This window comes from Polynucleobacter sp. AM-25C3, from assembly GCF_018882335.1.
Classification (GTDB): Bacteria; Pseudomonadota; Gammaproteobacteria; order Burkholderiales; family Burkholderiaceae; genus Polynucleobacter.
Genome location: NZ_JACVOS010000004.1, coordinates 56,409 through 169,849 on the forward strand (window position 1 = coordinate 56,409; position 113,441 = coordinate 169,849).

At 46.9% G+C, this 113,441-nt stretch carries 121 protein-coding genes, 1 tRNA gene, 1 other RNA gene and 2 pseudogenes (2 of these 125 cut by a window edge); 42 read left to right on the plus strand and 83 right to left on the minus strand.

Annotated features, from left to right (window positions below; genetic code table 11):
- A protein-coding gene (rlmB, locus tag ICN12_RS03585; RefSeq protein WP_216270674.1) for a 23S rRNA (guanosine(2251)-2'-O)-methyltransferase RlmB crosses the window boundary here: on the minus strand, window positions 1–378 show its beginning. The gene continues 378 nt to the left of window position 1, outside the view; only the first 378 of its 756 coding nucleotides appear in the window; its start codon is at window positions 376–378; its stop codon lies off the left edge, out of view.
- Window positions 379–408: 30 nt separating this feature from the next.
- Complete coding sequence (gene rnr, locus ICN12_RS03590) at window positions 409–2,811, minus strand: ribonuclease R (RefSeq protein ID WP_216270675.1); 2,403 nt, start codon at window positions 2,809–2,811, stop codon at window positions 409–411.
- 143 nt (window positions 2,812–2,954) lie between these two features.
- Between rnr and ICN12_RS03595 the strand changes: the two genes are divergently transcribed.
- Window positions 2,955–3,041: transfer RNA gene (locus ICN12_RS03595), tRNA-Leu, on the plus strand.
- Window positions 3,042–3,095: 54 nt separating this feature from the next.
- On the opposite strand, the gene ICN12_RS03600 is transcribed toward ICN12_RS03595, so the two are convergent.
- Genes ICN12_RS03600 through ICN12_RS03615 form a run of 4 tightly spaced genes read right to left on the minus strand, consistent with a single transcriptional unit; the run spans window position 3,096 to window position 6,370 of the window.
- A complete protein-coding gene (locus ICN12_RS03600; protein WP_216270676.1) occupies window positions 3,096–3,593 on the minus strand; it encodes a hypothetical protein in 498 nt (165 codons plus the stop codon).
- A 21-nt stretch (window positions 3,594–3,614) separates the two neighbouring features.
- On the minus strand, window positions 3,615–4,400 hold the full coding sequence (locus ICN12_RS03605; protein ID WP_216270677.1) for a bestrophin-like domain: 786 nt from the start codon (window positions 4,398–4,400) through the stop codon (window positions 3,615–3,617).
- 20 nt (window positions 4,401–4,420) lie between these two features.
- Window positions 4,421–5,107 (minus strand): dienelactone hydrolase family protein, encoded by a 687-nt coding sequence (locus ICN12_RS03610; protein WP_216270678.1) that lies wholly within the window; start codon window positions 5,105–5,107, stop codon window positions 4,421–4,423.
- A 33-nt stretch (window positions 5,108–5,140) separates the two neighbouring features.
- The gene (locus tag ICN12_RS03615; RefSeq protein WP_255537673.1) at window positions 5,141–6,370 is read right to left on the minus strand and encodes an MFS transporter; all 1,230 of its coding nucleotides are present in this window, start codon (window positions 6,368–6,370) and stop codon (window positions 5,141–5,143) included.
- A 120-nt stretch (window positions 6,371–6,490) separates the two neighbouring features.
- Between ICN12_RS03615 and ICN12_RS03620 the strand changes: the two genes are divergently transcribed.
- Window positions 6,491–6,982 carry a hypothetical protein gene (locus ICN12_RS03620; RefSeq protein ID WP_216270679.1) on the plus strand — a complete coding sequence of 164 codons (492 nt, stop codon included), beginning with the start codon at window positions 6,491–6,493 and terminating at the stop codon, window positions 6,980–6,982.
- A gap of 329 nt (window positions 6,983–7,311) precedes the next feature.
- On the opposite strand, the gene ICN12_RS03625 is transcribed toward ICN12_RS03620, so the two are convergent.
- The 15 genes from ICN12_RS03625 to ndk form a co-directional block, all read right to left on the minus strand.
- Complete coding sequence (locus ICN12_RS03625; protein WP_216270680.1) at window positions 7,312–7,815, minus strand: hypothetical protein; 504 nt, start codon at window positions 7,813–7,815, stop codon at window positions 7,312–7,314.
- A 98-nt stretch (window positions 7,816–7,913) separates the two neighbouring features.
- A complete protein-coding gene (locus tag ICN12_RS03630; protein ID WP_216270681.1) occupies window positions 7,914–10,127 on the minus strand; it encodes a malate synthase G in 2,214 nt (737 codons plus the stop codon).
- Window positions 10,128–10,185: 58 nt separating this feature from the next.
- A complete protein-coding gene (locus ICN12_RS03635) occupies window positions 10,186–11,526 on the minus strand; it encodes an adenylosuccinate synthase (RefSeq protein ID WP_216270682.1) in 1,341 nt (446 codons plus the stop codon).
- 60 nt (window positions 11,527–11,586) lie between these two features.
- Window positions 11,587–12,750 carry an ATP phosphoribosyltransferase regulatory subunit gene (locus ICN12_RS03640; protein WP_216270683.1) on the minus strand — a complete coding sequence of 388 codons (1,164 nt, stop codon included), beginning with the start codon at window positions 12,748–12,750 and terminating at the stop codon, window positions 11,587–11,589.
- An 18-nt stretch (window positions 12,751–12,768) separates the two neighbouring features.
- Window positions 12,769–13,641: a protease modulator HflC gene (gene hflC, locus ICN12_RS03645; protein ID WP_216270684.1), complete on the minus strand. Its 873-nt coding sequence runs from the start codon at window positions 13,639–13,641 to the stop codon at window positions 12,769–12,771.
- Window positions 13,641–15,152 carry an FtsH protease activity modulator HflK gene (gene hflK, locus ICN12_RS03650; RefSeq protein ID WP_216270685.1) on the minus strand — a complete coding sequence of 504 codons (1,512 nt, stop codon included), beginning with the start codon at window positions 15,150–15,152 and terminating at the stop codon, window positions 13,641–13,643. The genes hflC and hflK overlap by 1 nt, the downstream gene beginning before the upstream one ends.
- Window positions 15,145–16,419, minus strand: a complete 1,275-nt coding sequence (gene hflX, locus ICN12_RS03655; protein ID WP_370624930.1) for a GTPase HflX — start codon at window positions 16,417–16,419, stop codon at window positions 15,145–15,147. The genes hflK and hflX overlap by 8 nt, the downstream gene beginning before the upstream one ends.
- Window positions 16,379–16,621 carry an RNA chaperone Hfq gene (gene hfq, locus ICN12_RS03660; protein ID WP_114653200.1) on the minus strand — a complete coding sequence of 81 codons (243 nt, stop codon included), beginning with the start codon at window positions 16,619–16,621 and terminating at the stop codon, window positions 16,379–16,381. Before hfq ends, hflX begins: the two co-directional genes overlap by 41 nt.
- Before the next feature lie 168 nt (window positions 16,622–16,789).
- Window positions 16,790–18,151, minus strand: a complete 1,362-nt coding sequence (der, locus tag ICN12_RS03665) for a ribosome biogenesis GTPase Der (RefSeq protein WP_216270686.1) — start codon at window positions 18,149–18,151, stop codon at window positions 16,790–16,792.
- The gene (bamB, locus tag ICN12_RS03670; RefSeq protein WP_216270687.1) at window positions 18,148–19,302 is read right to left on the minus strand and encodes an outer membrane protein assembly factor BamB; all 1,155 of its coding nucleotides are present in this window, start codon (window positions 19,300–19,302) and stop codon (window positions 18,148–18,150) included. The genes der and bamB overlap by 4 nt, the downstream gene beginning before the upstream one ends.
- On the minus strand, window positions 19,302–19,961 hold the full coding sequence (locus ICN12_RS03675) for a YfgM family protein (RefSeq protein WP_216270688.1): 660 nt from the start codon (window positions 19,959–19,961) through the stop codon (window positions 19,302–19,304). The genes bamB and ICN12_RS03675 overlap by 1 nt, the downstream gene beginning before the upstream one ends.
- A 47-nt stretch (window positions 19,962–20,008) precedes the next feature.
- On the minus strand, window positions 20,009–21,337 hold the full coding sequence (hisS, locus tag ICN12_RS03680; protein WP_216270689.1) for a histidine--tRNA ligase: 1,329 nt from the start codon (window positions 21,335–21,337) through the stop codon (window positions 20,009–20,011).
- A 57-nt stretch (window positions 21,338–21,394) separates the two neighbouring features.
- Window positions 21,395–22,669, minus strand: a complete 1,275-nt coding sequence (gene ispG, locus ICN12_RS03685; protein ID WP_216270690.1) for a flavodoxin-dependent (E)-4-hydroxy-3-methylbut-2-enyl-diphosphate synthase — start codon at window positions 22,667–22,669, stop codon at window positions 21,395–21,397.
- An 18-nt stretch (window positions 22,670–22,687) separates the two neighbouring features.
- A complete protein-coding gene (rlmN, locus tag ICN12_RS03690; RefSeq protein WP_370624936.1) occupies window positions 22,688–23,893 on the minus strand; it encodes a dual-specificity RNA methyltransferase RlmN in 1,206 nt (401 codons plus the stop codon).
- Between the two features lie 91 nt (window positions 23,894–23,984).
- Entirely contained in the window at window positions 23,985–24,410 is a 426-nt protein-coding gene (ndk, locus tag ICN12_RS03695) for a nucleoside-diphosphate kinase (RefSeq protein ID WP_015421250.1), read from the minus strand.
- A 296-nt stretch (window positions 24,411–24,706) separates the two neighbouring features.
- Here ndk and ICN12_RS03700 point away from each other — a divergent pair, with 296 nt between their 5' ends.
- Window positions 24,707–25,408 carry a Bax inhibitor-1 family protein gene (locus tag ICN12_RS03700; RefSeq protein WP_216270691.1) on the plus strand — a complete coding sequence of 234 codons (702 nt, stop codon included), beginning with the start codon at window positions 24,707–24,709 and terminating at the stop codon, window positions 25,406–25,408.
- A 56-nt stretch (window positions 25,409–25,464) separates the two neighbouring features.
- Here the strand turns inward: ICN12_RS03700 and ICN12_RS03705 are convergent, their stop codons facing one another.
- The 16 genes and pseudogenes from ICN12_RS03705 to dnaX all read right to left on the minus strand — a co-directional run bounded on the left by ICN12_RS03705 (window position 25,465) and on the right by dnaX (window position 41,941).
- On the minus strand, window positions 25,465–25,785 hold the full coding sequence (locus tag ICN12_RS03705; protein ID WP_216270692.1) for a helix-turn-helix domain-containing protein: 321 nt from the start codon (window positions 25,783–25,785) through the stop codon (window positions 25,465–25,467).
- 376 nt (window positions 25,786–26,161) lie between these two features.
- Window positions 26,162–27,598 (minus strand): 23S rRNA (uracil(1939)-C(5))-methyltransferase RlmD, encoded by a 1,437-nt coding sequence (gene rlmD / locus ICN12_RS03710; protein WP_216270879.1) that lies wholly within the window; start codon window positions 27,596–27,598, stop codon window positions 26,162–26,164.
- Window positions 27,591–28,412, minus strand: coding sequence for a 3'-5' exonuclease (locus tag ICN12_RS03715; protein WP_216270693.1), 822 nt, complete (start codon window positions 28,410–28,412; stop codon window positions 27,591–27,593). The genes rlmD and ICN12_RS03715 overlap by 8 nt, the downstream gene beginning before the upstream one ends.
- A 23-nt stretch (window positions 28,413–28,435) precedes the next feature.
- Entirely contained in the window at window positions 28,436–29,203 is a 768-nt protein-coding gene (locus ICN12_RS03720) for a peptidoglycan DD-metalloendopeptidase family protein (protein WP_216270694.1), read from the minus strand.
- A gap of 8 nt (window positions 29,204–29,211) precedes the next feature.
- A pseudogene (locus ICN12_RS03725) lies at window positions 29,212–29,835 on the minus strand (protein-L-isoaspartate(D-aspartate) O-methyltransferase); the annotation flags it as partial.
- A gap of 29 nt (window positions 29,836–29,864) precedes the next feature.
- The gene (gene surE / locus ICN12_RS03730) at window positions 29,865–30,659 is read right to left on the minus strand and encodes a 5'/3'-nucleotidase SurE (protein ID WP_216270696.1); all 795 of its coding nucleotides are present in this window, start codon (window positions 30,657–30,659) and stop codon (window positions 29,865–29,867) included.
- A 25-nt stretch (window positions 30,660–30,684) separates the two neighbouring features.
- The gene (locus ICN12_RS03735; RefSeq protein WP_216270697.1) at window positions 30,685–33,762 is read right to left on the minus strand and encodes an efflux RND transporter permease subunit; all 3,078 of its coding nucleotides are present in this window, start codon (window positions 33,760–33,762) and stop codon (window positions 30,685–30,687) included.
- On the minus strand, window positions 33,763–35,037 hold the full coding sequence (locus tag ICN12_RS03740) for an efflux RND transporter periplasmic adaptor subunit (RefSeq protein ID WP_255537679.1): 1,275 nt from the start codon (window positions 35,035–35,037) through the stop codon (window positions 33,763–33,765). It abuts the gene before it with no gap.
- Between the two features lie 6 nt (window positions 35,038–35,043).
- The gene (locus ICN12_RS03745; protein WP_255537680.1) at window positions 35,044–36,651 is read right to left on the minus strand and encodes a TolC family protein; all 1,608 of its coding nucleotides are present in this window, start codon (window positions 36,649–36,651) and stop codon (window positions 35,044–35,046) included.
- A 106-nt stretch (window positions 36,652–36,757) separates the two neighbouring features.
- Window positions 36,758–38,176: a carbohydrate porin gene (locus ICN12_RS03750; protein ID WP_216270698.1), complete on the minus strand. Its 1,419-nt coding sequence runs from the start codon at window positions 38,174–38,176 to the stop codon at window positions 36,758–36,760.
- A gap of 170 nt (window positions 38,177–38,346) precedes the next feature.
- On the minus strand, window positions 38,347–38,544 hold the full coding sequence (locus ICN12_RS03755) for a TA system antitoxin ParD family protein (protein ID WP_255537681.1): 198 nt from the start codon (window positions 38,542–38,544) through the stop codon (window positions 38,347–38,349).
- Window positions 38,544–38,813, minus strand: coding sequence for a type II toxin-antitoxin system RelE family toxin (locus tag ICN12_RS03760; RefSeq protein ID WP_216270700.1), 270 nt, complete (start codon window positions 38,811–38,813; stop codon window positions 38,544–38,546). The genes ICN12_RS03755 and ICN12_RS03760 overlap by 1 nt, the downstream gene beginning before the upstream one ends.
- Window positions 38,797–39,021: a type II toxin-antitoxin system RelB family antitoxin gene (relB, locus tag ICN12_RS03765; protein ID WP_216270701.1), complete on the minus strand. Its 225-nt coding sequence runs from the start codon at window positions 39,019–39,021 to the stop codon at window positions 38,797–38,799. The genes ICN12_RS03760 and relB overlap by 17 nt, the downstream gene beginning before the upstream one ends.
- Before the next feature lie 200 nt (window positions 39,022–39,221).
- Window positions 39,222–39,845, minus strand: coding sequence for a recombination mediator RecR (recR, locus tag ICN12_RS03770; RefSeq protein WP_216270702.1), 624 nt, complete (start codon window positions 39,843–39,845; stop codon window positions 39,222–39,224).
- A gap of 13 nt (window positions 39,846–39,858) precedes the next feature.
- A complete protein-coding gene (locus ICN12_RS03775; protein WP_216270703.1) occupies window positions 39,859–40,182 on the minus strand; it encodes a YbaB/EbfC family nucleoid-associated protein in 324 nt (107 codons plus the stop codon).
- A 70-nt stretch (window positions 40,183–40,252) separates the two neighbouring features.
- Window positions 40,253–41,941, minus strand: a complete 1,689-nt coding sequence (gene dnaX / locus ICN12_RS03780) for a DNA polymerase III subunit gamma/tau (RefSeq protein ID WP_216270704.1) — start codon at window positions 41,939–41,941, stop codon at window positions 40,253–40,255.
- A gap of 32 nt (window positions 41,942–41,973) precedes the next feature.
- Here dnaX and ffs point away from each other — a divergent pair.
- The 5 genes from ffs (at window position 41,974) to ICN12_RS03805 (ending at window position 44,119) form a co-directional block, all read left to right on the plus strand.
- An RNA gene (gene ffs / locus ICN12_RS03785) (signal recognition particle sRNA small type) lies at window positions 41,974–42,071 on the plus strand.
- 28 nt (window positions 42,072–42,099) lie between these two features.
- Window positions 42,100–42,753: a nucleotidyltransferase domain-containing protein gene (locus tag ICN12_RS03790; protein WP_216270705.1), complete on the plus strand. Its 654-nt coding sequence runs from the start codon at window positions 42,100–42,102 to the stop codon at window positions 42,751–42,753.
- Entirely contained in the window at window positions 42,746–43,168 is a 423-nt protein-coding gene (locus ICN12_RS03795; RefSeq protein WP_255537682.1) for a hypothetical protein, read from the plus strand. Before ICN12_RS03790 ends, ICN12_RS03795 begins: the two co-directional genes overlap by 8 nt.
- A 41-nt stretch (window positions 43,169–43,209) precedes the next feature.
- Complete coding sequence (locus ICN12_RS03800; protein WP_216270707.1) at window positions 43,210–43,386, plus strand: hypothetical protein; 177 nt, start codon at window positions 43,210–43,212, stop codon at window positions 43,384–43,386.
- A gap of 76 nt (window positions 43,387–43,462) precedes the next feature.
- Complete coding sequence (locus ICN12_RS03805; RefSeq protein ID WP_216270708.1) at window positions 43,463–44,119, plus strand: putative quorum-sensing-regulated virulence factor; 657 nt, start codon at window positions 43,463–43,465, stop codon at window positions 44,117–44,119.
- 13 nt (window positions 44,120–44,132) lie between these two features.
- Here the strand turns inward: ICN12_RS03805 and ICN12_RS03810 are convergent, their stop codons facing one another.
- The 8 genes from ICN12_RS03810 to ICN12_RS03840 all read right to left on the minus strand — a co-directional run bounded on the left by ICN12_RS03810 (window position 44,133) and on the right by ICN12_RS03840 (window position 56,409).
- Entirely contained in the window at window positions 44,133–44,675 is a 543-nt protein-coding gene (locus ICN12_RS03810) for a TIGR00645 family protein (RefSeq protein ID WP_216270709.1), read from the minus strand.
- Window positions 44,676–44,864: 189 nt separating this feature from the next.
- Window positions 44,865–44,996 carry a hypothetical protein gene (locus ICN12_RS10870; RefSeq protein WP_255537683.1) on the minus strand — a complete coding sequence of 44 codons (132 nt, stop codon included), beginning with the start codon at window positions 44,994–44,996 and terminating at the stop codon, window positions 44,865–44,867.
- 155 nt (window positions 44,997–45,151) lie between these two features.
- Window positions 45,152–46,462 carry a Y-family DNA polymerase gene (locus tag ICN12_RS03815; RefSeq protein WP_216270710.1) on the minus strand — a complete coding sequence of 437 codons (1,311 nt, stop codon included), beginning with the start codon at window positions 46,460–46,462 and terminating at the stop codon, window positions 45,152–45,154.
- Window positions 46,459–46,956, minus strand: coding sequence for a LexA family protein (locus tag ICN12_RS03820; RefSeq protein WP_216270711.1), 498 nt, complete (start codon window positions 46,954–46,956; stop codon window positions 46,459–46,461). Before ICN12_RS03820 ends, ICN12_RS03815 begins: the two co-directional genes overlap by 4 nt.
- 115 nt (window positions 46,957–47,071) lie before the next feature.
- Window positions 47,072–48,757, minus strand: coding sequence for an amidohydrolase (locus tag ICN12_RS03825; protein WP_216270712.1), 1,686 nt, complete (start codon window positions 48,755–48,757; stop codon window positions 47,072–47,074).
- Window positions 48,758–48,956: 199 nt separating this feature from the next.
- On the minus strand, window positions 48,957–49,787 hold the full coding sequence (locus ICN12_RS03830; protein ID WP_255537684.1) for a tetratricopeptide repeat protein: 831 nt from the start codon (window positions 49,785–49,787) through the stop codon (window positions 48,957–48,959).
- A 107-nt stretch (window positions 49,788–49,894) separates the two neighbouring features.
- Window positions 49,895–53,419, minus strand: coding sequence for a UvrD-helicase domain-containing protein (locus ICN12_RS03835; protein WP_370624931.1), 3,525 nt, complete (start codon window positions 53,417–53,419; stop codon window positions 49,895–49,897).
- Complete coding sequence (locus ICN12_RS03840; protein ID WP_216270714.1) at window positions 53,416–56,409, minus strand: PD-(D/E)XK nuclease family protein; 2,994 nt, start codon at window positions 56,407–56,409, stop codon at window positions 53,416–53,418. Before ICN12_RS03840 ends, ICN12_RS03835 begins: the two co-directional genes overlap by 4 nt.
- Before the next feature lie 118 nt (window positions 56,410–56,527).
- On the opposite strand from ICN12_RS03840, the gene trxA reads away from it, so the two are divergent.
- From trxA to ICN12_RS03865, 5 genes are all read left to right on the plus strand, one after another.
- Window positions 56,528–56,854, plus strand: a complete 327-nt coding sequence (gene trxA / locus ICN12_RS03845; protein ID WP_062309025.1) for a thioredoxin TrxA — start codon at window positions 56,528–56,530, stop codon at window positions 56,852–56,854.
- Window positions 56,855–57,088: 234 nt separating this feature from the next.
- Window positions 57,089–58,351 (plus strand): transcription termination factor Rho, encoded by a 1,263-nt coding sequence (gene rho / locus ICN12_RS03850; RefSeq protein ID WP_216201390.1) that lies wholly within the window; start codon window positions 57,089–57,091, stop codon window positions 58,349–58,351.
- 157 nt (window positions 58,352–58,508) lie between these two features.
- Window positions 58,509–58,856 carry a type B 50S ribosomal protein L31 gene (locus ICN12_RS03855; protein ID WP_072582141.1) on the plus strand — a complete coding sequence of 116 codons (348 nt, stop codon included), beginning with the start codon at window positions 58,509–58,511 and terminating at the stop codon, window positions 58,854–58,856.
- Between the two features lie 132 nt (window positions 58,857–58,988).
- Window positions 58,989–60,716: an ArnT family glycosyltransferase gene (locus tag ICN12_RS03860; protein ID WP_216270715.1), complete on the plus strand. Its 1,728-nt coding sequence runs from the start codon at window positions 58,989–58,991 to the stop codon at window positions 60,714–60,716.
- Window positions 60,717–60,719: 3 nt separating this feature from the next.
- Window positions 60,720–62,111 carry an MATE family efflux transporter gene (locus ICN12_RS03865; RefSeq protein WP_216270716.1) on the plus strand — a complete coding sequence of 464 codons (1,392 nt, stop codon included), beginning with the start codon at window positions 60,720–60,722 and terminating at the stop codon, window positions 62,109–62,111.
- 24 nt (window positions 62,112–62,135) lie between these two features.
- On the opposite strand, the gene ICN12_RS03870 is transcribed toward ICN12_RS03865, so the two are convergent.
- The 5 genes from ICN12_RS03870 to ICN12_RS03890 form a co-directional block, all read right to left on the minus strand.
- Window positions 62,136–62,633 carry a hypothetical protein gene (locus ICN12_RS03870; protein ID WP_216270717.1) on the minus strand — a complete coding sequence of 166 codons (498 nt, stop codon included), beginning with the start codon at window positions 62,631–62,633 and terminating at the stop codon, window positions 62,136–62,138.
- A gap of 37 nt (window positions 62,634–62,670) precedes the next feature.
- A complete protein-coding gene (locus tag ICN12_RS03875) occupies window positions 62,671–63,162 on the minus strand; it encodes a hypothetical protein (RefSeq protein ID WP_216270718.1) in 492 nt (163 codons plus the stop codon).
- A gap of 136 nt (window positions 63,163–63,298) precedes the next feature.
- Window positions 63,299–64,297 (minus strand): Bug family tripartite tricarboxylate transporter substrate binding protein, encoded by a 999-nt coding sequence (locus ICN12_RS03880; RefSeq protein WP_216270719.1) that lies wholly within the window; start codon window positions 64,295–64,297, stop codon window positions 63,299–63,301.
- Window positions 64,298–64,315: 18 nt separating this feature from the next.
- Entirely contained in the window at window positions 64,316–64,879 is a 564-nt protein-coding gene (locus tag ICN12_RS03885; protein ID WP_216270720.1) for a disulfide bond formation protein B, read from the minus strand.
- A 6-nt stretch (window positions 64,880–64,885) separates the two neighbouring features.
- Window positions 64,886–65,044, minus strand: coding sequence for a DUF5993 family protein (locus ICN12_RS03890; RefSeq protein ID WP_216270721.1), 159 nt, complete (start codon window positions 65,042–65,044; stop codon window positions 64,886–64,888).
- A 75-nt stretch (window positions 65,045–65,119) separates the two neighbouring features.
- Here ICN12_RS03890 and ICN12_RS03895 point away from each other — a divergent pair, with 75 nt between their 5' ends.
- Window positions 65,120–65,893 (plus strand): enoyl-CoA hydratase/isomerase family protein, encoded by a 774-nt coding sequence (locus ICN12_RS03895; protein WP_216270722.1) that lies wholly within the window; start codon window positions 65,120–65,122, stop codon window positions 65,891–65,893.
- 25 nt (window positions 65,894–65,918) lie between these two features.
- On the opposite strand, the gene ICN12_RS03900 is transcribed toward ICN12_RS03895, so the two are convergent.
- From ICN12_RS03900 to ICN12_RS03930, 7 genes are all read right to left on the minus strand, one after another.
- Window positions 65,919–66,611, minus strand: a complete 693-nt coding sequence (locus ICN12_RS03900; protein ID WP_216270723.1) for a fumarylacetoacetate hydrolase family protein — start codon at window positions 66,609–66,611, stop codon at window positions 65,919–65,921.
- A 75-nt stretch (window positions 66,612–66,686) separates the two neighbouring features.
- Window positions 66,687–66,962 (minus strand): SWEET family sugar transporter, encoded by a 276-nt coding sequence (locus ICN12_RS03905; RefSeq protein ID WP_216270724.1) that lies wholly within the window; start codon window positions 66,960–66,962, stop codon window positions 66,687–66,689.
- A gap of 16 nt (window positions 66,963–66,978) precedes the next feature.
- On the minus strand, window positions 66,979–67,371 hold the full coding sequence (locus ICN12_RS03910) for a c-type cytochrome (RefSeq protein WP_216270725.1): 393 nt from the start codon (window positions 67,369–67,371) through the stop codon (window positions 66,979–66,981).
- A gap of 94 nt (window positions 67,372–67,465) precedes the next feature.
- Window positions 67,466–69,379, minus strand: a complete 1,914-nt coding sequence (feoB, locus tag ICN12_RS03915) for a ferrous iron transporter B (RefSeq protein WP_216270726.1) — start codon at window positions 69,377–69,379, stop codon at window positions 67,466–67,468.
- Window positions 69,380–69,381: 2 nt separating this feature from the next.
- Window positions 69,382–69,621: a FeoA family protein gene (locus ICN12_RS03920; RefSeq protein ID WP_216270727.1), complete on the minus strand. Its 240-nt coding sequence runs from the start codon at window positions 69,619–69,621 to the stop codon at window positions 69,382–69,384.
- Window positions 69,622–69,770: 149 nt separating this feature from the next.
- Complete coding sequence (modA, locus tag ICN12_RS03925) at window positions 69,771–70,544, minus strand: molybdate ABC transporter substrate-binding protein (RefSeq protein ID WP_216270728.1); 774 nt, start codon at window positions 70,542–70,544, stop codon at window positions 69,771–69,773.
- Window positions 70,545–70,554: 10 nt separating this feature from the next.
- On the minus strand, window positions 70,555–71,580 hold the full coding sequence (locus ICN12_RS03930; protein ID WP_216270729.1) for a substrate-binding domain-containing protein: 1,026 nt from the start codon (window positions 71,578–71,580) through the stop codon (window positions 70,555–70,557).
- A 74-nt stretch (window positions 71,581–71,654) separates the two neighbouring features.
- Between ICN12_RS03930 and ICN12_RS03935 the strand changes: the two genes are divergently transcribed.
- From ICN12_RS03935 to ICN12_RS03945, 3 genes are read left to right on the plus strand one after another with little or no spacing between them, the layout of a single operon-like run.
- Window positions 71,655–72,479 (plus strand): ABC transporter substrate-binding protein, encoded by an 825-nt coding sequence (locus ICN12_RS03935; protein ID WP_216270730.1) that lies wholly within the window; start codon window positions 71,655–71,657, stop codon window positions 72,477–72,479.
- Window positions 72,480–72,484: 5 nt separating this feature from the next.
- Window positions 72,485–73,360 (plus strand): ABC transporter substrate-binding protein, encoded by an 876-nt coding sequence (locus ICN12_RS03940; RefSeq protein WP_216270732.1) that lies wholly within the window; start codon window positions 72,485–72,487, stop codon window positions 73,358–73,360.
- Between the two features lie 8 nt (window positions 73,361–73,368).
- A complete protein-coding gene (locus ICN12_RS03945) occupies window positions 73,369–73,593 on the plus strand; it encodes a TOBE domain-containing protein (protein WP_216270733.1) in 225 nt (74 codons plus the stop codon).
- Between the two features lie 61 nt (window positions 73,594–73,654).
- Here ICN12_RS03945 and ICN12_RS03950 read toward each other — a convergent pair.
- Together ICN12_RS03950 and ICN12_RS03955 are read right to left on the minus strand one after the other, a co-directional pair.
- A protein-coding gene (locus ICN12_RS03950) for an IS3 family transposase (protein ID WP_216270734.1) occupies window positions 73,655–75,015 on the minus strand; the annotation gives its coding sequence in 2 pieces (ribosomal slippage) (window positions 73,655–74,556 and window positions 74,556–75,015; 1,362 coding nt in all).
- A gap of 111 nt (window positions 75,016–75,126) precedes the next feature.
- Complete coding sequence (locus tag ICN12_RS03955) at window positions 75,127–75,708, minus strand: hypothetical protein (RefSeq protein WP_255537685.1); 582 nt, start codon at window positions 75,706–75,708, stop codon at window positions 75,127–75,129.
- A 145-nt stretch (window positions 75,709–75,853) separates the two neighbouring features.
- Here ICN12_RS03955 and ICN12_RS03960 point away from each other — a divergent pair, with 145 nt between their 5' ends.
- The 5 genes from ICN12_RS03960 to selD all read left to right on the plus strand — a co-directional run bounded on the left by ICN12_RS03960 (window position 75,854) and on the right by selD (window position 80,624).
- Complete coding sequence (locus tag ICN12_RS03960; protein WP_255537686.1) at window positions 75,854–76,309, plus strand: GNAT family N-acetyltransferase; 456 nt, start codon at window positions 75,854–75,856, stop codon at window positions 76,307–76,309.
- 20 nt (window positions 76,310–76,329) lie between these two features.
- Window positions 76,330–76,749, plus strand: a complete 420-nt coding sequence (locus ICN12_RS03965) for a YbgC/FadM family acyl-CoA thioesterase (protein WP_216270735.1) — start codon at window positions 76,330–76,332, stop codon at window positions 76,747–76,749.
- A gap of 104 nt (window positions 76,750–76,853) precedes the next feature.
- Window positions 76,854–78,134: a DEAD/DEAH box helicase gene (locus tag ICN12_RS03970; protein WP_216270737.1), complete on the plus strand. Its 1,281-nt coding sequence runs from the start codon at window positions 76,854–76,856 to the stop codon at window positions 78,132–78,134.
- Window positions 78,135–78,182: 48 nt separating this feature from the next.
- Entirely contained in the window at window positions 78,183–79,544 is a 1,362-nt protein-coding gene (locus tag ICN12_RS03975) for an FAD-dependent oxidoreductase (RefSeq protein WP_216270739.1), read from the plus strand.
- An 18-nt stretch (window positions 79,545–79,562) separates the two neighbouring features.
- Window positions 79,563–80,624 carry a selenide, water dikinase SelD gene (selD, locus tag ICN12_RS03980; RefSeq protein ID WP_216270741.1) on the plus strand — a complete coding sequence of 354 codons (1,062 nt, stop codon included), beginning with the start codon at window positions 79,563–79,565 and terminating at the stop codon, window positions 80,622–80,624.
- On the opposite strand, the gene mmsB is transcribed toward selD, so the two are convergent.
- Complete coding sequence (gene mmsB, locus ICN12_RS03985) at window positions 80,621–81,502, minus strand: 3-hydroxyisobutyrate dehydrogenase (protein ID WP_216270743.1); 882 nt, start codon at window positions 81,500–81,502, stop codon at window positions 80,621–80,623. The genes selD and mmsB overlap by 4 nt on opposite strands.
- A gap of 84 nt (window positions 81,503–81,586) precedes the next feature.
- Between mmsB and ICN12_RS03990 the strand changes: the two genes are divergently transcribed.
- The gene (locus ICN12_RS03990) at window positions 81,587–81,880 is read left to right on the plus strand and encodes a DUF1330 domain-containing protein (protein ID WP_216270745.1); all 294 of its coding nucleotides are present in this window, start codon (window positions 81,587–81,589) and stop codon (window positions 81,878–81,880) included.
- Window positions 81,881–81,934: 54 nt separating this feature from the next.
- Here the strand turns inward: ICN12_RS03990 and ICN12_RS03995 are convergent, their stop codons facing one another.
- Entirely contained in the window at window positions 81,935–82,123 is a 189-nt protein-coding gene (locus ICN12_RS03995; protein ID WP_015421310.1) for an Hc1-related histone H1-like protein, read from the minus strand.
- A gap of 358 nt (window positions 82,124–82,481) precedes the next feature.
- Here ICN12_RS03995 and ICN12_RS04000 point away from each other — a divergent pair, with 358 nt between their 5' ends.
- A complete protein-coding gene (locus ICN12_RS04000) occupies window positions 82,482–82,667 on the plus strand; it encodes a hypothetical protein (RefSeq protein ID WP_216270747.1) in 186 nt (61 codons plus the stop codon).
- Window positions 82,657–82,893: a TIGR02450 family Trp-rich protein gene (locus tag ICN12_RS04005; protein WP_216270749.1), complete on the plus strand. Its 237-nt coding sequence runs from the start codon at window positions 82,657–82,659 to the stop codon at window positions 82,891–82,893. The genes ICN12_RS04000 and ICN12_RS04005 overlap by 11 nt, the downstream gene beginning before the upstream one ends.
- A 54-nt stretch (window positions 82,894–82,947) precedes the next feature.
- Here ICN12_RS04005 and ICN12_RS04010 read toward each other — a convergent pair whose 3' ends face one another.
- On the minus strand, window positions 82,948–83,472 hold the full coding sequence (locus ICN12_RS04010; RefSeq protein WP_216270751.1) for a hypothetical protein: 525 nt from the start codon (window positions 83,470–83,472) through the stop codon (window positions 82,948–82,950).
- Between the two features lie 116 nt (window positions 83,473–83,588).
- Between ICN12_RS04010 and ICN12_RS04015 the strand changes: the two genes are divergently transcribed.
- Window positions 83,589–83,978, plus strand: coding sequence for a group II truncated hemoglobin (locus tag ICN12_RS04015; protein ID WP_216270753.1), 390 nt, complete (start codon window positions 83,589–83,591; stop codon window positions 83,976–83,978).
- Window positions 83,979–84,005: 27 nt separating this feature from the next.
- On the opposite strand, the gene ICN12_RS04020 is transcribed toward ICN12_RS04015, so the two are convergent.
- From ICN12_RS04020 to ICN12_RS04030, 3 genes are read right to left on the minus strand one after another with little or no spacing between them, the layout of a single operon-like run.
- Window positions 84,006–85,223, minus strand: a complete 1,218-nt coding sequence (locus ICN12_RS04020; RefSeq protein WP_216270755.1) for a BaiN/RdsA family NAD(P)/FAD-dependent oxidoreductase — start codon at window positions 85,221–85,223, stop codon at window positions 84,006–84,008.
- A gap of 3 nt (window positions 85,224–85,226) precedes the next feature.
- Window positions 85,227–85,742, minus strand: a complete 516-nt coding sequence (locus ICN12_RS04025) for a hypothetical protein (RefSeq protein ID WP_216270757.1) — start codon at window positions 85,740–85,742, stop codon at window positions 85,227–85,229.
- Between the two features lie 43 nt (window positions 85,743–85,785).
- Entirely contained in the window at window positions 85,786–86,643 is an 858-nt protein-coding gene (locus ICN12_RS04030) for an LOG family protein (RefSeq protein ID WP_216270759.1), read from the minus strand.
- 196 nt (window positions 86,644–86,839) lie between these two features.
- Here ICN12_RS04030 and ICN12_RS04035 point away from each other — a divergent pair, with 196 nt between their 5' ends.
- Entirely contained in the window at window positions 86,840–87,028 is a 189-nt protein-coding gene (locus ICN12_RS04035) for a hypothetical protein (RefSeq protein ID WP_216270762.1), read from the plus strand.
- A 65-nt stretch (window positions 87,029–87,093) separates the two neighbouring features.
- On the plus strand, window positions 87,094–87,831 hold the full coding sequence (locus ICN12_RS04040) for an ABC transporter substrate-binding protein (protein WP_216270763.1): 738 nt from the start codon (window positions 87,094–87,096) through the stop codon (window positions 87,829–87,831).
- A gap of 3 nt (window positions 87,832–87,834) precedes the next feature.
- Here the strand turns inward: ICN12_RS04040 and ICN12_RS04045 are convergent, their stop codons facing one another.
- Window positions 87,835–89,250, minus strand: coding sequence for an MBL fold metallo-hydrolase RNA specificity domain-containing protein (locus ICN12_RS04045; RefSeq protein ID WP_216270891.1), 1,416 nt, complete (start codon window positions 89,248–89,250; stop codon window positions 87,835–87,837).
- A gap of 62 nt (window positions 89,251–89,312) precedes the next feature.
- Between ICN12_RS04045 and ICN12_RS04050 the strand changes: the two genes are divergently transcribed.
- On the plus strand, window positions 89,313–90,194 hold the full coding sequence (locus tag ICN12_RS04050) for an NAD(P)H-hydrate dehydratase (RefSeq protein WP_216270765.1): 882 nt from the start codon (window positions 89,313–89,315) through the stop codon (window positions 90,192–90,194).
- A 6-nt stretch (window positions 90,195–90,200) separates the two neighbouring features.
- Window positions 90,201–91,181 (plus strand): DMT family transporter, encoded by a 981-nt coding sequence (locus tag ICN12_RS04055; RefSeq protein WP_216270767.1) that lies wholly within the window; start codon window positions 90,201–90,203, stop codon window positions 91,179–91,181.
- A gap of 11 nt (window positions 91,182–91,192) precedes the next feature.
- Here ICN12_RS04055 and ICN12_RS04060 read toward each other — a convergent pair whose 3' ends face one another.
- Window positions 91,193–91,468, minus strand: a complete 276-nt coding sequence (locus ICN12_RS04060; RefSeq protein WP_216270769.1) for a protein tyrosine phosphatase — start codon at window positions 91,466–91,468, stop codon at window positions 91,193–91,195.
- 80 nt (window positions 91,469–91,548) lie between these two features.
- On the opposite strand from ICN12_RS04060, the gene ICN12_RS04065 reads away from it, so the two are divergent.
- Window positions 91,549–92,199 (plus strand): FABP family protein, encoded by a 651-nt coding sequence (locus ICN12_RS04065; RefSeq protein WP_216270770.1) that lies wholly within the window; start codon window positions 91,549–91,551, stop codon window positions 92,197–92,199.
- Window positions 92,200–92,232: 33 nt separating this feature from the next.
- Here the strand turns inward: ICN12_RS04065 and ICN12_RS04070 are convergent, their stop codons facing one another.
- Together ICN12_RS04070 and ICN12_RS04075 are read right to left on the minus strand one after the other, a co-directional pair.
- On the minus strand, window positions 92,233–93,381 hold the full coding sequence (locus ICN12_RS04070) for an aminotransferase class V-fold PLP-dependent enzyme (protein ID WP_216270772.1): 1,149 nt from the start codon (window positions 93,379–93,381) through the stop codon (window positions 92,233–92,235).
- A gap of 104 nt (window positions 93,382–93,485) precedes the next feature.
- On the minus strand, window positions 93,486–94,394 hold the full coding sequence (locus ICN12_RS04075; RefSeq protein ID WP_216270775.1) for a DMT family transporter: 909 nt from the start codon (window positions 94,392–94,394) through the stop codon (window positions 93,486–93,488).
- A 146-nt stretch (window positions 94,395–94,540) separates the two neighbouring features.
- On the opposite strand from ICN12_RS04075, the gene ICN12_RS04080 reads away from it, so the two are divergent.
- The 4 genes from ICN12_RS04080 to ICN12_RS04095 all read left to right on the plus strand — a co-directional run bounded on the left by ICN12_RS04080 (window position 94,541) and on the right by ICN12_RS04095 (window position 96,876).
- Complete coding sequence (locus ICN12_RS04080; RefSeq protein WP_216270777.1) at window positions 94,541–95,686, plus strand: alpha-hydroxy acid oxidase; 1,146 nt, start codon at window positions 94,541–94,543, stop codon at window positions 95,684–95,686.
- A 67-nt stretch (window positions 95,687–95,753) separates the two neighbouring features.
- A complete protein-coding gene (locus ICN12_RS04085) occupies window positions 95,754–96,488 on the plus strand; it encodes a bestrophin-like domain (RefSeq protein WP_370624932.1) in 735 nt (244 codons plus the stop codon).
- A complete protein-coding gene (locus ICN12_RS04090) occupies window positions 96,485–96,676 on the plus strand; it encodes a hypothetical protein (protein ID WP_216270779.1) in 192 nt (63 codons plus the stop codon). The genes ICN12_RS04085 and ICN12_RS04090 overlap by 4 nt, the downstream gene beginning before the upstream one ends.
- A 23-nt stretch (window positions 96,677–96,699) precedes the next feature.
- Window positions 96,700–96,876: a hypothetical protein gene (locus ICN12_RS04095; RefSeq protein WP_216270781.1), complete on the plus strand. Its 177-nt coding sequence runs from the start codon at window positions 96,700–96,702 to the stop codon at window positions 96,874–96,876.
- A 68-nt stretch (window positions 96,877–96,944) separates the two neighbouring features.
- On the opposite strand, the gene ICN12_RS04100 is transcribed toward ICN12_RS04095, so the two are convergent.
- On the minus strand, window positions 96,945–98,045 hold the full coding sequence (locus ICN12_RS04100) for an alkene reductase (RefSeq protein WP_216270783.1): 1,101 nt from the start codon (window positions 98,043–98,045) through the stop codon (window positions 96,945–96,947).
- 89 nt (window positions 98,046–98,134) lie between these two features.
- A complete protein-coding gene (locus tag ICN12_RS04105; RefSeq protein WP_216270786.1) occupies window positions 98,135–99,082 on the minus strand; it encodes a hydrogen peroxide-inducible genes activator in 948 nt (315 codons plus the stop codon).
- A gap of 139 nt (window positions 99,083–99,221) precedes the next feature.
- Between ICN12_RS04105 and ICN12_RS04110 the strand changes: the two genes are divergently transcribed.
- The 3 genes from ICN12_RS04110 to ICN12_RS04120 all read left to right on the plus strand — a co-directional run bounded on the left by ICN12_RS04110 (window position 99,222) and on the right by ICN12_RS04120 (window position 101,167).
- Window positions 99,222–99,707 (plus strand): rubrerythrin family protein, encoded by a 486-nt coding sequence (locus tag ICN12_RS04110; RefSeq protein ID WP_216270788.1) that lies wholly within the window; start codon window positions 99,222–99,224, stop codon window positions 99,705–99,707.
- 62 nt (window positions 99,708–99,769) lie between these two features.
- Entirely contained in the window at window positions 99,770–99,937 is a 168-nt protein-coding gene (locus ICN12_RS04115) for a rubredoxin (RefSeq protein WP_216270790.1), read from the plus strand.
- 60 nt (window positions 99,938–99,997) lie between these two features.
- Entirely contained in the window at window positions 99,998–101,167 is a 1,170-nt protein-coding gene (locus ICN12_RS04120) for an NAD(P)/FAD-dependent oxidoreductase (protein WP_216270791.1), read from the plus strand.
- 88 nt (window positions 101,168–101,255) lie between these two features.
- Here ICN12_RS04120 and ICN12_RS04125 read toward each other — a convergent pair whose 3' ends face one another.
- From ICN12_RS04125 to ICN12_RS04140, 4 genes are all read right to left on the minus strand, one after another.
- A complete protein-coding gene (locus ICN12_RS04125) occupies window positions 101,256–101,849 on the minus strand; it encodes a urate hydroxylase PuuD (RefSeq protein WP_216270792.1) in 594 nt (197 codons plus the stop codon).
- Between the two features lie 38 nt (window positions 101,850–101,887).
- A complete protein-coding gene (gene sodB, locus ICN12_RS04130) occupies window positions 101,888–102,466 on the minus strand; it encodes a superoxide dismutase (RefSeq protein ID WP_216270895.1) in 579 nt (192 codons plus the stop codon).
- A 128-nt stretch (window positions 102,467–102,594) separates the two neighbouring features.
- Window positions 102,595–103,371 (minus strand): 3-hydroxybutyrate dehydrogenase, encoded by a 777-nt coding sequence (locus tag ICN12_RS04135; protein ID WP_216270793.1) that lies wholly within the window; start codon window positions 103,369–103,371, stop codon window positions 102,595–102,597.
- A gap of 50 nt (window positions 103,372–103,421) precedes the next feature.
- On the minus strand, window positions 103,422–103,916 hold the full coding sequence (locus ICN12_RS04140; protein ID WP_255537687.1) for a YqaA family protein: 495 nt from the start codon (window positions 103,914–103,916) through the stop codon (window positions 103,422–103,424).
- Window positions 103,917–104,113: 197 nt separating this feature from the next.
- Between ICN12_RS04140 and ICN12_RS04145 the strand changes: the two genes are divergently transcribed.
- Window positions 104,114–105,283: an acyl-CoA dehydrogenase family protein gene (locus ICN12_RS04145; protein ID WP_216270795.1), complete on the plus strand. Its 1,170-nt coding sequence runs from the start codon at window positions 104,114–104,116 to the stop codon at window positions 105,281–105,283.
- 46 nt (window positions 105,284–105,329) lie between these two features.
- On the plus strand, window positions 105,330–106,514 hold the full coding sequence (locus tag ICN12_RS04150) for a CaiB/BaiF CoA transferase family protein (protein WP_216270796.1): 1,185 nt from the start codon (window positions 105,330–105,332) through the stop codon (window positions 106,512–106,514).
- Here the strand turns inward: ICN12_RS04150 and cls are convergent.
- From cls to ICN12_RS04165, 3 genes are read right to left on the minus strand one after another with little or no spacing between them, the layout of a single operon-like run.
- Entirely contained in the window at window positions 106,511–107,986 is a 1,476-nt protein-coding gene (cls, locus tag ICN12_RS04155) for a cardiolipin synthase (protein WP_216270797.1), read from the minus strand. The two genes, ICN12_RS04150 and cls, sit on opposite strands and share 4 nt — an antisense overlap.
- Window positions 107,983–108,735, minus strand: a complete 753-nt coding sequence (locus ICN12_RS04160; RefSeq protein ID WP_216270799.1) for an endonuclease/exonuclease/phosphatase family protein — start codon at window positions 108,733–108,735, stop codon at window positions 107,983–107,985. The genes cls and ICN12_RS04160 overlap by 4 nt, the downstream gene beginning before the upstream one ends.
- On the minus strand, window positions 108,735–108,935 hold the full coding sequence (locus ICN12_RS04165; RefSeq protein ID WP_216270801.1) for a hypothetical protein: 201 nt from the start codon (window positions 108,933–108,935) through the stop codon (window positions 108,735–108,737). Before ICN12_RS04165 ends, ICN12_RS04160 begins: the two co-directional genes overlap by 1 nt.
- A 66-nt stretch (window positions 108,936–109,001) precedes the next feature.
- Between ICN12_RS04165 and ICN12_RS04170 the strand changes: the two genes are divergently transcribed.
- On the plus strand, window positions 109,002–109,697 hold the full coding sequence (locus tag ICN12_RS04170) for an ABC transporter permease (RefSeq protein WP_216270803.1): 696 nt from the start codon (window positions 109,002–109,004) through the stop codon (window positions 109,695–109,697).
- A 100-nt stretch (window positions 109,698–109,797) separates the two neighbouring features.
- Window positions 109,798–110,400, plus strand: a pseudogene (locus ICN12_RS04175) (ATP-binding cassette domain-containing protein); the annotation flags it as partial.
- On the opposite strand, the gene ICN12_RS04180 reads toward ICN12_RS04175, so the two are convergent.
- The 5 genes in view from ICN12_RS04180 to ICN12_RS04200 are tightly spaced (at most 47 nt apart) and all read right to left on the minus strand, a layout consistent with a single transcriptional unit that may run on beyond the window.
- The gene (locus tag ICN12_RS04180) at window positions 110,401–110,694 is read right to left on the minus strand and encodes a hypothetical protein (protein WP_216270807.1); all 294 of its coding nucleotides are present in this window, start codon (window positions 110,692–110,694) and stop codon (window positions 110,401–110,403) included.
- Window positions 110,695–110,704: 10 nt separating this feature from the next.
- Entirely contained in the window at window positions 110,705–111,760 is a 1,056-nt protein-coding gene (locus ICN12_RS04185) for a formate dehydrogenase subunit gamma (protein WP_216270808.1), read from the minus strand.
- Window positions 111,761–111,807: 47 nt separating this feature from the next.
- Complete coding sequence (locus tag ICN12_RS04190; RefSeq protein ID WP_216270810.1) at window positions 111,808–112,044, minus strand: hypothetical protein; 237 nt, start codon at window positions 112,042–112,044, stop codon at window positions 111,808–111,810.
- Window positions 112,041–112,700, minus strand: a complete 660-nt coding sequence (fdh3B, locus tag ICN12_RS04195; protein WP_216270812.1) for a formate dehydrogenase FDH3 subunit beta — start codon at window positions 112,698–112,700, stop codon at window positions 112,041–112,043. The genes ICN12_RS04190 and fdh3B overlap by 4 nt, the downstream gene beginning before the upstream one ends.
- Before the next feature lie 27 nt (window positions 112,701–112,727).
- A protein-coding gene (locus ICN12_RS04200) for a formate dehydrogenase subunit alpha (RefSeq protein WP_216270814.1) crosses the window boundary here: on the minus strand, window positions 112,728–113,441 show its final stretch. The gene runs 2,271 nt beyond the window's last position; 714 of the gene's 2,985 nt are visible here — the last part of the coding sequence; the start codon falls outside the window, past its right edge; it ends in the stop codon at window positions 112,728–112,730.

Consider the following 113,441-nt stretch of genomic DNA (forward strand, 5'->3'; position numbering starts at 1 on the left):
CGCATCCACACCAGCGCCATCAGCTACACGCAAACAGGCGCCAAAGTTATGGGGATCGGTTACGCCATCCAAAACCAAGAACATCACCTTACTTTGATTGCTTTCGGCATCTTCCACAACCTCAGTAATGGTGCGTGCAATCGTTATCTTTTCAGCGAGAGCCACTACACCTTGATGTCGATCATGACCTGCTAACTTATGGAGACGCTCAGCATCAGCAGCATGTAATCGCTCTCCAAGTGCTTCTTCGGCCTGCTTTAAGAAATCACCCATCCGGCGATCGCGCCGACTAGGATCAAAATAAACCGACTTCAGACTATCTGGATCCACCCTTAAGCGTGCTTGTACTGCATGAAAACCCACTAATATTTGCTTCATCTTTACTTTATCTCGATTCTGTATTGCTGCTTATTTACGTCGCGCTTTAGTACTGCGTACTGGTGGTTTAGTACCAGCAGGCTTACCGGCTGGCCTATTAGGTTTGCCAGATTTTGCAACCTGGCTAGTGCTGCGACCTGCCTTGTTTTTGGATTGATTGGCGCTCAGGTTACCGCCAGACTTAGCAGCATTCACATTGACACCAGCATGTTTCTGTGGCTCTTTGCTACCAGGGCGGCCTTTCTTTGGGGATGCCTTCTTATTGGGCCTACCGGTATCACTTGCCAAAATAATTTGACGACGATTCGTGGTTCCGCCTGGCTCTAAGCCAACCGACTTCACGAGACTAAATTCAATCTTGCGGGCATCTAGATCAACACGACTGACCAAGACGTGCACACGATCACCTAAGCGATAACGAATGCCAGTTCGCTCACCACGTAATTCTTGACGAGCCTCGTCGTACTGGAAGTAATCGCCACCCAACTCCGTCACATGAATCATTCCCTCAACAAACAGGTTTTCGAGCTGAACAAATAAACCAAATGTAGCCACACCCGTAACCGTTCCTGAGTATTCTTGGCCGAGATGGTCGCGCATGTAATAGCACTTGAGCCAAGCTTCCACATCGCGAGAAGCTTCGTCTGCACGGCGTTCGTTTGACGAGCAATGGACTCCAAGCTGCCCCCAAATCGGCAAAGCCGCATTGGCACCCTTAGGTAGTTTAGGTAAACGAGAACCCTTAGCTGCCGCCTCTTTTGCGTCACTATGGGACTTCTTGGCGTTAACCGCATTCTCGCGACCCTTGCCCTTGCGCGGCAAAGTAAGGTTCAACGGAACCGTTGGCGGCAATACTGGTGCGTAAGGCTTGTTAGCTAAGATCGCTTTAATCACGCGATGCGTTAAGAGGTCTGGGTATCGTCGAATTGGACTGGTGAAGTGGGAGTACGCAGGATAGGCCAGGCCGAAGTGGCCTTCATTATCTGGCTGATACATTGCCTGTTGCATAGCGCGCAACACCACTGTCTGGAGCATATTCGCATCAGGGCGATCTTTGATATCGCGCATGAGCTTGGCGAAGTCTTTGGGCTTCGGCTTTTCCCCACCATCCAATGACAATCCAGATGTGCGCAGCACTTGGCGAAGGGTAACCAATTTCTCTTCAGAAGGCTCGCCATGAACACGGTAAAGACTGAGATGCTTGTTCTTATCAATAAAATCTGCAGCGCAAACGTTGGCCGTCAACATGCACTCTTCAATTAAGCGGTGAGCATCATTACGCAGACGGGGCTCGATTCTGAGAATCTTGCCAAGCTCGTTACTAATAATCTGAGTTTCAGTGGTTTCGAATTCGATAGCACCGCGCTTTTGACGTGCATCCAACAAAATCTTATACAGAGAATAGAGATTGGTCAGTAAAGGCCTGAACTCAGAAAAACGAGTGGCTTCAGGACCCTTGCTATTAGAAAGCACTTCCCACACCGTATCGTAGGTAAAGCGTTGTGCAGAATGCATGACTGCTGGATAGAACTGATATGCCAGCACTAGCCCATTGTTATCTACAACAGAGTCGCACACCATGCATAAGCGATCGACTCCGGGGTTTAAGGAACAAAGGCCATTGGAGATTTTCTCGGGCAACATCGGTATAACCCGTCTCGGGAAATACACTGAGGTTGCACGCAAAAGACCCTCGTCATCCAAGGGGTGGCCAGGCTTCACATAATGAGAGACGTCAGCGATGGCTACGATGAGGCGCCAAGCCTTGCTCTTGCCGTACATGACAGGCTCGCAATACACCGCATCATCAAAGTCACGAGCATCAGCACCGTCAATAGTGACCAATGGTACGTCACGCAAATCAACTCGACCTTCTAGATCAGATTGCTGAACGGTATCAGGCAATGCCTCTGCTTCTTTTATAACTGCTGCAGAAAATTCATGAGGCACGCCATACTTACGCACGGCAATTTCAATCTCCATACCAGGATCATCAATCTCACCAAGCACTTCAACAACGCGACCCACGGCTTGACGATAGCTATCTGGATAGTCAATGATCTCCACGCTGACCACTTGACCTAATTTGGCGTTGCCTTGGCCTTTTGGTGGAATCAAAATATCGTGGCCGATACGTTTATCTTCTGGCGCAACAATCAAAACGCCGTTCTCATTTAAGAGGCGCCCAATAACCACTTTATTGGCGTGCAAAATCACATCGACAATCTGACCTTCTGGGCGACCGCGGCGATCCGTTCCCAACACTCTGACGTTGACTCTATCTCCGTGCATGACGCGGGACATTTCTCTTTCAGAAAGAAAAATATCCTCACCGCCATCATCCGGGATTACAAATCCAAATCCATCTCGATGACCTTGGACTGTACCTAGACGGTCAGCCTCTCGTGGCACCAAGTTTTTTGCTTTACGCATTTAATTCCTTCGGCAATACATGCCTTATATTTCAATGATTGTTCTTAATTAGGCTACTGTATCAAACCACTAAGTCTGAAGGGGGAAAGCCGAATGGGGTTATAAAGTGAGCCAAAAGGCGCATACCTTTATAATAATGGCATGCCCAGGTGGCGAAATTGGTAGACGCACCAGCTTCAGGTGCTGGCGATCGTAAGGTTGTGGGGGTTCGAGTCCCTTCCTGGGCACCAAATACACCTACTAAGACCTATATGGGGACCACACACCCCTTTTTCAATAGGCACTTAAATATCCATGGTTCGATGCAAGATCTTGGGTTTCATTTCACCCCAAAGACCCTCAAACCCCTCCGCCCTATCCGCTGACAGCTTAATAGGCTCAAAGAGGCCACTAAAAAAGATCGTCTTTTTCGGAGCCAAGGTCTTTTCAAACTCAGTTAAGGCTACCGGCTTATCGTCAATATCGCGAGTTAATTGAGCAGAGCAAACAATCGCTTCATCGTCATCCTGATCAATCACGGCAAATTCAATCCACTGTTGAGACTTCTCCAAAATCACTAGCGTTCCCCTTGCATAGCAAACCGCCTCATGCTCTTGAACGATATAGGCCAAAAATTGGTTTTCTTCATCTTTATCCATGCCTAGGTCATCAATAAAAAAGAGGTATTGATCTCCAGCCCCATTAACCAAAGTAAACACCTTAGGAATGACGCCATGCCCTAAGGCAAGATTGCGGTAATAAGAGGAAAGTTCAACTGCGAGGTTTTCGGCAAAAAGATGCATAAGAGATTAAGAGGTAAAAGTTTATTCAGTGCGAGTCTTGATGGACTCAATGATTTTAATAAAGGGTTCAGCCTTAACCGAGCTTTGGCCTTTGAAAGGCTGATCCGTAATCACCAAGAGAGAGATCAGTGCACCCAAAGTGACAGGCAGAATTTTGAATCCCATGAAAAAAGAATCGGAAGGCAAGAACAAGGTATTAATACCGAGCAAGGCCACCATACAAATAATGATGACTACCCAAAATAAATTCGGCAAACGCGCTGAAGAGCGCTCTATTCTTGACTCCCTGCTTTCAGCAACCTCCTCCGCCTTTTTAAGAATGTCGGTATACATTGCTGTTTGCCTATTGGTCTGGGGCTCAAGGGATAAGAGCTTGCGAGAAATGCCTCGCCAAAGCATATGAGTCTTTGGGCTACCCTGACCCTCTTTCAACAAGTCCCACTCATCGTTGACGATGGAGTTCATATAATCAAACAACTCTTTGCGCATGATGGCAATTGAAGGATCACCATAACGAACTAGTAGACGATCAAGATTATTGATTTGACCGGCCTCTCTCGAAACCAAAGACTGCACTTCACGAAAATTCGTTTGCGCTTGATTTAATAAGAAACCGATTAAAAGACCGCTTAAGGTAATGATTGACCCAAAGAGACTCAATCCTAATCGAGTGCTATCTTCAGTAGGCGCAAAGAAAGGAATCGATTGCAAAATACGCGGCATCACATCTAGCAAAACCACAAAGAACATTACCAGAATAATTAATATCTGGATGTTACTGCGCTTATAAATCCAATTGAAAAACATATAAACCTTTAGATGAACTGTTAATTACCTAGTGTATTTTTTAAGAAAGTCATCGTGCGCTCCCAAGCCAAATCAGCAGCTTGCGAGTTGTACTGTAGTGGCGGTAATTGTCTTGAGTCTGACTTTGGATTGGCAAATGCATGCTTGGCATCGTAGCGCTGGAAATCATAATTCACACCGGCAGACCTCAACTTATCTTCCAGCAGATCAACACCAGCGATAGAGAAGAACTCATCATGCAGTGCCCAGTGCGCCAACATCGGTTTTTTAATTGCCTGAGCATCAACGTACTCCAGTGGAGGATAACCATACCAAACTACCGTCCCGTCGCATTCCGGCACGAGGCCAGCCGACAATACGGTCAGCGCCCCACCCATGCAAAATCCAGTAACCGCTACTTTGGCGCTTCCTGTTGCTTTGAGGTACTGGACGGCGCCGCGAATGTCTTGACTTGCGGCATCTCCGAAATTGAGGTCATTCATTAAATGCTCTGCCTCGTTCGCTTCAAGCGCTAACTTACCTCGATAGAGGTCAGGAACTAAGGCGCGGTACCCTGCTTTTGCCAAGCGATTGGCGACATTTTTAATCTCATCATCAAGACCCCACCACTCCTGAATAACTACTATGCCAGGAGCATTTTTTGGATTAGCAGGCTCAATTAAATAAGCCTCTACCGATGTACCGTCAGGCCTCTGAAATGTCATCATTGCATTCTCTCTATTGGAAATGGATTGGGGTGTTTACTGCGCTTGTTTATCGGTATGAATATATCCCACCAACCAGAAGGTAAGCAAGCCACATACCGCTGCCCCGTAACCAACTAGGTTGTAATTCTCCATCTTGCCATCAGTGCCGATCGTCACAACCGCCCCCGCGATGACAGACGCCAATCCGGATGCCAACATCTGCACGGAGCCAACCAGACTCATGAAAGTGCCGCGAATTTTAGCCTCTACGACTTGACTCACTATTGCCATCGCCGGAATCATGCGGCCGGAAACCAGGATGAAAAACGCTGTTGAATTAATCAAGACCACCCAGAGTGGCACAGGCATCAAATTGGTGGTCACCAGCAAAGGAATCAGACTGATGATAGCCAGCACTCTAAATATCTTTACCTTGCCATAGCGATCTGCCATATGGCCAATCAACTTGGAACTCATCAAGGTAGCAATACCACCACAAAGATAAATCAGTGAAATATAAGAGTTATCAATTCCGACGTTAGAGGTGAGATACAAGGCGATATAGGGAATCACAGAAAAACCCGTCAGCATGATGAGCGCCATAAAAATAAATGCACGCAGATGTTGATGGGCTACAAAGACACTCCAGATCTGACTGAGGCGACTTCCCTCATGAGTATGTCCAAGATGCCCTGCAATCTTCGGAATATTGCGATAACCCAAATAGAGAATCAGGCTCGACACCAAGGCAATAAATATGAATGGAGCACGCCAACCCAAGGAAGGAATGTTGTTAGCTAAAAACAGGCTCAGCGGCACACCTGCAACTGTTGATACTGAGAAGGCGGACATCACCGTACCCAAAGCTTTACCCCTTCGCTCAAATGGAATGGAGTCAGCGATGATGGTTTGCACCAGCGACCCCAAGATTCCTCCAAAGGCGCCTGCACAAGCCCGTGCAATAAAAAGAGAATGATAATCCGGGGCTAGCCCACAAACTAAGGTGGCAATAATGAAGCAGGCATACAGGCTGAGCAGCAATACTCGCCTTTCAAAGCGATCTACGAAATAAGTGGCAAATACACCTGCAATTGCGGCAGCAAAGGTATAGGAGGAGAGTAAAAGGCCGAACTGATGGGTATTGATATTGAGCTCCCGAATAAATTCGGGCCCCAGCGGCATCATGATCATGAAGTCCAGAATATGGGTGAACTGAATTCCGGCCAAAGAGAATAGGAAAAAGCGTTCTTTCTGCTTTCCACCTGGCATGTGATGCTCGGTCAAGGGTTTCTTTACATGAAATTAGAGATGTGACATTATCAACCCACAGAGAAATCACCGCTTGGGCTTTCTACGGTCCCACCCATTGATTTTTACTCCTCTCGTTTAAGAGTATTGCTACCCATGAATATCATCACCGCCTTCTCCAACTTCCCATTTTTGCTACTATTCCGGGATGCCGCTTGGGGAATTTTTTTCCTCATCTGTATCTTGATATTTCATGGCAGCGCTATTAACCATGTCTACATGCGCTTCGAGCGCCTGACACGTCAAAATCTCAAGTCAAACCAATACAACCGCGTGTTCTACCATTTCTATGCCACTTTTGTATTTCTGGCCATGTTTCACTTATTGGAAATTCTATTTTGGGCATGCGTCATCATCGGCATAGATCTTATGCCAGAGGCTATCGATGCCATTCTCTTTGCAGGTAGCTGTTACACAACCGTCGGCTTTGAGGCTGACAACCTGAAAGATGGCTGGAAAACCTTTGCATTTTTCATCTCATTTAGCGGGCTTTTTTCATTGGCCTGGACCACTTCCATCATGATCGGTATGACCACTACCTATAAAAATGCCTGGGATCAAAAATATCGTCACACCAACAGCTATTAAGCTAGGTTCAGTAATTTTCTGCAATTTTCAGGATATTGGGAGTATCATTAGGGTTAACCCTTAAGGAGCCCACCATGGCACATTCAAACTCAGTACAGTTTCACCAGGCACCAGCATTCAGCTTTAAGCCTTTATTTGCTATCAGAGACTTCTTTAGCCTCCTGATTACCGCATTTAGCGAAGCAAAAATAATGGAACAGAAATCACGTAAAACTAGCGGAAATTGGTAATTTCTGACTGATTTACCCCTGTTTTGAGCCATTTTTTGACGTTTTAAAGAAATAAGCCTCCGAATTTTTCGGAGGCTTATTCATTTCCAAACCTAGCCTCTAGCGCTTAATGTAATAGCCATAGACGCAACGCGTTCCACCCCGAGAGGGATTGTGAGTATCTTGAATAACTCCATCGATAACCGCAGTTAAGTGTTTGGAAACCTTCACAATTAAGGCTCCTGTCGGTAGCTCATTGGCTAGCAAATGAACCTGACACCCAGCTCCAATTTTCATTGTCGGAACCCACTCAAATCCGTGACCCACGATGTAGTCATGAAAGACATTGCGGTGATTGCCATTACGCGGAGACGCACCCTTTGCATTGAGCCTTCGAGCTAACTTGTCATTACGCAGATCTGCATAAGCTGCATTAGCCGCACGGAGCTCTTCATACACCTGCAGATAAGGTACTTGAGCAGCAATGGCAATGGCCCGGACAACGCAGTCTCCAGCCCCACCTTTAAAACCCGCAGCTTCCCTGCCCCCATCATTAAGACGAAAGCCAAGCGCCTGAGCTTGTGAGGTGGCAGATCTTGCGAAGGGATTTAAAAAACTAAACAAGGGATGGCGATATTGTTAACTGGGTCGGATGGGATAAGAAAAAATGGACTTGCCTTTCGACAAATCCATTTCATTTTTGAAGTTAACTTGAGGCGAACTTAAGCATGCGCCTTTTTAACTTCCAAGCGCCATGCGTGTAACAAAGGCTCGGTATAGCCATTGGGCTGCTCTAGACCTTTAAAAATCAAGTCACTAGCTGCTTTAAAGGCATAGGAGTCTTTGAAATTCGGCATCATGGGCTTGTACAGTGGGTCGCCAGCATTCTGACCATCAACCACCTTAGCCATGCGCTGCATTGTCTCGTTGACTTGAGCTTCTGTAACGATGCCATGAAGTAACCAGTTGGCAATGTGCTGACTAGAAATGCGCAAGGTCGCACGGTCTTCCATCAGGCCTACGTTATGAATATCTGGCACCTTAGAGCAACCAACCCCTTGATCAATCCAGCGAACCACATAGCCCAATATACCTTGGCAGTTGTTATCCAATTCTTGGGCAATCTCTTCCTTAGACCAGTTGGCTTTTTCAACCACCGGAATAGTCAACAAATCATCAATCAAGGCCTCTGCTTCTGCAGCGGTATCTAATTGCTCCATCTCTTTTTGTAGTTGAGCTACGTTCACTTGATGGTAATGCAAGGCATGCAATGTCGCAGCTGTTGGTGATGGCACCCAAGCAGTATTTGCACCTGCTTTAGGATGAACGATCTTTTGCTCCAGCATGGCCTTCATCAAATCTGGCATTGCCCACATACCCTTACCAATTTGAGCGCGGCCTCGCAAGCCACAATCTAAGCCAGCGAGAACATTACGACGCTCGTAAGCAGATAACCACTTGCTGGTTTTCATATCACCCTTGCGCATCATTGGGCCTGCATGCATTGCAGTATGCATTTCATCGCCAGTGCGATCTAAGAAACCAGTATTAATGAAGGCAACGCGGGCACCTGCAGCAGCAATCGCTGCTTTGATATTTGCACTCATGCGACGCTCTTCGTCCATGATGCCTAACTTCACTGTATCGGCAGGTAGACCAAGCAATTTTTCAACGCGACCAAAGAGCTCGCCAGCAAATGCAACCTCTTCAGGGCTATGCATTTTTGGCTTCACAATATAAACAGAGCCCTTACGGGTGTTGCCAATAGCCTGAGTGGCAGGACGATTAATGTCATGCAAGGCAATCAATACAGTCACTACCGCATCCAAGATACCTTCATAAATTTCTTTACCATCACCAGTAATGATGGCTGGGTTCGTCATCAAATGACCAACGTTGCGAAGGAATAGCAAAGAACGGCCATGTAATGTCACAACGCCATCTTTCGCATTCGCTGCACCGATCCCCGCTTTGTACTGGCGATCTGGATTTAATGTACGAGTAAAAGTTTTGCCACCTTTGTTAACTTCTTCAACTAATGTGCCTTTGAGAATGCCCAACCAGTTTTCATAAGCAACTACTTTATCGTCGCCATCAACCGCAGCAATAGAGTCTTCCAAATCCAAAATGGTTGAAAGTGCCGCTTCGAGAATGACATCATTTACTCCAGCTGCATCACTAGAGCCAATGGTTTTACTCTTATTGATTTCAATATCGATGTGCACACCGTTATTACGCAGGAGTACTGAGGACGGTGCAGAAGCATCGCCTTGGTAGCCAACAAACTGCTTCTCATCAGCAAGACCTGTTTTGCTACCATCGTTCAGGCTCACTACCAATTTGTTGCCATCGACCGTGTAAGCGGTAGCATCGGCATGCGAGCCTTTAGCTAGTGGCGCCGATTGGTCTAAGAACTTGCGGGCAAAAGCAACTACCTTGGCACCACGAATGGGGTTATATCCACCCACCTTAGTAGCGCCGTCTTCTTCAGAAATAACATCCGTACCGTACAGCGCGTCATACAAAGAACCCCAACGTGCATTCGCCGCGTTCAATGCATATCGTGCATTGAGAACTGGAACCACTAATTGTGGGCCAGCTTGAAGCGCCAACTCATCATCAACGTTTTTAGTAGTGCCCAGAACCTGACCTGGAACTTCATCTAAATAACCAATTTCTTTGAGGTGCTTGCGGTAAGCAGGCATATCTTTAATCGGACCAGGATTAGCTTGATGCCACCGATCTAAATCCAATTGCAGGCGATCGCGTTTAGCTAGCAATGCCTCATTTTTTGGACCAAGGTCTTTAACGATTTCATCAAAACCCTTCCAAAAGTCAGTGCTGTTAATGCCTGTACCAGGCAGCACTTTGTCTTCAATAAAGCGATATAGCGGCGTAGCCACTTGTAGGCTACTACATTGTGTACGTGCAGTCATTTCTGAACCTCAAAACATATGTAAATTAAATGTACAAAAGTTAACTAGTAAAGCTCTATTAACCCTTGAATGGATGTTGTAGAAGAATCGTTTCATCGCGTTCTGGTCCTGTTGAGACCATAGCGATCGGCTTTCCTGCAACTTCTTCGATACGACGCAGGAACTTCTGTGCCTCTATTGGGAGTTTGTCCCATTCACGAATACCAAAAGTCGTTCCCTTCCAACCCGGGAAATCCTCATAAATTGGTTCACAATGCGCAACAGCTTCAGCGCCACGCGGCAATACATCTAATTTCTGTCCATCTAAGTTGTAGCCAACACACAGGCGAATGGTTTCGAAACCATCAAGAACATCTAACTTGGTGATACACAAGCCAGACAGTCCATTAATCTGAATCGAGCGCTTCAGTGCAGCGGCATCTAACCAACCTGTACGGCGTGGACGGCCAGTAACAGAGCCGAACTCTTTGCCGACTTCAGCCAAGCGGATGCCAATCGGATCTTGCTTAGCTGGGTTATCAAAGTCATATAACTCACTGGGGAATGGACCTGCGCCAACACGAGTGCAATAAGCCTTAGTAATGCCCAAAATGTACTGCAAAGAATCAGGGCCAACACCAGATCCTGCTGCTGCATTACCTGCTACGCAGTTGCTAGAGGTGACATAAGGATAAGTACCATGATCGATATCTAGCAAAGTACCTTGAGCGCCTTCAAACAATAAGTTTTGACCTGCTTGTTCTGCAGCATAAAGAGCGCTGGAGACATCGACCACCATTGGCTTGATGCGCGCTGCATAGGACATCGCCTCTTCCAAAGTCTTTTGGAAATCCACTGGCTCTGCACCATAGTAATTCGTGAGCATGAAATTGTGATATTCCAAGTTCTCACGCAATTGAGTGGCAAACTTTTCTGGATAGAACAAATCTTGCACACGTAAGGCGCGACGAGCCACCTTATCTTCGTAGGCAGGTCCAATACCGCGACCAGTTGTACCGATCTTAGCGTCGCCACGTTTCTTTTCACGCGCATGATCAATCGCCACGTGATAAGGGAGGATCAATGTTGTTGCTTCAGAAATCTTCAAGCGGGATTGAACATCCAATCCTGCAGCCTCTAGTTCGCCAATTTCTTTAAAGAGCGCTTCCGGGGAAAGTACGACGCCGTTACCAATGTAGCAAATGACATTCTGATGCATGATGCCAGATGGGATCAAGCGCAAAATAGTCTTCTTATCGCCAATGATCAGAGTATGACCTGCATTATGTCCACCCTGAAAACGCACGACTGCTTGAGCATGGTCAGTTAACCAATCAACCACTTTTCCCTTGCCCTCGTCACCCCACTGGGTACCAATGACAACGACGTTACGACCAGAAGCTTGTTGCTTTGAAGACATAATAAAATCCAAAAGGTAATTACAGAATTAGTTTGTTATTAAATACGGTATCAGTTTCTTTTATTTCTTTTTCACTTCCCATGAGCTGCCCTGCTTCACTAGCTCACGATCACAAAGATATTCAGCGGTTTCTACAGCATCGCCAGTCATTGCCTGAATAACCACTTCGCCGGCTTGGCGGAGTTCAGCAATCTTGCTTGCCAAAACAGCATCATCAATCCATGGCGCAACAATGGCAGGCTTTCTTTGAGCCAAAGGCGCAAGGTTAGCCAGGGTCAATAAATCCATTGAAAAGCCAGTGGCAGGACGAGGACGTCCAAACGCTTGACCAACATGATCATATCTACCACCGCGAGCAATTGGCTGGGGCAACTTATCGACATAGGCTGCAAACATGACACCGCTGTGATACTGATACCCGCGCAAATCCGCCAGATCAATGCTCAATTCAACATCCCTTGAAAGTGCTGCAGTAGCAGAGATGAGCATTTCTAATTGAGCCAAAGCGCTATCAATCAGCTTATGTTTTGGCAAAGCCTTTTTAGCCTTAGCTAATACTTGCGCACAGGGGCCGTTTAATTCAGTCAGAGCCATGAGTGCTTCTGCAGATTTTGCAGGAAGGCATTTAGCCCAAATAGCTAAGCGTGGACGATCCTTGCTTTGCAATAAGCTATAAAGCGCTTCAATATCGCCCTTTGCAATCGCTTGACCATCCAGAATGCCTTCAAGCACGCCAGCATGGGAGAGATCCAAATAGACTTTGTTTAAGCCAGCAACACTCAGGGTCTTTAATAGCAAAGAGATTGCTTCAAAATCCGCTTCCCATGTAGCGCAGCCGTAAATCTCTGCGCCAAGTTGCAGCTCTTCACGAGCTGAGCTACCCACTGGGGTGCGAGCATGCGCGATAGACCCTGCATAGCAAAGACGAGTAACGCCTTCACGATTGAGTAAGTGCGCGTCAATACGAGCAACTTGCGGCGTCATGTCAGCGCGTAGACCTAGGGTGCGGCCAGATAGCTGATCGACCAATTTGAATGTTTGCAAATTCAGATCAGAGCCAGTGCCCGTTAGCAATGAATCCAAGAACTCCAAAATGGGGGGTGCAACAAGCTCATAACCGTAAGACTGATACAAATCCAAGATGGCACGACGCAGAGTCTCTACCTTACGAGCCTCGGCTGGTAAAACATCAGCAATATCTTCAGGAAGTAACCAACGATTCATGATCTGAAATATTCACTCTCAATTTTTTTTGTGCAAGAACTTGAAGAACTCACCATTAGGCTCAACCACCATGACATCTTTCTTATCCTTGAAAGAGCTGCGGTAAGCCTGAAGGCTTTGGTAGAACTGTGCAAACTGCGGATCACGTCCAAATGCTTCAGCATATAGAGCGGTAGCTTTGGCATCGCCAGAGCCCTTGATCTTCTGCGCTTCACGATAGGCTTCAGCCAAAATTGTGTCGCGCTGACGCTCGGCATTTGCTCGAATCTTGTCAGATTCTGCAGCACCAGTAGAACGTAGCTCATTGGCGACGCGTTTACGCTCTGCTTCCATGCGGCGGTAGACAGAATCACTAATTTCAGCCAATAGGTCTACGCGCTTGAGACGGACGTCGACAATTTCAACACCAATGTCTGATGCATCATCAGCTACTTTTTTACGAATACCCTGCATTACTTGTTCGCGTTGATCTGAGATGATCTCCCTGACGGTCCGTTTAGTGAACTCTTCATTCAATGCTGAGCGTACTAACTGTGTCAGGCGATCTTGCGCTAAACGCTCATCACCCTTAAAGCTGACAAAGAACTTACGGGGATCAACAATACGCCATTTAACGTAAGAGTCGACCAAGAGATTTTTCTTCTCAGAGGTAATAAAACGTTCTGCCTCGGGGGTATCAATTGTCAAAATACGACGATCAAAGAAGCGTACATTTTCAAAAGGTGCTGGGTATTTCAATTGCAGGCCAGGCTGCTCAATCACTCGAACGATCTGACCAAAAGCAAAGACCACAGCAAAGTTGCGCTGATCAACAATAAAAATACTGGATGCCAAAATATAAGCAAGAGCAATTAATCCAGCAATACCAGCTAAGAGACGATTTGCATTCATTATCTTGCATCCCCTCTATCGCGGTTTCTCAGACCGTCGCGTTTATCGGAAGCACCCGTGTTTTGAGTATTGGCAGGACTTGGGTTAACTGTGTTGTTACTGAATGGGGCTGCTGGATTACCTGTCGCACCCCCTACCGTCACAGATCCAGTGGGTGTAGAAGTTGCTACCTGACCAGTAGCAACTTGCGCGCTTTCTGCACTCACTTGCGCAATGATCTTATCCAGAGGTAGATAGAGCATGCTATTACTCTTGGTAGTGTCCACCAACACTTTGGAAACATTGTTGTACATCTCACGCATGCTATCAATATACATACGATCACGAGTTACGCCAGGCGCTTTTGCATACTCAGTCAAGACTTGCTTGAAGCGGTTCGCATCGCCTTCCGCTGTCGCAACAACTCTAGACTTGTAACCCTCAGCCTCTTGAATGAGTCGATCAGCCGTACCCTTCGCGCGTGGAATGATGTCATTAGCATATGCTTGACCTTCACTCTTGAGGCGCTCCTGGTCTTGTCCTGCTTTTACAGCATCATCAAATGCTGCTTGCACTTGCTCTGGTGGCTGAACATTTTGCACGGTCACACTAGTGACATAGATACCAGTCTTATAACTATCTAGAATTTTCTGTATCGAGGCAGCTAAATCAATCGCAATCTTTTCACGACCTTCATACAAAACAGTGTCCATCTTGCTACGCGCCACAATTTCACGTACTGCAGTTTCTGCGGCTTGCACTACAGTTGTATCAGGATCGCGATTATTAAATAAATAATCCGTTGGATCTTTTAGGCGGTACTGAACTGCGAAACGCACGTCAATGATATTTTCATCCTCAGTAAGCATGGAAGTATCTTTTTGATTGGTTGCCTTAATCAAAACTGAGCGACCAACTTCTACAGAACGCACTCCTGAAACATTGACAACTTGCTCAGCCTGTACCGGCCAAGGCATGCGCCAATTAATACCAGGGCCTGCAGTGAAAGAGTACTTACCAAATGTAGTGACCACACCGGACTGACCCTCTTGAATGATGTAAAAGCCACTAAGAATCCAAATCAGTACCACGCCACCAGCAGCCAATATCACTGTGGCTTTAGAGCCAAAAGGATTGGTGAAGTTGAAGTTGGGTGCACTCATGCCACCGCCGCCGCCATTGTTACCACCACCATTGCCACGCTGGGATGGTGGAGGAATATCGGTACTGCTTGGCTTGTTCGCTGGCTTGCTGGGTGATCCACCTGGCTTTTTCTTGCCGCCGAAAATGCCACTCAAACGATCATTAAAGTCGCGCCACAACTCATCCAAATCAGGAGGGCCGTCTGGCTTAGCAGGTTGCGGATTTTTTGGCTGAACTTCTACCGGCTTCTCAGCTTCAGGATTATTTGAATCCGCTTGAGGAGTTTGTGAGCCTGCCTGCCCATCTTTGGCATCTTTAGATCCACTACCTGGGTGGCTATTGCCCCAGCCTGGATCATTGACCGAAAACAGTTCGAGAAATTTACGCATCGTTTGGTGAATATTTTCGGTTAGGAATCGGATTAAATTCAGAAGTCTCTGGTCGTTCGGGTAAAGGAGCTAAAAACTCGTCTGGGGCCATTTGGACCTTGGCACGATTCTGCTCGACCCTTATTCTATCAGTCATTTGGGAGCATTCAGCGAGGGCCAAGCGCAATAAATCGAGGCCCAAGCCAGTCTTGGCGGAGAGGAAAACCTCGTTCGGAATTCCCTCAGAATCGCGCACCAGGACCGCGCCTTCCGTAAAGGTCTGGGGCATCTGGTCAATTTTGTTCATGACCTCTATTCGGGGGATGTCATCAGCCCCGATTTCCCGCAAAACAGCCTCAACTTCGGCTTTTTGCTCGCGGGCAACTGGGCTACAGGCATCAATGACATGCAAAATCAGGTCAGCATGAATGGTTTCGTCCAAAGTCGCTCTAAAGGCCTCTACTAGCTGGTGAGGTAATTCTCTGATGAAACCCACAGTATCGGAGACCACAATCGACCCCACCCCGTCCAAGTGGACCTTGCGAGAGGTAGTGTCCAGGGTCGCGAATAACTGATCTGCCGCATATGCCCCTGCTTTGGTAAGGGAATTAAACAGGGTGGATTTACCCGCATTGGTGTACCCCACTAAAGAAACCGAGAAAACATCTTTACGGTTTCTGGCTCTTCTTTGAGTTCTTTGCTGGCGCTGGAGCTTTTCTAGCTCATTTTCTAAACGCTTGGCTTTAGTAGCCAACATGCGTCTATCGAGCTCCATCTGGGTTTCACCAGGGCCGCCGCGAACACCAATACCGCCTCGTTGACGCTCTAAGTGACTCCAAGCACGAACCAGTCTAGACATGCGATAACGCACTTGAGCTAATTCCACTTGAGTTTTACCAATATGACTTTGCGCTCTTTGACTAAAGATATCCAAAATCAGACCCGTGCGATCCATCACATGAAAGCCAATATGGCGCTCAAGATTGCGTTGCTGGGTTGGGGAAAGCGGATGGTTGAAGATGGCCAATTCGGCACCCTGCTCTTCCATCACTTTTTTGACTTCGTTGGCCTTGCCCGATCCAATGAATAAAGCGGGATCTGTTTTACCCTTGCGCGCAATAACACTAGCTGTGGGTATAGAGCCGGCGCTATCAGCCAAAAGACTGAGTTCTGCCATGCTATCCGCAAAATCCTCGCGCCCTGTATCCACTCCAACCAGGACGGCGCGCGCCGCATCTACACCTGTTTTATACAGAGCTAACTTCTTCCGTACGGAACTCCACTGCACGAGCAGGAACGATCGTAGAAATGGCGTGTTTATAGACCATCTGGGTCACGGTATTGCGCAAGAGGACAACGTATTGATCAAAAGATTCAATATTGCCTTGCAACTTAATGCCGTTCACAAGATAGATGGAGACAGGAACATGCTCTTTGCGCAAGGCATTGAGGAAAGGGTCCTGTAGTAATTGGATTTTGCTGTTATTCATACCGCTCCTTATTGGTTTTTTTATACGCTTTTTATATTTTGGGAGTCTTGCTTTTGTTATTAATTAATCAATTGCTAACTACATCTAACATAAGGGGCCTGATTTAAGAAAATCAAGCCCTTTACCTTCAGCACATCTAAAACTGTAACGCTGTTTTAACTGTTTTTACTACTTTTTGCCTTTTTTTCCCTTGTCCGCATCAACGTAGGGGTTTTTGGCAGTATTCATCTGAATTCGTAATGGGGTACCACGCAACTTGAAGACTTCTCTAAAGCGGCCTTCTAGGTAGCGCTTATAGCTATCAGTCACTCCACTTAAGGATGTTCCATGGATCACCACAATAGGAGGATTCATACCACCCTGGTGGGCATAGCGCAGTTTTGGACGACCCATACCCACACGCTTAGGCTGTTGATGCTCAATCGCCTCTTGCAAGATGCGAGTCAGTTTTGGTGTTGGTAGTTTGGCCATCGCGGCAGCGTAAGCCAGATCAACGTCTTTAAAGAGTTCTTTTAAGCCAGTACCTTTTTTGGCAGAGATCGGATGCACATTTGCAAAATCCAAGAAGCGTAGTTTTTGCGCAATCTCCAAACGGGCGCGTTCTTTAACGTAGGAATCAAGACCATCCCACTTGTTCACAGCGACAACTAAGGCACGCCCTGCTTCGACAATGAATCCTGCAATGTGCGCATCTTGCTCAGAAATATCTTGCTGAGCATCGAGCATCAGGATCACGACATTGCAATCGGCAATCGCTTGCAAGGTTTTAACAACTGAGAATTTCTCGATCGCTTCAAATACTTTTCCGCGGCGACGTAAACCTGCTGTATCAATCAAGATATAGGGCTTGCCATTACGCTCAAATGGAACCTCAATCGCATCGCGCGTTGTACCAGGCATATCAAATGCAATCACCCGCTCTTCACCAATCAATTTATTGATCAGAGTCGATTTACCCACGTTAGGACGACCTACTACCGCAATTTTCATTGGGCGATTGGGATCATTCTCCAGCTCTTCTGGCTCAGGCTCAGGAACGCCTAAAGAATCCAATGCATCATCAAGCAAGCCACGCACACCATCGCCATGCGCCGATGAAATCGGGAATGGCTCACCTAAGCCGAGCTCATGGAAGTCTGCAGTCACAATGCCTGCCTGCATACCTTCGGTTTTGTTTACCGCCAAGATCACTGGTCTACCGGTCTTGCGCAAGAAATCCGCAATCACCCGGTCCTGTGGCGCCATACCCAAGCGGCCATCTACCAAGAAAATAATGATGTCTGACTCTGCAACGGCTTGCTTAGTTTGCTTTGCCATTTCGGCAACGATGCCGGTCTTTGCTACTGGCTCAAAACCACCAGTGTCAACGCAAATAAAGGCGCGCTCACCAATACGACCCTTGCCGTAGTGACGGTCGCGAGTCAGGCCTGAGAAGTCAGCAACTAAAGCATCGCGTGAACGCGTTAAGCGATTAAAGAGTGTCGATTTACCAACGTTTGGACGACCGACAATAGTGATTACTGGATTCATTTTGGACTGTACGCCGCTAGTTTTCCACCTTGAGATTGAATCAAGATGAGGCCACTCACCGCAATCGGTGCGGCTGTGATTGGACTACTGTCATGACGAATGCGTGCCAGCATTTCACCATTCGCTTGTGAAAGTGCATGCACATAACCTTGCGCATCACCTACGAGTAATACCTTACCGACTGCCATTGGCTCGCCAACATCTCTAAATGTCAGTTGAGTATTTTCCCAAACTTGCGAGCCATCTTTGACAGCAAATGCGGTTACATAAGATCTTTCATTGGAAGAGAAAACCAAGTCGGGGCTTTGCGCTGTGCCAGTGAAGCTTGAGTAATCCTTGAACCACAATAAATTACCAGTACGGGCTTGGCCACAACCTACTCGACCTTGATAGGAAACAGCACAGATGATCTCGCCTTCCATGCTCGGCTTTGCAGTCACATCGTTTAAGCGCTCGATCTCAGAGAAGCCCTTAGGAAAAGAAACAGGCGTCTCCCACACTAGGCCACCATTGGCAATCGCAATCATGCCAAAGCGGCCGCCAGCAAATCCAGTCACAATTACTTCATTGCCAATGGCAAGCATGCCGTAGCCTACGCGCAATGACAATGCAGACTGTTGTCGTTGATAGGTCCACTTACGAACGCCGGTTTGCGCATCAAAACCAATAAAGCGGTTGTCCAATGCCCGAATAACGACTACACCACCAGCAACTACCGGCTCAGACAACACTTCGCTGCCAACACTGACATTCCAGATAGGCTTGCCGGTATCGTCATAGGCGTAAACGGTGCCTTTAGTCGTAACGACTGCAGTAGTACGTCCGTCCGATCCTGGGCCAATAGAGAGGCGATCCGGCACAGAGACTTCCCAAACCTTATTACCAGTGATTAAATCAATTTTAGCTAGATTGCCACGATGTGATGCGGCATACACTGCATCACCAGCTACAGCAGGATGGAAATTAAAAGATTCAGAAGAACCAACGCTTGTCGACCAAACCGGGGCCAAGTCAAATTGATTGCTGACAGGGACAAGCTCAGCAGGCTTGCGTACACGTGAGCCACCGGAACAGGCAGTTAATGCCACTACAACAAAGCCCAGCACTACAGCTGCGCTTGCTAGTTTTGCTACACGTTTGCAATCCATCATCACTGAGCTACTCCTCCGACGGCATCTAATTTAACTTTCAAGAGACGACGTGCCTCTTCCGGGAATTCTTTTGCTTGATTAAGCTGACTCCAAGCAGCCTCGTAACTCTTGCGAGCCTCAGCAGTATTCTTTTGCGCCAAATACCAATCACCACGACGTTCTAACCACAAAGCTTCAAACCCAGCTACTGGCTTTTCTTTCAGAATAGCATCGGCTTCTGCAAAATCTTTTTCTGCGCCCTGCTCTATTAATTGGGTGACCAAACGCAACTTAGCCAAAGCTAAATAGCCTTGATCGGATGCATTCTTGGCGGCCCAACGCAAATAGTCTATTGCCTTGCTTGAATCACCTGCATCAGAGGCGATCTTGGCAGCCACCAGGCTAGACATTGCTGCATACGGCGTACTCGAGAATTGCATTTGTAAATCGTCAGCAGCACGTAAGATTTGATCCTTGTCGCCTTTGTTAATCGCGGCCACCATCGTCTCGTACAACTGGGAAGCGGCTGCCGCTTGGCTAGTGCGCCACCATTGAAAACCACTATAGGCAGCATAAGCAAATAAAGCAGCAGTCAACACACCAGTGATGAGGTTGCGATATTTTTGCCAGAATGCTTTAAGTTGATCTAATTGTTCTTGTTCTTCTAGGTCTAAAGGCATGTCAATCCAAGCTAATAAATACAGTATTAATAATTAATCTCTTAATTCTATTCGGTGGCGCCAACTATGGCATCAATTACTGCATCCACCACGCCATCTAGGGCTACCGCCTTCTGTTCACCGCTACCACGTAAATCCTTGAGTTGAGCCTCATTCTTGGCCAATTCATCCGGCCCAATAATGACAGCATAGGTCGCCCCGCTGGCATCGGCCTTCTTCATCTGAGACTTAAAGCTAGCCGTTTGGCCATCTGGAGGGCAAAACAGGATGACATCAATGCCCGCACTACGCAGGCGCTCGGCAATGATCATCGCCGCAGTCAAGGTTTCGCCACCCTGATGAATTACAAAGGCATCGCACCCAGCCTGTGGTTCTGGCAAAGAACCAGAAACCTTCATTAACTCCAGGACGCGCTCCATACCCATAGCCCAACCACAAGCTGGAGCTGCTTTACCGCCCATACGCTCGATGAGTGGGTCGTAACGTCCGCCACCAGCAATCGTGCCCTGGGCACCCAATTCCTCAGTAATCCACTCAAATACGGTCAAGTTGTAATAATCCAAGCCACGAACTAAACGGGGATTAATCTTGCAAGGAATGTTATTTGCCTTGAGGAGACCCTGCACCGCCTCGAAATGCTTCAGCGACTCTTCGCCCAAGAAATCCAGTAGTTTTGGTGCGCCCTCGATCAAATCCTGCATGGCGGGGTTTTTAGAATCCAAGATACGCAAAGGATTAGTCAACAAACGACGTTGTGAATCTTCATCCAACTGCTCTTGGTTCTTCTCGAAATAAGTCACCAAGGCTGCGCGATGCTCTGCGCGCTCATTGGCCTGCCCCAAAGAATTAATCTCTAAACGCACACCTTGAAGGCCGAGCTCATCCCACAGGCGTTGACCCATCAAAATGATTTCAGCATCGATATCCGGACCAGCAAAGCCCATTGCCTCAATACCAAATTGGTGGAACTGACGATAGCGACCGCGCTGTGGGCGCTCATGGCGGAACATCGGGCCGGTATACCAAAGACGCTTTGGTCCTTCATATAGCAAATTATTTTCAACTACAGAGCGAACTACGGCTGCAGTGCCTTCAGGGCGCAATGTGAGTTGCTCACCATTGAGGCGGTCTTCAAAGGAATACATTTCCTTTTCAACAATATCGGTGACCTCACCAATACCGCGCTGGAATACTGCAGTCGCCTCCACAATCGGGGTGCGTAGAAATTCATACCCATAGGCACGAGTCAGATCACGCAAGACATGCTCGAGATGAGCCCACTGCGCAGCATCAGCTGGCAAGAGATCATTCATGCCGCGAACGCCATTAATTTTCTGAATCTTTTGTGCTTTAGCTGGGTTTATCTGGTCTGTCATGATTTGCGCTTGTTTTGTATTTCTTTATTGTTCTTGTTCTTTGTTTTAGCTTTTGCTCTATTTTGACTTCGGGGCGTAATTCTGATTCACATACTCATCCACAATCACCTGAAACTCTTGGGCAATATTGTCACCGCGCAAAGTCTTTACTTTCACACCATCAACAAATACAGGCGCTGCTGGCGTCTCGCCGGTACCTGGCAAAGAAATACCAATATTAGCGTGCTTGCTCTCGCCGGGGCCATTGACAATACAGCCCATGACAGCGACATTCATCGCTTCAACGCCAGGGTGGGTTTTTTTCCATACCGGCATTTGTTGGCGCAGATATGACTGAATATTGGCAGCCAATTCTTGGAAGGTCGTGCTGGTAGTTCTTCCGCAACCTGGACAAGCAATCACCATGGGCGTGAAATTCCGTAAACCCATGGTTTGTAAAATCTCTTGCGCAACAATAATCTCGTTCTCGCGTGGTGCGCCAGGGTCAGGCGTTAAAGACACTCGAATCGTGTCGCCAATGCCCTCTTGCAACAAGATGCCCATTGCTGCTGTTGAGGAAACAATGCCTTTGCTGCCCATGCCAGCTTCAGTTAAACCCAAATGCAATGGGTAATCTGAGCGACGCGAGAGATCGCGATAGACAGCCACTAAATCTTGTACATTGCTGACTTTGCAAGATAGCAAAATTTGATTGGGGTTCATGCCGAACTCCACTGCTTTTTCTGCTGACTGCAATGCCGACTGAATCAATGCCTCAATCATCACTTCTTGTGCAGTCTTAGGAATGGGTAATGCCGCATTGCTATCCATAATGCTAGCGAGCAAGTCTTGATCCAAGCTTCCCCAGTTCACACCAATCCGAATCGGCTTGTCATATTTGCAAGCCGCTTCAATCATCTGCGCAAACTGTGGGTCGCGTTTAGCACCCTTACCTACATTCCCTGGATTAATGCGGTACTTCGATAAAGCCTTCGCGCACTCTGGGTAGTCATTTAATAAGGTGTGACCGTTGTAATGAAAGTCGCCAATCAAAGGCACCAAGACATCCATCCTATCTAACTGCTCACGAATGTAGGGCACTGCTTGGGCAGCTGCTGGAGTATCCACAGTAATACGAACCATTTCCGAGCCAGCGCGAGCCAACTCTTTTACCTGAATCGCGGTACCGACTGCATCCGCTGTATCGGTATTGGTCATGGACTGAACGCGCACTGGCGCATCGCCACCAATCGTAATGATGTTGGTCTTCCAGGCGACAGTTGCCTGACGCGTTGCACGCTTAGGCTCTGGACCTAAAGGTAACTTTGGAAGCGGGTTAGATGAATTACTCATGGGACTTGTTTAATTCAATCAGTCGTCTAATCGTTTGAGCCATTGCACTGGGTGCTCGGCTTGATATTCTTGCTCTTCTTCATCTTCATCGACATCCTCGCCATCTTCTGCATCTTCATGTTGATCGAGCTTGATTTGATTGTCATGTACAGCGCGCTCACGAACTCTCGTACGATCTACGACATCACCTGCTAATTGTCCGCAGGCTGCGGCGATATCATCACCGCGAGTTTTTCGTACTGTTGCCACCATGCCAGCATCTAACAAAATGCTCGCAAAGGCATGAATGCGTTGCGCTGATGAACGCTTTAATCCAGACTCTGGGAATGGATTAAATGGAATGAGGTTTACTTTGCACTTGATGTTAGCCAATAAGCGTACGAGTTCTTTTGCCTGAATGTCAGAGTCATTCACACCATCGAGCATGCAATATTCAAAGGTCAAGAAATCCCTTGGAGCAAATGGCAGGTAACGTTCGCACGCAGCCATTAATTCTCTTAAAGGGTATTTCAGATTCAGCGGTACAAGCTGATCGCGCAACTTATCGTTTGGCGCATGCAATGACACAGCCAATGCAACCGGACAATCTTGCGCCAAGCGATCAATCATGGGCACGACACCAGAAGTTGATACGGTTACGCGACGACGAGATAAACCGTAGGCTCTGTCATCGAGCATTAAGCGTAAAGCAGTGACCACATTGTCATAGTTCAGTAATGGCTCGCCCATACCCATCAACACGACATTAGAGATCACGCGACCGGTATGCTCCCAGCCCGGAGTTGGATATTGCTCGATACGACGGACCGCATTGGGATCGTTACGTAGCAAATGTTCCGCAAACCACAATTGGCCAATAATTTCACCAGCGGTGAGGTTGCGTGAAAAGCCTTGATGCCCTGTGGAGCAAAAACGGCAATTAACTGCACAACCAGCCTGCGAGGAAATGCACAGGGTGCCACGGCCATCTTCAGGAATAAATACCGACTCCACAGCATTGCCGGCGCCAACGTCCAGCAACCACTTGCGTGTGCCATCTGCTGCGTGCTCGTCTTTAATTACCGGGAGAGAAAGGACTTCTGCTTTATCGAGCAGGGTTGCTCTAAAGCTTTTTGCTAAGTCACTCATGTCATTGATGTCGGATACACCGCGTTGGTGTATCCACTGCATGAGTTGCTTTGCCCTAAAGGGCTTTTCATTCAACCCCGCGACATACGCTGCCATTTGGTCAGCGTCAAAATCTAAGAGATTTACGCGCGGGGAGGTCAATGCGCCTACTTATATTTTAAATAGCTTGTTCGTTAACAATCGTTGATTAACGATTGAAAACGTTCATGCCAGCGAAGAAGAATGCAACTTCAACAGCAGCAGTTTCAGGAGCGTCAGAACCATGAACAGCGTTAGCGTCGATGCTATCAGCGAAGTCAGCACGAATCGTGCCAGCGTCAGCTTTCTTAGGATCGGTAGCGCCCATCAAATCGCGGTTCTTAGCAATAGCGCCTTCGCCCTCCAATACCTGAATCATCACAGGACCAGAAATCATGAAGCTCACCAAGTCTTTGAAGAAAGGACGAGCAGCGTGAACAGCATAGAACTGCTCAGCTTCAGCTTGTGACAAATGCGCCATTCTGGACGCAACAATCTTCAAACCAGCGGATTCGAAACGGTCATAGATCTTGCCGATCACGTTTTTTGCTACAGCATCAGGTTTGATAATAGAAAGGGTGCGTTCGATAGCCATGTAAAACTCCAGTAGTGATTTCAAAGATTTAGGCTGAAATGGCGCAAAAGGGGTCTTTTAGGGTATTACTCCCCTACCACCTACAGCGCACCAGGAATTCAGCGACCCCCGAATTATACATCGGCTGACCGTATTTACCCTGATCCGAGCAAGGCTAAGCTATTGAATTTACAGGGCATAACCCTTTAATCTGTAGTTCTTTTCATGGGGGGCTTGAAATTACCCTATTTTGTCTATACTTACTGTCAACAGCCCCTTGTGGGCTCGTGTATTAATTATGAAAAAAAGGAGTCAATATGAGTGATCTTAACTCTTACGGCTTTGGGCAGACTGGCTCGATTAGCACCCCTCAGGTACGCAACCGCGTGCTGCGCAATACCTACGCCCTGTTGGCGCTCTCGATGGTGCCTACTGTCATTGGCGCATGGCTTGGCGTTGCCTTCGGCCTGAACTTTATGGCAAGCAACCCTTTTATGGGCTTCATCGTCTTTATGGCGATTGCTTTTGGTTTTTTCTGGGCGATTGAGAAAAACAAGGACACCGGCTTAGGCGTTCTATTGCTTTTAGGCTTTACCTTCTTTATGGGCATCATGATGTCTGGCTTAGTGGGTTACACACTAAACAGCTATAGCAACGGCGCTACATTAATCATGTTGGCCTTTGGTGGAACTGCTGCAATTTTTGCTGTGATGGCAACAATCGCTACTGTGAGCAAAAGTGATTTTGCTGGCATGGGTAAATGGTTGATGGTAGGTGTACTGCTCTTGATCGTTGCCTCATTGGCAAATATCTGGTTGCAATTGCCCGCCCTGATGTTAACTGTGATGATATTAGCTATCGCAATCTTCTCTGCCTTTATCTTGGTAGATGTTCAGCGCATCATCAACGGCGGTGAGACCAACTACATCATGGCTACTTTAGCCATCTACCTAGATGTCTATAACGTCTTTACCAACCTGCTGGCATTACTCGGCATTGCTGGCGGCAATCGAGATTAATTTCCTCTTTTGATAAAACTAAGGCACCCTGGGGTGCCTTTTTTATTGACGGCTACTTATGCTTTTGCCATCAGGAAATGGGGGATAAAAGTACCCGAATCACTGTCTGCCAATGGGTCTTTTGAGGCCGTGACTTCAGAACCCATCCTATCGAGATCTAATCCCAGTTGATGCGCATAGAGATGAGATGCATGTTTGAATGCATTTTGGTCATTATGAAATGCATAAAAATTACCGTCTTCAATTGCCACCAATTGACCTAAAGACAAACTGCAAGCGCTAGCGAGTACAGCCAATCTATGCCCCTGCCGTTCTCTAGCTTTGCGAATTAATCTACCACTTTGTTTGGCAAATTTAATATCTTGTAGGGTAACCATATCGACCGCCTTAATTCATGAAAAATACTCGATATGTCCAATATATTCGGATAATTCCCTTTAGGTAATTAGCTCTTGAGCGAATAGGCAAGGCAATCCCCCAGAACTCATCCATCAATATTGGGCGGATTTCTGTCTTAGCAAATTAAGGGCCAACAAACATACTGACTGCATAAGACAAGGCAAATAAAATCAAAAGGATGGCAAGGCTATCTGAGGTTTTCATGACTAATTCCCGGAGTTGATTAAAACAAAGGTTGTGCAAACTTCCCACCTAAGTTCAATCTACACATTGCCCAATGGTCTACATACCAATACTGCACCGCATCAATACAGAGCGCACCGAATAAGTGCAATAACTAAGTATCAATCGGGATTAATTGGGGTTTTGACGCTCAAACACGGCCATGGACTCTACATGTGAGGTGTGGGGGAACATATTGACGATCCCGGCGCTCTTCAGAACATAGCCTGCTTGATGACACAAAAGCTCCGTATCCCTAGCTAGGGTCTTGGGATTGCAGGAGACATAAACGATACGTTGCGGAGATAGATCGCTACCCTGTTGATGCAGTTGCGCTAAAGCCTGACAGATCTCCATGGCACCTTCACGTGGGGGATCCATTAACCAACGATCGGCCCTGCCCCATGAGGCAATTGTTTCTGTTGTCACTTCAAATAAATTGCTTTGCATAAAGCTGGCCTTATCTGCCAACTGATTGTGTTCGGCATTTTCATTAGCGCGGCTTGTTAAGCTTTCTAAGCCCTCAATACCCAAGACGCTATGCGCTCTTCTCGCGAGCGGTAATGTGAAGTTGCCAATACCGCAAAACAAATCGAGCACACGATCTGTTGGCTTTACTTCTAGCAGTCGAATCGCCCTACTCACTAAAGCGCGATTCATCATATGATTGACTTGCGTAAAGTCCGCCGGCTTAAACGGCATCTCGATTTCAAACTCTGGAAGGCGATAACAAAGCTTGCCAGTGAGTGGATGGAACGGCGCAACAGTTTCGATGCCTTTGGGCTGCAACCAAACCCAAACCTGATGTTCATCAGCAAAATCTCTCAGCAGTTGCTCATCAGCCGGCGTTAAGGGGAGCAGGTTTCTAAAGACGAGTGCAGTAACCGGCTTCAATTTGTTAGGATTATCGGAACTCGGATCTTCAGGCTCACCCACCGCAATCTCAATTTGGGGCATGCGATCAACGATGGATAAGCCCATCACCAATTTGCGCAGTTGCGGAAGTAAATCCGAAACATGCTTAGGCAAAATCTCACAAGCGGTCATGTCGGCAACATAGCCGCTCTTACCCTCATGGAACCCAATTAGAACTGTGCCTTTTTTGATGGAGCGATTAACTGCACTCAAACGTGCGCGATGACGATACTCCCAGGCTGGCCCACCCATGGGGCGAAGGATTTCTTCTGGTGCTACTTTGGCAATGTGCTTTAAGTCATCTTCCAATACACGTTGCTTCATGGCTACTTGCGCCCGTATATCCAAATGCTGCATAGTGCAGCCACCGCAGATGCCAAAGGCTTTGCACTTAGGTTCCGCTCTAAATACAGCAGGCTTAAGAATATCGAGGACTTTGGCCTTACTGAAGCGGGCTTTATCTCGAGTGACGACGTAGGTAACTAACTCGGTTGGCAATGCACCTTGAATAAAAATGACTTTGCCACTTTGACCTTGGGTGACATCGTCCTCATTGGGTGCTAAGCGTGCAATACCTTGCGCATCTAGATCAAGGGATTCAACTCGTATTGGCTCAGTCACCACAATATGGACTGGCTTTTCACCTCTACGCATCCGGAGCAAAACCTCGTAGGTATTCTTGCCACTGCTCACCATGCGGCTCTTGAGATTCTTTTTTTAAATACGCTTTTACGAAGGTGATTTCTTCTTTGTACTCCTCAAGGGAGAAACCACCACGCATCAATTGAAAGCGGCAATACATCAAATACGTATTAACTACATCGGTTTCGCAATAGCGGCGGATGTCATCAATCTTGCCATCTTGAAACGCTGGCCATACTTGGCTGCCATCCATGCCCATCTTACCTGGAAAGCCGCAGAGTTTTGCCAGACCATCTAAGGGGGCATTTGCTCTGCCATTAAATTTGGCTAAGAGATCCATCATGTCTAAATGGCGCATGTGATAACGACTGATGTAGTTATTCCACTTAAATTCACGGCTATCGTTTTCTTGGCTCTCGCCCATCTCCCAATAGCGTGGCGCTTGCACATGATTGGCCAGAGCGCGGTAATGCAGCACCGGCAAGTCAAAGCCACTGCCGTTCCAAGAAACTAACTGAGGAGTATATTTTTCCACGAGCTCAAAGAAAGTCTGAATCAACACCTTCTCATCATCTTGAGGCGTCCCTAATGTCCCCACCTTGATTTGAGGTAAACCTTCTTTAGTCGTCCTGCGAATCACGCAAGAGATGGCACAAATTCGTTGCAGATAGAGTGGCAGAAAATCACTACCGGTTTTTTCTGCTCGAGCAGCCATGGCTTTTGCAGCCACCTCACTATCCGACATGGATTCTGGATAATCTTCAAGGCGACGCAGTCCAGCTACATCCGGAATGGTTTCAATATCAAAGACGAGAACGGTTGCCATGGCGAAGCCTACCTAAACAACAGTTACTGCAGGTATGGCGTTGGGTTTACCGGTTTGCCATTCACACGCAATTCGAAGTGGAGCTTTACCGAGTTTGCATCGGTATCGCCCATCTCAGCAATCTTCTGACCCTTCTTCACCGCATCACCCTCTTTTACTAAGAGCGTACGGTTATGGGCATAGGCCGTAAGGTAAGTATTGTCATGTTTGATGATCACCAGATTGCCGTAGCCACGCAAGCTATTACCAGCATAGACAACCTTACCGTCTGAAGCTGCAGTAATGGGGTCGCCTAACTTACCAGCAATATCAATGCCTTTGGTTTTTTCACTGAAATCATCGCTGACCTTACCTTTTGCTGGCCATGACAAACGAATACCCGGTTCAGCAACAACTTCTTTTGTAGGCTCCGCTTTAGATGCATCGACTTTAGGTGCATCTGTTTTTGGAGTATCGATATTTGATGGGGTCTTAGATATAGGCTTTACAGCAGACTTTGAACCAGCCGGTGGCTTTACCAAAATCAGATCTCCTACTTCAATCTGATTTGGGTTGGACATATTGTTCCACTGCGCTAAGTCACGCGGGGATTGCCCGTTATCCAAGGCAATGCGCGCCAAAGTATCACCACGTTTGACGCGATAGTAGCCAGGAGGCGTAGGTTCGCTATTGCCGCCGCTTCGGTCAACCACATTGGCTGGTTTAGCTCTAGGCGTTGTTGAACAGCCAACGTTGGCCATTACAGAAGCGATTGCTAGAAGCAATAGAAGGTATTTAGTGATTAAATTCATGGGATATCTCATACTACCCCTGATTGTAAGGGGACAAAAAAGACCTCGTCTAGAACGGTTCTTTGATAACGCTGGGAGCTCATCCGCTCAACCATGATCAATTGCTGCTCTTTTTCATTTTTGGCTACTGGGGCAACCAAACGACCCCCAATAGCCAATTGGTCCAATAAGGCATCTGGAATGCCCAATCCTGCTGCTGCCAAGATGATTCCGTCAAATGGGGCGGCCTGGGGTAAGCCCAAAATACCATCACCATAAATGAGGCGCAGATTTTTAATGCGGAAAGGACGCAGCTTCTCTCTAGCCATATCGTGCAATGGACGAATACGTTCAATCGAATACACCTCCTCAGATAGCAAACTGAGAACCGCCGCTTGATATCCACAACCCGTACCGATTTCCAAGACCTTGCCAAGCTTATGCCTTGGCTTATGTAGCAGCTCAATCATGCGCGCCACTACCGATGGTTTAGAAATCGTTTGTGAATGCCCAATCGGCAAAGCAGTATCTTCGTAGGCCTGAGGATGCATTCCTGCATCCATAAAGGCATGGCGTGGCACTGTGGCAATTGCCTCTAATGTTTTACCGTGCTTGACTCCAGCCGCCAAAACTTTTGCGGCTAGTGCTTGCCGGTGACCGGCGTTGCGTTCTGCTGCTGATTTCAACCGCGATCCCAGCCATTAGCGCGCATGGCAGCCAGACGGGCATGATGAGTTAAATCCAATTGCATTGGCGTAATCGAGATACATCCCTCATCGATCGCATGAAAGTCAGTACCCTCAGAGCTATCTTTAGCATGCCCTGCAGCACCAATCCAATAAATATCATCGCCACGTGGACTCTTCTGAACAACCACCGGCTGAGAATGATGGCGGTTACCCAAGCGAGTCACACGCCAACGATATAAATCAGCATAAGGACGATTAGGGATATTGACATTCAGTAATGTGGCGGCGCCTTCTGCATGCGCAAGCTTTGATACCAGCATTTGTGCAACGATATCGTGCGCAGCTTTTGCAGCATCCTCAATACGATTCCAGCCTTTATCGATTTGTGAGAAGGCAACGCCTGGAACACCAAACATCACACCTTCCACTGCGGCAGCAACCGTGCCGGAGTACAAGGTATCCTCACCCATATTCTCGCCTTGATTAATCCCAGAGACTACGAGATCAGGTTTTTCATCTAAGAAACCGGTCATCGCAATATGCACGCAATCGGTTGGGGTGCCGTTGATAAATAAGAATCCATCACGCTCACCACCAGCAACTCGATGAATTGAAAGTGGTCGTGACAGTGTTAATGAGTTTGAGGCGCCACTGTGATTTTGCTCAGGCGCAATCACCGTTACTCGTCCCAATGGACGAATCGCATTGACTAAGGCCAAAAGGCCGGGAGCAAGATAGCCATCATCATTCGAAATCAGAATATGAGGTTGTTTTGTATTTTCACTCATGAATTTAAATACTTTCTTAATAGACCTAGGCTTTTGCCATCTGGGTCAATGCACGACCTCTGAACCATCCATATATTACTGGTAATACCAGGAGGGTCAAAATAGTGGTCGTCACCATGCCACCTACAATCACTAGGGCCAAAGGACGTTGAGCCTCAGAGCCAATGGAATGGGACAATGCTGCCGGCAATAGACCCAAACCAGATAGGGCAGCCGTCATGAGTACAGGGCGAACTCTCAGGGAGGCACCCTCCACCATGACATCCTTCATCTCACCATGCTCAGTAGCTGCTGTCTTATTAATAAAGGAGATCAGGATCACACCATCCTGAATCGCAATGCCAAAGAGCGATAAAAAGCCAAAGAAGGCGGAAATACTCAAAGTCTCGCCAGCTAGGTGTAATGCGATCACCCCACCAATGGCAGCAAAAGGCACGTTAATCATCACGATCACCGCATCACGGAAATTACCAAATGCACTGACTAACAACAAGAAGATGCCTAGCAATGCTAGTGGCACGATCAACATCAGCTTTTTCTGCGCTTGTTTCATTTGATTGAATTGACCATCCCAGCTAATGGAATAATTTGGTGGCAAGGTGATGTTCTTCTCAACCAAGAATTGCGCATCTTCAACGGCACTCCCCAAATCACGACCACGCACGCTGAACTTAATGGCAATGTAGCGTTTGCCCGCTTCACGATAGATAAAGAAAGGGCCATCGCTTAACTGCACAGTAGCGACCATCGACAAGGGTATAGAAGCTCCATTAGGAGAGTCCACTAGCAGGTGGCCAATATCCGCAACGTCATTGCGACTGCCTTCGTTCAAGCGAATCGCGATCCCGAAAGTCTTCTCATCTTCTAAGAGATTAGTAACAGCAGCGCCACCAATTGCATTGGCAACCACCGTCTGGATATCATTCACATTAATGCCGTAACGCGCAGCGCGTTCCCGATCAATCTGAATATTCAAGGTCGGCTGACCTAATTCTTTCAGAATGCCCTCGTCAGCGACGCCACGCACTTTTTTGAGCTGATCAATCACCTCATGGGCTTTTTGATCTAAGACCTCTAAATCGGTGCCATAAATCTTGACGGAGTTTTCACCCTTTACGCCAGAGAGCGCTTCGTTCACGTTGTCCTGAATGTATTGCGAGAAGCTGTAGGTAACGCCTGGAATCTTATTGAGTTCCGCCTCAAGATGGTTAATCAAGTCCTTCTTGCTAGAACCGCTTGGCATCTTGTCCGGACTCTTTAAATACAGGCCGTACTCTTGGTTAAACACCCCAGTGGAATCCGTTCCATCATCAGGTCGGCCAATTTGAGCAGCCACCTTTTCAATCTCGGGCTGCTTTAAGAAAGTCTCGCGTAACTGATTGGCGACTTTGACGGAGTAGTCTAAGTCCACTGTATTGGGTAGTGTGACTCGTAACCAAATATTGTTTTCTTCTAGGGTTGGCAAGAATGCGGTTCCCAAACGGGTGACGCTAAGCAGTGTTAATCCCAAAACAAATACCGCTACTGACACCACAGTTAATGGACGATCCATCCACTTTCTCAGCAAGGGCTTATAGCCATTCAAAAGCTTGGTGATAAATCCAGGTGGTTTGTGATGCAGGTTCTCACCGAATACCAAGGAGATCATGGCGGGCAAGAAAGTAAGACTTAAGATCATCGCGGCAATCAACGCAAAGCCCATGGTGAAGGCCATTGGCTTAAAGATGATGCCCTCTACTCCACCCATAAAGAACAAGGGGGAGTAGGCAACAATAATAATGCCAGTCGAATAAATCATGGCGCGCTGCACTTCACTAGTAGCCAAGATGATGCTTTGATTTAAGCGCTTACCGCCCTCCTCTAAGTGACGCATGACGTTCTCCGTCAAAATCACTGCTGAGTCTACGATCACTCCAAAGTCAATCGCACCGAGAGAAATCAAATTCGCCGGCACGCTCCAAAGATGCATCTGAATAAATGAGACGCACAACGCCAAAGGAATCACTGCCGCAACAACGGCTGCAGCACGCAAATTACCCAGGAAGAAAAATAAGACAGCCAGAACGAGAGAGATGCCAAAGAACAAAGTATGTTTGACGGTGCCAATCGTAATATCTAACAATACTTGGCGATCGTAGAAAGGTTTAACCTCAATGCCCGGTGGCAAGATTTGCTTATTGATGTTCTCAACCGTGTTGCGCACGCGGGCCAATACTTCAGTGGCATTCTCACCACGACGCAGATAAACAATACCTTCAACAGAATCGGGATTTTCATTGAACTGGAATAATCCCAAGCGAGGAGCATTGCCAATCTCTACACGCGCAACATCACCAATTCGAATCGGCACCCCGCCATGTATCGATACAACCACCCGCTTGATGTCATCGATATTTTTTAAGAGGCCTACTCCGCGAACCACAAACTGCTGCTCACCACTCGGTAGTAAGCCACCGCCGGTATTGCTATTGGCATTGGTTAAGGCAGTAATGAGCTCATTAACGGTGACGCCTTTGGCCTGCAGGCTTTCTGGGCTAACGATGACTTGGTACTGGCGAATCCTGCCACCAAAAGAAGACACATCGGCAACGCCAGGAGTTTGCTTGAGCTCTTTATAGATCTCATAGTTCTGCAATGTCTTTAGCTGAGTAGATGAGGCGTAGTCCGACTTCACCTCATAACGCATGATCTCGCCAGTAGCATCCGAATCTGGACTAATGCTCGAGGTAACCCCAGGTGGAAAGCTCACATTAGCAAGACTGGAGATAAATGTTTGGCGAGCTTTAAAGGGGTCAGTTGTGTCATTGAACTTCAGTGTCACTACTGACAAACCAAATAAAGAAACTGAGCGGAAGGCTTGAAGGCCGGGGATACCTGCCAAAGCGTTTTCAACCGGGATGGTGACCTGTTGCTCGACCTCGGTCGTACTTCTACCAGGCCATTGTGAAATCGCCTGAATGGTTAATGGAGCTACACCAGGGTATGGCTGAATTGGTAACTTGGAAAGGCTAAACATTCCCAAGCCCAGCAGTACAAGAGAGCCCACAATAACCAGCATGCGCTTATCCAGCACACCCCGAATAAAGGAGGTAAATGCGCTCACTTAGTCTTCCTGCTTTGCGAAGCGATCATTTAATAGAACCGCGCCTTCAGCCAAGATGCGTACACCAGGCTCAACACCTTCTGTAATTGCAAAGGCCTTGCTATTAAGGTCATACCCTTTTACGGGCAAGCGACGATAGACCTCATCCCCCACCTTAATAATCACATAACGCATTTCACGAATGCGTACAACTGCTGTTTGCGGAACCACAATGGCATCAGCCATACCTGTCGTTAGCTTGGCTGATGCATACATATCTGGTCGCAAAAGGTCATCGTTATTCTCAATCTCTGCACGCACCAATAAGGCGCGGGTTTGTGGATCAATGGTTGGGGCAATGTAGTTTGCGTACGCTACAAACTCTTTATCGGGATAGGCCTCAACATGCAAAACCATTTTTTGACCAGGCTTAATCAAGCGCAAGTCCTGTTCAAATACATTACCTAAGAACCAGAGCTGCTTGGGATCAGCCAAGGTAGCAATGACATCTCCAGAGCTCACTGCAGAGCCAGGCTCCACATTGCGCTTGACCACGACACCTTTTAATGGGGAGCGCATTACTAAGTTGCTTTGAGTTTTGCCAGAAGTTTCAATCGCTTTGATATCACCATCGCCAGCACCAAGATTGCGCATACGGTTTGCGGCAGCTTGCTGGGTAATGCGGGCATCCCCCAGCAGGTCACCCATTGATTTATTCGCCTCTAGCACTTGAGCCATTTTTGAGGAAAGCAAATACTCTTGTTGGGCTGAAACAAATTCAGGGCTATACAGCTCCACCACTGGAGAGCCAATATTGACTTCAGCGCCATCAAAAGCGTAAATACGCTCTACTCTGCCCGGAGCACGTGCAGATAACACTTTAGATTTTTCTGCATTAAATGCCAAACGTCCTGGCACTTTGATATCTACTGGTACTTGAACTTTTTCAGCATTTTGGAAGATATAAATTTCAGGATTGAGTTTGATGCCTGAAAGTTTTAATTCCAAGATGCCACTCTTCTCTACTTTGAGAGCCTTATCAGATGCTTCAATTTTGACATTACGATTGACGTTAGTCATTCGACCTAAAACGATACCCATCGAAAGAATGGCAAAGGCAAATGCTGCTAAGCGAACGCGGTAACGATTTTGCGGACTGAGATTCCAGTACAGACCAGCCAAGCCAGCCAGAGCAATCTGCAGTCGATGGCCGCCAAGGTGCAAAGCTTTATCAACAATAGGCTTCGCTTTATTGGCAAGCTGTTTTACAAAAGAAAGAATTTTATCTTTCAACATTGCTCCTTAAAAAGGTTCTTTGCCAGATGTCACCAGCAATACTGCTTGTGCCTGCAGGAGATTACTTTCTGCGAGCGCTAATTGGACTTCGAGGTTGCGCAATTGTGTTTGCGCTGTCAGCAAATCATTAAATCCCTGACCATTATTAGAGTACTGCGTTAAACCCACCTTATAGGCAGCATCGGCCTGTGGTACTTGGCGATCCTTTAGAAATTGAGTTTGGGTTTTGGTTTGCTCGTATGCTGCATAAGCCGTATTGACTGCCAAGACAATTTGCTGACGATTGGAGATATTGCCCGCTTCGGCTGCAGCTTGATTGCGCTGCGCCTGCTCCACCCCATACTTTTCCTTGGTAAAGAAATACAGCGGAATAATTAGATCAAGTTCGAACTGGTAATACATCGCACCATTGTTAGCTGAAAAAGGACCGCGCGGAGTAAATGAAGAGCCAATGACCTGAAAATCTGGCAGATAGGCCTTCTTTGCTAGGTCCACACCCTTACGAGCGGCATCCAATTGCAAAGCGGAACTCTTTAAGGATGGGTGACTGGTTTCAGCATAGTCTTCCAACTCAATCAGAGTGGGGACGCTATTCATGGCGCGACGTACATCACCACGTAAAACCAACTTTTCTCTCGAGTGTCGGCCTACCAAGGTATTGATGTTGTTCAGCGCTACTTGTAATTGACGCTCCACGTTAAATTGATCTGCTTGAGCCGCACTTTGGGATACCTGGGCATTGAGATACTCAACATAAGCAGCGGCATTATTAGCGTAGCGCGCTTTAGCAACGTTCTTCACCATCTCCAAGCGCATGACCGATTCTTTTAATACTTGGAGCTGCTTTTGTGCAGCTAGCGCACCGTAGTACAGGGTAGATAGTTGTGCGCCCAACTGTAAGTAGGTTGATTCACTTTGAGCAAGCAAAGCTTCAGCATTGGTATTGGCAATATCGGATGCCAAACTCTTTTTACCCGGAAACTGCAATGGCTGCGCAACTGATATCGAGTTGTTACTACTGATGCCATTGGGGTATTGCGGTGGATTTGGTGCATTTGCTCCGCCCAAGGCAAACGGAGAATTCGCAGGCATACCCGACCACACCAAACCCACTTGAGGGTTAGCTGGCGCTGCAATTTGTGGCACTGTTGCCTTAGCAGAAAGGTAAGACTCTCGCATGGAAGAGAGTTGTGGGTTGTTTAATTTCAGCTCAATCCACAGCTGACGCAAATCCATCTCTGCAGGGCCTGAGGGTGTGCCCTTGGTATAGATCTTGGGTGTGTTGCTGGGTTTTACTGGGGCAAATAAAGATGCGGCATTAGCAGGGTTATTGGTATTCGCAGCTTCATTGCTAACAACTGGCGGTGCAGTTAAGGAATCTTTGGATTCATTTGTCTGCACGATGACGCTAGCAGCAGTTGGTGAATTGGATTGCGCAAAAACAGTAGAGGCAAAAAACACAGAGGCGATGACACAAGCAACCCGCTTCATGGGGTTTGCTGTATCTATAACTAAGTTGCTAGTTGTAATCTGGCCGTGAATCAAATCGGCTGCCTCTAAATCTGTACTAATGCTGTTTTTATAGCCCTGGAGGTAGATTTCCCTACATTTCAAGGGGGTTTTGTTGATTATAGGGGGCAAGAGGTAAATGTCCATCAAATACGAATTCTTATCTTATTGATTCTAAAGACAATAATTAAATCAGCCCTGCTTACAGAGCCTAGAATTCAGCATGAATCCTAAAAGACAAAATATTGACGGGTCCGCGGGCAGAGTTATAGGCCGGATTGATGATGTGCTGAAAGTTCAAGCCAGCCAGAACATTCTTAATCACAGTGGCGTTGTAATACACCTCACCGATACGCTCCGGTGAATACGAAATTGTCTGACTTGGGCTAGCGTAGTCACCAATGAAATAAGAAACGCCACCCGCTTGAAGGTAGCCGCGACGATAGCTCGACAAACCGTTTTGCATCATCGAGATACCAATGGTGTCATCAGGTCTCTTCCATTGAGTGCCGTTGATGCCCATACCAATTGATACTGAATTATCCGCCTCAGTAAAGGACATCGTCTCTGTATGACCATCCGAAGTAAAGGCGCGACCATAGATACCCAAGTCCTTAGTTAAAGCCTGTTCAGCATTGATACCAATACCCGTCTTAATTTGATTACTGCTGCGTACATTATTAATTGCTTGAGTGCCTTGTCGCGTAGCAGGGTCTTGATTAATGTAGTTCGTTGCATCCTGAAAGCGCGCCAAGATCATATTATTGCGGTAGGCTAAAACACTGATCTTGCCGGGAAGTTCAGCAATATTGTGCTGGCGCTCAACCTCAACTTGATCACCGTAAGCGTTAAAGATTTGCCAATTAAGATCACGCCCGTTTGGAGACTTTGGGGCAAGCATGCGTGAAGCCCGCATTACCCAGTTATCCAGATACCACTCACCCGCTAAGCCCCAGCTGTAGCCACGCGCATCGGCGGCGTAGTCATAAGCCAGATAGGTCATATTGCCCCAGTTCATGAACTGAATGCGGGGATCTTTAGCATAACGGCTGTCATCAAAAATATCGAGCGTGGAGAACTGACCACCAGTCAGCACGACGCGATTGCTACTTACCGTTTGGGTAATTTGATTAGCCTCATTCTCAAGAACAACTTTATTGCCCTCTTGATTAATGGTTTGACGCACAAAGGCGCGAGCAGAATAAAACTTGGCTTGTGCACCATTGGCTTTGGTTGCTTCACCGTTAGTAAATCCGCCTAATCCCGCGAGATCAGAAAAAGGCACGCCAGATACCACCTCTGGATTGAAGTAGATATCGGTATTGGGTGCAATGCGAGCACCAAAGAATAGTGTCCCTGACCAGGTATAGCTCATCGACTTCAATGAATCTAAGCTGTTCTGACCAGAATAGGATGAAGTGAAATTGTTATATCTTTGATTGATGTAAGTAGTTTGACCATGCAGATTTACTGGCATACCCCAAAGACTTCCCTCGGTTGGCAACCCAGCAATCGGTGCGGCGAAAGTCTCGACTTGGTCAGCGCCAGATCCTGCCTTCTGGGCGAGCGCAGTCGTACTGTAAAACGCAGCAAGCAAGCTCAATAGAAGAAGGTAGGATTTGTGGGTCATTCACGATTTCACAATGGTTAGCATCAATGACCAATAAATAACTAAAGGCCAGATCTACCGAGGTAACAAATAAAACGAATTAGATGGGCACAACGTGAGATTGAAGCTCAACAGTGGTGCAGGCCAAATTATCCCCAAAATGGAGCAATTTACCTAGAATTTATGTCGATTTAGTGACGATTGGACTGGGGAGATTGGGTATTGAGGATATCAAGCAACATTTGACCAGTTAATTCGGAATGATCTTCTGCAGATTTTCCTAAACTAACCCAATACTCAATTTGTTGAGAGGGAGATCGTCCGGCAACCTTGCCAACTTCCCTAGCCTGCATCACTAGACTCTGAGACAACCTAATCACTTTGGGCATTATTTGTATATGTGCTTTCGATCACCAACACTCGCTATGAGAATAGTGATCTCCTTGTCTTGAATAGAAGCAATGATTCGATAATCGCCGACCCGATAGCGCCAGTAGTCTCCATACTCCCTACCTTTTAAAGCTTCGCCCAGAATTCTTGGATCAGCTTGAACAGCAAGCCTCTCTCTACAAAACTTTAAAATTCTTTTGGCTACCTTAGGATCAAATTTTCTTAATTGTTTTTCTGCTGATGGAGCAAACTCAATCAGCCAAACCAAGATTTCGCTCCACTTGGTCCAATGGAATGGCTTTTACTTTGCCACTTTTTAACGCCTTCATACCCTTATCGGCTAGATATAAGTCTTCCAAATCTTCCAGGTAAGCCAGAATTGCTTCGCGGGCATAAAAGGTTTTAGTTCTTCCAGTTGCTTTGGCCAAATTATCAAGTCTCAATTCAATTTCCTTGGGTAATCGTATTGCCAGCATATAGCCTCCTAGTAATTGCTATACAAGTATAGCAATTATGACGAATTTGTAGGAGGTACTGCAATGACAATTTTTTAGTTAAAAGGGTTGGGTAAGAAAGATGTCAAAGTAATTGAGCATCTGTAAAGCAAACTACAAGGAGATATTTTATCGGAGCAGTGCTCTGCATTCAACGCTATTAGAAAAAGGGTTTTTAAAAACTACCCTACTGTTCGACGATCCATCAGCGCTCTAGCTAAGGTGCCCGCATCAACATACTCAAGCTCACCACCTACCGGAATACCTCTAGCAATTCTGGTGACTTTGATGCCTTTGGATTTAAGCATTTCACCAATGTAGTGGGCTGTGGCCTCACCTTCACTTGTGAAATTCGTTGCCAGAACTACTTCTCTGACTGACACTCCAGTATCTGGAGTTTCAATGCGATTAAGCAATCGATCAAAATGGATTTCATTTGGGCCCATGCCATCGAGTGGCGAGATACGACCCATCAATACAAAGTAGTTACCTTTGAAGCTTAAAGTCTGCTCGACCATGACTTGGTCAGCAGGCGTTTCCACAATGCACAGCAATGATGGATCACGACGATCATCATTACAGGTTGCGCAGATTTGGGTTTCGGAGAAGGTATTACAGCGGGCGCAGTGACCAACAGTCTCTACCGCTTCACCTAATGATTGGGCAAGCACTGCAGCCCCATTGCGATCATGCTGAAGTAGATAAAAAGCCATGCGTTGCGCAGACTTAGGACCAACTCCTGGCAATACACGTAATGCCTCGATCAAACGACCAAGGGCATCTTGCGGAGCTTCATGACGTGCCATTAGGAATAAACGATCAAAACGGTAGCTTGAAGCCAGGAGGCATTGGCATACCAGCAGTAGCACCAGATATCACTTGTGAGCTAGCAGCTTCTACTTGTTTGAATGCTTCTGTGTAGGCGGTAACCAATAAGTCTTCGAGCATTTCACGATCATCCATTGCGCCTGGATCGATCTGTACGCGTTTCATTTCGTATTTGCCAGAGATGGTAACTTTAACTAAACCACCAGCAGCTTGGCCAGTGACTTCTAGCGCAGCCAATTGCTCTTGCGCCACTTTCATCTTCTCTTGCATCTGCTGGGCTTGTTTCATCAAACCAGCAAGGCCACCTTTCATCATCGCTTTATTTCCCTTTAAGTTCTTATCTTATGTATATCTGTAAATATGTTTTATTGAAGATCAAATTTTCTTAGAGCGGCTTAACCGAGCCGCCAACTACCTTAGCCCCAAACTCTTTTTCTAATTGCTGAATAAATGGATCTTGAGCAATCATCTGCTCTGCGTTTTGTCTTTTCTCTTGATGAATCTGCGCATCGACTTTGGCTACAGTCTTACCTTCAACCTCACCTTTTTCGATAACGACTTTCACTGGCTTACCAAAGTGCGCAGTCAAGGCATCTGCAAGACGTCCTACAGAAGCTTCAGAAGCAAGTTGTGGCATCGGTGTCACAACCGTTGCGCGTACGCCTGCTGGTGTGTCATCCCAATCTTGCAGCTCTGTCTGAAACGCTAACTGCTGCACCAAACCCTTAACCGGTAACTGACGCATCAAGCCATGCCAGTCTGGACGGTTGGCTGCAGATGCAGAAGCTACTGGCGGAGCTGAAACTGGAGGTGCCGAGGCAGCAGGCTTAGCTACCGGTGCTGGTGCTGGAGCAGATGCTCCAGGTGCAGACCTTACTGGCGCAGCAGTTTGATTTGCTGGTGCGGAAGGTCGTGGTGCCGATGCTGCCGAAGCTACTGGCGGAGCTGAGTTACCCGCCCTACCTGGAGTTTCATTTCCGGGACGAAAAGCCAACATCCGCAAGAGCGTCATAGCAAAGCCAGTTTGCTCATCAGGTGCCAGCGATAAATCCGGACGGCTCGTAATGCTAATTTGGTAGAACAGCTGCGCTTCTTCTTTTGTGAGTGCGCCAGCTAAGCGACGAATCTCTGCCGCTTCAGGCCAATCTTCTAAAACAGATTCTGGAACAATTTGTGCGGCAGCAATTTTCTGAATGAGGCTAGATAGATCAGCAAGGGCTAATGAGAAAGACATACTGCGCTCACCCATCTCGTTAGAGATAGCCAGCAGTGTCGCACCATCTTTTTCTATGAGTGAATCCAGAATTCTGATGAGGTAGGCATCATCGAGAGTGCCGAGCATGCCGCGCACCGCTTCTTCAGATACTTTGCCTGCTGCGTAAGCGATGGCCTGATCGGTCAGTGATAGCGCATCACGCATGGAGCCTTGAGCAGCTTTTGCCAAAACACGCAGTGCATTGGTTTCGTAATCAACTTTTTCTGCGGCGAGTACTTTTTCTAAATGCTCAACGATGAGTGGTACTGGCATTTGCTTGAGATTGAACTGCAAGCAACGGGACAGAATGGTGACGGGGATCTTTTGGGGATCGGTAGTCGCAAGTATGAACTTCACATGTTCAGGCGGCTCTTCGAGCGTCTTGAGCATGGCATTAAAGGCATGATTGGTGAGCATGTGCACCTCGTCAATCATGTAAACCTTGTAACGTGCATTGCTTGGAGCGTAGGCCGCCTTCTCTAGAAGAGCGGCAATATCGTCTACCCCGCGATTACTCGCAGCATCCATCTCAATATAGTCAACAAAGCGTCCTGCATCGATTTCCAGGCAAGCTGGGCATTTGCCGCAGGGTTCTGAGGTCATACGGCCCTGGCCATCTTCCCCGGTGCAATTGAGGGCTTTGGCCATAATTCGGGCGATTGTGGTCTTTCCGACCCCACGAGTGCCTGTAAATAGCCATGCGTGGTGTAGTCGACCCTGGTCTAAGGCATGGGTTAAGGCCTTAACCACATGGTCTTGTCCTACCAATTGGGAGAAAGTTTTAGGGCGCCACGAACGGGCTAAAGCCAATGCTGTCATGTATTACATTCTAACAAGCTAAAATGGAATTGGACGGGCCTCCTCGCATGGCGGTTTGGATAACCTGGTCAGGTCGGGAACGAAGCAGCCAAACCCAATTCTGTCAGTGCCGGGGGTCGGGCTCGTCCACCTTCCCCAATAAATTTGATGTAGGTCTGTTGCCTATAGAGCAACGATTGTTGCCTATTTTTATTTTATCTTGCTATTTTTTAGCACAATCATGCTATTATTTAGCAATGTCTTTATCAAGCGCTCTTTTTTCACCCAGCCAAAGCCTAGTCTTAGGCTGGGTCTTTGGCTATCCAGAACGAGAATTTCATTTAAGTGAATTATTGCGCCTAACTAAGTTGGGCAGCGCATCACTCCAGAGGGAGCTAAACCGACTTTCAGAAAGTGGGATTATTAGCTCATCAAAACTTGGGAACTTAAGAATTTTTAAAGCCAATCAAGGCTCACCTATCTATAAAGAGCTTCATAGCCTTGTAAAAAAGACATTGGGTATTGATCACGAAATCAATGTTGCTTTATTACCATTGCATCAAGATTTACAACACGCATTAATCTACGGTTCGGTCGCCAAAAATACCGATACAGCAAATAGTGACATTGACCTTCTTTTGGTCGGAAAAAATTTACGTCTTAGTAAAATACTGGATCTACTCACCCCAGTTGAACATAAGTTAGGACGAAAAATTAATCCCACCTGCTACACACCAAAAGAGTTTGAGAATCGTCGCGCAGAGCGAAATTCATTTGTAAATAAAGTTTTAGAACTGCCCACCATCTCTGTGTATGGTGCATCAATTGACTAATCATAATTTAGATAATTTAGTCAAAATTGGTCAACTTAAATCTGAGCCTTCCGAAGAAATTGAAGTACTTAGGATGCTTGAGATTTCCCATAGACGTTTACTAGACTCCGGGATCGCAGAGGTGTCTATTGAGGGTCGATTTACGTCTGCCTACAATGCCGCTCATGGCGCAGCACTTGCTGCTCTGCGCTGGCATGGATATAGAAGTGAAAATCGATTCATGGTGTTCCAGTGTCTTGGGGACACCTTAGGCTGGCCGACCAGTAAATGGCGTGTTTTTGATGCAGTTCACCAAAAGAGAAATTTGGCTGAGTACGAGGGTTATCTGGAGATTGAAGAGTCAACTATTGATGAGTTACGCGACTTAACGGCATCCTTAATTAAGGATGTTAAGGTACTAGTCAAAGCTCCATGACAGCCCACCAATTAATTCTGAGAGTCTTTTAGAGATGAAAAATGACTGAAGGCAAAAATCAATTCTCCCCCGTCCCACATACTAGCCTTGATGATGAGATGCTATTTTCTAATGCTGAATTTAAAAAGGCGTGGGATGATTTAGATGGGGAGTATGCCGCTCTCTTCCAATTACTGCTCTCTCGCCACAAAGCGCCTAAAGAATTTTTAAAGCCCTAAAAATCCTCCTATCTCAGATTGCGACACTTCAAGGCACAATGTCTGCATAGACAACCTGCTAACTAGAGAAATCCCCATGCCCCAAGCCATTATTTTTGATGTAGAAGCAACCGATAAGAATGATGCCGTCATTATTGAGGCTGCTTCTTTGGATGTGACCTCTATTAATCCTTTAGCTGTTGGCAATCCTTGGGTGCAGCGTTACAACCCGGGTAAACCGATTAGCTTAGGCGCCTTAGCTACTCACCACATCATGGATGAGGAGTTAGTTAATTGCCCTGCTAGTAGCTCATTTAGATTGCCTGCTGGCACGAAGTACATCATTGGTCATAGCGTCGATTTTGATTGGGAAGCTATTGGTAAGCCTGAGATCAAGCGCATTTGTACGCTTGCGCTATCTCGTAGCCTTTGGCCCAACTTAGATAGCCATACTCAAAGTGCCCTGCTCTACAACTTTGAGCGTGCTACTGCTCGAGAGCAATTACGTGATGCACATAGTGCATTAGCAGATGTGTGGATCTGCTCCAAGATTCTGGGGCAGATTATTCAGAAGCTTAAGCCCTCTTCTTTAGACGCTTTATGGGAAATGTCTGAGAAGGCTCGCATCCCAACGATTATGCCTTTTGGTAAACACAAGGGCGAACTAATTAGCCAAGTTCCATCAGACTATAAGCAATGGATGCTGCGTCAAGATAACGTCTCCGAATACCTTCGTAAGGCCCTGCAGACTTAATTAATAATCCGCTCTAGTGCTGCTTTTGTGCTGAGGTCACTAGCTTTTCTGTATAAGCAATCGCTACGGCAGACAACACAAAAGTAATGTGTATCAAGGTCTGCCACATCAAGGTTTTTTCATCATAAGAGGCGGCATTGATGAAGGTCTTGAGCAAATGAATCGATGAGATTCCGATGATGGCGGTTGCCAGCTTAACTTTGAGTACGCCTGCATTCACATGCGATAACCACTCAGGTTGATCTGGGTGATTCTCCAGCTCTAGCCTGGAAACAAAAGTCTCCCATCCGCCCACGATCACCATTACTAACAAGTTGGAGATCATCACCACATCTATCAAGCCCAAGACGATCAGCATCAATGCTGTTTCAGTCATGGACTTATCGGCCATCATACTAATGAGATGAACCAGCTCTAACCAGAACTGCCAAACATAGACGCCTTGGGCAACAATCAAGCCAAGATATAAAGGAGCCTGTAACCAGCGGGACATAAAAATCCAGCGCGGTAGTGGGCGTAGTTTTTTATCGAGGTAGGCTTGCTTATCTTCGTTCATGAGAAGATTTTAGCCATATTTATGACATTTTTATAACATTATTGACCTAACTAATGTAAGGGTATTTATCCCCCCGTACTTCCTGCCTTTACTAGGGAATAAGGAATCCGTGATTTCCTTATTCCCCTTCCAGGCAGCTACTGCTTGTTCTGCTTTTTCTTTACCTCTGATTCTGCTTACTGCTTCTGCTTACCGACACTTGCGAGTAAATACTTGTTTTGTGGCACCGTCATGACGCTTCGTATTTTTCAATACTGCGCAGTAAGACAAAATCATGATGATTGCGAGTGAGATGCCGTTAAAGTTATTTAATAGTTCCATTTAATTTCTCCTGGTGTTTATCTACGTTTAATTAAGTTTGTCTTGCTATTGTTTGTCACTGCTATTTGCCTCTATGTATTCAGAATATGGTCTTACTGGCTCATGAAATGAGCTAGTAAAATTAGCTTCGTTATTTGTTGGTTTTTCATCATTTTTTAGCGTGCTACAGGCAATTCATCCCACTGCGTGGTGTAGTTCGGCGATCTATTGCCCGATCTCATTTGCCAGTCTTGCGCAGTTTCTTTGGTGCCAGATGCTGCTGTTGTGATGGCGGCATTACCAAAGCGACTATTGATCGAGTCCATGGCCTTCATGAGTCCAGCAGATTTGCCTTTGACTTCCATGTCATCAAAGAGTGATTGCTGCATGGTGGGTTTGTCAGCCAAGAGATTAAGAATGACGCCTGCTTTCTTGTACTTAAAGCCCGTTTTGTAGAGTTGCTTCAAGCCTTTTAATGCAGCGCTAGTTAGGGTTAAGGTGTTATCGCTTGGATCACTCAGAACCACTGTGATGCTTTGATCGTGTTGTGGCTCAAATGGTTTGTGTGGATTGGTTTGCACAAAGACAGTGAGCGCGCCCGTGACTGACTTTTGACTTCTGAGTTTCTCAGCACCTCTTGCAGCATGCGTAGCGACAGACTCAGCCAACTCTTCCATTAAAGTCACCGGCTTACCGAAACTTCTTGAAGAAATAATCTGTTGTTTAGCTGGCGCTACTTCTTCGAGCTGTAAGCAAGATACACCGCGTAACTCATAGCAAATACGCTCGATCACAACGCCAAATTGTTGACGCATCGCTTGTGGTGATATTTGCACTAGGTCAAATACGCTGTTGATCTTGAGCTCTTTGAGTTTCTTGGCAGTCTTGCCTCCAATACCCCACACCTCACCTACGGCTGTCTCTGCCATCCATTGATAGAGCGCTTCTTTAGGCATGGAACTGATGTCACATACGCCAGCAAACTGAGGATTCTTTTTGGCCAAGTGATTAGCCAACTTAGCGAGCGTCTTGCTAGCGCCAATGCCAACGCATACGGGCAAGCCTGTAGTGTCTTTAACGTCTTGCTTGATGATTTGACCTAAGCTAGTTGGGTCAGCGTATTGCTTAAGTACTGTCTCGATTGCCAGAAAGCTCTCATCAATACTGTAGACCTCTAAATTGGGTGTGAACTTTCTTAAGACTTCTACTACCCTGCCACTCATATCGCCATACAAGGTGTAGTTTGAAGAATAGGCTTGAATACCATGTTGCTTAGCCAAGTCTTTCATCTGAAACCAGGGTGTACCCATCTTCACGCCCAAGGCTTTAACTTCAGCACTACGCGCTACTGCGCAACCATCGTTATTGGATAGAACTACCATCAGCACATCTTCTAACTTGGGAGCAAATACCCGCTCGCAAGATACGTAGAAGTTATTTACATCTACGAGTGCGAAGAGTTGATTGGTTTGGCCGGCTTGCTTCATGCGGACCTGCCATTTCTGCTACTAGCGTGGCTGTACTTACGCACCACCCCAACCACTACACCCCAGATTTGGAGCTGACTGCTCTCATTAAAGGTAATGGGTTCGTAACTAGAGTTCTCCGGCTGGAGCTCGGTTTTGCCACGCAATTGATAGAGGCGCTTGATGGTGTACTCGTCATCCACTACGGCAACAACGATGTCTTTATGTTTTGGTTTGAGGGCTTTATCGACCACCACCTTGTCACCGTCACAAATACCCGCGCCCATCATCGAATCACCCTTTACGGTGAACATGAAGGTGGCTGGCTTGTTTTGGACTAAATAGTGGTTTAAATCGAGGCCTTCCTCAGCATAATCAGCTGCCGGGCTCGGAAATCCCGCTGAAATGCGGTGACTCAGAAGCTTGAACTCATAGGCGCTATTTGCCGCTAAGGCTTGTGGGGCCTGGGTCAGGGTGCTTTCTGAGGAGCTTTGTGGAAGTGCGATAAGTGCCATGGGTTCTAATATACTGTATATCCATACAGTATTTCAATACCCGGGCCTTATTTTTTCAAAAACGTGGTTTTTGACCCCTTTTAGGGGGATTTGGGTTGGGGATTTAGCGACTTACTTAGTTTGTATACAGTGCCACCCCAGCCTTAATGGTCCGCACAACACTAATATCCTTGATGTCTTTTGGATTCACTTTTAGGGGGTTCTGATTGAGCTCCACCAAATCAGCTAACTTACCAGTAGTGATGGTGCCCTTCTTGCCCTCCTCCTTGTATTGATAGGCCGCATTACTAGTAAAGCCTTTCAATGCGAGATAGGGATCCACTCTTTGTTCTGGGCCTAGAGTATTTCCAGAAGCAGTTTGGCGATTAACGGCACCCCAAATAGAAAAGAGCACATTAGGGCCGGAAGACGGGGTGTCATTGTGAAGTGCAGTGACTACGCCTTTTTCATGAACACTCTTTAATGGACTTAAATTATTGGCTCGCTCCGCTCCTAGCACCTTTGGATAAACATCACCATATAACCAGGTACCGTTTGGCATCATGACTGCCATGATCTTGTTCTTTTTATAACTCTCTAACTGATCATCGCGTACAAAAAATGAATGGGCGATCACTGTACGGCGATCATCACTAATACCAGTCTCTTTAACGACCTTGTCGATAGCTGCAAGCGTCATATCAATACCGGCATCACCATTGCTATAGCCAAAGTACTGAATATTTTTCTCATAAGCCAGTTTGACGTATTTATCAATCAAGCTTTGCGGGTAATAGGCAAAGCCGCGCCAATCTTTTGAAAAGCCCGTGGTATCTAAATAGGGCTTGGTGAAATAAGCCAGGCGCAACTGTGGCGCACCATCAGTAGGCACTTGTATGCCTGCAACCTTGAAACCTCGATCGCCCTTGCTATAGACACCAAACTGGTAATTGGGATTGGTCTTGAGTAATTCATCAACAATGTCAAAGGTTGGCAAAGCAATCAAGTCAACTTTCACAACGCCACGATCTACAGCCAAACGCATATTGCGTATATCAGCAACGCTGGCCTCATAGCTTTGCGCAGTGGTAAAGCCATTAGAAAGATAGAGCTTTTCGGTCTTACGATACGACTCAAATGTGAGGTCTTGAGAATACTTACCCACTGCTTTCGCTACTGCAGTGAGATAAGGCATGCCAATAAGATCGCCAGTGAGCTTTCCAGTTTTAGGATCCACTGGAATAAATCCATTGACTGCTTTAGTGGCAGGAGTAATCCCCAATTTTTTGAGGCCTGCACTATTGACCATACCCGTTAGGGTGGAAATGTTCTCAATCAGAACGGGCGTATTAGGGAAAGCTTGATCAAGCTCCGCCAAGGTAATTGCACCGTCACTCAACAAAGCTTCTGAATATCCCGTACCGACGATCCAGCCATTAAAAGGCCTTCCTTCAGTTTTGAGTTTTTCAAAGAACTGTGACTTATTCTGCGGTGGATTTTTAGAAAAGTACGCTACATTCACACCAAAAGTATCTTGCGCAATTAAAGCAAAGTGACCCCAGGTATCAATGAAGCCTGGCAAAAGAGTATGGCCTTTTAAGTCATGCATATTGGCATTGGTACCGGCCTCAGCCAAAGCCCCTTTCATATCCCCAACATAGGCAATCTTGTCATCCTTCACAAGTACGGCTTCAACATACTTAGGACTATCACCCTCCATTGTCAAAATATCCCCGTTGTAATACAGGGTGGCTGGGGCAGCAAAGGCTGTTGTTGCGATGGAAAAAAGGAAAGGGCTCAGGATTTTATGGATCAATTTCATATCTCGTTTTTACAGGAAATACACCCAAAAGAAAACCACCCGAAGGTGGTTTATTGCTTGAGTTGGTTAGCTTTTTATTAGCAGAATGCAAAAGCCAGAATGGCGGGATCATCTAAGAATGCATTCGAGGTGTAGATACTTGCCCGATACAGCCAGGCATGCCCTACTTCGATGATCTCAGCCAAATACTCCATTGTCTTTAGACATCACTCATAAAGTCGCCACCACCACTGTCATCCCATGAGCTTGCGCCACCATCATCCCAAGAGCTGGCATCCCGCACGCCAAAGTTTGGATCTAAAGATGCTGGGCCGCCTACTTGATTGAGGTTGGGGTTGGAGCCAGCATTGGAATGACCGTTATCGTGACCACCCATGAGATTGCTTGCCAATGCTTGACCAGCATACATACCAGCACCTAATGCAGCGCCAGTAGCTAAGCTGCCCATTAATCCGCCACCCATGCCACCTGCAGCTGGAGCTCCAGGGTATCCAGGACCACCGGGGTAACCAGCAGGACCACCAGGAGTGCCAGGATAACCAGCACTTGGGGCGTTATAGACCTGCACTGCTTCAGCCTTACGACGCTTCATCACAATAATGATTCCAACTACCAAGATGGCAATCAAACCCAAAAAGAGTGGATTGCTAAAGATGGATGAGGAGGATGAGTTAGCAACAGAACTACCTGCGCCACTCGCGAGTTGCACTTGGAGTTTTTGTACAGATTCAGGTTGAGCAAAAGGCAAACCAGGGGCTAAGTTTTGCGCTTTGATGAAATGATTGCGCGCTACCTCTACCTTGCCTTCTTTAAGATAAAGCTCGGCCGCCACATAGTGGGCTTTTGCACTATTAGGATGGTTTTGTAGAACTTCTTTCATCATGGCATCGGCTTTAGCCATCTGCCCTGCTTGCACCGCTTGATAGACCTCAGGTAGCGTTGCTTCAGCAAATGCGAGATTGCTTGTCAGCAGTAATGCGGATGCAAATACACCAACGAATAAATTAATTACTTTACGAATTGTCATCATGACTCCTTGTAGGATGTTTCGTGCGAATTTCATTATCCCTAGTTTGGGGATTTTTGCTATTCCCTAGCTATATGGGGGTTATAGGGGGGATTTCAAGGGGTTTAAGGCTAGATTACTTCCTTGAGATCACCTTTCGAGGAGATTAAAAAGGCCTTAGCCGGCTTATCAGGCCGAATTCTGCCCAGCTCCTGTTTGTAGTTATTGAGTTGCACTTGGTATTTGCCGTAAGCCTCACTGCCCTCTTCTGGAATAGTGAGCTTGTAGTCAAGAATGGCCAGATGGTCATCAAACTCTACTAGGCGATCCATGCGGTAGCTTCTACCTTGCTCGTCAGCAATATCAATCTCATTCCAAGCTTGAACCCACCGGTTTTCAGTGAGGTATTTTTGGAGCGCATTTGCATTCATAACAACTTGTACGCGCTCTGTCAGTTTTTTGGCCTGCTCTTGATCGATGCTGAGCCAATTCATGAGCTCTTGTTCGCCTGGCATTTCCGTCTTTGCCTGAGCGCCTGAATGCGTAGTCAAGAATTCCAGCACTTTATGAAAGTGCGTTCCCTCTTCCAGAATTTCTGGATCGGGTTGCTCTGCTGCCTGGGCTTTTTCTTTTGCTTTTGTGGCGACTGCTAATGCGCCGCTCTCAATATTGGCAATCGTTTCTTGATGAGATTGCTTGGCCGCATCCCATGACAATTGGAAATGACTTATCTGGAATGGCTCGCTACTGTTGGAATCTACCTTCTCCTGCCTTTGAAGCGGTAGTTCGCCTAACTGGGTAGCGTCCAAGGTCTCCATACCTGCTGCAAGCGCTCTGCCATACCAAGATTTTTGGCTAACGCCATCTTTGATGTGGGATTTGACACCACTAATCCATAAGCCTTGCTGTGCACGAGTCATCGCTACGTATAGGACGTTCCAATTTTCATTCTCACTAACCTCATTCTCTTTTAGGTAGATTGCCGTACGCTTCTCCGTCAAAGACTTTGCGGTATACAGAGAAAGATGGCTTGGGCTAGCCTCTTCTGGCGACCAATCAAGCAGTACGCCACGATTAGGCGCTTTCCACTCGGTATGGTTGGCATCAAGCATGATGACAAATGGCGCCTCCAATCCCTTGGCGCCATGGATCGTCATGAGGCGTACACGCTTGTGCTGATCTTCCTCGGACATCTCGCTATCAAGATCCACTTCACCAATATCTTCTTCTACTTCTGCTTCCACATCCCCCTCGTCAGGAGTCTCATCATCGTCGCCCCGACGCATTGCGTTGATCTCTTCAATAAAGCGACTCAAGCTCGGGTAGCGACCGCCATCTTGATTTAATGCAAGTTCCAAGAAAGCATCTAAATTAGCCAACACCTGCGCACGCGCGAGATTTTGCGAGGCCACTGCATAACTCACTCGCAAATTACTTTCTTGATAAATCAGATCCAGAAGATCATGCACTGGCAATACTTCGCCTAGACCTCTCCAGCGTTCTAAATAACGCGCCGCCTTCTGAACTTCTGCTTCAGAGCTACTTTGCAAGGCATCCCACCAAGAGGCTTGGGCTTGGCTTTCCTGTTGACTGTAGCTATCGCCCACATGACTGCTAAGCGACTGCATTTGTTGCTCAGTAAAGCTAAAGATGGGGCTGCGTAGTACTTGCGCTAGCGGCAAGTCATGTCTTGGGGATACCAAGACAGTGAGCAAGGCAATTAAGTCGTCGATCTCCAGAGTATTAAGGAGGCCACCCAAGCGGGAACTATCGTAAGCCAAGCCTGCTTCGCGCAGTGCTCGCTCGAATTGCGGCAAGTAGGCTCGGCGTTTAACGAGCAAAATAAAGTCGCTTGCTCTGGCTGACCGCCAACACTCTTTGCCATCCTTTTTATCAATCACCTGACGTGTTGCCAGAACATGATGAATCAATCTGCTAACTTGCTGACCCTCCCAATAGCGTTGCTGCACTCCGACAGTAAGCCCTGAATCTTCAATAGGATTATCTAGAGCGCTACCCGTACGATCGACTTGTACTTGCTCAACACGCTCAATCAGTGGCAGCAACATCGCCTCACCCTTGGCGGCAAACTCATGCTCAGCAATGCCTTCTAATGGCGCCTTCCAATCGGTATCTTGTTCGGAAAATACATATGTGGCTGGAACGACATCCATTAAGAAGATGCTGTTTACCGCCTCATTAATCGCGTTGGCATTTCTGCGGGTAGTGTTCTTTTGTAAGGCCTTAGCTTGTAGGCTGGACTCGAGAAATTGTTTTGCACTATCAAACAATCTAGGGTCAGCACGGCGGAAGCGATAAATCGACTGCTTAGGGTCACCCACAATAAAGACGCTGGGACGAGAGCCATCTTGTCCATAACCCTCTAACCAAGATCGCAATATCTGCCATTGCAGTGGATTGGTATCCTGAAACTCATCAATCAGAATGTGGCTGTACTTCGCATCTAGTCTTGCCTGCAGGTATGCAGCATTAGCAGGATCAGCCATGAGCTGGCTCACACCAATCTCTAAATCATCAAAGTCGCGTACACGCATAGACTCTTTTGCCTTTTGCATATGCCCGAGCATTGCTTCGCTCATCGCAAACCAGGCTGCGTTGATGGCATAAGCATCTTGATCATTTTTCCAGATAAACCATGCTTGATAGGCATCTACCCAAGCATTGCGAATGGAGGTAATCTGCGTCGGGTCGCCACCAGTCTTAGCAAGATAATCCCGCATAGGAGCAGACATTGTCGCGATATCTTTTAATGGTGCTGGAGCCTTAGTTAAGAAGTAGCTTTGCCACTTATCCGCAATCTCCATCACTGAGCCACCAGCAGAATGGTGATTAATAACGGTTTGTATAAATGGGGCATCGCTCTTTTGAGTAGGCGTGCCGTTACTAAAGCAATCGAGCATCACTTGTAAATCGTCTTTAGTGCCAGGGCGTTGCCAAAACTCTTCTAGCGGGTTCGGCAGCGATAAATTGGGCAAGCATTGCGCTAATGCGTCGACTGGACTGATACCCCTGGCCTTGCAAGAAGCTAAGAAGAAGGTCCAAGCACCTCTTTGTTTAAAGAGACTGGAGTTACCCATCAAGAACTTGTCAGTTTCAAAGGCGCCAAACTCTTTGAGTAAAACGTCATAGTGTTTTTTAAGATCAGCAGGTAAATCCCCCCACCAATCTTGCATGCACTCTTCTTGCAAGCGCTTAGCATCTTCACGAAGATTAAATCCAGGCTGAACTTCTGCTGAAATCGGCGCCGCCCCAAGAAGTCGTCCAAACCATCCGTGAAAGGTATCAATCACAATTGCTTGGGGACTCATCAAGACCTTGAGATACAGCGCTTTAGCTTGCGGTAGCAACTTCTTTGCCTGCGCATCATCCAAACCTCTGATCGTAAGCTCATGAATGAGCTGCTCATCAGTCATCTGTGAAAACTGTTCTAGCAATCCATATAGGCGATCGCGCATCTCTTGCGCAGCCTTGCGGGTAAAGGTCAGTGCGAGGATCTCTTGAGGTTTAGCACCAGCAAGCAACAGGCGCACCATCCGAGCAACCAAGAGCCAAGTCTTGCCACTGCCTGCACAGGCAGAAACAATCACCGAATTATTCGGGTTGCAGGCTACGGGGTAATCAAACTTATCGCTCACCACATCCCCTTTCTGCAAATACCCCTGGCTTCGCAATATTGGCAAACACTATCGGGTGCAAAGGCTTTCATAGGCTTGCGCGCCCATAAGACTTCCAGATCCTCATTAAGCTGATCTGAAAATTGCTCCATCATCTCGGGCATATTTTCAACCGGATATGCTCTGACAATTTTGTCATCGGCTTTTTTAATATCTGCTTTTAATGAGACCCACTCGGATTGCTCAATAGTGCGGCCAGGAAGATGCGCTGCTATGGCGTTCTCATTTACGGCACGGGCATAGATCAGCAACTGCGGATCATCCAAGAGATGATCTGCCCGCTTCTTGATTTTGCTAATGCCTTGGTTCTTGTAGTCGATGACTGCTGCAGTTGTGGAATTATTGCTGCTGATATCAAAGCGGTCAGCACGACCTGCAATCTGAATCTCTCTTTGCACGCCATCAGGGTCAGTCAGCATCACCATAAAGCCAACTGGCAACTCTGCATCGTGATACTGCCAACCTTCTGCCTCACGCTTGAGTTGCCAATCCACAAAGCTCGGGATTTGCTTTTGCCAGTCACGCAGAGTACCGGTGACCCTGGCATCGCCTTTGATCAAACGCTCAAACTCTTTTTCGGAATGTTTTGATAAGTGCTCTTGCATCCACTGACGACGCGCATTCTCGTCTTGATGAATATTCGTATGGGTTTTTTGCTCTTCGGTTTTTAAGGCTTGGAAGAAGTTTTTGAGTATGGCATGCAAGACCTGCCCTGCCAATGAAGCATCAAAGCCTTCTTCGAATTCTTTTGCCTTACGTAAACCCAAGATGCTGCGGACGTAGTAACGATAAGGGCAATCTCTTAATGCTTTATAAGCACTAGGAGACATACTAATCGGCAAAGCAATGTCAGGGTTAACGGTTGTGACCGCTTCTTGCAGTGGATCCGAGTGATCTGCATGCATATCAGGCTTAGCTTCTAATATCGGCCAATCTGGCAGTTGCGTACGCAAGCGACTAATCCAAGCTGATGGCCTGAGGGGTTCGCCACTTTTGCTCTTGCTTTGCCAAAGCAAATCCACCTGAGGGCAAGAGATCAGCAGTTGCGATAAGTCTCTCGCTTGCTGAATGTATTGCTCAGTGATTGTGGACGCTTTTAATAAACGATTGAGTGCGTCCGAGAAAAATAATGGCGGCTCTGAAAATGCCGGCAACTGTTGCTCATCGCAACCCACCAAGACGACGGCATCAAACTCACGCAAGCGTGTTGAGCTCAGCGGCAAGATGCTTAGAGTTGCTTGCGCTTGCTGGCCCACCTCTTGGTAAGAGGCCTCCTCAATCACAGTCTTGAGTAAGCTCAGCCACTCCGGCAAACGCATGGTGACTTGCTGGTAGGCGCCTGCGCCTAGATCAAAGGCCTTGAGTACTTCGAGTAATTGCTTGCCAGCGGAATCTGTTTCTAGTTTCTGAGCCATACCCATCTCTTGCAAATTGGTTTGTAAGAGTACATAGGCATTTGCACAATCTAGCTTGAGTTCTTGCCACTGTGCATGATGCCGCTGTAGGAAATTGAGCAACTGCGAGAGTGCTTCATGAGGCACACTGCCGCGCGATGATGCATAAGCATTTGCTCGCTCAATGGCCATCCGAAAGGTTTCCCAACCGGACTTTGCTTGGCTTGCAATCAAGATATCTTCAAGCTGAGCAATTAAGCTGGCACAAACTTCTGGTGGCTTACGTAGGGTATGGGCAATATCAAAAAATGGATTTTGCAAAAACTCCAGCAAGGCACTTGCACTCGGCCCTTCTTTGGGCGAACGAATCAACTCCAACCAACTATTGAGCGATGCTGCGGCACGGGTAGTTGAAAGCTTCCAACCAGTTTCATCACGAATACGAAGGCTAGGGCCAAAACGTGACAACAGGGCACGCGCCCTTCTCGCGGCTAAGCGATCTTGCGCCACCAAGGTGATGTTGGTCTTGCCAGCGATTAAGTGTGTCTCAATGGATTTGGCTGCTGCCCAAGCTAATTCTTCAAAACGTCGTGCTGCCAGTAGGCGCCACCCCTCATGAAAGCTTGCCTGAATATTGTGATCAATGCGTGCGCCCTGCTCTTGATCTGCCGGTATGAGTTGCCCTTCGACATCTTGACCGCTTAAGGCTTCCGACCACAGCGCTACTGAATGCCAGTCCATTCCAATATGGAGTACAGGAGCAAATTGCGCGTAGTCCTGCAAATACCGGGAGATCGTTTCTTGATCAATGGGTTTGGGGTCTGCAGTTTCTACCCAGATCAAAGGCCTTGCCACAGCTTGATTTGCACTAGCTGCTTGTAGATGGGCTGCTAGTGCGAAATGCTTACGCATGACAGGATCACCAGGGCTACTGAGGTAGCGCCAGAACGCCAATAAAACAGTGGATTCTTGATCAACTACTTTACGAGATAGACCAACATAAGCTTTAGCGATGGCTTGATCTAAAAGCACCTCTACTTTTTTTACCCAGAGCTCTGCATCGAGAGTTTGGTTTTGTACTAAGACATTGATCTCGCCTTGCATGTGCGGCACGACTGCTTCCGATAAAGCATCGCAAGCATCGATGACTGCTTGTGCAAGACCCCAGGCACCCGCTTCACTCTCCGCCTTAAACCAGCTTTGCAAAGTTTTATGTTTGCGCAAGTTGATGTAAACCGATAACCAACGCTCCAAGTCCGTTTGTTTCTTAGGGAACTTCCATGCGCCTGGCGCCGCTTCTAGCCAATCATTAAAACTAATGACTTGGGGTAGAAAAGCAATATGGTTAGGTAGGTTTGCCGGGCGATACTTTTCTAGGGCGGCTCTGACCCCCATTAAAGGACCTGCCGTACTCAGCACCACTAAGGGGCGTTGATTGGTTTGCACTGCACAATTCCAAATACCTTCGGCGAGCGACTTCAGTGCACCAGCATTGGGCGTAATAGCCCAAGCATGCGGCTGCTTTTGATCAGAAATGGTTGGAAATGGATGAGGCATGAAGGCTGAATTTTTGGACTTATATTGATTTTTAGGCAGAAAGTTTGGCTTATTGCTAATATAAGCGTTGTAACGCAATAACTATATAAAACTAAATAAGACTAATTAAGGAATTTTCATGAGTGCCGGCATCAAATATGTAACTGACGCTTCTTTCGAGCAAGACGTTCTCAAGTCCGATAAACCTGTTCTCCTCGACTTCTGGGCTGAGTGGTGTGGCCCTTGCAAAATGATCGGCCCTATCCTCGAAGAACTCGCTGGCGAGTACGGCGATAAGATCCAAATCGCTAAGATGAACGTGGATGAGAACCAAGGCGTTCCTGCCCAGTTCAATATTCGTGGCATCCCAACATTGATCCTCTTTAAGAACGGCACTGTTGCTGCTCAAAAAGTAGGCGCTTTGGCCAAATCCCAGTTGACTGCATTTATTGATAGTCATCTGTAAATAGTCTCTGATCACAGGTTCACTAAGTGAGCCTGTGGTTTTTCACTGTTTTTAGTGTAGTATCTAGTTCATCAGCATTCCAACGCACTTTCCGTGCCCCGATCTCTAGCAATTTTCCTCCCCTTCTTTTTTAGCAAACTCCCAAAAAATTCTGTTTTTCCAATCTGTCTGATGACCATCTAGACAGCGATACCCCAAAACACATTCATACCCTTATCTACACCCGAGAACCACATGCAATTATCTGAACTCAAAGTACTCCACGTATCCGCTCTGCTTGAAATGGCAGCCAGCCTGGAGATTGAAAACACCCAACGGATGCGCAAACAAGAATTGATGTTTGCCATCTTGAAGAAGCGCGCCAAAGAAGGCGAATCTGTTTTTGGTGACGGTACTTTGGAAGTATTGCCTGATGGCTTTGGTTTCTTACGCTCCCCAGATGCCTCGTACATGGCTTCTCCGGACGATATCTACATCTCCCCTGCACAGATCCGCCGCTTTAACCTGCACACGGGTGACAGCGTTGAAGGTGAAGTTCGCACACCTAAAGATGGTGAGCGTTACTTTGCATTGGTAAAGGTAGACAAGATCAACGGTTTGCCTCCAGAGGCTTTGAAGAACCGCATCATGTTCGAAAACTTAACGCCTTTGCATCCAAATCGCGTGGTTCAGTTAGAGCGTGACATCAAGGCTGAAGAGAATCTCACTGGCCGCATCATCGATATGATCTCCCCGATTGGCTATGGCCAGCGTGGCTTGATCGTGTCTTCACCAAAATCCGGTAAGACCGTGATGATGCAGCACATTGCCCATGCAATTGCCGCAAACAATCCAGATGCGATTCTGATCGTCTTGTTAGTCGATGAGCGCCCTGAAGAAGTTACTGAAATGCAGCGCTCAGTTCGTGGCGAAGTAGTTGCCTCGACCTTTGATGAGCCAGCTGTGCGCCACGTACAAGTTGCTGAAATGGTGATTGAAAAAGCCAAGCGCTTAGTAGAGATGAAAAAAGACGTCATCATCTTGCTTGACTCGATTACCCGCCTTGCTCGTGCTTACAACACGGTGATTCCTTCATCTGGAAAAGTACTCTCTGGTGGTGTGGATGCCAATGCATTGCAACGTCCAAAACGCTTCTTCGGTGCTGCACGTAACGTTGAAGAGGGTGGCTCACTGACCATCATCGCCACGGCCTTGATTGAAACAGGTAGCCGTATGGATGACCTCATCTACGAAGAGTTCAAAGGTACCGGCAATATGGAAGTTCATCTTGAGCGTCGTTTGGCTGAGCGCCGTGTTTACCCATCGATTAACCTCAATAAGTCCGGCACCCGCCGTGAAGAGTTGCTGGTTAAAGCGGAAAACCTCCAGAAAATCTGGGTTTTACGTAAGTTATTGGCCGACATGGACGATATTGAGGCGATGAACTTTATTGTTGATAAGCTCAAATCCACCAAAAATAACGGTGAATTCTTCGATTTAATGCGTAAGGGCGGCTAATTTAGCCTTTCCTAGGCGGTAAAAGTGCGCTTTGTTGTTGATTTCATGGCATAATTTCGCCTTTACCGCTTTAATAATTTGCATTTAACTGGGTAAGTATTTGGGTCTCGTATTTCGATACCTCCCTCAAACGGCTGCCCGCTAATAGGACTTAATAATGAAACCTGGCATTCACCCCGAATATCGTGAAATCGTCTTTGTAGACGTTTCTAATAACTTCAGCTTCAAGACTCGCTCCACAATGTCTACAAGAGAGACAATCAAGTGGGAAGATGGCAATGAATATCCATTGGCCAAGATCGAGACTTCATCTGAGTCACACCCTTTCTACACTGGTACCCAGAAGATTATGGATACTGCCGGTCGTGTTGAGAAATTCCGTCAGAAGTTTGGTACTAAAGCAGTTGCTAAAGCAACTGGTGATGGCGCTGCTAAAACTGCTGAGAAAAAAGCTGCTGCTGCAGAAGCTAAAGCTGCTGAAAAGCCAGCTAAGAAAAAGGCTTAATAAAAGACTTACTCAAGATAGGGGTTGGGCATTCACCCTCCCCTGCGAGATAATCAAGGCAGCGTTTGCTGCCTTTTTTATTACCTGCTGTAGATGTACTAATTGCATTGCCCTACTTGAGCCACCTAACGCATGGTTAAACTCACCGCCGCCGCCACTACCTCGATTCCACGCATCATTATTTTTGCGTTGACCTTGGTCTATGGTCTCGCCGGACTCTTTGCGCGCGATCCCTGGAAGAACGAAGATGCAATCGGATTTGGGGGCATGTGGACTTTGCAGCATGGCAAAGCACTCGATTGGATTGTTCCGCATCTCGCCGGTCGTGATGTTTCTCTTGGGGCACCTTTTCCGTATTGGCTAGGTGCCACCCTGATGGATCTGTTTGGTCCATTGATCGGCATGAGTAATGCTGCTCGCCTATATTCCGCAGTCTGCTTCTTTGCATCTGCTTTGGCGATTTGGTATGCAACTTATTTACTGGGTCGTCGCCAAGAAGTGCAACCCATGGCACTTGCTGTTGGCGGTCAACCGGGTCGTAAAAACTATGGCATGACACTAGCTGATGGCGCTCTGCTAATTTTCTTGGCCTGCATCGGCCTTGCTCAGCGCGCACATGAGACCACGCCAATGATGGCGCAACTCATGGGTATCAGCATCGTGTTGTACGGCACTGTGCGCGGTTTAGACAAGCCCTGGCAAGGCGGCTTATGGACAGGCCTTGGTATTACCATCGCGGCGCTCTCTAGCAACCTTACCCTTGCTTTAATTGTGGTGAGCTCAACCATCATTGCCGTCATTGCCAGTAGTGCGAAGTTACGTTTTCGCTGGACATTAACCAGTACGGTATTGGGTCTGATTGGTTTTGCGCTCTGGCCCGCGCTTTGGTATCTAGGGAGCCTGACTCCAGAATGGCGTCATATCGCTGAAGAAGGCTGGCGCAATATGCCAGAAATGCGCTCCACTCCATCGATTGAGTCGCTCGGGTTCTTGAGCGTGAACTTCTGGGCCTATGCCTGGCCAGTTTGGCCATTAGCAATAATCTCTCTCGCCCATTGGGGTCGAGCGAAAGAAGCAGGTCAATGGCGTGCACCCCATCTTTGCATTCCGCTGAGTTTATTTATTGGCTGCTTGATTTATGTTTTGTTCAGATTAGAGGCCAATGAGCACGACCTCATTATTTTGATTCCCAGTCTGTCCATCATTGCTGCATTTAGCTTACCCATTCTTAAGCGCGGCTTGATTAGTTTTATTGACTGGTTTGCGATGTTTAGCTTCACGATGATTGCCTTAGCTATTTGGATTATTTGGCTAGCAAAGGTCACTGGCTTTCCAGAATCGACTGCTGCAAATATTGCAAGGCTATTGCCTGGCTTTCAGGCGCAGTTTGATTACATTGGTTTTGTTGTTGCCCTCATCATTACCGGTATATGGTTAGCGATTGTGCGCTGGAGAACTTCTCGTGCACCTAAGGAAATCTGGCGCTGCCTCATCATCTCCGCATCAGGCACTACGCTGATGTGGGTCTTGCTAATGACCTTGTGGTTACCCACGATCAATTACGCTAAAACCTATCGCTATGTTTCTGATCGTCTAGAAACCATTATTGCCAATACCCCAGGGTGTATTGACACCACCAATCTTGGACCAGCTCAGCTAGCCTCATTTAGCTACTTCACCAAACTTCCTTTGCGCGATGATCCTAGCTGCAATCTCATGCTGACCCATAGCTCTTTAGAAGCTAAGGCATACGCCAGCCTCAATAAAAAGAAAATTGAATTACTCTGGGAAGATCGTCGCGCCGCCGACCGTGATGAGCGCCTACGCCTCTACCAAATTACGCCTGTCGGTAAAGAATAAATCGTGTTGCACTTTAAGTTATCGCGTTTGCGCGAGGATATCCCCTCCCTACTCAAACTAGCTGGTCCATTGCTCATTGGTCAGCTAGCAGTAATCACCTTTGGCGTCTTAGATACCGCCATGATCGCCCGCTATTCTGCTGACGATCTAGCAGCCCTCGCCATGGCTTCAGCAATCTTTATTAGCGTTTACGTCGGTCTCACTGGTGTGATCTCAGCGCTTGCACCAATTGCTGGACAACTCTTTGGCGCAAAACGTTTTAGTGAGATAGGGGAAGAGGTTCGTCAGGCAACCTGGTTGGCGGTGGGTCTCACCATCTTTGGCGCTTTGATCTTATTAAATGCAGACCATCTCTTAAGAATCTCGCAGGTAACACCCGCCATTGAAGCGAAGGCACGCCTCTATTTGGATATTCTGGCGATCGGATTGCCGGCGAGCATGGCGATGCGTGTCTTAATGGCTTTGCACAATGCAGTCTCTAGACCGGCAGTCATTACAGTAGTGCAATTAATAGGCTTGGGCTTAAAGTTACCACTCAATCTCTTATTTATTTATGGTGGTCTTGGTATTGAGGGAATGGGTGGCCCTGGTTGCGCAGTAGCGACTGTCATCATCAACTGGTTCTGGCTCCTCATCACTTTGGGCTTTGTGCTCTTTGATGGCTTCTATCGCCCCTTTAAAATCTTTGCGCGTTTTAGCTGGCCTGACTGGCACCGTATCTGGACCCTTCTTAAATTAGGTGCACCGATTGGCTTTAGCTACTTGATTGAAGTAACGTCTTTTACCTTCATGTCGCTATTTATTGCGCGCTTAGGCACAACTGCGTTGGCGGGTCATCAGATAGTAGCCAATATGGGTACCGTGATTTATATGGTGCCGCTATCCATATCCATCGCCACCATGACCTTAGTCTCGCAATCGATTGGCGCAGATCAACAAGAGCGTGCCGAGGAAATTGGCTGGTCCTCAGTATTCTTCACCACGGCGCTGTGCATCTCGATTGGTATTGCAGTCTGGATCTTTAGAATTGAGCTCTTAGATCTTTATGATCCGCCAGAAGAAGTAAAAGTGTTTTCGATTCCACTCTTTTTGTTTATCGCCTTCTACCAAGTCTTTGATGCCTTGCAAATTACTGCGGCATTTATTCTGCGAGCCTATCGCATTGCCTTTTGGCCGATGCTCATTTACGCAGGCTCACTGTGGGGCGTTGGCTTAGGTGGTGGCTACTTGATGGGCTTTAATGTATTGGGCAATACCCCAGAATTTTTACAAGGGGCAAACGGCTTTTGGGCTGGTAATAGCATGAGCCTTGGATTGGCTGCGCTTCTACTGCTCTACCTCTTTAGAAAAACGGCGGCGCGCTTTGAGAAAACGCATCCGCCGGTAGAGGTCTAAGTATTTCAGATTCTTTTTTTGAATTTACTGAATTAACTTATAACTACCTGGTGCACCAGCAGGATTACTAGGAGGCGGCGCGTAGCCTGGGCCACCCTGGGTAGGGTAACTTGGCACTTGATTGCCTTTGGAGTACATGCATTGCTGATAAGCAATGTTGTACTGAGTCTGGGATTGGTTTTGCTTGCCAGCCGAGTTCATGGCACCTAGAGCGGCGCCACCGAGCAAGCCAACACCTGCGCCAGTACCAATATTCTGACTGCTCCCCCCTTGAATTACTGCCCCAGCGGCTGCGCCCAATGCAGCGCCAATAGCGGCGCTAGTAGCACCTTCTTTTAAGGCAGCATTGCTAGTATCTTTGACTGCATTTGCAGCAAACTCACGGCACTGCTGATCTTCTTGCTGGAACACTTCAAAAGGTTTGCCTTCGCGAGGCATGATCGCAATAGTAGGACCCGTTGGCGCTGAGACACAGGCCGCTAAAGAGCCAATCATGACGAGAGTGAGTACAGCACGTTTCATATTCAATCCTTAAATCGTATTCAGTTAATCAGAAGCTTTAATTGTGGCGCTGCCTAGGCGATGCATTACTTGATGGCGGCATTGCAGGTTGCGTTTGCCAACCTGAAGCGCAACTTTGCACATAGGGAAAATATTGACCGCTAGCCTCGCAGTAATACCAGATTGGAGGTTGAGGCTGAGAAGCCAAAACCAAAGGCTGCGGCGGAGCTGCATAAGTAACTACGGGTGGAGCTGCATAGACTACTGGGGGTGCATAGTAACCCGCCGCGTAAGGATAGCCATAGCCATAGCCAGGGCCGTAAGCACCTCTCCAGCCTGGACCCCAGCCACCACCCCAACCCGGGCCGTATGCCGCTGGACGCCAACCGCCTCCATAGCCTCCGCCGTAACCACCACCAACCGAAACAGCCCAGCCGACATTGCCTGCTTGAGCCGTTGCGGGAGCAAGTGCGAATAAACCCGCCGTCGCTAGGAGCGCCAGGATTGTTTTAGATGCAGTAGATTTGAAATGCTTTTGATTTGTGTTCATAGTGGACCCCATTAATTGGTCGCCTCCTACTACCTTTAACGCTTCATCCAATTCCAGGCTGACAGGAATTGGGCTTTTATTAGCTTATTTATTAACTTATTTATTAACTTAATTATTGTTTTGCTAAAGAGGCCAACTACTCTAATTTTGCGCCTGATCTGTAAATTACTCTACCCCATTTATTGGTCTCAGCCTGGATCAGCCTGGAGAGCTCTTGAGGGCTTCCGGGTGCAGGGTCAAGACCGCCTGCGAGGAGCTTGTTTCTGACGTCGGGTTGATTGAGGGTTTGGCGAGTCAGGGTATTTAAGCGTTTTTGCACGGCTGGAGGGAGATTTGCTGGTGCCATGAGCGAGAACCACGAGGTTGCCTCAAATCCCGGTAAGCCTTGTTCAGCCATTGTCGGAATCTCTGGAGCTGCTGGAGAGCGTTTTAGAGTGGTTACTGCCAAAGCCTGCACCTCTCCGGCCTTAATGAGCGGCAAAGATGAAGACAGATTATCAAAAAGCATCGAAATCCGGCCGCTAATTAGATCGGGTAAAGATTGCGCTCTACCTTTGTAAGGAATGTGGCGGATCTGTACACCCGTCATCTCCTTGAAGAGTTCGCCCGACATATGCAAAGAAGTGCCAACACCAGATGAACCAAAAGTCAGCTCATTGGGCTTTGCTTTAGCCAAATCGATCAACTCATGCAAATTGCTCACACCTAGCTTCTTGTTTACAACCAGCACATTAGGCGTACTCGCTAGAAAACTAATGGGCGTGAAATCATTAATCGGATGAAAAGACATCTTGTCATAGAGGGCGCCGTTGATCGTATGAATACCCACCGTACCAATTAATAAGGTGTAGCCATCCGGCTCACTTTTTGCGACTACATCGGCACCGATGTTGCCACCATAGCCAGGTCGGTTCTCAACCAGAACTGGGACACCTAAACTTTGCTGCCAACTCTCAGCTAAAACGCGCGCCAAAATATCAGGCGCCCCACCTGGGGTAAAAGTTACAACAATCCGAATAGCTTGTTTAGGCCAAGTAGCATTGGCTTTTGAAGTTTGAGCCTGAGTGGCATGAGAAAAACTAAGGGTTGCAAGCAGTACTACCAAGCCCTTGAACAGCTTTGAAGCAACCATCATGAAATCCCTAGTGATAAATTAAAAACCAAAACGCGTACGCAACCACAACCATCCGTCGTATTTAACGGGGTCATCAGCACAAGGGCCAATGCCACACTCAAGCAGAGTAGACGCTAGATTGGCAAAAACGATGATGATGAATAAGATCACCAAGGCATTTGCAAACAGCGAGCGTGAACGAATATCACGATTAGGCAACATGAGCAAAATAGCAAGGCCGGCAATCAGACCCACATAAGCAACAAAAGCCCAAGTATAAAAATGGAGCTCTAGAAAAGTGGCGCCAAATCCTTTGTCACCCGGTAAAACATGCAAGAGCACTTGGCGCAAAGAAACCATCATGCCAACTAAGCCACCAATAATGCCCCAACCGTAATGCGCCGAATGCGCACCGCAGCGGACATTAAGAACCAGCGCAAAACCAATAATCACAAAACCCATGCGCTGCATCAGACAGAGAGGACAAGGTAATTCACCAAAGTAGAGTTGATCAACAAAGGCATAGGACAGCATGCCAATGATCGCCACTAAAGCCAGCTGATTGCCAAGGGCTGCTAGAGAAGGAAAGGCATGCTTACTCACAGTTGCTCACAGGCTGATATTGAGATGGCTTGTAGCATGGACTCGGAACCAGAACATCAGAATACCGACGGTAATGGCAAGCACAACTAAACCAGCCAGCCGTTTCTCAAACCAAACGAGGACAAGGCCGATGAAGGCTGTCAGGAAAGGTAGAAACATATACATAGAAGAATTCTATCGCAGGTCGATCTTGACCCTAAAAACAAGCGTTCAGAAGGGTCTTTTGTATAGAATGAAGCCATGAACTCCACGCCACCCTGCATCAATCTAGAGCTTGACGAATCCATTGCCCATATTACCTTTAATAATCCTACAGCGCGCAATGCCTTAACGTGGCCCATGTATGAAGAGCTCAAACGGATTTGTGATGACTTAGCCAATAGACCAGAAATTCGGGTGGCAATTTTTAGAGGCGCTGGAGATAAAGCCTTTGTCTCAGGCAGCGATATTCAGCAGTTTGTTGACCTAAAAGAAAATGAGGCTTATGAAGTTGCAGTCGATACCATTTTTCATTCCTTGCAACATTTACCTATTCCAACAATTGCCCTGATTGAAGGTTTAGCAGTGGGTAGCGGGCTACTGATTGCCACCGCATGTGATTTCAGAATCTCTACAAGTGATGCCCGTTTTGGGATTCCAGTGGCTAAGACTTTAGGTAACTGTTTATCACCGAGCAATCTCTCCTGGATCGCTAATCACTTGGGTGTGCCGATGGTCAAACGTATGCTATTGAGCGCAGAGCTGATCAAGGCGCCAGAGTTACTCAACTCAGGCTATCTCTATCAAACTACTTCGCCCGATGAAATCGTTGAAGCGACTGAAGTCTTGGCCAACAAATTAGCAGTGCTAGCCCCAATTACACAAAAAGTGAGCAAAGTCACTTTAGCGCGCTTGATGGAGAGCAATCTTCCCGATTGCACAGAATTAATGCGAGAGACTTATAACAGCGTGGACTTCAAGGAAGGGGTAAATGCCTTTCTGGAAGCACGTCCGCCAAAGTGGCTTGGAAAATAAATCTTCCAAACCATGCAGGGCTTAATTACACAATCTTGATTTTCAGTGGCGCCAAACCTTCAACTGTTCCTTCAAGTACATCGCCCTTCTTCACCGGACCAACACCTGCAGGCGTGCCTGACATAATCAAATCGCCTGGCTCCAGCGTAAATAGAGTGGAGAGATAAGCGATGGTATCAGGCACATTCCAAATCAATTGATTTAAGTCGCCCTCTTGGCGCACCTCACCGTTTACCAATAACTTGACCGTACCTTTATTAGGGTGCCCACACTGAGCGGCAGGTGTAATAGCTGCACAAGGCGCGGATTGGTCAAAAGCTTTACCGGTATCCCAAGGGCGCCCCATCTTTTTAGCTTCGCCCTGCAAATCACGGCGAGTCATATCGAGACCAACACCGTAACCATAAACATGCTCAAGCGCTTTATCAGCAGCAATATTGGCACCGCCCTTACCGATGGCTACAACCATCTCAATCTCGTGATGCACATCATTTGAGAGATTGGGGTATTGCATATCTCTGCCATCAGCCACAATCGAGTTAGCTGGTTTCATGAAAAAGAATGGTGGTTCACGATCTGGATCATGGCCCATCTCACGCGCGTGATCAGCATAGTTACGACCGACACAATAAATACGGTTCACTGCAAAACGACGGGTGTCACCCACCACCGGAAGCGAAGTGACAATAGGTGGATCAATAACGTATGCAGTGCTCATGAATAGCCTTTCTGATTGGAGTCTCGTTTTTAATAATTTTTATGTGAATTAATTATGACACTACTTAAACGAATGTCATTTGGGTTTGCTAGTGCGAAGCTTGAGCACCAGAATGCTCAGGGCCAGGGCAAAGGTCAAGGCATTAGCCAAAATCAGGGGCCACTTTTCAATAATGAGGCCGTAGATCAGCCATAAACCTACGCCCGCAGTAAATAAGCTATACATCCCCACCGAGATCCCCGAGAGATCCCGGGTGCGCCATGATTGAATGGCCTGCGGCAGAAAAGCAATCGTCGTCAGAAAGGCGGCGCAGTAACCAATGATCTCAATCTGATGTGACTGTAGATTCATTGGGCGGACTGCTAGCCTATTGCTTTTGATTCAAGCCAGCTTTGCGTGATTCGATTTCTTTATTAATTGCAGCCAAGGTTTTTGCATCAGGTGACTTCCAGTTAGCACCAGAACGATTCACCATATATATCAATGCATCTGAAAAGCCTTCGATATTCAGATTTGGATTGCCGCCCTTTGGCGGCATAGCCCGAACACCAACATAAGCATGGGCAGTGATGATGACTTGGCCTTCAGCAATTAACGGAGCCCATTTAGTTTTATCACCTAACTTAGGGGCATTCAAAACACCAGAATTGTGACAGGCTGCGCAGACTTGCTTATAGGTATTCTCACCAGGCTCAGCAAATGCACTAAAGCTCACAGTACAGGCGGCAACAAGAATCAGGGGGCGGAGGGATAAGTTCATAGGGTCACCAATCAGCAGTTATCAGTAGTTACAAGCAGTTAATTGTTACACATACAATTTAACTCGATTTTATAATGGATGCCCTAAATTAGCCCTAAGCTAAGCCAAAATAACTTGCCACCCTATAAGTAATAAAGGCTGCTAGATAGGCTAAGCCAAAGAGGTAGCTCAGCATAATGACTGGAATCTTCCAGCCGCCGGTTTCTCTTTTCACCGCCGCAATCGTTGACAGGCACTGCGGGGCAAAGACAAACCAAGCCAGCAGAGATAAAGCGGTTGCCAAACTCCAGCCTTTAGAAATTAAAGGCAGCAAAGCATCTGCCGCATCTGCGCCTGAGCTAGAAAGAGCGTAAACCGTAGCCAAGGAGCTCACGACAACTTCACGAGCTGCCATACCAGGAACTAAAGCAATACTGATTTGCCAATTAAAACCAATGGGCTCAAAAATGACTGCCAGGGCTTGACCCATCATTCCAGCAACACTGTATTGAATGGGTGAGCCAGTAGCACCCTCTGGCGGAAGTGGAAAACTGGAGAGTGCCCATAGACACACCGTCATGATGAGAATAATTCCGCCCACTCGACGCAAGAATATTTCTGCACGTTGCCATAAACCAATTGCTAAGTTACCTAGGCGCGGCAAGTGATAACTTGGCAACTCCATCATCAAAGCATTGAGCTGGAATTTTTCACTCGTAAAGCGCTTTAATATCCAAGCAACAGCCATGGCACCCGCAATGCCAGCAACATAAAGTAAGAAAAGCACTAGGCCTTGTAAATCTAGGCCAGCCCATAATTTACGTTCAGGGATAAATGCTGAAATCAATAAGGCATACACCGGAAGACGCGCTGAGCAAGTCATCATCGGCGCAATCAAAATCGTGACCAAGCGATCGCGTGCATTCGAGATACTGCGGGTCGCCATGATTCCAGGAATCGCACAGGCAAAGCTAGACAAGAGCGGAATAAATGATCGGCCTGATAGGCCAACCCGCCCCATCAAGCGATCTAATAAGTAGGCGGCTCGAGGAAGGTAGCCAGACTCTTCCAAAATCAGAATAAAGAAATACAGAATCAAAATCTGGGGCAAGAAAATCAGTACGCCACCAGCCCCTGCCAAAATGCCGTCGACCAATAAACTGCGTAACCAATTATTTGGCAGTAATTGAGTTAATAGCGCACCGAGCCAATCTACTACAACTTCAATCGCTTCCATGGGTAGGGTAGCCCAAGTAAACACTGCCTGAAAGATAAAGAATAGAACAGCCGCCAAAATGACTGGGCCAAATACTGGATGGAGTAATACAGAATCCAAACGATCACTCAGACGATCCGAAATAATCTGGTCTAGGCCTAAATTCTGCAAAATATGCTGCACTTGTACATTGTCCGACTCAGTGTGAGCAGAATGGTCTGTGGATGTCTCAACGCCCTCATCAATATTGCTAGCGCATAAAGTCGATAAGTTTTTCCAATCCAATTCACTCAAATATTGTTTGAGCTCATCAGCACCATCAGACTGAATGCCAATGGTAGCAATCACGGGTAATCCCAACTCTTGAGACAAGGTCTGAGCGTCTACTGCTAGGCCTTGACGTTGAGCTACATCAACCATATTGAGCACAACTACACAGGGCAACCCTAGGCGTTTTGCTGACAACACCAATCGTAGATTGCGCCTGAGGTTCATAGCATTGAGAACACACAGCACGAGGTCTGGGCGCTTTTCGCCTTCGGCATTGCCATGAAGAACATTGCAGGTCACCCGCTCATCCAAAGAGCGTGGATACAAACTGTAGGCTCCAGGCAAATCTAAGACGCGAATGACTTTTTCAGATTCGAGCGTTAAACGCCCTTCTTTTCTTTCAACGGTAACGCCGGAATAATTAGCCACCTTCTGGCGACTTCCCGTCAGCAAATTGAATAGTGCCGTTTTGCCGCAATTGGGATTACCTAGCAAGGCAACTAAGGGCTCACTTGGGAAGAAATGAATCTTGGATTCAGACATGCTTAAAGAATTTCTACCTCAACCATGCGGGCTTCGGATTCTCGCAAAGCAAATGTCGATGATCCAACCCTGATCAAAATGGGGCCTTGACCTAAAAATCCTTTGCGCAATACCTCTACCTGCTCGCCGGGCAAAAAGCCAATATCCTCAAGTTGACCTCGAATATCCTCCTGCTGATCGCCTGTATTGGCTATCTTACTAACCCGAGCTCTGGTGCCCGGGAGGATTTCTTCAAGATTCATATCTAGATTGACGAACTAACTGAATGGACTGTATTGGGTAATTATATCCCCACATGAGAATGAATATCATTCTCCAAGGATGGGATGCAGTGGTCAATAATCGCCGATTTAGACAGTCAGGATCTTGATTTAAAACAAAAATAGTCGACTTAGTCTTGCCTAGGGATGGAGTAACCGTGATTAAGCAGAATCTGCTTAGCAACTGCGCCTTGCAAATAGTCATACAGTGCGATGGCCGTTGGGGCCGGGTCTCGCTTTAGGACCATGCGCTGCTTGATGGGTGCATATAAATTATCTGGCAAGGCAATATATTGAATCGTTGCAGACAGCTCAGCAGATTTTGCCAAGGACAAAGCAGAAATGCCCACCTTAACGGCTCCAGTGCTAACGTAAACAGTCGCGATGGAAATGTTTTCTGCAAATATCACCCTGCCTTGAAGCTCGTCCCACATCTTCATGGATTGAAGATATTGAACCGAGGCTCTGCCATATGGCGCTAGATCTGGATTGGCAATCGCAATCTTCTTGGAATTCCTCAGCAAAGCTTTAATACTCTCCGGATCCGAACTTAAAGCAAGTCCGGCAGCAGAATTCGTAATGAGGGCTAAATGCCCTGCCGCATAAACTACTCCACGATCACGAGTTAGGCCCGCTTCAACCAAGCGCAATGGATAGGCCTCGTCTGCTGAAATAAATAAATCATATGGTGCGCCCTGCTTCATCTGACTCGCGAGGTTGCCAGAGGATCCATAAACAATGCGAACAGTTTTGCTTTGTGGATGAGCCTGCTTAAAGCCCTTATAGATCTCTTCAAATGCGGGCTTGAGATTGCTAGCAACGGCGACTGTTACCGATTGTGCGTAGGAAAAAGAAGCCAGAAAACTCCAGGCCATAAATCCCGCTAAGAAAAAGCGTTTCTTCATGAGTGCTAGTTTATAGCCAACCAGCAATCTGTTTCTTCAGGCCGATCGATTTATAGCCTGGGGTCTGGCCAGAGAGGGAGCGAATTTTCCGAATCAGTTTAGCGAGATCTTTATTGAGGCTCAACTCTTCACCCATAGCTAGAAAAAAGATTTCGTCCTTTAGTTGAATAAAGTCCAGGCCATTCTCGATGGCTACACTTTTAACGCCCATTCCCACATCCGCCTTCTTAGCCAGAATAGACATGGCAATCGCAGAATGCGTGAACTCTTCATTCTCGTAACCTTTTATGCCACGAGGATCTATATGCTCTTTACCTAAAATCGTATCCAATAGTAGTCGCGTTCCCGACCCTTTTTGTCGATTGATAAAGCGAATCTTGGGGCGCAATAGATCCTTTGGCGCATTGATATTGTGAGGATTACCTTTTGCAACCATCAGACCTTGAACACGCTTCATGACTGGAAAAATTTGCATTCCCTCTTTTTGCAGTCGCTTTGAAATAATTTGGGAGCTTTGTGGGTCCGACACATGAAAGCCTGCAATATCAACCTCGTAATTTAGAAGCCGCTCTAAGGCCTCGCCTGAACCTGCAGTAATCAACTCAAAGCCACCAATATCGAAAACGGATTTTTGAATAATCGGGTCGCTACTACTAGCAAGTCGCCACTGTTTTTTCGCCTTCACTCTAAATTGAGCAAAGCCTTCTTCCAAATGAGATAGGCTGGTCTGGCCCAAACGCATGGTCTTTTGATCAAAATCATCGGTAAATTGAATTAGGTATCTGGCGTATTCGGACAACTGGGAGCCATGGCCCCTCACCCGGTCCATCAACTTAAAACCGAGGGCCCGCTCAACATCATTGAGCTTTTGCCAAACATTTCTATAGGACAGGCCCATTTTTTTACAGGCAGACATCAAGGTTTTGCCGTGCTCGATGTCTTTTAACAGGCTTGTTAGCCATACCAAATCCACAACGGCCGGATCTTTGGCGTTCTTACTACCAAAAACGAGGGTGGGCCGTATCTGAATTCTCATATGTAATTTTTTGCATATTCATGTTTTGTAATATGACAGATCTTAACCGAACATCCTTAAGGAACCGAACTCCAATGAAATTCTCATTTAACCGAATTCTGGCTACTGCCATTACTGCACTTGCTTTATTAGGCAACGCAGCATTTGCCCAAGAGAAAAGTATTGTGCTTTCATCCACTACTTCTACAGAGCAATCTGGTCTTTTTGGATTTATCCTGCCGATCTTTAAAATGAAAACCGGCATTGAAGTGAAAGTGGTTGCCGTTGGAACTGGTCAAGCATTAGACATTGGTCGACGTGGCGATGCTGATGTTGTGTTCGTACATGACAAACCTGCAGAAGAAAAGTTTGTCAGCGAAGGTTATGCAACAAAACGCATTGAAGTGATGTACAACGACTTCGTATTGATTGGACCAAAATCTGATCCAGCAAAAATTGCAGGCGGAAAAGATATTAAGACAGCATTTCAGAAGATTGCTACTGCTCAAGCACCATTCGTATCTCGTGGCGATAAAAGCGGTACACATGCAGCGGAGTTGCGTTACTGGAAAGACTCTGGTGTAGCGGTTGCCCCTACCCTCACCTGGTACAAAGAAACTGGCTCAGGTATGGGTCCAGCCTTAAATACCGCATCAGCAATGAATGGTTACATCTTGGCCGATCGCGCTACCTGGCTTTCTTTTAAGAACCGTGGTGATTTAGTAATCTTGGTTCAGGGCGACCCAAAACTATTTAACCAATATGGCGTCATGTTAGTTAATCCAGCTAAGTTTCCTCACGTGAAGAAAGCTGAAGGCCAAGAATTTATCGATTGGATTACTTCCAAGAATGGTCAAGACGTCATTGCTAGCTATCAAATCGGTGGCGAGCAACTCTTCTTCCCGAATGCCAAGAAATAATAGACATGAAAAATCCCCATCTATTAATCAGCGCACTACTCACCACTTTATTAATGGGGCTTGGGATGCAAACATCGACAGGGCAATCCAATCCCCCAAAAATAGAGGCTACTTATGGGCAAGGCGCCAAGAGCTTTAGATTGGCAACTGGCAGTCCAGGTGAATTAGGCTTGCTACAACAACTTGGCGAAGCCTTTGACAAAAAGGAAGGTGCTCGGCTGGTGTGGATTAAAGCTGGTAGTGGCGCCTCCCTCCACTTGCTAAAAGCACAACAGGTTGACATGATCATGGTGCATGCACCCGATGGCGTGAACAAAGCCATTGCTGAAGGATGGGGAACGGGTAGAACGCTCATTGGCTCTAACGAGTTTTATATTGTTGGCCCAAAAGCGGATGCAGCAAAAATCAAATCCGCTAGTAGTGGTGCAGATGCTTATGCAAAGATTGCTAAGGCACAGGCAAACTTCATCTCCCGGGGCGACAAATCTGGCACACACCAAAAAGAAATGGATATCTGGAAAAAAGCGGGGATTACGCCCGAGGGAAGTTGGTACATCGTGACCAATGACTTTATGACTGCCTCCCTCAAGAGGGCAAATGCCGATAAAGCCTACTTTATGACAGACAGCAGCACTTGGGTGGCGGAGAAAAATGTTGCTCCTGACTTGCAGATCCTATATCGCGGTGACCCTTACCTAGTTAATACCTACGACGCCTTGGTGGCTCCGGTAGGCGCAACTGAAAACCGAGATATCGCTGCGAAGCTCATTCAATTTGTAGCATCCGATGAAGGCCAAACCATTATTCGCAATTTTGGCAAGGCTCAGTACAAAGAAGCCCTCTACAATGACGCTGTTTATGCCAAACAATACGTCCACTAGGAGAAATCATGGAACTTAAAGTCAAACTCAGCGCCCGCAATACCCTTAGCGGCAAAGTTGTTGAACTCAAAATGGGTCAAACTACTTCCCATGTGAAATTAGATATTGGTGGCGGTCATATCGTCACCGCATCCATCACCAATGAAGCGGTGGATGAACTTCAACTCAAAGTAGGCGACCAAGCTTGGGCCGTAGTGAAAGCTTCTGACGTTATGATTGCCAAAGACGCTTAATCTTTACCTACCATGCAAAAGGCCCGCATTTGAACTGACCCACAAAAGTTGGACAGTTTGATTAGGTTAGCACGAGGGATTGAGTTCGGTATTGCACTGGGCTCAATCCCTTTAGTTTTTGTTTGATTCGATCATGGTTGTAGTAGTGGATATATTCATGCAATCCCTTCTTAAATGATTCGATCGTCTCAAACTTCTCTCGGTAGAAGAACTCGGTCTTCATAATCCCAAACCAGTTTTCCATAACCGCGTTATCCAAGCAATTCCCTTTTCTAGACATGCTTTGAGTAACACCTTGCTTGTGTAGGGCCTGTTGATAAAGCCCCATTTGGTATTGCCAGCCTTGATCGGAGTGCAGCATGGGCCTGTCGGTCTGCTTGAGTTTCTTAAAGGCTTTAGTCAGCATGGCGCTCACCATGCTGATCTGTGGACGATCTGTGATCGTATAAGAGATGATCTCTTGGTTATAAAGGTCTAGGATGGGAGATAAGTAAACTCGCTCGCCCTTGATATTGAACTCGGTGACATCGGTGACCCACTTCTGATTGGGTGCCTTGGCTACAAAGTTGCGCTCTAATAGGTTGGGGGTAGCTTTACCGATGGCACCCTTATATGACTGATAGCGCTTTGGTCTAACAAGGGACTTCAGTCCTAGTTGGCCCATCAGCTTTTGTACAGTCTTGGGATTGAGGTAGTACTGTTGATTGCTCAGCTCTAAATGGATTCGTCGATAGCCATAGCGGCCTTTGTGGTGATGGTAGATTGCTTGGATCTGCGCCTTAACTGCAAGATGGGGCTCGGCCTGCTGAGCAAGCTGCGCATGGTAGTAGTAAACACTTCTGGCCATCTTGGCCACAGCTAAGATGAGCTGTAAAGGGTATTGCCGCCTTAACTCAGTGATTACTTGGACTTGTTCTTGCTTGCCAAGTACTTTTGCTGGGCTAAGGCCTCGAGCTTTTTTAGGTAATCAGTCTCCACCCGACGGTACTCAAGCTCTTGCATGAGCTCCTCGGGAGTCATCTGGGTTACGGGCTTGTTGGTGGGGACAAACGATTTAAAGGATTTTGACATGGATGGCCGTCCCTTGGGTTTGGGTTCTAGGGCTGTAATACCACCTTCATTGTAGAGGCGTCGCCAGCGACTGATTGTGCTGGGTGCTGGGATATTAAAGTGGGATGCCGCTTGATTGATCGAGAGTTGGTGTTGCTCCATATGCTGCAAGACGGAGAGCTTGAAGGTGCCTGAGTACTTGGCATGACCCTTCACAAAACTCTTTTGACCATGGGCCTTAAAGGCATGAACCCATTTGCGAACATAGGCGTATTTAACGCCATACTGATCTGCAACAGTTTTAAAACCACCGTTGCCAGATAAATAATGCTGAATAACTACTAGCTTGAACTCTTTGCTGTATTTGGACATGAGACTGACCCCCTTGAGTTGGATTTAGTGTCCAACTTTTGTGGGTCAGTTCAATTGCGGGCCTTTTTTATTGTTTCAGTACTGAGTCATACTGAATTGAGTATTTAATACTTACTTCTTAGGTGTTACGAAACCAATTGCTGTGTCGTCAACGAATTCAACCATGACGTCATCGCCAGCCTTGAATTTCTCAAGACCTAAAACGCTTTGATCCACTTTAACTTTTTGCTTCTCGCCTGATGGCAAAGTAAATGTCACAACACGAGTCTTTGCATCGATCGTGCTGATCTTCACGGTTGCATAAACAGTGTCGGTAGTTTCTTCAAAAGGCTTAGCAGAACCTTTACCAGAGATCACAACAGAGCGAACACCTGAAACACCTGGTTTTGCATCTTTAGGTGCAGAAACTAAACCAACCGCAATCGCTTGAGCATGCTCAACAACAAACACGTCACCCTTCTTTACTTTATCCAAATCATTTACTTGCTTGGATACATTCATTTGAGCCAAATTACCATTCGCATCTTTCAACACAACAATGCGCTTCTTTACGTCCACTGAATCAACAGTAGCAGTCAATACAACTGCTTCGGCTGCCAAAGGCAACATTTTTGCTGGTGCTTGAGCGAATACTGAACCTGCAACAACTAAACCGAGTGAGGCAACTAATGTAGCCAATAAAGATTTCTTCAAAATAACTCCTAGATAAAGGTTTGTAAGGGGGTACCGAACTGCCAGCACTACCAATTCATTTTAACCATGAAGCGGCTTACTTATAACCCGTAGAGCTAATATCTAAACCCCAAAAAGACGCCATTTGTTACATTGGAGGCTGTATATGCTGAGCCCACCCCTTCTATCGATGAATATGATGATATTGATTAAACCCTGGCAAGATGCCCAAAAAGAGGCCTACCCCATCCGAAAGCGTGTTTTTATCGAAGAGCAAGGGGTTCCAGAGGCAATGGAGCTCGATGAATTCGATCCCATCGCTCACCATGCCCTTGCCTACATCGACTCGCACTGTGTTGGCACGGCTCGCCTAGTCACGCTAACCGGGAATCGGGCAAGGCTTGGGCGTATGGCAGTATTGCCAGCCCATCGAAGATGCGGTGTTGGCAGGCAACTACTTGGCGCTTTGCTTGAGCTTGGCAAATCCCAAGGTATCACTCAATTTGAATTACACGCCCAGCTATCAGCCATGCCGTTTTACGAGCAATCTGGGTTTATCGCCCACGGCGATATTTATGACGAAGCAGGAATGGCACATCGCGATATGATCTTATCCATCTAATAGACACTCAATCCACCATCATGACCCAAACAGCCAATCCACCATTCCTCATTCGCGTTTGCTACTCGGATACCGATGCGGCTGGATTCGTATATCACGCCCGCTATTTGGAGATCTTTGAGCGAAGCCGTTCAGAGTGGCTTCAGCAAAGGGGATTAAGTCCTAGCAAACTAATTAATGAGTTTGGGATTTTGCTGCCGGTTCGCGAAATCACCATGAACTTTCATAGGCCGGGTCGCCTAGATGACCTATTGAGCATCGACCAGATCATTGAATATCGTGGTCGCACCCAAATTGCAGTGAAGCAAACTGCTAAACGCATAGTCGAAGGTGTTGAGCCAGAGCTTATTGCCAGCGCCCTACTTCACATTGTTTGTGTTGATACCACCACCCTCAAACCCAAGGGCCTGCCTGATTGGCTATTTACTGAGAGCCAATAGCTTAAAATAGGGACTCTTTCTGCAAACACCTCAAGTGTGGCAGCTCACCCCATTGGCCGGGATAGTCGTTTAATTGAATACGGGCCAATATTTATTTGGTCCCTATGTTATTTACAGATCTTGGTTTATCAGAACCCATTCTTCGCGCTATTAGCGAGGAAGGCTATACCAGCCCCACCCCCATCCAAGCAAAATCTATCCCCGCAGTATTAAAGGGTGGTGATTTACTTGCTGCAGCTCAAACCGGTACCGGCAAAACTGCTGGCTTTACTCTACCGATTCTGCAGCGTTTAACAAGTACAGCCAAGGCTGGCGGAAAGCGCCAGCTGCGTGTGTTGATTTTGACTCCCACCCGTGAATTGGCTGCTCAAGTTCAAGAATCCGTTGTCACTTACGGAAAATATACTGGCCTCAAATCCACTGTGATTTTTGGCGGTGTCGGCGCTAACCCGCAAATCAAAGCGATTGCTGCAGGACTCGATATCTTGGTGGCAACACCTGGTCGCTTACTTGATCTCATGTCGCAAAATTGCGTCTCCCTCGCCAATATTGAAATCCTCGTGCTTGATGAAGCTGATCGCATGTTGGATATGGGCTTCTTGCGTGACATCAAAAAGATTTTGGCAGCCTTACCAAAGCAGCGTCAGAACTTACTATTTTCAGCCACCTTCTCAACAGAGATCAAGGCTTTGGCTGATAGCTTGCTGAACTCTCCAGCGCTAATTGAAGTGGCTCGCAGCAATAGCGCTAATGAAGCAATTGCTCAGTTGATCCACCCTGTAGACAGAACTCAGAAACATCCTTTATTAGCACATCTAATTAAATCCAATCAGTGGCAGCAAGTACTGGTGTTTACTCGCACCAAACATGGCGCCAATAAATTGGTAACGCAGTTGGAGAAAGATGGCATTACCGCTATGGCCATTCATGGCAATAAGAGCCAGAGTGCTCGCACTAAAGCACTGGCAGACTTTAAAGATGGAAAAATTACTGTCTTAGTTGCTACTGATATTGCAGCGCGCGGCATCGATATTGATCAACTCCCCCATGTCGTGAACTATGACTTACCCAACGTATCTGAAGACTACGTGCATCGTATTGGTCGTACTGGTAGAGCAGGTTCAAACGGGGTCGCAGTATCTTTAGTCTGCGTTGATGAACATCAAATGCTCAGGGATATTGAAAAACTCATCAAGCAAAAACTGCCCCAAGAAGTGATTGCTGGATTTGAGCCAGATCCCAATGCAGTAGCGCAACCAATCCAACTGAGAAGCCAACAACATCAGCAATCCAGAAAGCCTCGCCCAGCGGGTGGCGGCAGTAGTGGCGGTGGCAAGCCTGCCGCTAAGCGTAGCAGCCCTCCCAAACGTAGTTTTGGAAGATAACTCTATTTTTAAAATGCATTAGGCGAATAAACACTTCAGGCTATCTATATGAAAATTAATCGTCGTAAATTTATTAGCACTTCTGCTCTGCTGGGTGCAAGCGCTTATCTCACGGGATGCTCAAGCGCACAACCAGACCAGGCATCCAAAATTGCTACACCTTTCTTTATTGGGAATCCTCAAAAAGTATTAATGCCAAAAGGCAAAGCGCCACGCATTGTGGTGGCTGGTGGTGGTTGGGGTGGCACTGTTGCCGCTAAGTATTTACGGAAAATGTCGCCTCAAGCTGAAGTAGTCCTGCTAGAGCGAAATCCCGTTTTCTTTTCATGTCCTATTAGCAATAAATGGCTAGTGGATATGGTCGACACCAATTTCTTAATCCAGGATTATTTACAGGTATCACAGAAATATGGATACCAGTTCATTCAATGCGAAATTCTGAACGTAGATCGCGACTCTAGAAATGTTATTACCAGCCAAGGGTCTATCGAATATGACTACCTTGTCATTGCACCCGGCATTCGCTACAACTATGAAGCGTGGTTTGGTGACGACCGCGAAGCAGCTAGCGCAACTAAAGCACGCTTTCCGGCAGCCTACATTCCCAACAGCGAACACTTCAACTTAAAGCGCGCCCTTCATAGCTTCAAGGGTGGCGACTGGGTCATGACTCTTCCTCCTCCACCGCAACGTTGTCCGCCATCTCCTTATGAGAGAGCCTGCATGATCGCCTGGTATTTCAAAACCAATAAGATCAAAGCAAAAGTGACTATCTTGGATCACAAGGATGATGTTCGCCCTATCGGACCAGGCTTTAAGCAGGCCTTTAGGGAGCTTTATAAAGACTACATCGAGTATGTGCCTAATGCCCATATTCAAAAGGTTGATCCCTTTAATAAGCGCATACAAACCGCCGCTGGAGATATGAAGTTTGACCATGCGATATTGATGGCACCTCACCAAGCTGGTGACTTGGTTTGGAAAGCCGATGGAATTGGAACTAATGCGGTTGGCAAGCCATCTGGCTGGGCTGATGTTGATAACAAAATGCTGACCTTGAAAAAAGATGATCGCGTTTATGTCATTGGAGATGCCGTAGGTATTGTTTCCCCACAATTTCTCTTTTACCCAAAGAGTGGCCATATCGCCAATCGTCACGGAAAGATTGTTGCGGCCTACATTAGCGAGCGTTTAGCAGGCAGAGATCCAAAAGTTAGTCTGCCTGACAATCTTTGCTACATGATGGTTAACGGAAGCCCTAAAGAAGCTATTAATGTCCAGTTTGACTATAAGATTAACCCTCAAGGCATCATTGAGCAGACTCAAATTGACTTTAATAATCGGACCCCTGAATTTGTTGCTGAGAACTTCAAGTGGGCTGGGTTAATGTATGACGATATGTTTGGATAATCTTACTTAAGCACTTTTATGACCGATATAAGCATTCAAGAACCCCGCCTTACCTCCCTCTCGCACGGTGGAGGCTGTGGCTGCAAGATTGCCCCAGGCGTACTTTCAGAGATCCTGAAAAGCGTTCCGCAATTACCTTTTCCAAAAGAGCTCTTGATCGGCATTGAAACTTCAGATGATGCTGCTGTGTATCAAATTAATGAGTCTCAGGCGATTGTTGCAACAACTGATTTTTTCATGCCCATCGTTGATGATCCATTTGATTTTGGAATGATTGCGGCCACGAATGCCATCAGCGATATTTACGCCATGGGTGGCACTCCACTATTTGCTTTAGCACTTGTTGGTATGCCTATCAAAGTACTTTCCAATGCAACGATTGCACGCATTCTTGAAGGTGGTGCAGAAGCTTGTAGATCCGCCGGCATTCCGATTGCCGGTGGTCACACGATTGATTCAGTCGAGCCTATTTATGGCTTGGTTGCTATTGGCATTGTTGACCCTAAGCGCGTGAAGAGTAACGCCGCCGCTAAAGCTGGAGATGTCCTCATCTTAGGAAAGCCGCTAGGCGTTGGTATCTTATCTGCTGCCCTCAAAAAAGATCTATTGGGTGATGCAGGTTATCAAGAGATGATTGCCAACACCACCAAGTTAAATTCTGCAGGGCCAGAGCTTGCAAAACTGTCTGGCGTACATGCACTGACAGACGTTACAGGGTTTGGCCTCGCAGGTCATACTTTGGAATTTGCACGCGGCTCAAAGCTCACTGCACAAATTCAATGGGATCAGGTTCCCCTACTCTCCAACGTTCAGAGTCTGGCCGATCAGGGTGTGATTACCGGTGCATCAGAACGAAATTGGCAAAGCTACGGCAAAGATGTTTGTTTGCCAGAGCAATTTAGTCCTGCACAACAAGCGCTGCTGACTGATCCCCAAACTAGTGGTGGGCTATTAGTATCTTGTAGCCCAGATGCAGTTGAGAATGTTCTGGAGATCTTCAAGCAACATCAATTTTTAGATGCCTGCGTCATTGGACAAATGACCGGCAAACAGGATCAGTATCTAACGGTCTTGCTTTAATCTACTTTTAAATTAAAGACACTCGAAAAATCGAGTGATCCGTTACCGGCTTTACTATGCGCCTCATAAAGCTTGCGGGATAACTCTCCCAAGGGAACGCTCGCATCTAAGTCTCCGGCATTCTCTGTCGCTAGAGATAGATCCTTCAACATCAGATCTACTCCAAAGCCACTCACATACCCTTTTGTGGATGGCACATTCTCCATCACTCCAGGACAAGGGTTGTAGAGCTCCAAGACCCAGTTGCGGCCGGAGCTCTTAGACATCATGTCTGAAAGTACTTTAGGGTCCATGCCATTAGCCATACCCAAACGCAATGCCTCACTCGTCCCAAGCATTTGAATGCCTAGCAACATGTTGTTGCATACCTTCACAGTTTGCCCACTTCCACTAGGGCCAGCATGAAAAATATTCTTACCCATTTTCTCTAGCAATGGTCGAGCTTGGTCGACATCCACAGAATCTCCACCAACCATAAAGGTCAAGGTTCCAGCTTGTGCTCCGGCAGTTCCACCAGAAACCGGGGCATCGATCATGGCAAAGCCCTTGGCTTTTGCCGTAGCAGCCACAGCCTGCGAGACCTTGGGAGAAATCGTTGAGCAATCCACTAGCAAAGACTTTGGATTGGCTGTAGCCAGAATGCCAGAGTCACCCAGATATAAAGCCTCCACATGTCGAGACGCCGGGAGCATGCTGATGATGACATCCGCATCAATGGCAGCCTCTGATGCGCTACCTACAGAAATGCCTCCAGCCGCCTTAAATACATCAAGCTGGGACTGAACCAAGTCAAAGCCATGAACCTGGTGACCCGCCTGAATTAAATTCAGGGCCATAGGCAAACCCATATTGCCCAAACCTAAAAATGCGACCTTCATATGCGCCCCATCCGAGATAGTGAAGTTTTAATATCTCACTATAGCCTGCTTATAAACTAGCGAGGTAAATTGCCGGGAGATGTGATGACTATTAAAGTAATTGGCCTGATTCATCTAAATGATCCTAAGGCTTTTGAGGAATACCGCGGTCAAGTTGGGGATACGGTAGCGCTATATGAAGGAAAAATTGCTGCCCGAGGCACATTCAATACATTTCTCTGGAATGAATTGGAGTGTGGACCCTTTAGCGCATTTGTGGAGCTGGAGTTTCCGGATCTAGAGCGCTCACAGTCATGGGCCAATAGTCCGGAGTATCAAAGCCTGTTGGCAATTCGTAGCAAGGCCATGAAACTGACTTTGTTTTCCGTCTCCATCTAAAAAATAAAGCCCAGCTCCTTGTGGGAGCCAGGCTTGATTACGGGGTGCAAAGAATTACTTCTTAGCTTCCATCGCTTCTTTAGTAGCGGTGATTTCTTTGCGACGCTCTTTGCATGCACCAGCAATTTCTTGCAAAGCTTTACGAGCGCGAGCTGCAGAGGCTTTAACGCCCTTTTCAATGAACTTTTCGTTTTCTGCTTTGTAAGTTTCGAAAGCAGCCAACAATGTATCGTGTTGTGACATCTTGTCTCCTAGATTTCTGATCAATGGTTGAGTACTAAGCTCAGAATTAGTATATCCCCATAAAAACCAGAGGATTTCAAGGGTGGCATCAGGGATAACTCTTAGGGCTTTGGCGCTAAAGCTGAATAAAGCCCCAAGGCAGATTTGAGAAATACCGCAAAAACTACCCTTAAACCACTGTTTTTCTTCACTTTTAAGGCCATTATGAGCAGTTGGGTGGCATAAGGACGGTATTCTTAGTTTTGTGAAAACCCTCCTAATCTCCCTATCCATTTCAGTACTCCTGGCCATTACAGGCTGCGAGCGAGAAACCTATACCACCTGGTCGTGTACGGATGGTGCCGGATCAAAATCTCCCATGATTCTCAAAAAAGCACAGATGCAGTTATTAGATCGTCAATACGATTACTGTGGAAGTCTTGGTCCTCAAAGCTATTTTGATTTGAAGTGCCCAGCTCAAACCCAAGATGCTAGCAATGTCTTTACACCTAGCTCGGGCAAACTCATTAGCAACGCAAAAGAATTTCAGTGCAATGCCCTCTAAAGATCAAAACCCCCTCAATCCAAAAAAGCTTCTGCTTAGCAAATGGACTGCAGTAAAGCCGACTCACAAACAGAAGCACTTTCTAGTGAGCAAGATCATTCTTCCGGAATTACCGGAAGGCGCAATTGAGTTTGTAGAGTTGGAAGCCGTCTTTAATAAGGCTGTGCGAACTATTCCCTGGCGCGACTTAAAGAATTCAGCAATCTGGCTTCAGGGCTGGGTATAAAAAAGCCGCCTAGTACATAGGCGGCTTTCACTGCTTGCTCTAAATGGCGGTAACTTATTTGGTCTTCTTTGTATCGGAAGACTTTCTAAGATGCTCTTCAATATTTTTTTCTGCAGCATCAGCTACTTGATTCACAATTTTTCGACCCTCTTTAAACATTTTTTGACCGGCCGTGGACATGTCATGAACTACCTTGGATAGCTTATCAGCATGGCCTGGAAGTTTGTCTTCCACACCTTCAAGCCAGCTTACTAAGGAGCTGCGAACTTTTTCTAAATGTTTTTCAGTTCCATCGGCCGCATCATCGCCAATGTCCTTCAGAACAGACTTCACTTTTTTCTGATAAACAGTGGCACGTTTTGCAGCTTCTTTGGTGGCTGATTCTTGTAACTCTTTGAGTTTAGCGAGGTCATTTTTTGCTGCTGACTTAGCACTCTCCATGGCATTTTTCATGCCCCACTGAATTTCAGCAAGATGGTGCTCGCTAAGATCTTTAGCGGCATCTAATAATTTATGGGAATAGGCAAATAACTCCTTCGCCTTTTCATGCTGCCATGCTTGAATGTCTTTCTTATCCATTACATCTCTCCCTTAGTTAAATGAGCGTGTTGAGCGATTAAAAAACCTACTCTTCTACTCTATACCCAAATCCCAGCCTTGCCAATTCCCCGCTCTTTTAGCATTAAAATTTGAGCATGAGCGAAAGAAAAAACCCTTACGAGATTATTGGTGGCGCCGAGAAGGTTGAGCAGTTGGTCGATCGTTTCTACGATTTAATGGCGCTGGAGGAACCCTTTGCGGATTTGCGCGCCATGCATGCTCAAGACCTTTCAGGCTCTAGAGATAAGCTCAAGCTCTTTTTAACGGGATGGCTAGGAGGTCCTGATGTCTACTCTCCTAAGTATGGGCACCCCATGCTACGCGCCAGACACTTACCCTTCAAGATAGGCCTTAAAGAGCGCAATCAATGGCTAGCATGCATGTATCGGGCGATGGAAGACTGTGGCATTGACGGCCAGATTGGCGCTCAGCTAGAAGAGTCTTTTTTCAATACCGCTGACTGGATGAGAAACCAACCAAACTAAGAAGCTTGATTAGCTCTAGGAAGCTAGCTAGACAGAGTGAGCGCAGGCAAATCCACTAGCCCAAGCCCACTGGAAGTTGTGGCCACCAAGATGCCCAGTGACGTCCACACACTCACCAATGAAATACAGCCCAGGATGATTGCGAGCCATCATGGTTTGGCCATCAAGCTCTTTGGTATCTACGCCACCCAACATCACTTCGGCCTTTTTCCAACCCAAGGTTCCCGCTGGCTTCACTGACCAATTGGTAATTAGCTCTTTAAGAGCTTGGCGATCTTTTTTAGACACCTCAGCCCATTTTTTTCCCAATAGGTTCTTTTGCTCTGCAAATGCTTTTGCTAAACGCAAAGGCATTACTGAGTTCAGAATATTTTCGGTCAACTTAAGGCGATTTTCTTCGTTATTGAAAAGCTCATCACAACTAAAGCGACCATTGGCTTCAACCGCACCAAGCCAATCAATATGAATGGCTTCACCCTCAGTCCAATAGCTACTGGCCTGCAATACTGCTGGCCCTGATAGACCTTTGTGGGTTAATAGCAAATCCTCATTAAAACGGCAGGCGCCGTAGCGATTGCCTTTGGATCCAGCAGCAATGCGGACCGGCAAGCTTAAGCCAGACAATTCAATCAGATTATCAAACTCACCAGAAGTAAATGAGAGCGGCACCAATGCAGGACGCGGGTCTATGACCTTCAAATCAAATTGCTTGGCGACATCCAATGAGTAAGCCGTTGCACCAATTGCAGGAACGGGCAAGCCGCCCGTTGCCATCACCAGCGATTTGCAGCGGTCGGTACCGACATTGGTTTTAACAATCCACTCTCCCGCTGTATTGGCGATCGACTCGACTGTGACAGGATGTCGAATATCCACATTGCCTTTGGCGCACTCTCCAAGCAGCATCTCAATAATCTGCTTAGCAGAATCATCGCAAAACAATTGGCCCTGGTGTTTCTCGTGGTAAGCAATGCGATAAGACTGAACCAGCTTAATAAATTCTTTTGAGGGATAGCGCGCTAAGGCGCTCTTTACAAAATGGGGATTGAGAGAGAGAAAGTTTGCTGGGCTGCTATGTATATTGGTGAAATTACATCTGCCGCCACCACTAATTCGAATTTTTTCACACAAGACATCAGCGTGGTCAAGCGCTAAGACTTTTTTGCCTAGCTGACCAGCAACGCCAGCGCAAAAGAGTCCAGCCGCCCCACCACCGATGATGATGACATCCCACACTTTACTCATCGTTTATTTAAAGCGCTCAATGACTTCAGTCGGCAGTTTCAGTTTTTGCATATGCAAACGGGTATAGGCTTGGCGGAAATTCTTAGTCATTGAAATCATGACGGAAGCTGTCCACGCAAAAGCAAACATCCCTGAAAAAGCAATGATGATGGCTAGCATCTTCCAGCCACTTGGTAAGACATCCTCCATAAAACCCATCGCGGTATAGGTGCTGCCACTAAATAAGATGCTCTGACCTAAATCTGGCAAGAGATTAAATGCTCGCAGAGAAATGCCCCAAAGAATAATTTCAAAGATGTGGGTGAGAAATAAACACAGCACACTAATATAAAACACCAAAGCGACTGAGGAATATTTATGTTCTGATAAATACAAAAATGATTTCACCTCATAGCGCTTGGCAATTTGGAGCAAAACAACGCCGTGCACAAGCATCACGACCAGGAGCATGGCAATGCCAAATAAATAGGCTGGTAAGTCCAGTTCAGTAGTCAGTGTTACGGTATGCGGAATAGTCATATTGGTCTTTACCTCTATTTTACAGATCGGATGTCCAAGTCGATCATGTCAATTGATACCAGTCTCGAATGACTGTCCAGGCTTCTTCGGCCGTTTCTACAAAGTGAATTAAGCCCATATCAGCCTGCTCGATTACGCCATGCTCAAGCATTTTTTTGAAATTGATGACTTCACACCAAAAATCCTGCCCCACTAAGACAATCGGAAAACGCACCACCTTTTTAGTCTGCATTAAAGTCAGCACTTCAAAGAGCTCATCAAAAGATCCGAAACCACCAGGGTATGCAACGATCGCCCTCGCCCTGAGCATGAAATGCATTTTACGAATTGCAAAATAATGAAAGCGAAAACTCAGTCCCGGCGTTAAGTAGGGATTGGGATGTTGCTCTCTGGGCAAGCTGATATTAAATCCAATCGACTTGTCTCCCGCCTCAAATGCGCCTCTATTCACCGCCTCCATAATTCCGGGGCCGCCGCCAGTAGCAACGTAAAGCTTGTTTTGATCTTCCGTTTGAGTATCGTTGTAGCGCGCTACGATTGCGCCAAACTCCCTTGCAGAGTCATAGTACTTGGAGTGGAGCAAGGCTCTTTTAGCCTCCGCGATCGCTTGCGGTGTTTTTGCAAGCCGCTCCATCTCTTGAGCTTTCTCAGAGCTGACAAATCGGGTCGAACCAAAGACTGTAATGGTGTGCTCAATGCCCTGCTCATGCAGCAGAATTTCTGGCTTCAATAACTCCAATTGAAAGCGCAAACCTAAAGTTTCCCGGCGGACTAAAAAGGCTTCATCCTCAAAGGCAAACTTGTAGGAATCCGCAGAATTATCTTCGGCCATGTGATTCTTATGGAGATTCAGAAAGTCAGTGATAGTTTGGGAATTATTTACGGGGAGTTTTGGACTCATATCTCAACCTTTAAAAATAGCCTATCTACGATCTTGAGTGTTTTCGGCAAATCAAGCAAGCTCAGGGATACAGCATCAGAATCAGTATTACTACCTAGAATATTGCATAAATTTGAGATCTAGGGCTTATTCGGATTTACCGCTAGCGCTTCAGGCGTTAATATTGAGAGATATTAACCAAACTGAAGGAAAAGCAATGAGCAATCGCGCAATCATCATCATGGTACTAGTATTAGTTGGTGCCACAGCCTATTTACTCCTCAAAGGCGACGGCGACATTGATATGGGCGGCGAGAAGCATGGTTCTGAAGCAGCTCACATGGAAGAAGCTAAGAAAGATGCTCCTGCAGCTCCAGTTGCACCAGCAGCCGATGCTAAGAAATAATCTCTTCTAGAGAAAAATAAGCCGCGGTTCGCCGCGGTTTTTTTATAACTTTTTTCTGCTTACCAATGAACTCTTTAGACTATTCCACACTTAACTCTTTCGCTCCAACTGGCATCTTGCGTGTTGGCATTAATTTAGGAAACCCTCTCTTAGCCGGTTTAGATAAAAAGACCGGAGAACCTAAAGGCATCACAGTAGATATTGCTAATCACATTGCAAGCGGTCTGAGTCTACCCATTGCATTTACTTGCTATCAAATGGCAGGCGCAACTGTTGAGGCCGTTAAATCCGGGGATGTAGATTTAGTGTTTGTTGCAATCGATCCTGTTCGCGGAGCTGACATCAGTTACACGCCCGCCTATATACAGATCGAGGGCGCCTACATGGTGAAGGACTCTTCCCCGCTCACGCAGAATGAAGAAGTGGATGCAGTAGGCAATGAAATTGTCGTTGGCAAAGGCAGTGCTTATGACCTTTATCTAACGCGTGAGATTAAACAAGCAAGCCTACTGCGCTCAGCAAACTCGCAAGCAGTTGTAGACGACTTTATGTCAGGAACTGGAAACGTTGCTGCGGGCGTTAAACAGCAACTGGAAAGTGATGCACAACGCTACGATGGTTTACGCATGCTTCCTGGTCGATTCATGGTGATCAATCAGGCAATTGGCACCCCTAAGGCGCGTAGCAATTTTGAAAAAACAACTGCTTATCTCAGTAGCGTAATTCAAGAACTAAAAACTTCTGGATTCGTTGCAGACTCAATGCAGCGTCACGATGTTCAGGGCGCCAAAGTAGCCGAGTAAATCCTAGCAAGAATAGGTATGCAAGCGCTCTGGAATGATGACATTCTTCCACTCAAGCTCTTCACGGATAGCCTGCGCAAAGACAGCGGAGGCCTCGGGCTCTCCATGAACCACAAAAACTGATTTAGGCTGTGATTTAAAACCTCGCAGCCAATCCAACAGACCTACTTGATCGGCATGGGCAGAGAGTCCGCCGATTGTATGGATCGAAGCCCTCACTGGAACCTCTTCACCAAAAAGGCGTACTTTTGCTGCCTTGTCCACCAGACGACGACCTAAGCTACCATAGGCCTGAAACCCAGTAATCACAATAGCATTTTGTGCGCGTGGCAAATTATTTTTCAGATGATGCACGATGCGACCTGCATCACACATACCACTGGCAGAAATAATAATGGCGCCACCCTTAATTTTATTCAGCGCCTTAGATTCCTCTACATCAGCAATAAATCGTAGATCCACTGCACCGGGGTTATTTTTGAACCATTCAAAAGTAGATTGAGATTCCCTGTCTAGTTGCGCAAAGTAGCGTTGAGTTAAATGCGTGGCTGCTGTTGCCATGGGGGAGTCAACCCAAATACTGAGACGGGGCAATAAATTGCGTTTCACCAGATCAATGAGTAGGAATAAAATTTCTTGGGTACGCCCCACAGCAAAGGCGGGGATCACAATATTTCCATGGGCATTCAAGGTGTTTGTCACCACCTCAATTAATTCAGACTCCGTATCCGCTAAATTTTTATGTAAGCGGTCACCATAAGTAGACTCTACAACCACTATATCTGCCTGAGAAATCATTGTGGGATCAGGCATCAACAACTTTCCCTTCATGCCAATGTCGCCAGAGAAAACACAGCGCTTTTTCTTGGAGTGGTCTTCAGTGATATCCATTACGGCAATCGCAGACCCTAAAATATGTCCCGCATTCTCAAACTGTAGATCAACACCCTTGCAAAGTTCTAAGCATTTTCCATAAGCAAGAACTTCACACTGCCCAAGCGCAAGCTCAGCTTCTTCCATGGAGTACAGTGCGACCGGCAGCTCCCCTCGCCATTTGCCCGCTTTTTGCCTACGCTCCGCACGCTCAACATCAGAGCGTTGTAAATGCGCGCTATCGGGTAGCATGATTTTTAACAACTCAAATGTGGCGTCGGTGCAATAGATGGGTCCAGTAAAACCTTGGGCGCACAGCCGTGGCAATAGACCGCTATGGTCAATGTGAGCATGCGTCAATACGACAAAATCAATTTCCTTGGGCGAAAAAGGCAAGGGCTCCAGATTTTTTGCTGTGGCCTCACGCCCACCCTGGAACATCCCAAAGTCAATCATGAATCTGATATTACGGCCGCCAACAGGGGCTTCTACGGAATGCCTTGATCCCGTCACCTCACCTGCCGCCCCAAGAAATTGTATTTTCATCATCACAGAATACTCCCGATAAAATCCCTTGTTAAGACACTCTTTAGAGCGATACTATTCCCATGACCAGCCCCGCCAAACTGCAAGCCCTCGAGCTCATCACTCGTCTGAAGCGCGAATCCTCGGAGCACAAAGGAAATGCTGGCAAGGTCTTACTCATTGGCGGCGCCCCTGGAATGGCAGGAGCCCTGATGTTGGCAGGTAGCGCCTCTCTTCACCTAGGGGCTGGCTGGACTATCCTGGAGATGCTCGATCCAACGGCTGCTCATGCAATGCCAGAACAAGCTGAGTTGATGGTGCGCTTGGCCAGTTTTAACGCTCAAGAACAACTGGAATCGACCGCACCAGATTTAATTGCGATTGGCCCTGGCTTAGGTTTTTCTGCTCTTGCCCGCGATTGGCTGATAGCCGCACTGCGCTACCCAAAAGTGCCACTAGTAATTGATGCGGATGCTCTTAACTTAATTGCAGACACCCCCGAGTATCTAGCCTTACTAAAACAGCGTAATGAAACATTTCCCGGAATGAGTGTTCTCACTCCACACCCTGGCGAAGCTGCGAATCTCCTCAATACATCTGCGGCAGTTGTCCAAGAAAATCGCTTGGCTGCTTTGGCCGATCTCATCAAACTGACTGATTCAATTGTTGTGCTTAAAGGCCAACACACACTCATTGCCTCGCCCCTACATTCAGCAGTGCAATGTGAGCAAGGCAACCCCGGCATGGCTGTTGGCGGTATGGGTGATAGCTTAACTGGCAGCATTGCTGCGATCGCCGCCCAAGGCGTCCGCCACAACATTAATCTTTGGGAGGCTAGCTGCATCGGAGTACAACTACATGCCACTGCAGCAGATAGTCTTGTCGCCCAACAAATCGGCCCCATTGGACTTACTCCAACTGAGGTCATTTTAGAGATGAGAAGCCTGCTTAATAAGCTGTTATAAAACAGCATGCAATCAGCCAGCGGAATTCTTCTTCACCGCCGTTACGTATACGGCCTCTTCATGGCCGGCTTGGGCTCCGTGCTGTTTTCCGGAAAAGCCATTCTGGTCAAGCTCGCCTTTACCTATGGCGCCAATGCAGAGACCCTAATTGCCTTGCGGATGCTGATGGCGCTACCCCTCTTCTGGGGAATTTATTGGTGGCAAGCGCGCAAGCAAATAATGAGCCCACTGACATGGCGAGATCAAGTGAAGATCTTTGCCCTGGGCTTTATGGGCTATTTTCTTTCTAGCTACCTCGACTTTCTGGGACTTCAATATATTTCCGTGGGACTGGAGCGTATTGTTCTCTACCTCACTCCAACTATCGTTTTGTTGATCTCCTATTTTGTATTAAATAAATCCATCAGTCGTCTTCAATGGTATGCCCTGATTGTTGGCTATCTTGGCGTAATCGTGGTGTTTATTCAGGATGCAAGTTCGACAGGCTCGATGGCTGTGCTTGGCATGTTGCTCGTCTTTGCAAGTGCATGCTCATATGCCATCTACATGATTGGCTCTGGCGAAATGGTACGAAGAGTAGGTAGTGTGCGCTTGGTAGTCTATGCCAGCTCCGCATCTGCACTACTGAGCGTCATTCAAATTCTGATTTACGATCCTGCTGCTGTTTTTGTACAAGTACCGCAGATTTACTGGTTAAGCTTACTCAACGCAAGTCTATGCACCGTGATCCCAATGCTATTAATCATGATTGCGATTAATCGAATTGGCTCACCCTTAGTTGCTCAAGCCGGAATACTCGGCCCCGTCTCAACACTATTTATGGGTTGGATCGTATTGTCCGAACCGATTACCTGGATTCAGATTGGCGGAATGGGTTTGGTAATTGGGGCAATGTGGCTACTAGTGCGTAACGATGCACCTAACAAGCAAAAGGGGCCGGACTCCACAAAGTCCGTAGACCTTGAGGGATCCGACCCCCTGAATTAATGAGTTGAAATTTATTCCTGAGGAGCGGCTGGTGCTTGAGCTGCTTGAGCTACTTGCGCCTTCTTCTTGGCTTTTTTCTTGGCCTTTTTCTCTGCTTTTTTGTCTTTCTTAGACTTTTTCACGGCCTTCTTCGCAGCCTTATCTGGCTGGGCAGCAGGCGCTGCTGCTGGAGCAGCCGCTGGCGCACTAGCTGGGGCTGGGTCAGCAGCCATTACCGCAAGCGGAGACAAACCAATAGAAGCAGAAATGAGAGCGGCCAGGGTCAGTTTTGCAAAGCGAGTATTCATCAAAGACTCCAAAAGGTTTGTGGATGGTTTAATAATACTCAATAAATTGTCATAAATGCTTCATTTAACAAAGGTGCTCCATGAATCCATTTCCAAGCGATATCTATACAGAGCCTCAGGGATACTCCGTCAATACCCTAGAAAATCTTGGCCCCCTCTCTCGCCTAGCTGGCATCTGGGAAGGTCAGCGGGGCTTGGATATCAAGCCTAAAGCGGAAGGTCCAAAGAAGCAGGTCTATACCGAGCGGATTGAGATGCAGCCGATAGATCCTCAAACGAATGGGCCACAATTGTTTTATGGTTTGCGGTATCACCTGCACATCACCAAGCCCGATCAAGTGAAGACTTATCACGATCAAGTAGGTTATTGGCTTTGGGAGCCTGCTACCGGATTGATTGTGCATACGCTGACGATTCCGCGCGGCATGGTCACCATGGCAACAGGTAAAGCATCTGCAAGCGCAACGCAGTTTGAGTGTGTAGCCAAAATTGATGATCCAACGGCAGGCATTTCCTCCAGCCCATTTTTAGACTACGCCTTTAAAACCATTGAGTACCGAATCATGGTCACCATCCTAGAAGACGGCACCTGGTCTTATGAGCAAGATACGGTGATGATGATCAAAGGTCAGGATGAGCCCTTTCATCATCTCGATACCAATGTACTGACGAAAGTGGGTGAAGCCACACCCAATCCATTAGCGTTAGAGGCAATGAAAAAGCCGTCCTAAGACGGCCTTTTGTGGAACCTGAATTACTGCTTCTTAAGCTGGCTGCGCTTCAGTCTCAGTAATTTTTTCTAGAGCTGCTTCAAGATGACCCACAGTGCGATCAACATGGGCCAGCTTCTCCAAACCAAACAGACCGATGCGGAAGGTACGGAAATCTGGGCGCTCATCACACTGCAAAGGCACGCCAGCAGCGGTTTGCAAGCCAAGCGCAATAAACTTCTTACCTGACTGAATATCAGGATCCTTGGTATAACTCACTACTACGCCAGGAGACTGAAAACCTTTTGCTGAAACAGAGTGGTAGCCTTTGGATACCAATAAGGCGCGAACTTTATCACCTAATTCTTGTTGCTTTTCTTTAAGGGCAGCGAAACCTAAAGTCTGAGTTTCTTTCATGACATTGCGCAAGATCTTGAGTGCATCTGTTGGCATGGTGGTGTGATACACGTGACCACCCTTTTCATAGGCTTCCATAATTTGGAGCCATTTCTTGAGATCCATCGAGAAACTGCTGCTTTGAGTTGACTCAATGCGCTCGCGTGCTCTATCGCTCATAGCAATTAATGCGCAGCAAGGTGAACTGCTCCAACCTTTTTGTGGCGCAGTAATTAACACGTCAACATTGCAAGCTTTCATATCTACCCACATAGCACCCGAAGCGATGCAATCGAGCACAAACAAACCGTTGACTGAGCGCACTGCTTCACCAACAGCTTTGAGATAGTCATCCGGCAAAATAATGCCAGCTGAAGTTTCTACGTGAGGAGCAAAAACGACTGCTGGCTTTTCTTTCTTAATGAAAGCCACCACTTCTTCAATCGGCGCCGGGGCAAATACACCTTGCGCGGAATCTTCCAACTGCTTACCTTTGAGAACCGTAATGTCCTGAGTGATATTGGCCAGATCAAAAATCTGAGTCCAGCGATAACTAAACCAGCCATTGCGCAAGACGAGGCACTTTTCATTATTGGCAAATTGGCGAGCAACTGCCTCCATGCCAAAAGTACCGCTACCCGGAACGATCACCGCAGAGCTAGCGTTGTAAGCATCTTTGAGGACGCTAGAAATATCCACCATGACTTTTTTGAATTCTTCAGACATGTGGTTCAGCGAGCGGTCGGTATAGACAACCGAAAACTCTAATAGACCGTCTGGATCAACATTCGGGAGTAAGCCTGGCATAGTAATTTCCTAGTAAATCGTGTGATTAGCACTAAATCATACTGATTTAACGCTATTTACGTGCACGGCCACTTAAAACACACTTTTAAAGAGAATTGGATGGGTTAGTTGCGTTTCTGCGCTGTAGAGGAGACCAATATTCCGATCACAATGAGGGCGAAAGCGAGGCCATGAAAAAGCTGGGGCGGGTCTCCCAAAATAGCGGCTGAGAGTAAGGCGGTAAAAAGAGGAATCAGGTTGGCAAAAAATGCTGCCACGGTTGGCCCAGCACCATTGACCCCTAAACCCCAACAACGGTAGGCAATCAAGGACGGTCCGATTGCCACAAACAGGATTAATGACCCAGTCCAGTAATTGAGGTCAATAAAAGCGTATCCAGTAGCAATCTCCACGCCATCGAACAACATCGTCCACATAAAGCCAATCATGACCTGTGCCATTAAAAACTCTGCCCATGGCCATTCCCGCTCAGTACTCTGACCAGGACGACTAATCATCCAACTGTAAAAAGCCCACAGAATAGTGGCCAACATAATGAGTAAATCACCCATCACCACTTGCATGCTAAGCAAGCTGGCAGGATCGCCGCGCGTCAACACTACAGTGACACCCACCAAAGAAACAATTGCTCCCACGAGCTGAAGAAGCGTGGGTCTGACTTGATAAAAGGTGGCGCCAATGAAGAGCATCCAAATGGGCATACTCGCGCCGATCAGCGTGACATTAATTGCCGTCGATGTCTGCAAGGCAAGATATAGCAAGACGTTATAGCTACCCACCCCCAAAAGACCCAAGACTAGAAAGCGACCCTTGTTTTGCCAGAGGGCGCTACTGGGCTTAAAAACCCGCCATCCCAAAGGAAGCAAGATCAAGGCCGCTAGACCCCAACGAACAGCGCTTAAGGTGACCGGGGAAATGCTCCCAACCAACACACGCCCAGCTATTGCATTGCCAGCCCACAAGATAGTGGCTAGCGATAGATAAAAGATGGTTGACAGGGCTAAGTGGGGCATTAAGGATATTTAGGCTAATAAGTGAGGCTTTTAAGCCCCAAGAAGGGCTTTGCCTACGCATTGTAGAAACAAATGTCCGGTATTGCTAAGATAGAGCTTAAATTAGCAATAGTTATCTAGCATTGGCAACATACAAAGGGGTTTTAGTGGCAATCATTACCAATATTGAAGATTTACGGGTTTTACATCAAAAACGCACCCCTAAGATGTTCTATGACTATGCAGACTCTGGGTCTTGGACTGAATCGACCTATCGAGCGAACGAGTCCGATTTTCAGAAGATCAAGTTACGTCAACGCGTTGCCGTGGACATGACTAATCGCACTACCAAGACCACAATGGTCGGCCAAGAGGTTGCTATGCCCGTTGCGCTAGCACCTACTGGGCTGACTGGTATGCAACATGCCGATGGTGAAATTTTAGCTGCCCGTGCTGCAGAAAAATTTGGTGTTCCCTTCTGCTTATCCACGATGAGTATTTGCTCCATTGAAGATGTAGCAGAGCGCACCACTAAGCCTTTTTGGTTTCAGCTCTATGTCATGAAAGATCGCGGCTTTATTGAGCGCCTCATTGAGCGCGCAAAAGCTGCCAAGTGCTCCGCGCTGGTATTAACCTTAGATTTACAAATCTTAGGTCAACGTCATAAAGATTTAAAAAATGGCTTGTCTGCACCTCCAAAGCTAACTATTGCCAACATGATCAACATGATGACCAAGCCGCGCTGGTGCATGGGTATGGCAATGACTCCCCGCAGAACCTTTCGCAATATTGTTGGTCACGCCACAGGTGTAGGCAATATGTCCTCTCTCGCCTCCTGGACTGCCGAACAGTTTGATCCAGGCCTCAGCTGGGATGATGTGGAGTGGATCAAAAAGCTCTGGGGCGGCAAGCTCATTATTAAAGGCATCCTAGATGAAGAGGACGCTCGCTTTGCTGCCAACTCCGGTGCAGATGCTTTGATCGTCTCTAACCATGGTGGCCGCCAATTGGATGGCGCAATCTCCAGCATTAAGGCCTTACCTGGCATCGTGAATGCAGTTGGCAAAGATATTGAAGTCTGGATGGATGGTGGTATTAGGTCCGGACAGGATGTTCTCAAAGCCTGGGCACTGGGTGCGCGTGGCACGATGATTGGCCGCCCTTTCCTCTATGGCTTAGGTGCCATGGGTGAAGCTGGCGTAACTAAATGCCTTGAGATTATTCATAATGAATTGGATATCACGATGGCCTTTACAGGACACCGCGACATTCAAAATGTGACTAAAGATATTTTGTACCCAGGAACTTTTTAATATTCCACACTTAGCCAATTCCCCCGAACTCGTATTTGTCATCTCCGCTGTAGTCCTTGCTGGCTCAGTGTGGTTTGGCAATGGGGTTTTAAGCAAGTACCGCACGAAAGATACTGAGACTTCAGCGGACTTAGGGATTATTCAGACCGCAACGCTGACCCTACTGGGCCTGATCATCGGCTTTACCTTCTCAATGGCGATTGCTCGATACGACTTAAGACAGACCTACGAAGAGGCCGAAGCAAATGCGATTGGTACTGAATTCTTAAGGGCGGATCTATTGCCTAGCAAAACGGCGGAAACCATCAAAGGTCTTCTGAACGACTATCTTGATCAACGCATCTTGTTTTACTCCAAGCAAGATCAAGAGACCGCCAAGCAAATTACGCAAAGAACTGCTGCCCTAGAAAATGCAATGTGGGCCGAACTACTTCCAATCGCACGGACCCAATCGACCGCTACTATCGCACTAGTAGTATCTGGCATGAATGATGTGATTAACTCTCAAGGCTACACACAGGCAGCCTGGTGGAATCGCATCCCCAGCGCGGCTTGGTGGCTAATGGCCGCCATCGCAATTGGTGCCAATATTTTGGTGGGATTTGGGGCCAGAAACTTCAAAAAAAATATTGGCCTCTTTATGATTTTCCCGGCAATGGTGGCGATTTCTTTCTTTTTAATCGCTGACATTGATAGCCCAAGAGGTGGCGTGATTCGCATCGACCCACGCAATCTCATTGACCTGAAACAGAACATCGCTCCGAAAAATAGCGCTACCTACTCCATGGGTGATAAAAAATGAAACGAGTTGTAGACGTATATAAAGACAGAGGCCGTGAGTTGGTATGGACCTATGTCATTCACCTGGGTAACATTGAGTTTCATCCGGCTCAAGTTGACTTTGAGCAAGAGGCCCTCAGACTCTCTCAGTTAGATAAGCGCGGAGCCCTTAATGAGCTCAGCGCAAAAGCTCGACTAACCATTAAATAAGACCTCAAGCAGAATCTACCCCCATGAAAGCACTCACCAAAAAAGCCAAGATGGCAATCGGCTGGACCATCTTGATGACGGTTATTGGAACTGCCATGCTGCATCAATGGCAATTCTTTGCCATGGGTTGCGCATCGATTGCAATGCTGCTGGTAGCGAACCACTACGATCTTTTAAAGGACCCTGAGGACAAAAAATAAGGCCCCGTCTTTCGATCGAGGCCTATACATTAATAGCCTTTGCTAGATAGCACTGTTACAAAACTCTTTTAGAGTGTTGGATAGTCTGTATATCCTGCCTCTGCCCCACCATAAAAACTTGCGCGGTCATAAGCATTCAGTGCTGCACCCTGCTTGAAGCGTTCAGCCAAATCCGGATTAGCAATATACAAACGTCCATAAGCTACTGCATCCGCTAAGCCCGCTTCTAAAACTGCTTCACCCATGGCCTGATCATAGCCACCAGCACTAATAAATTTACCTTGGTAAGCAGCCCGGAAAATCTCAGAGGTGATTGGCGCCCCCGCATCAATCTGATCATTGCCGCCAGCAGCAGTAGAACGTGGCTCGATCATATGAACATAAGATAACTGATAGCCATTGAGCTTCTGAATCACTGCATTAAATAAGGCAACTGGATCGCTATCACCCATATCGTTAAAGCTGCCATAGGGAGATAAGCGCACGCCGATACGGTCACTTGGGAATATCTTGGTAATAGATTCAATTACCTCACCCAATAAGCGCATCCGATTTTCAATGGAGCCCCCATACCCGTCGGTACGTTGATTAGTTTTATCTTGTAAAAATTGATCCAATAAGTAGCCATTAGCCGAGTGAATTTCTACACCATCAAAACCAGCGGCTTTTGCATTTGCAGCAGCCAACTCAAAATCCTTCAAGAGACATGCAATATCTTCAGCAGTCATCGCCTTTGGAGTTTCGTAGTCATGCAACTTCCAATCTGCGCCATAAGTTTGGCCGGCAGGCGCAATCTCCGATGGAGCCTCTGGAGCGCCCTGCTCTGGATGCAAAGATGAATGAGAAATACGACCTACATGCCACAGCTGGGCAACCATCTTGCCACCTTTTGCATGCACAGCATTCACAATCTCTTTCCATGCGGCCGTTTGCTCTACAGAATAAATTCCAGGTGTTGCTGGATAGCCTTTTCCGATTGGGGAGATTTGTGTTGCCTCGCTAATAATGAGGCCGGCACTCGCCCTTTGCTCATAGTATGTTTTTGCCAAAGGATTTGGCACGTCACCCTCAATGGCGCGCATTCTTGTGAGAGGCGCCATGACTAGGCGATTCTTTAACTCAATCGCGCCAAGCTTAACGGGCGTAAACATCATTTCTTTTCCGGACATGAGACTCTTTCTTTTTTACTAATAAATGATTTAATCGTCGACTGTAGCAAGAAAGATCAGTTCTTGCTGAGTCTGACTTTGAGTCTAACTTAGTCCTTACGCAGGCTCTTGACTGCTCCACGGCTAGTTTTCGAATTTCTCTTAAAGCGCTCTTGGATGCAATCTGAAAACGCCCCAAACTCTTCTAAGTGAGCAGTTGAAGATCGAGCCACTAAAGCAATCACTCGCTTAGGCGCAGGAGGCGCCAAGGGTCGCGCCACCAAGCTCGTGCCATTTAATAATCCCCCTCTCACTGCCATCTCAGGTAGCAATGCAATCCCCATGCCGGACTCCACCATCTGCAGAAGAGTCAACAGACTGGTTGCCTCCATGCCGTCCGCCTTGCGAATATCGGAGCGCTTGCAGGCCTGCAGAGTGTGCTCTCGAAGGCAGTGCCCCTCTTCCAATAGCAATAAGCGCTCCGCCATTTTTGCCGGGAGATGAATTTCTTTTCCCTTGAGAGCGGGATCATCCTCTCTAGCAACCAACCAAAACTCGTCATCAAACAACTCTTGAACGAGCAGGCCTGAAGTCTCGTACGGCAAGGCAATCAAAATAAAATCCAATTGATGCTCAGCTAATCGAGTTAACAGATTGGCCGTTAAATCCTCGCGTAAGGCAATTTTCAAATTAGGAAAACGCGTACGAATATCTGGCAACACATTAGGCAATAAGAACGGTGCAATAGTGGGAATCACACCAAGCCGAATTGTTCCAGCCATTGGTTTGCCAGCGGCATCAGCATAGTCAACTAAATCCTGAGACGACGCCAAAATTGTCTTTGCCCTCTCCAAAATCTCCAGACCAATCGGAGTGATCGCCACATTTTGCCGATCCCGCTCCACCAAGCGAACCCCTAAACCGTCCTCAAGCTCTTTTAGACCTGCACTCAGAGTGGATTGGCCAACGAAGCAGACCTCTGCAGCACGGGTGAAGTTAAGCTCCTGGGCAATGGCCACAAAATAACGAAGCTGACGCAATGAAGGTAGAGCAGCCATAATTAACAAATGTCCCTATAATCAATTTATTGGATAAATAATATCATTATTATTTATTGGACTGATTACCTTTTTAGGCTCAGAATTCATTCCATGGTGCTTAAACACCGCTTACTAATCAACCCCAAAAGGAATGAAAATGGCTCGCCCAGAAATCAAAACCATCCAAAATTTAGAATCTGCCTTTGCAGGTGAATCCATGGCACATATTAAATATCGTTATTTTGCGAAATTGGCTCGCGCAGCTGGAGACATCGAAACCGCTGAAATCTTTGAAGCAACTGCAGATCAAGAAGTCATGCATGCCTTTGGTCACCTCGACTTGCTCTACCCCGCCAATACTATTACCCCATCTCGCGCCTTGGAGATTGCGATTGAAGGTGAAACCTATGAGTACACCGAAATGTACCCAACCTTTCGTAAAACAGCGGTAGATGAGGGCAACGCAGCAGCAGTAGCAGAGATTGACGAACAAATTGCAGAATCAAAAGAACATGCCGAGCAATTCCAGGCAATGTTGACAAAAGCAGCAAAACGCTTTGCAGCCCTCGCCAATGTGGAAGAGCGTCATGCCAATCACTATAAGAAGGCCCTGGAAAAAGCCAAAGAATTTGCTGCAGTCTAAGCAGGTTCAGAAATAAAACGAAATTAAATTTAAACTAATCGAATTATCTTTAAGGAAATATCATGAAATCTTGGCAATGTATCGTATGCGGTTTTATCTATGAAGAGGCTAAAGGCTTGCCGGAAGATGGCATTCCTGCAGGCACTGCATGGGCTGATATCCCAGAAGATTGGGAATGTCCAGACTGTGGCGTCGCAAAATCGGATTTTGAAATGGTTCAAGTAGCTTAATTTAGCTAAACGCCACTTCGACGCTAAAAACATTTAACTGCATTATTAGGGAGCTCAGCTTTGGATCATCAGAATCAATCCGCTCAATCGGGCATTGTCATTATTGGTAGCGGCTTAGCGGGGTTTACCGTCATTCGTGAGCTTCGAAAGTTAGATAAGGCTATTCCGATTACTTTAGTAACCCGTGAGCCAGGCTACTTCTATTCAAAGCCCATGCTCTCTACGGCACTAGCGAGTAATAAGTCTGCCGAGCAATTGATCTCAAGCAATGTTGAAGGCATGGCAGCTCAACTAGAAATTACCATTCTGGGCGATGTGGATGTAACTGCCATTGATACGACTTCCCAGACCATTGGAACCTCCAAAGGAACAATTTCTTATGGAAAGCTGGTGCTCGGTTTAGGTGCCGATCAAATACGCCTACCCTTACAAGGCAATGCAGCTAATGAAGTAATCACCGTTAATGATCTTGAAGAGTATGCCCACTTTCGCAAGACAATTGAAGGTAAAAAGCGGGTTGCGATTTTAGGTGCAGGCCTGATTGGATGCGAGTTTGCCAATGATTTAGTTTTGGGCTCTTACGAGGTTGATGTAATTGACCTGGCTCCGCAAGCTTTGGGTCGACTACTTCCCGAGGCTGCAGCACAAGCACTGCAGTCAAAATTATGCGAAGCTGGAGTGCGCTGGCACTTTGCTACCACCGTACAATCAATTGATCGCAATGGCGACTCCCTCTCGATCACACTCGCAAACGGATCGGTGATTACTAGCGATGTATTTCTATCGGCTGTAGGCCTGAAGCCTCGATTGGATTTAGCTAAAGCTGCTGGAATTGCAACTGGCGCTGGCATTACAGTCAATCGCCAATTAGAGACTAGCGCTAAAAATGTATTTGCTATCGGCGATTGCGCCGAGGTTGATGGCTTGGTACTGCCTTACGTCATGCCAATCATGCAGGCGGCCCGGGCGTTAGCGCCCAATCTACTAGGTCAAGAAGTTGCCCTCACCTACCCTGCTATGCCGGTCATGGTGAAGACTCCCGCACTCCCAACTATTGTCTCGCCACCAGCTAAAGGTGCAGTAGGTGATTGGAAAATCAAGGCAATGGATGATGGACTGGAGGCGCGCTTTGAATCAAACGATGGGAAGTTGCTAGGCTTTGCTTTACTTGGATCTGCAACAGCTCAACGCGGGGCCCTCACAAAAGAGCTTCCGCCAATCCTGCAATAAAGCTAATCTATTGCTGCCCATCTAGCATTTTGTTGCATAAGAAAAGGCCCGCATTTGCGGGCCTTTTTAATGATCAACAGTAGCTTGATTATGAAACGATGACAAACCAAGTTGTGTTGTGTGACTGTGCAACCATCAAAAACAACATTGGAATAGAAAGCATCGTGTTAAAGCGTGAAGTCAGCATCGCAATACGTGCAGACTTGGCTTTGACATCTAGCTCAACTGCAACGATACCTAGAGCACGTTTTTGATTTGGCCAAATAATGAACCAAACGTTGAAAGCCATTACCAAAGCAATCCACATGCCCAAACCGATTGCGCGGTACGGAGCTTGCAAAGTAAACGCTTGATGTGCATAGCCATTCAAGACAGCCAAGATTAAACCGCTAATAACAGTAAATAAGGCTGCCCAACGGAACCAAAACAAGGCTGTCGGAGCAATGACTTTTCCAATTGCCGGCTTTTGCTCATCCGGAATCTTTGGCATAGAAGGAATCTGCACAAAATTGAAGTACCAAAGTAATCCAATCCACATCACGCCAACCATCACGTGAATCCAGCGGAACAAGAACGGCAATTCAATGGAACTGAGGTTTGCACCTAAAGCCAAGACAATTAAAATGAGGAGGACAAAGCCAGCTAAAACGGTGCGTCCCAATGAGGTAAAGATGGATGACATAAACACTTTCTTATTCGGAATATAGGTCTGTTAAGGGATTAAGCAAAATTCTTGCTAGCAAAATCCCAGTTCACTACATTCCAGAAATTTTCCAAGTACTTTGGGCGAGCATTGCGGGTATCGATGTAGTAGGCATGCTCCCAAACATCACAGGTCATCAAAGGCTTTGCATCAGTAGTCAACGGTGTAGCTGCATTACTTGTGGAGGCTAAATCGAGAGAGCCGTCAGCCTTCTTAACCAACCAAGCCCAACCAGATCCAAAGGTGCCTACTGCACACTTTGCAAACTCTTCTTTGAATTTATCAAAAGAACCCCACTTTGCATTAATAGCATCCGCTAGAGGGCCAGTTGGAGCGCCACCGCCATTTGGCTTCATGCTGTTCCAGTAAAAAGTGTGATTCCATACTTGGGCTGCATTATTAAAAACACCGCCAGCGGACTTTTTAATAATGTCTTCTAGGGAAGCATTTTCAAACTCAGTGCCTTTAATCAAATTATTTAAATTAGTGACATAAGTTTGATGATGTTTGCCATAGTGAAACTCAAGAGTTTCTTTTGAGATGAATGGTGAAAGCGCATCTAATGCGTAAGGCAACTGAGGTAATGTATGTTCCATCATTTTTTCCTTGTAAGGCGTATTAATAGGTAGCTTTAGCAGCCATATTCGCCCTAACTATAGACGATTCTGGCATTTTTGTTTGAGCACGAAAAAATGGGGGATTCGACCGAATCCCCCCCTTGAGCTTACTGAGCTGTCCAGCCGCCGTCCATGTTCCAGGCCACTCCGCGCACTTCAGATGCATCAGGACCACATAAGAAAACAGCTAGTGCAGCCAATTGCTCGGGTGCCACAAACTCACCTGAAGGTTGCTTTTCAGAAACCAAGGCATTCTTGGCGACCTCATTTGAAACCCCATCACGCTCTGCGCGTGCATCCACTTGCTTTTGGACTAACGGGGTTAAAACCCAACCTGGGCAAATCGCATTACAGGTGATTCCCGTTTTTGCATTCTCTAGAGCAGTCACTTTGGTTAAACCAACAATGCCATGTTTTGCAGCAACATAAGCAGACTTTTGAGTGGAGCCAACTAAGCCATGGACTGAGGCGATATTAATAATGCGACCCCAGTTGCGTTGTTTCATACCTGGTAATGCATGATGAGAGGTATAGAAAGCAGAACTTAAGTTGATGGCAATAATGGATTCCCACTTATCCGCTGGAAAGTCTTCAACGTTAGCCGTGTACTGAATGCCGGCGTTGTTAACTAATATATCGAGTGAGCCAAAGCGTTTTTCAGTTTGCTTAATTAGATCTTCAATCTCAGCGGGTTTACTCATATCAGCACCGTGATAATCAACCTCAACTCCGCAGGCCTTGATTGCAGCAATGGCGGCATCTTTCTCGCCAAAACCGTTCACCATGATGTTGACACCCTGCTTTGCCAATCCAATAGCAATTGCTAAACCAATGCCACTAGTCGAACCAGTGACCAGAGCTGTTTTACCTTTTAATTGAGACATGATTACCCTCTAGAGATATTTTCAAAAAATATAGGATACAACGGAAGAATTTAGATTATGTGAAGCCAATGCCCCAATTGGTGCCAAACGCTTGATGGTACAAGGGTTAGAAGCCAGGTCATGGTGAGATAGCGTAGTAGTTTGCCAATAAACATATAAATCAGGCAAGGCGCCCAAGGGAGCCTAAGCCACCCTGCCGCCAAACAAAGGGGGTCGCCAAAACCAGGGAGCCAGGACAGCAGGAGCATCTTTGGTCCTCGCCCCTCAAGCCAGCGTTGCATTCTGCCATTGGTCGGCCCCTTTAAAGATTCGAAACTGTTGCGACTAAGGAGTCCAAGCCACCAATCAAACATGCCTCCAAGGGTATTACCAATGGTGGCAACAATAATGGCAATCCAATACAGATTTGGATTTAGGGTGATATAGCCAAAAAGCATGGGTTCCGAACCCAAAGGCAACAAAGTTGCAGAGACAAAAGCGCTAATGAATACAGCTGGCAAACCAATCGACGGCATCCCAAAGAAATCAAAGAATTGCGTCAGCATTTGCTCCATTAAGCACAGGTTCCGTATGGGTTGCCAGTTGAGGACTTAATCATTCTCCTAGTATGCCCCATCACATCTAAAGCTCAACAATGAAGGCTAGAGTGACCGCCCATTACTGGTCGCCCGCAATTCTGAAATCTTGCTTAAACTGTAGGCATTCCGATATTTATTAACTCTATATACCCACTCATACACACATGAATCACCCCATCCCCAAGCCAGACCAATATCAAGATATGCGCGAAGCCTTGCGCGACCTCTGCGGCAGTTTTGACTCCGCTTATTGGCAAAAGGTAGATCATGAACGAGCCTACCCCGAGGCATTTGTCGATGCGATGGCACAAGCAGGCTGGTTAGCCGCCCTGATCCCCGAGGAATTTGGTGGCTCAGGCTTAGGCCTTGCTGAGGCTTCTGTCATCATGGAAGAAATTAATTTCTCTGGTGGTAATGCAGGATCTTGTCATGGTCAGATGTACAACATGGGTACTTTGCTACGCCATGGCTCTGATGCTCAAAAGCAACTTTATCTTCCAAAAATCGCGACCGGCGAATTGCGCCTGCAGACTATGGCGGTGACTGAGCCAACCACCGGCACTGATACCACCAAACTGAAAACCACCGCCGTCAAAAAGGGTGACAAGTATGTCGTCAATGGTCAAAAGGTATGGATCTCGCGCATTCAGCATTCTGATTTGATGATCCTCTTGGCGCGCACTACTCCGCTGGCAGAGGTGAAGAAAAAATCAGAAGGTATGTCTATTTTCATCGTCAATCTAAAAGATGCGATTGGTAAGGGCATGGCGATCCAACCAATTGCCAATATGGTTAATCATGAAACCAATGAAGTCTTCTTTGATAACTTAGAGATTCCTGCTGAAAATTTAATTGGTGAAGAGGGGCAAGGCTTTAAGTACATATTGGATGGTCTCAATGCAGAGCGCACTCTCATCGCTGCAGAATGTATCGGTGACGCTTACTGGTTTGTGGATAAAGCACGTCGCTATGCAAATGAACGGGTAGTGTTTGATCGCCCTATCGGTAAAAACCAAGGCATTCAGTTTCCGATTGCAGATTCTTATATCGAGACAGAAGCAGCCAATCTCATGCGCTTCAAAGCATGCGAGCTCTTTGATACCAAGCAAGCCTGCGGTGCGGAATCCAATATGGCCAAATATTTGGCTGCTAAAGCCTCTTGGGAAGCGGCAAACGTTTGCCTACAAACCCATGGTGGCTTTGGCTTTGCCAATGAATATGATGTCGAGCGCAAGTTCCGTGAAACCCGCCTCTACCAAGTGGCGCCCATTTCGACCAACTTAATTTATTCCTATATGGCTGAGCATGTTCTAGGCCTCCCCCGCTCCTTCTAATTCTTTCGGTCATTTCATTTAGCAAGTTTTTTGGATAAGTAATTACATGAGCATTCGCCCTTTAGATGGCATCATCGTGGTTTCTCTGGAGCACGCTATTGCCGCTCCTTTTTGCACGCGCCAATTGGCTGATCTGGGTGCAAGAGTTATTAAGGTGGAACGGCCTGGCGCCGGAGACTTTGCGCGTGCTTACGATGAGCGCGTCAATGGCATGTCATCTCATTTCACCTGGGTGAATCGCTCAAAAGAAAGTTTGACCTTAGATCTCAAGCAAGAGTCTGCACTGACAGCACTGAAGGCGCTATTGAAAACAGCCGATGTGCTGGTGCAGAATTTAGCTCCTGGTGCAGCAGCGCGCATGGGACTAACAGCAGAACTATTGCAGAAAGATAATCCAGGGCTTATCTTGTGCGATATCTCAGGTTACGGCAACAATGGGCCATATCGAGATAAAAAAGCCTATGACTTACTCATTCAGAGTGAAGCTGGCTTCCTATCCGTTACAGGCACACCAGAAAACCCTAGCAAAGCAGGTAATTCCATTGCTGACATTGCTGCAGGTATGTATGCCTATACCAATGTTCTGGCAGCGCTTTTACAAAGAGCTAAGACTGGAAAAGGATCGACTATCGATGTTTCCATGCTCGAGTCCCTAGGTGAGTGGATGAGCTACCCACTCTACTATGCCTACGAAGGTGCTACCCCTCCCCCTCGCAATGGCGCATCTCATGCCACGATTTATCCATATGGGCCATTTAAAGCTGGTGATGGCGGCACCATCATGCTGGGTCTACAAAATGACCGTGAGTGGGTTTTGTTTTGCGAAGTAGTCCTTGAGAATCTAGCGCTTGCTAAAGATGAACGCTTTGATAAGAATTTTAAGCGCAATGAAAAACGGGATGAGTTGCTTGCCATCATCGATGCCTGTTTTAGCAAACTGACTACCGAGCAAGTGATTGCAAAGTTAGATAAAGCCCAGATTGCCAATGCACGACTAAATGATATGAATGGATTATGGAATCACGATCAACTCAAAGCAAGAGATCGCTGGGTTCAAGTGGGGTCACCAGTTGGTCCGATTCCAGCAATGCTTCCACCCGGCATGAATGATAGCTACGACTATCGCATGGATGACATACCAGCAGTAGGCCAGCACACCAATGAAATCCTATCTGAGCTAGGTATCCCCGCTAGCGAGATTGAAGTCATGCGCACTCAAGGGGCTATTTAAAGCAAAGGTGACGCTAAGTGCGCAGCGTTCTCGAGTAACACACGCCAGTGCGGCCGCTTAGCCCAACCCACCGGATCAACCATATCTGATTGAGCCAAGTAAGACTCAATCAATGCCTCGAGCTTGGCACAGAACTCATCGTTGTATACGATCAAGCTAATTTCAAAATTGAGGCGCAAACTGCGTTGATCAAAATTGACTGAACCAAAAATGGCTACTCGCTTATCTATTAACAAGCTCTTCGTATGCAAAAGACCACCATGAAATTCAGCGATATTCACGCCGGCACTCATGAGGTCGGTATAAAAACTGCGACTACTCCAAGCGACCAGCGTGGAATCATTTAGCTTGGGAACAATGAGGGTCACCTTCACGCCACGGCCAGCTGCTGCCATCAGCGCCTGAATCAAGCCATCATCAGGGCCAAAGTAAGGCGTGGTGATGGTCAGCTCTTCACGCGCATCCATGATTGCGGAGAGCAGCACTTGATACAAAATATCATCACGATAGACTGGGCCAGAGGAAAACTCTTGAGCCAACGCTTTGCCATCAACTGGGGTTGGGGCAGGCGGCACATCATTGAAATGCGTAATCTTGGGATTATCTACACTCCAGTCAAAGGAGAATGTCAATTCAAACTGGGATGCAACAGGGCCTTCAATTCTGACCATGGCGTCTACCCATTCACCCACTCCTGAGTCTTGTTTGAATGTGCGGGGGTCAACCATATTCATGCTGCCCGTCCAAACAATCGTGTTATCAATCACAAAGATCTTACGGTGGAGCCTGAGGTCAGCACGGCGAAATTGAAAGCGGCCAATTTGGATCGGCAGAGCCTCAGTAACTTGGATTCCGGCACTTCTAAAACGATTGGGCCAACTGGACTTAAACCAGTCTTTGCTACCCAAAGAATCCAATAACACCTTACAAACTACGCCACGTTTAGCTGCCGCAATTAAGGCCTCACCAACTCGGTCAGCATCGCCACCCAAGGCCCAGATATAAAACTCCAAGTGCAGCGTCTTCTTCGCTTGATTGATCTCATCGATAAAAAACTGCAAGATCTTAAGGGAACTCGTAAACAACTCAATCTTATTGCCAGCAATTACCGGTGAACCATTTTTCGATTCTGCCAATAAACTTAGAGCCCTGCCCTCTAAAGGAAGTTGCTGCCGATCTGCCAAGAAGCGCTTACGCATATCTTCGGAAATCTGCGCATACTCTTTATCCATGCGAATGATTTTACGAGTCAGCTTGCGACCAACAGGACGCTCACCAATCAAAATATACAAACTAATTCCGACCAAAGGGAAGAGAACCACAATCAAAAACCATGCAAGAACAACGCCTACCGGTCTTCGTACAGAAATTAATCTAAACCCAAAAAGAATCACAATGATGGCATGCGCTATGGGGACCCAAATTAATGAGAAACCAAAGATAGACCCTAATAGGTAATTTAATAAGCTCATATGATTTCCAGCTCCGCAGTAATGCCTAAGTGATCAGATAATTTCAGCCATTCATGCAGAATTTCTGCAGAATGAATTTTTAAGCCCCGCACATAAATTCGATCCATCGGCAGCATCGGCTTCACACTAGGAAAAGTTTTTGCAGGAGCACCAGTAAGCACCTCAAAGACTTCATTAAAACCGGCAGCTCGCATCGGCGCACTCACGCGATTGCGCCAATCATTAAAGTCGCCAGCAACAATCGTTGGACCACCCTCTGCCAATGAATCAATATAACGAATAATCTCATCTAATTGACGCTCACGCCCTCTTTCAAATAAAGCCAGGTGGACACAAAAGCAATGAATTGGTGTTGCTACGCCCTCTAGCTGAGTAATGGTATGGAGTAAGCCACGTTTTTCAAACCGATAGGCAGAAATATCGTAATTCTCGCCCTTGTGCATTGGCCTTTTAGAAAGAATGGCATTGCCATGATGCCCATTTGGATATTCAACATTTTTTCCGTAATGCCAATCATGCCAAAAATCTTCAGATAAAAAATGGGTGAGCTCTGTTAATGGCCATTGACCGAATCGCCTAATTCTTCCCCGATGCTCTTGTTGAAGCTCTTGCAAGAATAGTAAGTCTGGATGATGGCTACGCATTTTCTGACGTAGCTCATAAATGGTTGAGTGCCTATGCAGGGGTGAAACACCCTTATGCACATTGATAGTCATCACACTAAAGCGACCCACCTTACCTTGTGTCATTAAAACTGTCCTGCAGCACGTTGTCGGCGCATACGAGCGAGATAGATCTCACCCTCAACCAAATCTTGGCATTGCATGCATTTATTGCAAATGGACGCCTGTTCGCGCAACTCATCAATGGAGTTGATGGGATGACTATCGAGGTATTCACGAAGATCGACATCGAGAACCTCATTACAGAGGCAAACGACTTCAGCCATGGATCGAAATTAGAGTAATTGCTTGCATTTGCACCATTTTGCCATCCCCTTGCTAGAATCGAGCCCATGTTTACAACCTTTCAGGATGCCTTCAGACTGCTCTTGCATTTAGATGCAGGGGTAGTAGGCATCGTCCTAGTATCACTTCAGGTGAGTCTGACAGCACTACTCTTTGGCACCCTCATCGGCCTCCCCCTTGGGGCGCTACTGGCGACCGAAGAATTTAATGGCAAAAAGACGATTACGGTCACCCTTAACACCCTCATGGGCGTCCCGACGGTGATTGTTGGGGTTGTAGTTTATCTACTACTATCGCGGACAGGGCCATTAGGGGTATGGGGATGGCTCTTTACACCCAAGGGTATGATTCTGGCCCAAACCTTGCTCACAACCCCTTTAATCGCCGCGTTAAGCCGTCAGATTCTTGAGGATTCCTGGAGAATTCATCGGGATTCATTTATGGCGCTTCGCCTGCCTAGACTCTCCGCCCTGAAATGGCTGATTTGGGACTGCCGCTTTTCCCTCACGATTGCCATTTTGGCTGGACTAGCTAGAGCCATATCTGAGGTAGGCGCGGTAATGATCGTCGGCGGCAATATTGACCATTCCACACGAACCATGACCACTGCCATTGCCCTAGAAACCAGCAAAGGTGACCTTCCCTTAGCTCTTGCCCTAGGCATCATCCTTTTAGGCGTTGTCTTGCTAGCCAATTTATTTACTTTTGCCGTTCGCCAGATTGCAGAGCGCCGCTATGGTTAACTCATCTGAACAATTCAAGCAATTTATTGAACTCAAGGATGTCATCGTCAAAAGTGATGGGCGCATCATCTTAAATATTCCCCATGCAATCATTCCTGCTGATCGAATTTGCGTCTGCATTGGCCCAAATGGAGCCGGCAAAACGACCCTTTTAAAATTGATTGATGGTTTGATCAAGCCCGACTCCGGTAGCATCACCTACTCCACCGGCCTCATCAAATCAGCATTGGTGCTGCACCACACGCCGATGATTAAAGCATCAACAAGGATCAACATCTCCATGGTGAGAGATGCAGATTCCTCGATTTGTGCAAGCGAAATTGATGCGGTCATGGAGCAAATCGGTTTAAGTCATCTTGCCAATAGCCCCGCACACAAACTCTCAGCCGGTGAAAGACAAAAGCTTTGCTTGGGCCGGGCCATTTTGCAAAAACCCAACTTGGTTTTACTCGATGAGCCAACTGCGAATTTAGACCCCAATACTACTGAGCAAGTTGAGGAGATTATTCGCCAATTTAAGCTTCAGGGTTCGGATGTCATCTTCACCTCCCACCAGCTAGCGCAAGTACAAAGGCTGGCGGATTACATCGTGTTTATTGATCAGGGCGAGATTAAAGAAAAAGGACCCGTAGGTCCTTTCTTTTCCAACCCTCAGACACAAGCAGCTAAACGCTACTTACATCAAGAGCTAGTGGCAGACTAACTACTTAGCTGCTGGTGCTGCCGCAGGTGCAGGAACTGCTGCTGCAGCCACAGGAGCAACAAATGGTGGCGGAGCAACGCAAGCTGCAGGTGCTGGAGTGCCAGACACTCTGAACTGATCAGCCACTTTATTCATCGACTGACAAAGTTGATAAGCGCCAACTCTTCCGGCATAGGCAGTCTTGGCCTTTGCAAGATCTGCAGCCGCTTGTGCTTCTGGCGTCAGTGGTGGCAATGCAGCAAAAGCTGCAGCAGTTGCAAATGAGCCGAGCGTGAAAGCAATGATCTTTTTCATGGCTTTGTCCTTATTTATTGATCTTGTTGTACCAAATTTCATGGTGCTCTTTAGCCCAGGTCGCATCAACGTAGCCAGTCTTCATGCCATCGATTGAGCCTTGCATACCAATCGTACCAATGTAGATATGACCCATTGCCATCGCTGTCATCAAGATAGCTGCAGAGCTATGAATGATGTTGGCTAATTGCATGGTGCCGCGTAGATATTGAATGTCCATAAAAGGAACGATCATATCGAGCACAAATCCTGAAGCAGAAATGATCAAGCCGAGGAACACCATACCAAACCAGAACCAGAACTTCTCACCAAAGTTAAAGAATCCTGCTGGGACGTGCTTACCAGTAAAAATGCCACCGAAAGACATTAACCAAGCCATATCGCCTTCTCCAAAAATATTCTTACGAACAAAGAGGAGGAAGAAAATCACGATGCTTAATGTAAATAGCGGGCCAGTGAAGTTATGAATATTCTTGCAAAGCATCAAGAATGATCCGTAGGCTGCGCCACCCATCAAAGGCAGAGCAAAGTACTTGCCGTACAAAATCAATAAGCCAGTAAACGCGAGGGCAATAAAGCTAAATGCCATAGTCCAATGCGTTAGGCGATCAAAGCCATTGAAGCGCTTGATCTTGGTCCCGGATAAAGGTTCTGACAGCTTGATTGAACCTTTCAGGGTGTACATCGCAATCACAGCAAAGAATGCAAGGGCTAAGAGCCAGCCGCCATATACAGTAATCACACCATTACGAATGACGCGCCATTGCTGGCCAGAGCGCTGAATCAAGACACTCGACTCTTTGTCAGGAATACTGACGTAGTTGTAAGGATCGCTATTAGCCGCATCCCAAATCGCACCTTCTTTTGGCGCTGTGTTCGCTGGTTGCGATTGCGCTTGAGTGCCATTAGGGATGCTATTGAGATTCTTAGGAATATCAATTCCGCTTGGTGATGGCAAAGGTTGCATTGGCGCACGATCCGCCAAGCTAACTCCACTTAATAAACTGAGTGATACGCCCAGAGCCAAGACCCAGGAGCGACTAACACTTAAAAATGATCGATTCATACAAATATCCTTAAACGTTTTCGTTTTATTTATTGTTGTTTAACTGATCACTTAACGCGTGAATACTCAGACTGATTCTGATTGCGTTTATTAATCGCTTCCGTCCAACTCACTTGATCACCCGGAGTCCATCCCTTGGTCATAAAACCATTGTCAGCGCCCATGTATGGAGCTACATCAGGACGCTTAGCTGCTTTGGCAGCAATTTCAGGTGGTTCAGAGCAGGCTGCAAGCAAGACACCTGCAGCCAAACAGAGACCGAGCGTTTTAAAATTCATTTTCATGACTTTGCTCCTGGAATTTTGTCAGCAGGTGTTGGTGTTGGTGCCGGTGATCCTGATGGACCATAAGCAGTAGACCAGCCGAAAATATCGTTACTTGGATATCTTCCATTCGCTTCACGAACTGAAACACGTTTAGCGTAAATCGAGGAGATCACTTCACTATCGCCACCAATCAATGCTTTGGTTGAACACATCTCAGCACATAAAGGCAATTTACCTTCAGCCAAGCGATTGCGGCCGTACTTTTCAAATTCTGCGACGCTACCGTTTGCTTCTGGACCACCACTACAGAATGTGCACTTGTCCATTTTGCTGCGGGAACCAAAAGCACCTGTGCTCAAGAACTGAGGAGCACCGAATGGGCAGGCAAAAGAACAGTAGCCACAACCGATACAAATATCCTTGTCATGCAATACCACACCTTCGTCGGTGCGATAGAAGCAATCCACTGGGCAGACGGCCATACAAGGCGCATCCGAACAGTGCATACAAGCAACTGAAACTGATTTCTCTTGGCCAATCACACCGTCATTTACCGTCACAACACGGCGACGAGTAATTCCCCAAGGAACTTCGTTTTCATTCTTACAAGCAGTGACACAGCCGTTGCACTCAATGCATCGCTCTGTATCACAAATAAATTTCATTCTTGCCATGGTGTTCTCCTGACTTTATTTTTTAACTTAGGCAAATTTTTCGATTTGGCACATGGTGGTTTTGGTTTCTTGCATCATCGTTACCATGTCGTAGCCATAGGTCGTTGCAGTATTCACCGCTTCGCCTAGAACTACTGGGGCTGCGCCCTCTGGGTAATATTTGCGCAAGTCATTACCTTGCCACCAGCCCGCAAAGTGGAATGGCACGAATGCAGTACCTTGATCGACGCGCGGAGTTACCAGTGCACGAACCTTGATCTTGGCACCCGTTGGTGACTTAACCCAAACGTAATCCCAATTCTTAATACCGCGAGCTTCCGCAGCCTTAGGATTGATTTCCACAAAGTTCTCTTGTTGCAACTCAGCCAACCATGGGTTGGAACGAGTTTCGTCTCCTCCACCTTCGTACTCAACCAAACGACCTGAGGTCAGAATAATTGGGAACTTTTCGTAGAGCTTCTCATTTAAGTTCTTATCCTGAACTGTTTTATAGAGAGTTGGCAAGCGCCAGAAATTCTTCTTATCGGCCGCAGTTGGGTACTTACGCATCATTGGCGCATTGGTACTGTAGAGCGCCTCGCGGTGAATTGGAATCGCATCTGGGAAGTTCCAAACTACCGCACGTGCTTTCGCATTACCAAATGGATGGCAGCCGTTTTTCATTACAACGCGCTGAATACCGCCAGATAAGTCAGTCTTCCAGTTCTTACCTTCTGCTGCCTTCTGCTCTTCTTCGGTCAA

Excerpts from the sequence above, each read along its gene's own strand:
- rnr (WP_216270675.1), bottom strand. The coding sequence starts at position 2,811 with ATGCGTAAAGCAAAAAACTTGGTGCCACGAGAGGCTGACCGTCTAGGT.
- ICN12_RS03600 (WP_216270676.1), bottom strand. The coding sequence starts at position 3,593 with ATGCATCTTTTTGCCGAAAACCTCGCAGTTGAACTTTCCTCTTATTAC.
- ICN12_RS03605 (WP_216270677.1), bottom strand. The coding sequence starts at position 4,400 with ATGTTTTTCAATTGGATTTATAAGCGCAGTAACATCCAGATATTAATT.
- ICN12_RS03610 (WP_216270678.1), bottom strand. The coding sequence starts at position 5,107 with ATGATGACATTTCAGAGGCCTGACGGTACATCGGTAGAGGCTTATTTA.
- ICN12_RS03620 (WP_216270679.1), top strand. The coding sequence starts at position 6,491 with ATGAATATCATCACCGCCTTCTCCAACTTCCCATTTTTGCTACTATTC.
- ICN12_RS03630 (WP_216270681.1), bottom strand. The coding sequence starts at position 10,127 with ATGACTGCACGTACACAATGTAGTAGCCTACAAGTGGCTACGCCGCTA.
- ICN12_RS03635 (WP_216270682.1), bottom strand. The coding sequence starts at position 11,526 with ATGTCTTCAAAGCAACAAGCTTCTGGTCGTAACGTCGTTGTCATTGGT.
- ICN12_RS03640 (WP_216270683.1), bottom strand. The coding sequence starts at position 12,750 with ATGAATCGTTGGTTACTTCCTGAAGATATTGCTGATGTTTTACCAGCC.
- hflC (WP_216270684.1), bottom strand. The coding sequence starts at position 13,641 with ATGAATGCAAATCGTCTCTTAGCTGGTATTGCTGGATTAATTGCTCTT.
- hflK (WP_216270685.1), bottom strand. The coding sequence starts at position 15,152 with ATGCGTAAATTTCTCGAACTGTTTTCGGTCAATGATCCAGGCTGGGGC.
- hfq (WP_114653200.1), bottom strand. The coding sequence starts at position 16,621 with ATGAATAACAGCAAAATCCAATTACTACAGGACCCTTTCCTCAATGCC.
- der (WP_216270686.1), bottom strand. The coding sequence starts at position 18,151 with ATGAATCCAGTAATCACTATTGTCGGTCGTCCAAACGTTGGTAAATCG.
- bamB (WP_216270687.1), bottom strand. The coding sequence starts at position 19,302 with ATGATGGATTGCAAACGTGTAGCAAAACTAGCAAGCGCAGCTGTAGTG.
- ICN12_RS03675 (WP_216270688.1), bottom strand. The coding sequence starts at position 19,961 with ATGCCTTTAGACCTAGAAGAACAAGAACAATTAGATCAACTTAAAGCA.
- hisS (WP_216270689.1), bottom strand. The coding sequence starts at position 21,337 with ATGACAGACCAGATAAACCCAGCTAAAGCACAAAAGATTCAGAAAATT.
- ispG (WP_216270690.1), bottom strand. The coding sequence starts at position 22,669 with ATGAGTAATTCATCTAACCCGCTTCCAAAGTTACCTTTAGGTCCAGAG.
- rlmN (WP_370624936.1), bottom strand. The coding sequence starts at position 23,893 with ATGGCAGCGTATGTCGCGGGGTTGAATGAAAAGCCCTTTAGGGCAAAG.
- ndk (WP_015421250.1), bottom strand. The coding sequence starts at position 24,410 with ATGGCTATCGAACGCACCCTTTCTATTATCAAACCTGATGCTGTAGCA.
- ICN12_RS03700 (WP_216270691.1), top strand. The coding sequence starts at position 24,707 with ATGAGTGATCTTAACTCTTACGGCTTTGGGCAGACTGGCTCGATTAGC.
- ICN12_RS03705 (WP_216270692.1), bottom strand. The coding sequence starts at position 25,785 with ATGGTTACCCTACAAGATATTAAATTTGCCAAACAAAGTGGTAGATTA.
- rlmD (WP_216270879.1), bottom strand. The coding sequence starts at position 27,598 with ATGCGTAGAGGTGAAAAGCCAGTCCATATTGTGGTGACTGAGCCAATA.
- ICN12_RS03715 (WP_216270693.1), bottom strand. The coding sequence starts at position 28,412 with ATGGCAACCGTTCTCGTCTTTGATATTGAAACCATTCCGGATGTAGCT.
- ICN12_RS03720 (WP_216270694.1), bottom strand. The coding sequence starts at position 29,203 with ATGAATTTAATCACTAAATACCTTCTATTGCTTCTAGCAATCGCTTCT.
- surE (WP_216270696.1), bottom strand. The coding sequence starts at position 30,659 with ATGAGTGAAAATACAAAACAACCTCATATTCTGATTTCGAATGATGAT.
- ICN12_RS03740 (WP_255537679.1), bottom strand. The coding sequence starts at position 35,037 with ATGTTGAAAGATAAAATTCTTTCTTTTGTAAAACAGCTTGCCAATAAA.
- ICN12_RS03750 (WP_216270698.1), bottom strand. The coding sequence starts at position 38,176 with ATGACCCACAAATCCTACCTTCTTCTATTGAGCTTGCTTGCTGCGTTT.
- ICN12_RS03755 (WP_255537681.1), bottom strand. The coding sequence starts at position 38,544 with ATGCCCAAAGTGATTAGGTTGTCTCAGAGTCTAGTGATGCAGGCTAGG.
- relB (WP_216270701.1), bottom strand. The coding sequence starts at position 39,021 with ATGCTGGCAATACGATTACCCAAGGAAATTGAATTGAGACTTGATAAT.
- recR (WP_216270702.1), bottom strand. The coding sequence starts at position 39,845 with ATGGCACGTCATGAAGCTCCGCAAGATGCCCTTGGTCGTTTGATCGAG.
- ICN12_RS03775 (WP_216270703.1), bottom strand. The coding sequence starts at position 40,182 with ATGATGAAAGGTGGCCTTGCTGGTTTGATGAAACAAGCCCAGCAGATG.
- dnaX (WP_216270704.1), bottom strand. The coding sequence starts at position 41,941 with ATGACAGCATTGGCTTTAGCCCGTTCGTGGCGCCCTAAAACTTTCTCC.
- ICN12_RS03800 (WP_216270707.1), top strand. The coding sequence starts at position 43,210 with ATGACTGAAGGCAAAAATCAATTCTCCCCCGTCCCACATACTAGCCTT.
- ICN12_RS03805 (WP_216270708.1), top strand. The coding sequence starts at position 43,463 with ATGCCCCAAGCCATTATTTTTGATGTAGAAGCAACCGATAAGAATGAT.
- ICN12_RS03810 (WP_216270709.1), bottom strand. The coding sequence starts at position 44,675 with ATGAACGAAGATAAGCAAGCCTACCTCGATAAAAAACTACGCCCACTA.
- ICN12_RS10870 (WP_255537683.1), bottom strand. The coding sequence starts at position 44,996 with ATGGAACTATTAAATAACTTTAACGGCATCTCACTCGCAATCATCATG.
- ICN12_RS03815 (WP_216270710.1), bottom strand. The coding sequence starts at position 46,462 with ATGAAGCAAGCCGGCCAAACCAATCAACTCTTCGCACTCGTAGATGTA.
- ICN12_RS03820 (WP_216270711.1), bottom strand. The coding sequence starts at position 46,956 with ATGGCACTTATCGCACTTCCACAAAGCTCCTCAGAAAGCACCCTGACC.
- ICN12_RS03825 (WP_216270712.1), bottom strand. The coding sequence starts at position 48,757 with ATGAAATTGATCCATAAAATCCTGAGCCCTTTCCTTTTTTCCATCGCA.
- ICN12_RS03830 (WP_255537684.1), bottom strand. The coding sequence starts at position 49,787 with ATGATGACAATTCGTAAAGTAATTAATTTATTCGTTGGTGTATTTGCA.
- ICN12_RS03840 (WP_216270714.1), bottom strand. The coding sequence starts at position 56,409 with ATGCCTCATCCATTTCCAACCATTTCTGATCAAAAGCAGCCGCATGCT.
- trxA (WP_062309025.1), top strand. The coding sequence starts at position 56,528 with ATGAGTGCCGGCATCAAATATGTAACTGACGCTTCTTTCGAGCAAGAC.
- rho (WP_216201390.1), top strand. The coding sequence starts at position 57,089 with ATGCAATTATCTGAACTCAAAGTACTCCACGTATCCGCTCTGCTTGAA.
- ICN12_RS03855 (WP_072582141.1), top strand. The coding sequence starts at position 58,509 with ATGAAACCTGGCATTCACCCCGAATATCGTGAAATCGTCTTTGTAGAC.
- ICN12_RS03860 (WP_216270715.1), top strand. The coding sequence starts at position 58,989 with ATGGTTAAACTCACCGCCGCCGCCACTACCTCGATTCCACGCATCATT.
- ICN12_RS03870 (WP_216270717.1), bottom strand. The coding sequence starts at position 62,633 with ATGAAACGTGCTGTACTCACTCTCGTCATGATTGGCTCTTTAGCGGCC.
- ICN12_RS03875 (WP_216270718.1), bottom strand. The coding sequence starts at position 63,162 with ATGAACACAAATCAAAAGCATTTCAAATCTACTGCATCTAAAACAATC.
- ICN12_RS03880 (WP_216270719.1), bottom strand. The coding sequence starts at position 64,297 with ATGATGGTTGCTTCAAAGCTGTTCAAGGGCTTGGTAGTACTGCTTGCA.
- ICN12_RS03890 (WP_216270721.1), bottom strand. The coding sequence starts at position 65,044 with ATGTATATGTTTCTACCTTTCCTGACAGCCTTCATCGGCCTTGTCCTC.
- ICN12_RS03895 (WP_216270722.1), top strand. The coding sequence starts at position 65,120 with ATGAACTCCACGCCACCCTGCATCAATCTAGAGCTTGACGAATCCATT.
- ICN12_RS03900 (WP_216270723.1), bottom strand. The coding sequence starts at position 66,611 with ATGAGCACTGCATACGTTATTGATCCACCTATTGTCACTTCGCTTCCG.
- ICN12_RS03905 (WP_216270724.1), bottom strand. The coding sequence starts at position 66,962 with ATGAATCTACAGTCACATCAGATTGAGATCATTGGTTACTGCGCCGCC.
- ICN12_RS03910 (WP_216270725.1), bottom strand. The coding sequence starts at position 67,371 with ATGAACTTATCCCTCCGCCCCCTGATTCTTGTTGCCGCCTGTACTGTG.
- feoB (WP_216270726.1), bottom strand. The coding sequence starts at position 69,379 with ATGTCTGAATCCAAGATTCATTTCTTCCCAAGTGAGCCCTTAGTTGCC.
- ICN12_RS03920 (WP_216270727.1), bottom strand. The coding sequence starts at position 69,621 with ATGAATCTTGAAGAAATCCTCCCGGGCACCAGAGCTCGGGTTAGTAAG.
- modA (WP_216270728.1), bottom strand. The coding sequence starts at position 70,544 with ATGAAGAAACGCTTTTTCTTAGCGGGATTTATGGCCTGGAGTTTTCTG.
- ICN12_RS03930 (WP_216270729.1), bottom strand. The coding sequence starts at position 71,580 with ATGAGAATTCAGATACGGCCCACCCTCGTTTTTGGTAGTAAGAACGCC.
- ICN12_RS03935 (WP_216270730.1), top strand. The coding sequence starts at position 71,655 with ATGAAATTCTCATTTAACCGAATTCTGGCTACTGCCATTACTGCACTT.
- ICN12_RS03940 (WP_216270732.1), top strand. The coding sequence starts at position 72,485 with ATGAAAAATCCCCATCTATTAATCAGCGCACTACTCACCACTTTATTA.
- ICN12_RS03945 (WP_216270733.1), top strand. The coding sequence starts at position 73,369 with ATGGAACTTAAAGTCAAACTCAGCGCCCGCAATACCCTTAGCGGCAAA.
- ICN12_RS03960 (WP_255537686.1), top strand. The coding sequence starts at position 75,854 with ATGCTGAGCCCACCCCTTCTATCGATGAATATGATGATATTGATTAAA.
- ICN12_RS03965 (WP_216270735.1), top strand. The coding sequence starts at position 76,330 with ATGACCCAAACAGCCAATCCACCATTCCTCATTCGCGTTTGCTACTCG.
- ICN12_RS03970 (WP_216270737.1), top strand. The coding sequence starts at position 76,854 with ATGTTATTTACAGATCTTGGTTTATCAGAACCCATTCTTCGCGCTATT.
- ICN12_RS03975 (WP_216270739.1), top strand. The coding sequence starts at position 78,183 with ATGAAAATTAATCGTCGTAAATTTATTAGCACTTCTGCTCTGCTGGGT.
- selD (WP_216270741.1), top strand. The coding sequence starts at position 79,563 with ATGACCGATATAAGCATTCAAGAACCCCGCCTTACCTCCCTCTCGCAC.
- mmsB (WP_216270743.1), bottom strand. The coding sequence starts at position 81,502 with ATGAAGGTCGCATTTTTAGGTTTGGGCAATATGGGTTTGCCTATGGCC.
- ICN12_RS03990 (WP_216270745.1), top strand. The coding sequence starts at position 81,587 with ATGACTATTAAAGTAATTGGCCTGATTCATCTAAATGATCCTAAGGCT.
- ICN12_RS03995 (WP_015421310.1), bottom strand. The coding sequence starts at position 82,123 with ATGTCACAACACGATACATTGTTGGCTGCTTTCGAAACTTACAAAGCA.
- ICN12_RS04000 (WP_216270747.1), top strand. The coding sequence starts at position 82,482 with ATGATTCTCAAAAAAGCACAGATGCAGTTATTAGATCGTCAATACGAT.
- ICN12_RS04005 (WP_216270749.1), top strand. The coding sequence starts at position 82,657 with ATGCCCTCTAAAGATCAAAACCCCCTCAATCCAAAAAAGCTTCTGCTT.
- ICN12_RS04010 (WP_216270751.1), bottom strand. The coding sequence starts at position 83,472 with ATGGATAAGAAAGACATTCAAGCATGGCAGCATGAAAAGGCGAAGGAG.
- ICN12_RS04015 (WP_216270753.1), top strand. The coding sequence starts at position 83,589 with ATGAGCGAAAGAAAAAACCCTTACGAGATTATTGGTGGCGCCGAGAAG.
- ICN12_RS04020 (WP_216270755.1), bottom strand. The coding sequence starts at position 85,223 with ATGAGTAAAGTGTGGGATGTCATCATCATCGGTGGTGGGGCGGCTGGA.
- ICN12_RS04025 (WP_216270757.1), bottom strand. The coding sequence starts at position 85,742 with ATGACTATTCCGCATACCGTAACACTGACTACTGAACTGGACTTACCA.
- ICN12_RS04030 (WP_216270759.1), bottom strand. The coding sequence starts at position 86,643 with ATGAGTCCAAAACTCCCCGTAAATAATTCCCAAACTATCACTGACTTT.
- ICN12_RS04035 (WP_216270762.1), top strand. The coding sequence starts at position 86,840 with ATGAGCAATCGCGCAATCATCATCATGGTACTAGTATTAGTTGGTGCC.
- ICN12_RS04040 (WP_216270763.1), top strand. The coding sequence starts at position 87,094 with ATGAACTCTTTAGACTATTCCACACTTAACTCTTTCGCTCCAACTGGC.
- ICN12_RS04045 (WP_216270891.1), bottom strand. The coding sequence starts at position 89,250 with ATGAAAATACAATTTCTTGGGGCGGCAGGTGAGGTGACGGGATCAAGG.
- ICN12_RS04050 (WP_216270765.1), top strand. The coding sequence starts at position 89,313 with ATGACCAGCCCCGCCAAACTGCAAGCCCTCGAGCTCATCACTCGTCTG.
- ICN12_RS04055 (WP_216270767.1), top strand. The coding sequence starts at position 90,201 with ATGCAATCAGCCAGCGGAATTCTTCTTCACCGCCGTTACGTATACGGC.
- ICN12_RS04060 (WP_216270769.1), bottom strand. The coding sequence starts at position 91,468 with ATGAATACTCGCTTTGCAAAACTGACCCTGGCCGCTCTCATTTCTGCT.
- ICN12_RS04065 (WP_216270770.1), top strand. The coding sequence starts at position 91,549 with ATGAATCCATTTCCAAGCGATATCTATACAGAGCCTCAGGGATACTCC.
- ICN12_RS04070 (WP_216270772.1), bottom strand. The coding sequence starts at position 93,381 with ATGCCAGGCTTACTCCCGAATGTTGATCCAGACGGTCTATTAGAGTTT.
- ICN12_RS04075 (WP_216270775.1), bottom strand. The coding sequence starts at position 94,394 with ATGCCCCACTTAGCCCTGTCAACCATCTTTTATCTATCGCTAGCCACT.
- ICN12_RS04090 (WP_216270779.1), top strand. The coding sequence starts at position 96,485 with ATGAAACGAGTTGTAGACGTATATAAAGACAGAGGCCGTGAGTTGGTA.
- ICN12_RS04095 (WP_216270781.1), top strand. The coding sequence starts at position 96,700 with ATGAAAGCACTCACCAAAAAAGCCAAGATGGCAATCGGCTGGACCATC.
- ICN12_RS04100 (WP_216270783.1), bottom strand. The coding sequence starts at position 98,045 with ATGTCCGGAAAAGAAATGATGTTTACGCCCGTTAAGCTTGGCGCGATT.
- ICN12_RS04105 (WP_216270786.1), bottom strand. The coding sequence starts at position 99,082 with ATGGCTGCTCTACCTTCATTGCGTCAGCTTCGTTATTTTGTGGCCATT.
- ICN12_RS04110 (WP_216270788.1), top strand. The coding sequence starts at position 99,222 with ATGGCTCGCCCAGAAATCAAAACCATCCAAAATTTAGAATCTGCCTTT.
- ICN12_RS04115 (WP_216270790.1), top strand. The coding sequence starts at position 99,770 with ATGAAATCTTGGCAATGTATCGTATGCGGTTTTATCTATGAAGAGGCT.
- ICN12_RS04125 (WP_216270792.1), bottom strand. The coding sequence starts at position 101,849 with ATGTCATCCATCTTTACCTCATTGGGACGCACCGTTTTAGCTGGCTTT.
- sodB (WP_216270895.1), bottom strand. The coding sequence starts at position 102,466 with ATGGAACATACATTACCTCAGTTGCCTTACGCATTAGATGCGCTTTCA.
- ICN12_RS04135 (WP_216270793.1), bottom strand. The coding sequence starts at position 103,371 with ATGTCTCAATTAAAAGGTAAAACAGCTCTGGTCACTGGTTCGACTAGT.
- ICN12_RS04140 (WP_255537687.1), bottom strand. The coding sequence starts at position 103,916 with ATGCTGACGCAATTCTTTGATTTCTTTGGGATGCCGTCGATTGGTTTG.
- ICN12_RS04145 (WP_216270795.1), top strand. The coding sequence starts at position 104,114 with ATGAATCACCCCATCCCCAAGCCAGACCAATATCAAGATATGCGCGAA.
- ICN12_RS04150 (WP_216270796.1), top strand. The coding sequence starts at position 105,330 with ATGAGCATTCGCCCTTTAGATGGCATCATCGTGGTTTCTCTGGAGCAC.
- cls (WP_216270797.1), bottom strand. The coding sequence starts at position 107,986 with ATGAGCTTATTAAATTACCTATTAGGGTCTATCTTTGGTTTCTCATTA.
- ICN12_RS04160 (WP_216270799.1), bottom strand. The coding sequence starts at position 108,735 with ATGACACAAGGTAAGGTGGGTCGCTTTAGTGTGATGACTATCAATGTG.
- ICN12_RS04165 (WP_216270801.1), bottom strand. The coding sequence starts at position 108,935 with ATGGCTGAAGTCGTTTGCCTCTGTAATGAGGTTCTCGATGTCGATCTT.
- ICN12_RS04170 (WP_216270803.1), top strand. The coding sequence starts at position 109,002 with ATGTTTACAACCTTTCAGGATGCCTTCAGACTGCTCTTGCATTTAGAT.
- ICN12_RS04180 (WP_216270807.1), bottom strand. The coding sequence starts at position 110,694 with ATGAAAAAGATCATTGCTTTCACGCTCGGCTCATTTGCAACTGCTGCA.
- ICN12_RS04185 (WP_216270808.1), bottom strand. The coding sequence starts at position 111,760 with ATGAATCGATCATTTTTAAGTGTTAGTCGCTCCTGGGTCTTGGCTCTG.
- ICN12_RS04190 (WP_216270810.1), bottom strand. The coding sequence starts at position 112,044 with ATGAAAATGAATTTTAAAACGCTCGGTCTCTGTTTGGCTGCAGGTGTC.
- fdh3B (WP_216270812.1), bottom strand. The coding sequence starts at position 112,700 with ATGGCAAGAATGAAATTTATTTGTGATACAGAGCGATGCATTGAGTGC.